Source organism: Williamsia sp. Y712 (assembly GCF_059445525.1).
Genome location: NZ_JCAIUN010000001.1, coordinates 1,928,046 through 2,043,388, shown reverse-complemented (window position 1 = coordinate 2,043,388; position 115,343 = coordinate 1,928,046). Strand labels below are relative to the sequence as shown.

The window sequence follows — 115,343 nt, the reverse complement described above, 5'->3', positions numbered from 1 at the left end:
CTCGCTGCCCGCGGTTCTGGCGGTGTAGGCGACCATGATGTCGCGCGCCAACGGGGCAACCGAGGAGCCGTCGCCGCTGATGTGATGGATCACCATCACCAATACGTGTTCGTTCGCCTCGCGCCGCAACAGCGCGATCCGCACCGGGATCGACTCGGTCACATCGAATCCGACGCCGATCAGCGAACGCAGCCGAGCGTGCAGGTCGTTGTCGTCGGCGACCTCGTGGATGTCGAGGGTCGAGGCCGAATCGGGCAGGTCGCTGCCGTCGACGATCAGCTGCCGTGGCCCGTGGCCGTCGTCCGGGTACCGGGTTCGCAGGATCTCGTGGCGATGCACCACATCGGCCACCGCGGCGCGCAATGCTTCGGTGTCGAGTTCGCCCGACATCGAGATGGCGGCCGGGATGTTGTACGCCGGCGACGCCGTGTCGAACTGGTTGATGAACCACATCCGGCTCTGTGCCGGAGACAGCGGTATCCGGTCCGGACGCGGTCCGGCGATCAGCGGTGGACGATCGCGGCCACCGTCGGCCCGCTCGGCCAACTGCGCGAGGCCGGCGACCGTCGGTTCGACGAACAGATCACGGACAGCAAGATCTGATCCCACCGCCGCGTTGATCTGGGCCACGACCCGTGTTGCGGTCAGGGAGTTCCCGCCGAGCACGAAGAAGCTGTCGTGGACACCCACGAGATCGACACCGACGAGATCGGCGAAAATGCCTGCCACGATCTCCTCGACCGGTGTCCGCGGCGGCTGATATCCCTCGGTGCTGGCGAATACCGGCTCGGGCAACGCCTTTCGATCGAGTTTGCCGTTGATGCTCAGCGGTAGCTCATCGAGCGGCACGACCACTGCAGGAACCATGTACGCGGGCAATTCCTCGGCGGCGGCCGCCAACACGGCGTGGGTGTCCGGCGCCGCGGCGCCCTCGGTCACCACGTAGGCCACCAGCTGTTCGCCCACGTGCGGGTCGCTGTGGACGGTCACGACTGCGGCCCGCACCTGCGGCGACTGCAGCAGGACACGCTCGATCTCGCCGAGTTCGATGCGGAATCCACGCACCTTCACCTGGAAGTCGCTGCGCCCGACGTATTCGAGCGTGGGCGATTCACCCGCGACCGCAACCCAGCGGGCCAGGTCGCCGGAGCGATACATCCGGGTCCCGTTGCCGCCGAACGGATTGGCGACAAACCGTTCGGAGGACAGATCACTGCGACCCTGGTACCCGCGGGCGAGTTGGGCACCGGCGAGGTACAACTCACCGGTCACCCCGTCCGGCACCGGCTGCAACCGGGTGTCGAGGACGTAGATCTGCGTGTTCCACTCGGGGCGACCGATCGGAACCACCGAGCCGATCGTCGCGGGCACCGGTTGGTGCGTGACACTGACCGCGGCCTCCGTCGGCCCGTACAGGTTGTGCAACTGCGGAACGGGGCCGGTGCCTGCGGTCAGCTGCCGGAACCGGTGCACCACATCAGGAGTCAGCGCCTCACCGATGCAGAGCACGTGGCTCAGCGACGTCAGTTGCTCGGGCCGGGCATCGGACAGGAAGGCTCCGAGCAGTGAGGGCACAAAGGTCACGGTGGTCACGCCGGTGCGTTCGATGAGTCCGGCTAGGTAGACCGGATCCCGATGCCCCTGCGCGTCGGCAACCACCAGACGGGCACCCGCGGTCACGGCCCACCAGAACTCCCAGACCGAGAGGTCGAAGGTGGCCTGGGTGCGCAGCAGCAGTGCGTCGTCATTGCCGAGCCGGAACTCGGAGGTGATCCAGTTGAGCTGGTTGACGATTGCCGCATGCGACACCGCCACACCCTTGGGCCTGCCGGTGGAACCGGAGGTGTAGATGACATAGGCGGTGTTCTCCGGGCGCAACGGCGCCAACCGGTCATTGTCATCGATCTCGTCCACCGACACCGACGAGGTGTCGAGTTCGGTCAGATCCACCACCTCGACGGCGTCGGGCAGGCCGGACGGCCGCTCCCCCGCCACCAGCACCATCACCGGCTGCGCGCTGTCGATGATGAAGGAAATGCGATCGAGGGGATGATCGGGATCGATGGGCAGGTATGCGCCACCTGCCACCGAGACCGCGTACATCGCAACGACAAGATCGAGTGAACGTGGCATGGCCAGTCCGACAACGGTTTCCGGACCGACACCGCGATCGATCAGAACCCGGGCAACGGCGTTGACCCGCGAACGGAGTTCAGCGTAGGTCACCGCCTGCTCGTTGTCGCACTCGATGGCGACGAGATCCGAGTTGTCGTTCCACGATTGCTGCAGCGCGGCGGCCAGTGTTCCTGCAGACAACACCACCGAGGTGTTGTTGCGACCCCGCAGCACCTCCCGACGCCCTCGCTCCGTCAGCATCGGCAGATCACCGACGGCGGTGTACGGCTCGGCGACGATCTCACCGACAAGGGTGACAAAGCGGCCTGCGAAGGTGTCGACCGTCTGCGCGTCGAAAAGGTCGTCGGCATAGGTAAACACCGCGTCGAGGCCTGCGGGCCTGCCTGCGTCGTCATAGTTGTCGGACAAGATCAGCTGCAGGTCGAATTGGGCGACACCGTCCGGCAATTCGACCGGTTCGATGCTCAGACCGGGCAGTTCCAGACTGGACCGCTCCATGTTCTGGAACGACAGACCGACCTGGAAGATCGGGTGATGCGCGGTGGACCGGACCGGGTTGAGGACCTCCACCAGACGCTCGAAAGGCACGTCGGCGTGGGAGAACGCCTCAGCGTCCCGGTCGCGAACGGCATCGAGAAGTGTGTTGAAGCTGCGGCCGAGATCGATGTCGGTCCGCAACGCCAGCGTGTTGACGAACATGCCGATGACACCCTCGACCTCACTCTCACCGCGACCACCGATCGGTGTGCCGACAGTGATGTCGGTATTGCCGCTCAGGCGGGCCAGAAGCAGGGCGTAGGCGGCGTGGAAGGCCATGAAGGTACTCGCGCCCCTCGTGCGCGCCAGGTCCGCCATGCCGCGGTGCAGATCCGCCGAGATGCTGAACGCATGCTGCCTGCCGCGCAGCGACTGCACGGGTGGACGCGGACGATCGGCGGGCAGTTCCAGCTGATCGGGTACACCGTCGAGATTGCGTTTCCAGAAGTCGATCTGCGTCGACAGCAGGCTGTTCGGGTCCTTCTCGTCGCCGAGGAGTTCGCGCTGCCAGATCGAGTAGTCGGCGTACTGCACCGCCAACGGTGTCCAGCTCGGGCTCTCGCCCTGCGACCGCGCCGCGTAGGCCATCGCGAGGTCACCGACAAACGGTGCCACCGATTGACCGTCGGCCGCCACGTGATGGATGACCATGGCCAGCACGTGCCGGGTCGGGTTGACCTGCAACAGGCCGATCCGCACCGGCACCGCGGTGGTCACGTCGAATCCCCGCGAGACGAATTCACGCATCGTGTCGGCGACCGTCTCTTCGGTCGTCTCCAGGAGCTCGATCTCGGGAGTCGCCTGGGCCGGCGTCAGGATCACCTGATGCGGTCCGGCCGGTGAATCCGGGTAGACGGTCCGCAACGACTCGTGTCGGGCCGCCACATCGGCGATCGCCCGCCGCAGTGCAGGCAGGTCGAGATCGCCGACCAGGGTGACCGCCGCCGGGATGTTGTATGCGACCGAATCGGGATCGAACCGGTTGAGGAACCACATCCGGGTCTGAGCCAGCGACAACGGGATCCGGACCGGCCGGGGGCGTGCCACCAGTGGCTGCCTCTGCGTGCGCACACCGGTCTCCGACGAGAGCCGCTGCGCGAGTTCGGCAACGGTGGGAGCTGCGAACAACTCCCGCACACCGATCTTTCCGCCGAGGGCGGCACTGGCGCGCCCGACCACCTTGGTGGCACTGAGTGAGTTGCCGCCGAGGTCGAAGAAGCTCTCGTCGATGCTGACCTCGGATACGCCGAGTACCTCGGCGTAGACCTCGGCCAACGTGGCCTCGATCTGGTTGCGCGGTGCGATGTATGTCCGCTCGCCCACGGTGAACACCGGCGCCGGTAGCGCCCGCCGATCCAGCTTGCCGATCGGGGTGAGCGGAATCGAGTCCAACAACATGACAACCGTCGGCACCATGTGCTGCGGCAGATGCTCGCCCACAGCGCGTTTGAGCGACTCCACATCGATCTCGCGATCGCGCTTGGCCAGGACGTAGGAGACCAGGACGTGATCGCCCTGCGGACCCGGGGTGCCGAGTGTGATCGCGAAGTCGACGTCGGGATGCGCGTCCAGCACCCGGTCGATCTCCCCCAGCTCCACGCGGAAACCACGAATCTTGACCTGGAAGTCGCTGCGGCCCACATACTCCAGCGAGTTGGGGTGCACATCCGCGTCCATGCTGTACCGCACGAGGTCGCCGGTGCGATACAGACGCGCCCCGGGTTCGCCGTAGGGATCAGGCACAAACCGTTCGGCGGTGATCTGCGGACGATTGAGGTAACCCCGCGCCACCCCGGGCCCGGCCAGGTAGAGCTCACCGACAACACCGCGCGGAACCACGCGCATCCTCGAGTCCAGGACGCGGGTGGTGACTCCTCGCAACGCAGAACCGATGGTCACCCGGTCGCCGGCATCGAGGGCGGGAGTGATGGTCACGATGACCGTGGCCTCGGTGGGGCCGTACGCATTTCGCAACGCGCCCGGCCAGCGGTCGGTCAGTTCCGGAGGACAGACGTCGCCACCGACGACAACCGAGCGCACCGAGTCGAGCCCGGCGGGGTCGACCGTCATCAACGCGGTCGGCGTCATGACCACATTGGTGACTTGTTCGGCGGCGATCAGCTCGGCCAGTTCGGAGCCACCGAAGACGTCCTGGGGTGAGACGACAACGGTTGCACCGGCGGTGAACGCGGCCAGCAGTTCGCCGACCGACGTGTCGAAACTCGGTGAGGCGACATGCAGGAACCGGGAGTCCGGGCCTACGTCGTAGTGCTCGCGCACGTCCTGAGCGAGGTTTGCCAGACCGCGGTGCGTGACCACCACCGCTTTCGGCCTGCCGGTCGAGCCGGAGGTGTAGATCAGGTAGGCGACCTGGTCGAGCCGCATGGGGCTGATCCGATCGGCATCGGTGACGGCAGCACCGGATTCGTCACCGGTGGCCAGCTCGTCGATGTCGTGCCAATCGACCACAGCGGGCAGATCGCCGGCGTCCGCGGCGACGGTGATCCCGAAAAGCGCCCCCGAGTCGTTGAGCATCTCCACGATGCGTTCGCGCGGGTAATCGAGGTTGATCGGGAGGTAGGCGGCACCCGTTTTCGCGATGGACCAGGTTCCGACAACAGAGGCCAGCGAGCGGTGGGTTCCCAGGGCGACAACGGTTTCCGGTCCGGCGCCCGCCGAGATGAGGCGACGAGCGATGGTGTTGGTCAGGCGATCGAGCTGGGTGTAGGTCAGCTCGCGACCCTGGTAGGAGACGGCGACGCCGGACGGGTTGATCCCGACCCCGCGGCCGAGTAGTTCTGGCAGCGTCTGTGGCGCGGTGCCCTCAGGCCCGGACACCGACACCAGATCGGCGAACTCCTCGTCACCGAGCACGTAGATGTCGCTGACGACCATGTCGGGGTCAACGGCCACCGCAGCCAGGATGCGATTGAACCGTTCGGCGAAATTGCGGATCGATGACGGGTCGAACAGATCGCTCGCATAGGTGAACAGGCCGCGCATCGCCGCGCCCGGTTCGTCGTTGTCGCCGATCGACAACTGCAGATCGAACTTGGCGACGTCGAAGTCGGCGCGTACCGGTGACACCCGCAATCCGGGGAGCGTCAGTTCGGGAACCTCGTTGTTGTCGAACGACAACGCCACCTGGAACAGCGGATGGTGCGCGGTCGAGCGGGGCACGTCGAGCACTTCGACCAGGCGCTCAAAAGGTATGTCGCCGTGCGCCATCGCATCGATGTCTGCCGCACGCACGGTGGCGAGAAGGTCGGCAAACGTCTCTTTGGGATCGACCTCGGTGCGCAGTACGACGGTGTTGACGAACATGCCGACGAGCGGATCGAGCGCCTGTTCACCGCGACCGGCGATCGGGGTACCGACAGCGATGTCGGTGACTCCGCTCATCCGTTCCATGAACACGGCCAGTGCCGCATGGATCAGCATGAACATGCTGACGTCGTGCGTACGGGCGATGTGCTGCAGCGCTTCACGGACCTGCGCCGGAACCTCGAACTGGTGGCCGCCACCGCGCAGCGACTGTGTCGCAGGCCGCTGATGATCCGTCGGCAGGTTCACCGATTCCGGTAGCCCTGCCAAGGTCTTGCGCCAGAATGTGACCTGCTGCGCGGCAAGCGAATCGGCGTCTTTCTCGTCGCCGAGAACCTCCCGCTGCCACAGGGTGAAGTCGGCATACTGCACGGCCAGCGGTTCGAAATCGGGGGCCACTCCGGACCGCCGTGCCTCATATGCCCGCAACAGGTCCGCGAACAGGGGCGCCATGGAGGCGCCGTCGGCGGCGATGTGGTGAACCACCATCATCAGCAGGTGCTCGGTCTCGGACACACGCATCAGCACTATGCGGATCGGCAGTTCGGAGCTCACATCGAAGCCGGCCACCGCATGCCTGCGGAGTTCCGCCTCGATCGCCGCCTGATCGGCGCGCACCTCGATCTCGCGGTAGATGTCGGTCACCGCGGCGTCCGCTCCGTGGATCACCTGATGTGGTCCGTCCGATGAATCCGGGAACGTGGTGCGCAACGACTCGTGACGCTGCGCCACATCGGCGATGGCCGCGCGGAGGGCCGAGACGTCGAGTTCACCGGACAGCCGCAACGGCAGCGGCAGGTTGTATGCCGGTGAGCTGGTGTCGAACTGGTTGATGAACCACATCCGGGACTGGGCCAGCGACAGCGGGATCCGTTCGGGACGCTCGCGCGGGAGCAGTGGTGGACGGGTGGAGACCGCGCCCGTACGCCCGGCTGCCAGCTCCGCCAGTTCCGCAACGGTCGGATGGTCGAAGATGTCGCGGACGCTGATCTCGATACCGAGTGCTGCTGCCACCCGCGCTGCCACCCGGGTGGCCCCGAGTGAGGTGCCGCCGATGTCGAAGAACGAGTCCGTGGCGCCCACCTGCGCAGCCTTGGCGACGTCGGCGAAGACCGCGGCAACTGCACGTTCGCCGGCTGTCCGTGGTTCGACGTGCTGCGAGTCGTCGCCGCCCGATTCCGGTCGGGGCAGCGCGGCGCGGTCGAGTTTGCCGTTGACCGTGAGCGGGAGCTCATCGAGGATCATGACCACATCCGGGACCATGTAGCTGGTCAGGAAATCTGCCACCGCAGCCCGAACTCCGGTGGTACCCAACGCGGCACCGAACTCGGGAACGACGTATGCGATCAGACGTTCACCGGTGGACAGGCCCTGCCCGTTCGCACCTTCGACGATCGCGACAGCCGAAGCCACGCCGTCGGTCCGCAACAGCGCTGCCTCCACCTCACCGAGCTCCACCCGGTAGCCGCGTAGCTGAACCTGGGAGTCGCTGCGCCCCAGGTATTCCAGTTGATCGTGGGTATTCCAGCGCGCGATATCGCCGGACCGGTAGAGCCGCTCGCCAGGAGCCCCGAACGGGTTGGCGACAAAGCGTTGGGCGGTCAGATCTTGCCGATCCAGATACCCCCGGCCGAGCTGGACGCCCGAGACGTACAGATCACCGGCAACACCCGTGGTCACCGGGTGCAGGCGGCCGTCGAGGATGTGGACCCGCAAACCACTGATGGGCTCACCGACCACCGACGACGTTGCCTGCGCGGCGAACTCGCGATCGAGGCGCATCTTCGTGACGTGCACGGTCGTCTCGGTGATCCCGTACATGTTCACCAGCACCGGAGCGGTGTCGGCGTGGCGGGAGTACCACCGGTCCAGCTGTCCGAGATCGAGCGCTTCGCCACCGAAGATCACGTACCGCAACGCCAGATCGCCCGATTCGGCCACCCGATCGGCCTCGGCGAATTGATAGAACGCCGACGGTGTCTGGTTGAGGACCGTGACCTGTTCCCGGACGAGGAGCTCACGGAACTCGTGCGGCGAACGCGACGTCGCGAAGTCGACCATGACAAGCGCGCCGCCGTACAGCAGCGGGCCCCATAGTTCCCAGACCGAGAAATCGAAGGCGTACGAGTGGAACATCGTCCACACGTCATTTTCGTCGAAACCGAAGTCACGCTGTGTGTTCCGGAACAGGGCCACCACTGTTTCGTGGGTGATCACAACGCCCTTGGGACGTCCGGTCGAACCCGACGTGTAGATCACGTACGCGGTGTTCGCGGGTACGAGCGGCCCGGCGAGCTCGGTCTGCGCCACCGCTGATCCGTCGAGGGTCGCGAGTTCGTCGGCGACCGAGGGCGCGTCGAGCACCACTGTGGTCGGCAACTCCGACGGCAACGCCGGCCGGTGGTTCTCGGTCATCAGCACCAAGACGGGCGCCGCATCATCGAAGACGAACTGCAGACGCTCTGCCGGGTGGCTGACGTCGATGGGCAGATAACCACCACCGGCCTTCAACACCGCCAGCAACGCCACCACCAGATCCGCGGTCCGCTCGAGTGCGATCGCCACCAGCTTCTCGGGTCCGACACCGCGGGCGATCAGCAGGCGGGCGAGTTTGTTGGCGCGTGCATCGAGCTCGGCGTAGGTGAGGACCTGGTCCCCGTCGATGAGAGCCCGGTTGTCGGGAGTGCGCACAACCTGTTCGTCGAACAACCGCACCAGGGTGGCATCCCGTGCCGATCCCTCCCCCGATTCCATGATGACAGAGGCGAGCATGCCCGTGAACTGTTCGGCGAAGCCGACGGCGGAGTCGCCTTCGAGAAGTCCGGGAAGCAACGTCGACAGCGCGACCGTGATGGCGGCCTCGGCACCGACACCGACCGCCGCCAGTGTCACCACGAGTTCGGTCGACTTGGCGTGCAGGGCGCCATAGGTCACATCGGTACCGTTGTGCGAGAGCGCGATTCCGTCGGGATTGATCCGCGCTGCGGTCTCCAGCAGTTCCGAGAGCGACTTGCCCTTGAGCTCGGCAAGTGCCGATCCGAAGCCCTCTGCCTCTGCACCATCGATCGATCGATCGTGCGAGCGGCGTTCGGCCGCGGTCAGGATGTCGATGTCCCCGACGATGACGTCCGGATCGGCAGCGATCGCGGTCAACACCGAGAGGAATCGCTGCGACATCGCCTCGACGGTCGACTCGTCGAAGATGTCCACCGCGTAGTCGAGTACCGCGTCGATACCCCGGCCCCGGCCGTCGGTTCCGAAGGATTCCGAAACACTGAGCCCCAGATCGGATTTCACATAGCGCAGCGGCGACTCGAGTCCGCTGACCTGCAGACCCGGCAACGTGACGGTGGGGATGTCGATGTTCTGCATCGTGAGCATGGCCTGCACCAGCGGCGCGTACTTGCGCGAGCGCACCGGTGCGAGTGCTTCGACAACCTGCTCGAAGGGCAGGTCGGCGTTGTTGAACGCGGCCAGGTCCGACGCCTTCGTCTCGGCGAGCAGCGAGGTGAAGGACGCCGAGAAATCCACCCGGCTACGCATCACCAGGGTATTGACGAACATGCCGACCAGTCCTTCGACGGCCGAGGCATTGCGTCCGGCGGTCGGGGTGCCGACGGCAACATCGACCGAACCGCTCAACCGCGACAACAAGATCGCGTACGCGGCGTGGACCACCATGAACAGCGTGCTCTCGTTGTCCTTGGCGATGGCGTGCAACTGCTGCTGCAGCTGCGCTCCGATCGTGAACCGAACCTCACCGCCTGCCACCGACCGCTTGTCGGTGCGCGGCCGATCGGTGGGGATGTCCAGCAGCTCGGGGAGCCCGGCAAGGTGTTGCCGCCAGAAGGAGATCTGCTGCGAGGCAACCGAATCCGCATCCTCTTCGGACCCCATCACAGAGCGCTGCCAGATCGCGTAATCGGCGTACTGCACCGACAGTGGCCGGAAGACCGGCGAGCTGCCTGCGGCGCGCGCCGTATAGGCGGACATCAGATCGGTGGCCAGCGGCACCAGCGACGAACCATCCGCCGCGATGTGGTGGATCACCAGGAGCACCACGTGATCGTCAGGTCCGACCTCGATCAACAACGCGCGCAACGGAGGCGCCGCGGTGACGTCGAATCCCTCGGTGGCCGTCTCGAGGCAGAGCGCGAGGAGTTCGTCCTCGGAGCCCACGGTCCCCGAGATCAGCGTCGGCGCAGCCTCATCGACGGTCAAGACCTTCTGGTAGGGCCCCTGGACCGAATCCGGATAGACGGTACGCAGGATCTCCTGCCGCTCCACGACATCGGTCAGGGCAGCGGTCAAGGCGGCCTCGTCGAGCCGTCCCCGCAGTCGCAGACCGAGGGGGATGTTGTAGTCCGCGGCATCGGGATTGAGCCGGTTCACGAACCACATCCGCTGCTGCGCGAGCGACAGTGGGATCCGGTCGGGGCGCGGCTGCGGCGTCAACGGCCGAATGGGCATGCCGTCGAGATCCGGGGAGGCGCTGATCGCCTCGGCGAGATCTGCCACCACCGGTGCCTCGAACAGTATCCGAACACCAAGTCGCACACCGAGAACCTCGTTGATCCTCGCGATGGCGCGCGTGGCGGCAAGCGAGTTGCCACCGAGATCGAAGAACGAGTCGTCGGCGCCCACTGCCTCGACCCCCAGGACCTCGGCATAGGCCGCGGCGATCGCATGTTCCATCGGTGTTGACGGTTCCCGGTGTTCGGTCGCCGTCGACGCGAACTCGGGCGCGGGCAGTGCCCTCTTGTCGAGCTTCCCGATCGGGGTCAGCGGCACCTCGTCGAGGAACACCATCGAGCTCGGAACCATGAACTTGGGCAGGAACCCACCGGCATAGTCAGCGAGGTCGCGCGAGTCGATGGTGGCACCGGGCTTCAGTTTCAGATAGGCGGCGAGCGCGGTGTCACCGGTGGGGCCGTCGACACCGATGGTCACGGCGAAGTCCACCGCGGGATGACCGGCGAGCACCGCGTCGATCTCACCGAGTTCGATGCGGAACCCGCGCACCTTGACCTGTTGGTCGGATCGGCCCATGTAGCCGACCTCGTAGCCGACGTGTCCGTCGGGACCGGTGACCGCAACCCACCGGACGACGTCACCGGTGCGATACATCCGCTCGCCTTGGGCGCCATACGGATTGGCGACGAATCGGGTCGAGGTCAGATCCGGCCGGTCGCGGTAGGCGCGGGAGACACCGGGTCCGCTGATGTACAGCTCGCCCGGGACACCGACGGGTACCGGATGCAATCGGCTGTCGAGTACCAGCGCACTCACACCGGCGATCGGAGCACCGATGGTGATCGGTTCACCGGCTGTCATCGGATCACTGATGTTGGTCATGATCGTGGTCTCGGTGGGGCCGTAACCGTTGTACAGGCGACGGCCGGGAGCCCAGCGCTGCACCAGATCTGACGGCACTGCCTCGCCACCGGCCACCACATCGGAGAAGTGCGGAAGACCCTGCGGGTCGATCGACGCCAGGGCGGCAGGCGTGATGAACGCATGCGTGACCTGATGCTCGGCCAGCAGTGCGTGGAGCTCGCCGCCGCCGTACACCCCTGGCGGCACGATGACCATGGTGGCGCCTGCACCCACGGCCAGCAGCAGTTCGAGGATCGACGCGTCAAAGCTCGGTGACGCAAAGTGCAGTGTGCGCGAGGACGTCCCGGTCCGGTAGCGGCGCCGCTGCTCGTCGCTGAAGGCTGCCAGTCCGCGGTGGGTGACCTCCACGCCCTTCGGCTTCCCGGTGGTGCCCGAGGTGTAGATGATGTACGCGCAGTTCGATACCCGCACGCTGCCGCGCCGTTCGGCGGCGGTGATCAGATCACCTGCGTGACGGTGCAACGCCGGATCGTCGATGTCGAGCCAGTCGATTGTCTTCGGCAGCCGCATGGCGTCGACGCGACGCGTCATACCGATCCGCGCCCCGGAATCGGCGAGCATGTGCGCCACCCGATCGGCCGGATAGTTCGGATCGACAGGCACGAACGCCGCACCACTTCGAGCAACCGCCCACACCGCCAGCACCGATTCGATACTGCGGGTGATGCCCAGTGCCACCACGTCTTCGGGTCCCAGACCGCGTGAGATCAATTCTCTGGCAAGGCGGTTCGATCGGTTGTCGAGCTCGCGGTAGGTCATGGCCTGCTCGCCGCAGATCAGCGCGACACCATCGGGGTCAACGGCCGCTGCGTGGTCGAGCAGATCGATCAGGGTTGCCGGTTCCGGCGCGGGTACACCGCGCACGGGAACCAGGTCGGTGCGTGCCTGCTCGTCGAGCAGGTCGATCTCACCGATGAGTACGTCGTCGTCTGCGACCATGCCTTGCAGGATCCGCAGGAGCCGATCTGCCAAGGCCTGCGCGGTCGACGGATCGAAGATGTCGGTGGCGTAACCGAGGAAGCCGGCCAGGCCGGCGGCCGCTCCGCTCTCGCCCCACTGTTCGGTGAGTTCGAACGACAGGTCGAACTTGCTGAATGCGGTGTCCACCGCACCTGGGGTCACCTCGAGTCCTTCGAGTTCGAACGTGGGCCGGGCGTTGTTGTTCAACCCGAACACGACCTGGATCAGCGGCGTATGTGCCGTTGATCGACTCACCGTCAGGGCATCGACGATCTGCTCGAACGGAACGTCACTGTGGTCGAACGCGTCCAGGTCGCGGGCCCGGACGTCGGACAGGAAGTCGCCGACCGACCGGTCCAGGGGGACATCGGTTCGCAGGACCAGGGTGTTGACGAACATCCCGACCACCGGATCGAGTTCTACGGCGCCGCGTCCACCGACGGGGGTTCCGAGGGCGACATCCTGGTCAGCTCCGCTGCGGGCCAGCAGAATTGCCACGGCGGCATGCAGGACCATGAAGCTCGACAGTCCGCGGGCCCCGGCCAGAGCCACCACCTGCTGATGCAGGTCGGCGGGCACGTAGAACAGGTGGCTGCCGCCCACATCACTGCGCACATTCGACCTCGGACGGTCGGTGGGCAGACCGATCACCTCGGGCATACCGGCCAATTGTGTTCGCCAGTAGTCCAGTTGAGCGGCTGCCGCACCACCGGGGTCATCGGTGGCGCCGAAGTTCTCCTGCTGCCAGATCGCGAAGTCGGTGTACTGCACCGCAAGTGGTGCCCACCCGGGCGCCCGGCCCTGGCTGCGGGCCTCGTAAGCGGTCAGCAGGTCCGACGCCATCGGACGCATCGACAATCCGTCCGAGGCGATGTGATGGACAACGATCACGAGCAGGTGCTGTTCGCGGGTGTCGCCACCGGTGTTGTCGGTGTCGGCAGCGTTGTCGGCGTTGTTCCCGGCTTCCGGTTCGATGCGCCACAGGGCCGAACGGAACGGCACCGTTGTCGTGACATCGAAACCAATGCGGGCGAATGTCTGGAGGCGTTCCCACACCTGGTCCCGTGCGATCACATCGAGGCGGAAAGGCGGTAGGGCATCCATCACCGGAACCACGACCTGCTCGGGTCCGTTCGGTCCCTGCGGGTAGACAGTCCTCATCACGTGCTGACGATCGACCAGATCGACCAACGCCTCACTCAGCGCCTCGACGTCGAGTTCCCCGGTGAGCAGGAGCGTCATCGGGATGTTGTAGGCACCGGACTCCGGATCATACCGATTGATGAACCAAAGCCGCTGCTGTGCGAGTGAGAGCGGTATCCGCTCCGGTGCAGGGCCTTCGGGCTTGGAGAAGCGGGTGACCGCATGCCCGGGCCTGCCGGTCCCATCGGTACGGCGCAGCTCCACGAGCGCGGCGAGTTCGGCCGGGGTCACCGCATCGAAGACATCGCGCAGTCCGATGGCGGTTCCGAGGGCATCGGTGAGCCGGTTCGCCAGTCGGGCGGCGCTCAGGGAGTTGCCGCCCTGTTCGAAGAACGATGCGGTGGCACTGACCCGATCGACGCCGACGGTATCGGCGAAGACCCCCGCGATGATCTCTTCGAGCGGTGTCCGGGGAGCCACGAAGGATTCGCCGGTGTCCTGCCCGAATTCGGGGGCGGGCAACGCCTTTCGGTCGACCTTCCCGTTCGGGTTGAGCGGCAGCGAATCCATGACCACGAGAGCTTCGGGAACCATGTAGTCCGGAAGCACCTTGGCCAGTTCGGCGCGGACCGATGCGACGTCGAGTCCCGGATCAGCGGCCAGGTGGGCCGCGAGTCGACGGTCCGAGGACTCGCCGTGTGCCGACACCACGGCCTGGCGGATACCCGCCAGGGCCGTCAGCGCGGATTCGATCTCACCGAGTTCGATCCGCAGACCGCGGACCTTGACCTGGAAGTCGCTACGTCCGATGAACATCGCGTCGCCGCCGGGCAGGCGTCGCACCAGGTCTCCGGTGCGGTACATCCGGGCGCCGGGCGCGCCTGCGGGATCGGCCACGAATCGGGCAGCGGTGATACCGGGCATCCGGCCGTAACCGCGGGCAAGCGCGACACCTCCGATGTAGAGCTCCCCCACCACACCGATGGGTACCGGACGCAGGCGTTGATCCAGGATCTTGTGGGTCACGTTGGGGATGGTGTGCCCCAGCGTGATCGGGCCGATGTCACGGGTCTCGCCCTCGGCGTTGACCGCGTGATCGGACAGTGGCACCCACCGCGCCGCCGTGGTTGCCGCGGCCTCGGTGGGCCCGTACATGGAGAGCATCGCGGTGTCGGTCCCGAGCAGGGTGCGATAGGCGCGCGGCATCAGGGCCTCGCCGCCGGTCGCGACCGTGTCGAGCGTGGTCAGTACATTCCCCGCGTCGAGCTCGGTGAGCAGCTCCAGCGCGCTCGGCGCGACGTTGAGCAGGGAGATGTCCTCGGATCCGATGATGCCGAGAATCTCTTCGGGGTCAAAGCCTTCGGTGACCAGTCGGATCACGCCGCCGACGCGCAACGCGGTCCAGATGTTCTTCTGGGTCAGGTCGAAACGCGGTGACGACGCGATGATGACGGTGTCGCCGTCGGAGAACCGGAGCTGATCGCGATACCAGCCCCACATGTTCAGCAGCCCGCCTGCCGGCACCAGGGTCGGCTTCGGACGTCCGGTCGACCCGGACGTGGTGATCACGTAGGCCAGCCGCAGGTCAGCGCCGGGTTCGGCCCAGCGGTCGGCATGGCCGGCGGCGTCGAGCCTGCCGAGTGCGGCATCGGTGTCGGTGTCGCCCAGTTCGATCAGGTGCGCCCCGGCAGCGACGATCCCGGCACGGAGTTCGGCGGTGAGGACATCGTGGCTCGCGACAACCACGCGCGTACCGGCATCGGCGACGATCGACGACGCCCGCTCCGCCGGTCCAGCCGGATCCAGCGGAAGATACGCCGCACCCGCCTTCCATGCGGCGAGCATCCCGATCACCCAGTGCGCCGACCGTGCGGTGAGCAATCCGACCACGTCGTCGGGTCCGATACCCCGCGAGATCAGTTCGGTGGCAAGTTGATTGGCCGACCGGTCGAGCTGGCGGCGAGTCAGCGACGTCTCCGGGCTCCGGACCGCCGGGGCGTCCGGGTTCTCCCGCACGCGCGCATCCCAGTCGGTGAGCGGGGTTGCGGTTGCTGCCACGGCAGCGGTGGTCGCCGGCGATGACGCAGGGGTACTGCGGTAGCCGGAGAGGTCACGGTCACCGAGCAGACGGGCGGCGTCGGCGATGACGTTGTCGAGGGCGACAGCGAAGCCGTCCGGGATCGCCACCATGGTGGGAACCAGGCTGGTGAGCACCACCGACGCGATCGCATCGGCATCCATGCCGCGCTCGCCGAGCGGACCCGACAGCGCGCCGAAGCGGTCACTGAAGTCGCGGTAGGTGATCTGGATGCCGTCGGCGTCGAGCGCCACCGCATCGGGATCGATGTCGACCGCGGCGGCGAGGAGCGCGGCGAGGTCCGCGGCGCTGTATGCCGGGGTCGCCGCGACCGCGGGTTCGGAGTCCTGCGCCACGAGCTCGTCCTCGAGATGTTCGGCTGCGGTGAGGATGTCGATGTCCCCGACCACAGCGGTCGGGTCCGCGGCGACCGCACGCGCCAGGATCTCGAAGCGTTCGGCGATGGCCGCCACGGTCTCGCGCTCGAAAATATCTGTGGCGTATGTGATCCGGCCACGCAGATCATGACGACCGTCGACGTCGGTCGTGTCGTCGATGGTGAACGTGAGGTCGAACTTGGCGCCCTGGATCATCCCGTCGACAACGGCCACGCGCAGTCCGGGCAGGTCGATCGAGGCGCTCTCATTGTTCTCGAACGAGAGCAACACCTGGAACAGCGGAGAATGGGACTGCTGCCTGCGCGGCACGAGCGCCCCGACGACGCTCTCGAACGGGATGTCGTCGTTGGCGAAGGCGTCGAGATCGGCCACTCGCACCCGGGTGAGCACATCGTCGAAACGATCGGCGGGATCGATTGCGGAACGCAGCACCACGGTGTTGACGAACATGCCGACCAGATCGTCGAGAGCGACGTGGTCGCGTCCACCGACCGGCGTGCCGACGGTGATGTCCGATGAACCCGACAGCCGCGCAAGCAGAGTCGCGACGATCGCGTGAACCACCATGAACACCGAGGCCTGCCGGCGCTGCGCGTAGGCGTCCAGTGCGGCCACCACATCGCCGGAGATCACCAACGGCACCGATGCACCCTGCATCGTCCGCCGGGCCGGGCGCGGCCGGTCCAGTGGCAGGTCGACGACCTCGGGCACACCCGACAGTGCGGCGCGCCAGAAGTCGAGCTGGCGGGCGGCGAGGGATGCCGGATCGTCCGGTGAGCCGAGCACCTGCCGCTGCCAGTGCGCGTAATCGGTGTACTGCACCGGAAGCGGTGCCCAGGTGAGTTGCGGATCGCTGCCGGTGGTCCGGGCTGCGTAGGCGGTCACCAGATCACGGGCCAGCGGGGCCATCGAGGCGCCGTCGGCCACGATGTGGTGGACGACCACGATCAGCAGGTGTTCACCGCCGGCGCGCAGCAACCGGGCCCGAACCGGCGCCGCTTCGGTGACATCGAAACCTGAGGCGGCGAAATCTGCTGCAGCGGAGAGCATCTGGCCCTCGTCGGCGACGTCCACCGGGTCGAGATCGACCTGGACATCGTCCGCGGACAACACCCGCTGGTACGGGCCGTGGGCGGTGTCCGGGAACACCGAGCGCAGCGTGTGCTGGCGTTCGAGAACGTCTGCGATCGCGGCCGCCAAGGCCTCGACATCAAGGGCGCCGGACAGTCGTAGAGGCAGCACGATGTTGTATGCCGGGGACTGCGGATCAAGACGATTGAGCAACCACATGGCCTGCTGGGCAAGCGACAGCGGTGGCCGCTCCCCCGCCTCGCCTGCCACGAGTTCGGGCAGGTCGGTTTCGCTCGGCGTGGTGTCGAGGCATCTGGCCAGCGTTTCGACGGTCGGGTTCTCGAAGATCTCGCGCACCGCCACGCGGCGACCGACGAGCGCGCTGATGCGGGCCGCCGCCTTGGTGGCCACCAGCGAGTTGCCGCCGAGATCGAAGAACGAGTCACTCACGCCGATCGACGACAGTCCGAGGACCTCCGCCAACACGGCGGCCAGCATCCGCTCGGTCTCCGTCGACGGCGCCGCACCGGCCGAGGCCAGCGCCGCCAGGTCCGGTTCGGGCAGCGCGGATCGGTCGAGTTTGCCCGCCCGGGTCAGCGGGATCTCGGCCAGGAAGACGATGGCGGCGGGCACCATGTGCGAGGGCAGTCGCTCTCCGACAAAGTCTCGAACAGCCTTGGTGTCCAACGGCTTCGACGCCAGCACATGCGCCACCAAAGTGGTGACACCCGAGGGCATCCGGGCGCCGGAGGTGACCGCGAAGTCGATGTCGGGGTGCGCGGCCAATGCGGCGTCGACCTCCCCGAGTTCGATGCGGAAGCCGCGGACTTTGACCTGGAAGTCGCTGCGTCCGACGTACTTCACCTCGAGGTCACCGGATTCGTTGCGGACCCACCGCACCACGTCACCGGTGCGGTACATGCGGGCACCGGGTGCGCCATGCGGATCGGCGATGAAGCGTTCGGCGGTCAGCGCGGCGCGCTTGTGATAGCCGCGGGCCACTGCAGGCCCGCTCAGGAACAACTCACCGTCGACGCCCACCGGGACCGGCTGCAGACGGCGGTCGAGGATCAGCGACGTGAGCCCACGCACCGGTGAGCCGATCGTGATCTCACCGGCAGGGTCCATCGGTCCGGCGATGCTCGCGACAATCGTTGTCTCGGTGGGTCCGTAGGCGTTGAACAGGCGTCGACCCGGGGCCCAGCGCGCGACCAGCTCGGGTGGGCAGGCCTCACCGCCGACGACAACGGATTCGAGGCGCTCCAGCCCCGCGGGGTCGACCGAGGCCAGCGCGGCCGGAGTGATGAAGGCGTGGGTGACGCCGTATTCGACGAGGAAGTCGTGTAGTTCGTCGCCGCCGTAGATCTCTGTCGGCGCGATCACCATCACCGACCCGTGGGCCAGCGCCAGCAACAACTCCAGCACGGAGGCATCGAAGCTCGGTGAGGCGAAGTGCAGCGTGCGTGAATTCTCGGTCAGCACAAAGCGATCCGACTGTTCACCCATGATGCTCGCCAAGCCGCCGTGGGTGACGATCACGCCCTTGGGGACCCCGGTGGTGCCGGAGGTGTAGATCATGTAGGCCGGGTTGGTGATCCGGATCGGGGCTGTGCGGTCGGCGTCGGTGACCGGTGCGGCCGATTCCCGCGAGATCGCGGTCGCGGTCTCTTCGGTATCGAGTTCGAGCCAGTCGATCGTCTCCGGTCGCGCCGATCGCCACCTCGACGTCGAAAGTCCGTAGGCCGCACCCGAATCGGCGAGCATGTGTTCGATGCGCTCGGCCGGGTACTGCATGTCGACGGGCAGATAGCCGGCGCCGGTCTTCGCCACCGCCCACAGCCCCACCAGGAAGTCGATCGAGCGGCCCATCCCGAGCGCCACGATCTGATCGGGTCCGATGCCACGGGAGATCATGATCCGCGCCAGCGCATTCGACCGTGCGTCGAGTTCGCGGTAGGTGATCGAGCCGGTCGTCGACACGGCGGCGTCGCGATCGCCGCCCGCGGCGGCCGCGGCGGCGAGCAGTTCGGGGAGCGTGTCGAAGGCGGTCTCGCCGGACCCGTTCCGGCCGAGCAGTTCGGTCCGCTCCGGCGCGGACAGGACCTCGACCTGACCCACCCGAACCGAGGGATCCGCGACGATCTCACCCAGCACCCGCAGGAACATCTGCAGGATCTGCTCGGCCTGATCCCGATCGACGGTCGCCGGCAGGTATTTCGCCGAGAGTCGCAGTCCCGGTTCGGTTGTCGCGATCAGCGTCAAGGGGTAGTGGGTGGCGTCGAGGATGTCGGCGTCGGCGACAGCCATCCCGTCGATCGCGGCGGCGGCGGCGAGCGCGCTGCGATCGAAGGGGTATGACTCGTACACCATCATCGTGTCGAACAGCGCGTCGGCATCGGTGGTCGCGGTGATCTCCGCGAGGCCGATGGTGTGGTGGTCGAGCAGTTCGGTCTGCTCGTGGGCGACCCGGGTGATCAGCCCGTCGAGATCTGCGTTGTTGTCCAGGCGCACCCGCACCGGCAGCGTGTTGATGAACAGCCCGAGCATCGACTCGATGCCGGCAACCTGCGGCGGCCGGCCCGACACCGTGGTCCCGAAGATGACGTCGTCGCGACCGGTCAACCGTGCCAACACGATTCCCCAGGCCGTTTGCAGAACGGTGTTGAGGGTGGTGCCGGCGGCCCGGACGTACTCGGTCAACCCGCGCGAGACGTCGTCGGCGACATCGACGTCGACCACATGCGGCACCTGACCGGCACTGTGGGCGGTGGCCGCCGGAAAGAGCGTGGTCGGTTCGGTCACGCCGGCCAGCGCGGCGGTCCATGCGGACAAAGCCGAGTCGGACGACTGCGACCGCAACCAGGTCAGATAGTTCCGGTAGGGAGCGGCCGGGCGCAGGGCATTCGCATTGCCGCCGGCACGGTAGATCTCGAGTAGGTCGCCCATGAAGATCGGCATGGACCAGCCGTCGAGCAGGATGTGGTGATTGGTCACCACGAAGCGGTACGACGTGGCGCCGCGCCTGATCATCGTGAACCGGATCAGCGGCGCAGCGTCCATCTCGAACGGGGCGATCCGTTCCTGATGGGTCAGCTCCGCGACACGTGTCTCGCGATCGCTCACGTCGACCTCGGACAGGTCGTGCTCGCTCCAGGGTGCGTCCACGTGTGAGGCGACCACAGCCAGGGCCGTGCCCTCGCTGTCGGTGACAAATGCGCTGCGCAGGTTGGGATGTCGGTCGATCAGGGCCTGGGCGCTGCGCCTCATCCGGTCGGGATCGACACCGGTCAGATCGAGCACCATCTGCGCGGCGTAGACATCCATCCCGCCTGCGGCGAGCTCGGCATGGAACAGCAGCCCCTCCTGCAGGGGTGTCAGCGGCCACACGTCGACGATGTCGTCGAACCGTTGCTCGAGCTCGTCGACCTGCGGCTGCTGCAGGTCCACCAAAGCCAGATCCGATGGGGTCAGCCCACCGGCCCCGGGCGACGACGCGTGCAGCGCAATCGATTCCAGCGCCCGGGTCCACAGTTCTGCGAAGCGGTCCACCGAGGCGTCGTCGAGCAGCGCGGCGGGATATTCGATCGTGGCCGAGAACTGCGGGCCGGCCTCCGATTCGGTGACCATCGCGTTGATGTCCAGCGCGGTCCGAACCGGCACCGCGGTGCCCCGGGTCCCCCGCAGGGCACTCTCGCCGTCCGGGATCCAGGGACCCGACATCCCGGTACCCGACAGCCGGCCCAGGTAGTTGAAACCGATCGCGGGTTCGGCGAACTGCGACAGTTCGGCAGCGCCTGCCTCGTTCAGATACCGCAGCAGGCCATAACCGACACCGCGCCGGGGCACCGCGGCGAGCTGTTCCTTGATCGACTTGACCAGATCACCCGCGGCGACGCCACCGGCCATCGCATCCTCGACATCGATGCCGGTGGTGCGCAGGAGTACCGGATAGGCGGTCGTGAACCAGCCGGCGGTCCGGGAGAGGTCGGATCCGGCGAGCAGTTCTTCCTCACGGCCATGCGCTTCGAGTGCCACGACGATCGACTGTCCGAGCGGTCCGGTGCCGTTGGGCTCCATCTGGGCTTCTCCGCGTTCACCCAGCCAGATGCTCGCGGCCAGCGACAGCGCCGCGAGGAGCCCGTCGTTCACACCACCATGGAAGGCCTGCGGAACCCGCGTCAGCAGGGCGTCGGTGAGCGCGGGCGAGATCGTGAACTCCCGGCGCCGCAGGGTCCCAACCAGATCGCGGGCGGGATCGACCCGCAACGTCTGATTGTCGATCGCAGAGAGCACCGAACGCCAGTGGCCGAGTTCGCCGGTGAGCTCGGGCTGCGCGGCCAGTTCGGTCAGGTTGTGAGCCCAGCGGCGCATCGAGGTGCCGGTCGGTGCGAGCACCACCTCATCGCCTGCGGCGGCCGCCGACCAGGCGATGGCCAGGTCCGGCAACAGGATTCGCCAGGTGACACCGTCGACCGCGAGATGATGGAGCACGATCAGCAGACGCCGACCGAGCTCGGGAGCCCAGTCGCCGGTCACCACCGTCACCGACATGATCGACCCCGTGGCCGGATCGAGCGCCTCGGTGGCATCCAGCGCAGCGGCAGCAACGGCCTCGTCGAACTCCGCCGTCCCGGGCGCCGGGTTCACCGTGATCTCCGATACCGCAACAGCTTTGGCGTCGGAGGTGGGATCGATGACGTGGTGCAGGCGTCCCGAATCGTCACTGAACAGGCGCGATCGCAAGATGTCGTGGTGGGCCACCACGGCGGCAAGCGTGCGGTTCAGGGTGTCGACAGAGAAGGGCTCGGGGGCCGGGACCACCACCGACTGGGAGAACGCTCGCGCGTTCTCGGGCTCGGCGGCCATCCACCGCATGATCGGCGTCAGCGCCACCTCGCCCACTGCCCCACCGGGCAGTTCGTGGACAACGGCTGCCGAACCCTCGTCCCTGGCGACCATTGCCAGCGCGCCGATGGTGTTGTGCTCGAACACCTCTCGCGACGAGAAGTGCAGACCGATCGTCCGGGCGCGGGAGACGAGCTGAATGGACATGATGCTGTCGCCACCGAGACCGAAGAACGAGTCGTCGAGTCCGACCTCCGGATGTCCGAGCAGGTCGCCGACGAGTCCGGCGATGGCCTTTTCGGCGTCCGTTGCCGGAGCCCGGAATGCGGTGGTGCGCACCGTGAAGTCGGGTGCAGGCAACGCCTTGCGATCGATCTTGCCGCTGGGCCCCAGTGGCATCTGCGGGAGTTCGACGAACGCGTCGGGCAGCATGTAGTCGGGAACCATCGCCGCGACGGTGTTGGTCAAGGCGGCGGTGTCGATCGACGATTGCCCGGCGGCACCGACCACGTAGACCACCAGGCGCTGACCGTGTTCGCTCTCGTGGACGGTCACCACTGCCTCGCGGACCGTCGCGTCGGACAGCACCGCGGATTCGATCTCCCCGAGTTCGATGCGAAGCCCGCGGACCTTGACCTGGAAATCGCTGCGTCCCTGGTACTCCAGCGCCCCGTCGGCCGACCAGCGAACCAGATCACCGGTGCGGTACATCCGGGTTCCGGCAGATCCGAAGACGGCAGGCACATATCGTTCCGCGGTCAGATCGGCGCGGCCGAGGTAGCCGCGGGTGAGCTGCTCACCCGAGAGATAGAGCTCGCCGACAGCGCCCACGACACACGGCCGCAGTTGCCGGTCGAGGACCCAGACCTGGCAGTTCCACACCGGACGTCCGATCGGGACACCGCGATCGACATCCGGGCCGACCGGCGCGGATGTGGCGTGAACGGTGAATTCGGTCGGGCCATAGAGGTTTTCGATCTGGACGCCGGGTAGCTCGCGACTCGCCCGGCGGGCCAGCCGCTCGCCGAAGGCCTCACCGGCCACCAGCAGCAGACGCAGGGCGGCAGGGTCGATGGGCCCGTTCTCGCCAAGGAAGAGCTGCAGCATCGAGGGTACAAATGAGGTCGCGGTGACGTGCTCCGACGTGATCACGTCGAGCAGGTACTGCGGATCCAGGTGTCCGTCGGGCCGGGCGATGACCACCCGGGCGCCCACGGTGGGTGCGAACAGCTCCCACACCGAGACGTCGAACGTCGTCGGTGTCTTCTGCAGGACAACGTCGTCGGGTCCGATCCCGTAGTGCCCGGCCAGCCATGCCATCTGGTTGACCACGGCGCGATGCGGAACCGCAACGCCCTTGGGTTTGCCCGTCGAGCCGGAGGTGAACAGCACGTAGGCCAGAGAGTCCGGACGCAACCGGCGCTCTCCGTCTGTCAGCGGCGCATCCGGGTAGCCGGCGAGATCGATCTGTTCGAGTTCGACGGGCTCGACACCGGTGTCCGCGACCACGGCGCGATCGGCGCCGGCGACCACAACACACATCGGCCCAGCGGTCTGCAGGACGTCGGTCGTCCGGCTCCGCGGATGGTCCGGATCGATGGGTACGTAGGCACCACCGGCCTTGAGGACCGCGTACACGGTCGCCACGAGCTCGAGGCCGCGGCGCAGGGCCACCCCGACGCGGACGTCGGGTCCCACTCCGGCGGCGATGAAATGTCGTGCGAGCTGGTTTGTCCAGGCGTCGAACTCGGCGAAGGTCATCCGGCGGGACCCGTCGACGAAGGCCGTCGCATCCGGGGTCCGCTCGACCTGGCGGCGCCACATCGCGATCAGGTCGGTCGCATCGACCGCGTTCTCGGTGTCATTCGGAGCCACCGTCGTTGCCGCGATCTCGGCCGATGAGCCCAGGGTGAGCGATCCGACCGGCGTTCCAGGGGCGGCCTGCAGCAGTCGGCCGAGGAAGTCGGTGAAGCGCTCATGGTGCCGGATGAGGTCGGCGTCGGAGTAGGACTGCGGGTTCGCCTCGAAGTCCACTCGCAGGTTCGAACCCGACACACCCGGATAGAGGTTCATCGAGAGGTCCTCGACGGGACCGGTGGTGAGTACGTGCAGATGTCCGACGACATCGCCGAGTTCCAGGATCGGATGGAACATCATCAGGTTGATGGACGGGCCGAACAGGCCACGCCTGCCGGTGCCCTGCCCGATGTCGCGGCGGATGTCCTCGTGCCGGTAGAGCTGCCGCCGCAGTGCGCCGGTCAGCTCGGTCTGCACGTCCGCGACGAGCTCTTCGATTGTCGTGGCGGGTGCCACCGTCAGGCGCAGCGGGACGATGTTGGAGACCATTCCGCCCGCACGGCGGAGTTTGGCGGTGTTGCGGCCCGAGACGGGCAGGCTCAGGACGACGTCTTCACTGTCGGTCATCCGGGCCAGGTAGGCGGCAAAGGCGGCGATCACCGTCGGTGCGGTGCTGCCTCCGGACTGCGCGGCCGCCTCGTCGAGCTTTGTGGCGATGTCGTCGGGAAGGGTGGCCGAGGCCAGTTGCGAATAGGCGCCGGGGGCAGCGCGGTGCGCGGACAGGGACAGCGGGCCGGGCAGGTCGGCCGTGCGCTCTGACCAATAGTCGCGATCCTTGACGAAGCGATCCGAGTCCCGGTACTTGCGTTCGTCCGCGACGATGTCGGGCAGTGCGGCGCCCTTGGACGGCGCCGGCTCGCGTCCGGCCACCAGTGCCGAGTAGACCTCGGCGATCCGGGTGACCGTGGCCATCGCACCGAATCCGTCGAGGGCGATGTGGTGGGTACGGACGTACCAGAAGTGGTGGTCGTCGCCGAGCCGCAGCAGGGCACTGACCGTGAGTCGATCGGCCAGCACGTCGACGGGTCGGCGGTATTCCTCACGCATCCATCGTTGTGCGGTGGCGTGCGGATCCGGTTCCCCGGACAGGTCGACGAACTCGATGCTGTCGTCGATCGACTCATCGACGAACTGGAGCGGTAGCGCGTCGGTCTCGACCAGGCTCAGATAGGCCGAGCCCATCTCGCGCCCGGCCACCTGCGAGGCCCTGGTCAGCAGGTCCGCATCGATGCGCCCGACCAATTCGACATACTGGGCAATATTGATCGGAATCGTACCCAGGGATTGCTGAGCGAAATAGATTCCGCGTTGCGCGGCCGAAAGCTCGAATGTTGCGTCACCGGACATATTTACTTGTTCTTCGGAGCGGCCAGCACTCAAAAGCTCTCGCTCCAATCTCGAACGAAATGCTCGCCTCGGGACACAAAGAACTCAGCTTACATGCATCTGCCGACGGCAAACTCCACGCCTCTGCCTATCCCGCATTTCGCCTGATCAGAGGTTGTTTACCACTCTAATTAAATTTCACGAATGGGTAGTTAGACAGGGAAATCTGTCAGGTGCGGTTCCATGCCGGGGACCGGACGCAGCGCAGGACAGCACAGCGCGGCCCTCCAGACGAACAAATCCGTCAACGAGAGCCCCACGGGTGTGCGGCAGGACTGCGCACGGGAAGATCCGCCGGAGTACTCACGGCGGACTGGGGAGTCGGTCAGGCGCCGGACAACCGGCTGGCGATGACGCGGAGGTCGATCTCATTCGTGCCGGCATGCATCGGCGCAACGGGCGCAATGGTGTTGTGCAGGTCGACCACGTCGGTGGATATGACGCTGACGGCTCCGTCGACGACAGATGCCACCACAGTGGGATCGGGCTCGCCGCCAAGAGCGGGCAGGCCTGCGAAGATCGCAGCCACCACCGCGGACCGATCGTCCATCCGTTGACCACGGATCACCGGCATCATCAGCCTGATCGCAGAATCGAGTTCGTGGTAGGTCAGCGCACGCTCGCGGTAACGGACCACCACGCGTTCAGGTGTCGCGGCGGCGATCCGGGCGACAGCATCGGGCAGTTCGATAGGTCCAGAAGTCTTGTCCGCGACCTGGTGGTGGGACCGAACAGTTGAGGTAGCCATTTGCACTCCAAACCTGGGCCCTCCAGCGACTTGAGAGGGCCTTGCACAGCCCATGGTCACAGGACACGCACCATAAGGAAAGGTTTAGAGCAAACCCGTTACATCACCGAAATGTGAAATCCGTCACATTTGACCGTCAAGATCAGGGCGTCTGGACGTATAGAGGACGAGACCCGACGTCGGACGGAACCGGAGTCAAGGGATTCGGTGCCACGGAACAGCAGTTTGCCCAACGCCACAGCATTTCTCCCACCCTCGGGCCGCATGTCGATGCAGGGTGCGGCGAACCGCCCGCGGCTCAGGCCTCCGCGAGGACGATCAGGGCCCGGAGCCGGATCGCGCCCAACGTCTCCTCGAGGGCACGGGGGCCGGACACAGCGAGCCCCGGAACGGTTGTCATCAGCGCGACCGTCAGCGCGGAGTCGTCGATGCGTGGGGAACCGGTCATGGCGGTGGCGGCGCCCTGTGCGCGTGCCCGCAGGTCCGCGAACGTCACCGTGAAGTCACTTCCGCTCACTGCGGGCCGGTCGGGCGCGGCGTCGGCCGCGACGGCCAGCAGTTCGGTAAGGGCTCGGGGGTCCCGCCGACCTCGGAGGGTCTGCACCCCGACTATGGGATACATCTCTTTGTCATCACCTCGGACCTGTGTTACCACAACGCCCACCCCTTTCGCGACCTGCTAATCAAACTGCACCTATCACACGACATTCCGCCTGCGCGCCCCTGGGATATTCCCCCATAACGACGCCGCTAAACTATGCATTTGTAGGCTATTACCAAGCAAAACGGAATTTTTCCTTTTCTGGGGAGGGTTATCGCCGGATGGCCACTTGGTGTTACTGCTGGATTCTGCGATACGTTCGATAACGTCAGGTAAAGGGCGATCGCGTCGCCGCGTGACCAAGATGACGACGGGATCGAAATGCAAGCTAAGCACAGTGGTGGTGCCCGAACGAGCCGGTCAGGTGAGTTCGAGGTGTCGGTCGCTGCGCATACGCACGGCGTGGTTGCCGACGGACTGGTGAAGCGTTTCGGCGACTTCACGGCCGTCGACGGAGTCAGCTTCGAGGTGCCCACCGGCACCGTGCTCGGCCTACTGGGTCCCAACGGTGCCGGGAAAACGACGACGGTCAACATGCTTGCCACCTTGCTCACACCGGACGAGGGCACTGCGCGCATCGCCGGCTACGACGTCGTCCGGGACCGGGCCGCCGTTCGCGCCTCGATCATGCTCACGGGCCAGTTCGCGGCTTTGGACGAGTCCTTGACCGGCCGCGAGAACCTGGTGCTGTTCGGCAAGTTGATGGGGCTGAGCAAAACCGAGGCGGCGCAGCGCGCTGCCGAGCTCCTCGATGCCTTTGATCTCGTCGACGCCGCGTCGCGACGGGTCGGCAAATTCTCCGGTGGCATGCGCCGCAGAATCGACATCGCGTGCGGTTTGGTGGTGCGGCCCGAGGTCGTCTTCCTCGACGAGCCCACGACCGGACTCGATCCGCGCAGCCGTCAGGATGTCTGGAACATCGTGACCTCGCTGCGAGACCTGGGGATCACCACTTTGCTGACGACTCAGTACCTGGAGGAGGCAGATCTCCTCAGCGACCGGATCGTCGTGATCGACAAGGGCCGCGTCATCGCAGAGGGCACCGCGGCAGAACTCAAGGAACAGGTCAGTGGGACGTTCTGTGAAGTTGTCACGAGCAACCCGGACGACCTCGCTCGCATCAAGGCGTTGCTGACCCAACTCGTGCCTGCCGACGAGATACGGATCGATCTGAACCGCAACTCGCTGACCATGCCTGCGGTGCGTTCGACGCAGACGCTGGTCGATGTCGTACGTCTCACCGATTCCGCCGGGATAGAACTCACCGATGTGGGCTTGCGGCGACCGTCACTGGACGACGTGTTCCTCAAGCTGACGGAAGGTCCGGCCGACGGCGCGGAGCACGCATGACAGTGACCAACGCCGCACGGGTGGCCATCTCCGCAGGCGGTCGCCGCCCCTCGGTCAGACCCGGCCGACAATGGCGGGCCCTGACCCAACGTTCCATCATCGGTATGAAGCGACAGGGCGAGTTCTACCTGTCCATCACCGCCCCCGTACTGCTGACGCTCTGCTTCTACATTCCGCTGCGAACCATCATGGATGGTTATCCCGGAATGGACTACGCGCAGTTCCTCATGCCCGTCATCTGCCTGCAGTCGGTGGGCTTCGTCGCGACGTCGGCCGCGATGCGTGCGGCGAACGACGGCAGTACGGGACTGACCAACCGGTTACGCAGTATGCCGGTGAACACCTTTGTCCCCCCGTTGGCCCGATTGGCCTCGAACGTAGTGCTGTTGGTCATCTCACTGGTGTGGGCGATCATCTCGGGTCTGGTGATCGGCTGGAGGCCCACCGCCGGGCTCGTCGATTTCATCGGGTTCATCGGGGTCGCGATGGTCGTCGGCGTGATTCTCGCCTTCGGCGCCGATACGATCGGCGCCGTCTCGAAGAACCCAGCGGCCACCAGTCAGGCCCTTGCCCTCCCCCAGTTGATCCTCGGAATGCTCTCGACCGGGTTCGTGCCCGAAGAACGCTTTCCCGAGTGGATCCAGCCGTTTGCGCGCAATCAGCCGATCTCACAGTTCACCGAACTGATGCGTGGATTCGACGCGGGCGACGTGTCCTGGGAACTGGCGCTGCCGTCCATCTGCTGGGCGGCAGGCATCACCGTGGCGGGTCTGGCCGCCGGTGCCCTCGTGACGATCCGGAGCAGCCGACGATGAGCAGGCACAGAGGAGACGACGGCGCCCCCCAACAGCACTGGTGGCGCAGCGATACCGCCGGATCGAGTCCTTCGCCGCGTCGCATCCGAACCGGCGATCAGCCCACAACAGGCATTCCCCAGCAGGAACGAGACCGGGCCGATCCCGGCCCCCATCAGACCCTCGTCGGTCCGTGGACCCTGCTTTCCCCCGGGGCGGCGGCGGCCGACTGGACCTCCGAACATTCCGCCGCGAGATACCCGCAGGCACCCGAACAGACCGGGCGCCCACTGACCCGGATCACCGACCGGAACTCCCTCGACCCGGCGGAACTGACCCCGGCGATGCAGCAGGCTCCCACGGTCCGGCTGGACCTCGGTCAGATCGCGGCGGCACAGACCGCAGCGGCGGCGGCGGAACAAGCCACAACGGAACAACCGGCCGCGCCCAGCGGAAGGTCGACGACGGCCGCGACACGATTCCCGGCCGCCAGGGCCACCGACGAGCGGGGTTTTCGCGCCTATCTCACGCATTCGAAGATTCTCACCGGACGACAGCTCCGAGTTGTCACCCGGGACCGGCTGACCCTGATTCAGAGTCTGCTGTTCCCGTTGCTGAGCATGGTCATGTTCAAGGTGGTGCTCGGTGACGCGGTCGGCGGTGCGACCGGGCAGAACAGTGCATACGGCACTGTTCCACTGGTGGTGCTCGTCGGGGCGATGTTCGGTTCGCTGGCAGTCGGGACCCGCCTGATCAGTGAACGTCGAACCGGCTTGCTGACGCGCCTGTACGTCATGCCGGTCCACCGCGGGGCCGACCTGACGTCGCGGATCACCGTGGAAATGCTGCGGATCCTCGTCGGAACGCTCGTGATCACGACGGCCGGAATGCTCATCGGCTGGCGTTTCAACGAAGGGCTGGCTGCGGCCGTCGGGATCTTCGCAGTGGCACTTCTCTACGGTGCGGCGTACTCGACCATCGTTCTCACAGTGGCGATGTCGGCGTCAAACGCTCCCCTGGTGCCCATCATGTCGCTGTGCACCAGTTTGCTGATGTTCTTCAATTCGGGGTTCTCGCCGGTCGAGGCCTACCCGGAAGTGCTGCAGCCTTTGGTCCAGAACCAACCGATGACATGCGCGATCGAAACGATGCGGGCGTTGGCCATCGGCGGACCGGTGGCCGAAAATCTCATCAAGACCCTCATCTGGGCCGTCGGCGTCCTGGTGGTCTTCGCCTATCCGGCACTTCTGTCCTACCGCCGGGCGGCCGCGGCGCGGGGTTGAGTTCACGAGGCGGTTCGATCTGGTCCGCCTACTCGCCCGGAAGACAACGACGAGGGGGACCGTCCGTCGGACGGTCCCCCTCGTGCGCGTTGTCAGTCTTTGTTCGTCTGGTCCGCGTTCATCGCGTCGATCAGGCTCTTCGGCCGCAGATCGGTCCAGTTCTGCTCGACGTATTCGAGGCAGGCAGCCCGTGAATCCTCGCCGAAAACCTTGTTCCAGCCCGCCGGGATCTCGGCGAAGGTCGGCCACAGCGAGTGCTGGTTCTCATCATTGACGAGCACGAAGAAACGGCCGTCCTCGTCGTCGAATGGGTTGGTCATGTTGATACTCCCTTCCACTCCGGATGCACCGAGAGTGATGTCGCCTGTTTGTCGTTCTGTCGGACCTTGTTGTTAGCCGGATCTGGTGCAGAAGACCCCGCTCTGACTTGCTCCGTCACCCAGGCCCATCGGATCGACCATCACCGGTCAACACTACTCGACCTGTTGGTGAGGAACTCTGCCAACATCGGGCCCGCCTCTGCGAGCGCATCCGCGCCCATCATCGCCCAGTGCGTGGCCTCGACGCTGTGGTGAACCACCTCTCCCGACACGGCGCCTTGCCATGCGCGCGGTGCGATGGTGTCGTCGTCGCGCCCCGAGCCCGCCGTGAACAGCAGGAGATCGCCGTCGACGGTCCGCGGTTCATAGCGGCGCATCAACGTCATGGATTGGGTGGCCGTCGCGATCATCGTCTCGAGCCACTCCGCGGTGACATCTGCAAATGCCGGACCGCCGACTTCCCGAAGTTTCCCGGCGACGATCTCGGGAGAATCCAGAACCGGATCGACCCCCATCTCGGCGGGCAGTCCCAGGCCGGCGATGATCTCACTGGGTGCGACACCCTCCTCGCCGAGGACTTTGGCCGACTCCCCCGGGAAGCTGTCGAACATCACGAGCATCTCGACCTGCTGCCCCTCGTCCTGCAATCGTGCCGCGACCGCGTGAGCGATCACGCCACCGAGCGACCAACCCAGCAACCGATAGGGACCATCGGGCCGGATCGCGCGGATCTCATCGGCATATCTGGCCGCTATCTCCTCGACCGATTCCGGATTCCACTGACCGGTCGCCGCCGGTGACTGGACACCATAGATCGGGATCGCAGGATCCACTGCGTCGATCAGCCCCCGATACGCCCAGGCCAGCCCGAGCACCGGGTGGATGCAGAACAGCGGAGACTGGTCGCCGCGTTCGCGTATCGGCAGGACGACATCGAATACACCCGCCTGCGAACCACTTCCGGATTCGGCACTCGCCGCGATCCCGGCCACGGTCGGATCCATGAAGATCGCGCGCAACGACATCGGTGTTCCAAGATCATCGGTCAGCCGTGAGACCAGGCGGGTGGCCGACAGTGAGTTACCGCCGAGATCGAAGAACGACGCGTCCGCCGACACCCTTTCGAGCCCCAGAACCTCGGCCAGTACGTCCGCGACGATGCGTTCGGTCTCGGTGGCCGGCGCCACGTACTCTCCGGTCCGATGGAACTCGGGTAGCGGCAACTGTTTCCGGTCCAGCTTGCCACTCGGGTTCAGCGGGAACTCGTCGAGCACGACAACCGCGTCGGGCACCATGTACTTCGGCAGCGAACGACCCACAACGGCTCGCAACTGTTCAGTATCGAGGTCGGCGCCCCGGTGCGCGATCACGTAGGCGATCAGGTGGTCCCCGGTCCGCGGATCCTTGTGTACCAGCACCGCGCTCTGGCGAATCGGGGTATAGGCCAGCACCGCCGATTCGATCTCTTCGAGTTCGATACGCTGGCCGCGCAGTTTGACCTGGAAGTCGGTGCGTCCGATGTATTCCAGAGCCCCGTCGGCACGGCGGCGCACCAGGTCGCCGGTCCGGTACATCCGCTCCCCCGGCTGCCCGAACGGATCGGCGACAAACCGGTCGCACGTGATCCCCGGCCGTTGCAGATAGCCACGTGCCAGCTGCGTACCACCGAGATACAGCTCACCGGCCACACCGGCCGGGGTCGGTCGCAGACCGGAGTCGAGCACGTGGGCGGTGACGTTCCACTGTGGGACACCGATGGGAACCGTCTGGGTATCTGCCGGTCCGACTTGCCAATTCGTCACGCTGACTGCCGCTTCGGTCGGACCGTACATGTTGTTCAGGCTCGCCGAACACAGTTCACGGAAGCGCTCCGCGGTCTCCGGCGGCAGCGCCTCTCCGATCACGAACGCGTGGCGCAGGGTGCGCAGCGTGGACGGCTCCGCCTCGGCCACGAACACTCCCAACGGCGACGGGACGAAAGTTGCTGTCGTGATCCCGTACTGCTCGATGAGCGCAGCCAGATAGCGCATGTCCTTGTGTCCGTCGGGTTTGGCGATCACCAGGGTGGCGCCATTCTGCAGTCCCCAGAAGAACTCCCAGACCGACACGTCGAACGTCATCGCTATCTGCTGCAACACCACATCGTCGGTCCCGAGCCGGTACTCGGATTGCTTCCACAGCAACTGGTTGACGATCGCGCGATGGGTGATGACGACACCCTTCGGCTTTCCGGTGGAACCCGAGGTGAACATGACGTATGCGGTGTTGCCGGGCCGCAGTGACGCGATGCGGTCGACGTCGGTGACCGGGCCGGCCGGCAGATCGGAGAGATCAAGGGTGTCGATCTCGACGACCGCGAAATCCGCCGAGATGTCGATTCCGTCACCGACGGTGGTCAGCACACACACCGGATCCGCGATCTGCAGAACGTAGGTGGTCCGCTCCGCCGGGTGGTCGGGGTCGATCGGGACGTATGCCGCCCCGGCTTTGATGATCCCGTACATCCCCACCAGCAGGTCCAGTGACCGCCGCATTGCGATGGCGACCTTCGATTCGGGCCCGACACCCATCCCGATGAGATGGCGCGCGAGACGGTTTGCGCGGGAATCGAATTCGGCGTAACTCAACACCTCGCCTTCGAAGACGAGGGCGTCGGCGTCCGGGGTGCGGAGCACCTGTGCATCGAACAGATCGACCAGAGTGCGGTCCGGAACATCGACCTCGGTTGCGTTGAACTCCGCGAGTTGCTCGCACTCGGCCGGGACCAGCACGTCGACCCGGCCGACCAGGACATCGGGCTGAGCGGCGATCTGGGCGAGCATGTGATCAACCCGCGCCAGGATGACATCGACTTCGTCGTGGGTGAACACATCGGCGAGGAACTTCGCCTGCAGGCGCACTCGGTCGCCAGCAGTGATGAACAGCGACAGGGGGAAGTTGTTCGCGTCCACACCGGAGACATCGAGCACCCGCAAACCGTCGATGTCGGTGACCGAGCCTGATGCCACGGCATCGACCGGGTAGGACTCGAAGACCGTCAGCGTGTCGAAACCGGCTCCGGGCCCGACGCGTCCGGCGATCACCGGCAACCCCACGTAGTGGTGTTCGACCAGTTCGGACTGCTCGACCTGCAACCGCACCAGGAAGTCGGCGAGGGTCTCGGACCTGTTGATCCGGGCCCGGACGGGCAGTGTGTTGATGAACAGGCCGATCATCGACTCCACACCCTCGAGGTGCCCTGGCCGACCCGAAACGGTGGCGCCGAACACCACGTCGTCCCGGCCGGTCAGTCGCGACAGCACCAGACCCCAGGCCGCCTGGACGACCGTGTTCATCGTCACCCCAAGGCGTTTGGCGACCGCGTCGAGCTCCGTCGTCCGCTCCGGACTGATCTCGAGGAGCATCTCACCGGGCATGCTCTGCTGCTCGCGGGCTCGATTTGCCGGCGCCAGCAATGTGGGTTCGGTGACCTCGGACAACGCCGCGGCCCAATGTTCCACCGATGCCGCCAGATCCCGGCCGGCAAGCCACTGCAGGAACCCCCGGTAAGAACGAGGCGCCGGCAGCACCGTGGCATCGCCGCTGGTGGCGTACAGCGTGAACAGCTCACGCAGTATCAGCGGCATGGACCAGCCGTCGAGGAGGATGTGGTGGCTCGTCATCACGAAGTCGACCCGATCGGCACCGAGCCGAACCGCCGTGAACCGCATCAGCGGTGGCGCGTGCATCTCGAATCGGCGATTCCTGTCTTCGTCGAGGATCGCAGCACGGACGTCCTCGGCATCGGGATCGGCACGCAGATCATGCTCTGCGAACGGAGCCACGGCGGATTCGACGATGACCGCGACGGCCTCGTCGGAGAGATCATCGCGGAACGCGGCACGCAGATTCGGATGGCGATCGAGCAGCGCCGCAGCTGCCGCGCGCAACCGACCGATGTCAACGGTGCCCCCCAATCGAAGGATCACCTGCGAGGTGTACACGTCGAGCGAACCCTCGGCGAGCCTGGCGTGGAACAACATCCCACGTTGCAACGGCGACAGCGACCACACGTCGGTCATCGACGGATAGTCGACCGCAAGCATGTCGACGGCGCGCTGATCGAGATTCACCAGCGGCAGATCCGACGGTGTGAACACCCGGCCGGACGCACTCGACGACCACTCGGCAACGGCTTTCGCGGCCCGCGTCCACAAATCGGTGAGCGATCGCACCTCGGACTCGCGCAGCAGTGTGTTCGGGAAGGCGAACGTCGCCTCGAGCCGATCGCCGGTCACCGCGGCGTTGATGTCGATGGCGGCGGCCACCGGCATGTCCGGATCCGGGCCGACCGACGCGGTGAGTTCACCGCTCGGCGCCGGCAACCATCCGACGACACCCGGCGCGCTCTCGGTGCCGATCCGGCCGAGATAGTTGAACCCGATAGCGGGTTGCGGATAGGCCCACAGCTGTTGCGCGGTATCTGGATTCAGGTATCGCAGCATCCCGTAACCGATGCCCTTGTCGGGTACCGCCACGAGTTGTTCCTTGATCGATTTCACGGCATCGGCAACCGCGGGCCCACCTGCCAGCGCGTCATCGATGTCGACGCCGGTCAGATCCAGCCCCAGCGGGAACATGGTGGTGAACCATCCCACCGTCCGCGACAGGTCGGCTCCGGCGACGACCTCTTCCTCGCGGCCATGACCCTCGAGTTTGATCGTGGTCGCGTCGGTCTGGACCCCGCGGTCGCGTAGCCAGGCAATCGATGCGATCGCGAGGACGGCCAGCAGACCGTCGTTGACCCCACCACCGAAAACCCTTGGGACCGTGGTGAGAAGCGCGTCGGTCACATGCTCGGGCAGTTGTAGCTTCACCGATTCCACGGTGCCGAACACGTCCAGCGCCGGATCGAGCGGACGCCCGCCGATATCGACGCTGCCCTGTTCCAGCAGGTTCGTCCAGAAGCCGAGTTCGGCGACCCGGTCCGGATCGGCGGATTGTTCCGACAGTGCGTGCGCCCAGCGACGCATGGAGGTACCGACCGGTTTCAGCTGCGGCGGCTGGTCCTGCGAAACCGCCTGCCATGCCGTCACCAGATCTTCGACCAGAACCCGCCAGGACACACCGTCGACGACCAGGTGATGGGCGACGATCAACAACCGGCCACCACCGGACACATCGGGTCCGGGTTGCAGCCATACCAGCCGCAACACCTGCCCCCGGGCCACATCCAGTTGGGCAGCCGCACGATCGAAGGCAGGTTCGACCAATTCGGCGAACGCAGGCGTCCCGGGAGCTGCCGAAGCGCCGAACTCGACGCGTTCGATCATGCCTGCGATATCGAGCACCTGACGATCCCGGACAGTGATCGTGTTGTCCTCGTATGAGAGCGAGGCCCTGAGCATGTCGTGGTGATCGACGACCGCGGCGAGCGTGTCCACGAGTTGTGCGTGGTCGATGGAGTCGGGCAGCGCCACATACAGCGGCATGATCAGGCGGTTGTGCCCGCCACCTCGCTCGATCATCCATCGGACGATCGGAGTTGCGGGCATCTCACCGATGCCACCGCCCGGCAGCTCTTCGAGAACCGTGACCGCCGCGTCGGTGCTCATGGTCGCCACCCGGGCAATATCGGCGACGGTCTTGTGCTCGAATATGTTGCGCGCCGAGATCAGGACACCGGCCGCCTTGGCGCGGGATACCAGTTGGATCGAGATGATGCTGTCGCCACCGAGGGAGAAGAAGGAGTCGGTGACACCGACCCGTTCGACACCAAGGACATCGGCGAACACGGCGGCCAGGATCTCCTCGGTTGGCGTACTCGGTGCGACATACTCCTGGGCCGACTCCTCGAAGGCCGGTTGCGGCAATGCCTTTCGGTCGACCTTTCCATTGACGGTCAGCGGCATCTCGTCGAGCACCATCACCACCGCAGGCACCATGTGCGCGGGCAGCGATCGGCCTGCGAACGTGATCAGCGCCGACGAACCCACCGTGGCGCCCGCGGAGGCCACCACGTACGAGACCAACATCGTTGCCCCCGACGGACCTTGAACGCCCTGGGTCGTGACGAACTCGACCGAATCGTGCTCGGCGAGGACCGCGTCGATTTCCCCCAGTTCGATGCGGAAACCGCGCACCTTGACCTGGAAGTCGCTGCGGCCGATGTATTCGACCTCGAGCGCGCCGGATGGTGTTGGTACCCAACGGACCACGTCTCCGGTTCGATACATCCGCCGACCGGGATCAGTGGGGTCGGCGACGAAACGCTCTGCGCTCAACCCGCTCCTGGCGTGATAGCCACGTGCCAGTTGTATCCCGGAGATGTACAACTCACCGGGCGCACCGACCGGCACCGGGCGCAGGAACCCATCCCGTATCGAAGCCGACACACCGCGGATCGGGCCACCGATCGTGGGTCGGTCACCGGGGAGTATCCGATCGCTGATCGTCACCATGATCTGGGTCTCGGTCGGGCCGTAGCCGATGTAGAACTGCCGATCCGGTCCCCAGATCTCGACCAACCGGTTCGGCACGGCCTCACCGCCGACCACCAGGTGTTGCAGACTGTCCAGCCCCGCGGGATCGAGCGTCGCCAGGGCGGCCGGTGTGATGAACGCGTGCGTGACCCGGTGCTCTGCGATGATCGTCGCGAGTTCGTCGCCACCATAGACACCCGGAGGCACGATCACCAGCACCGCACCCACCGGGACCACAAGTAACAACTCCAGCATCGACGCGTCGAAGCTGGGTGACGAAAAATGTAGCGCCCGTGACTGTTTGGTCAACGCGTACCGTTCGGCTTGCTCGGCGGCGAAGTTCGCCAGACCCGCGTGCGACATCACCACGCCCTTGGGCAGGCCGGTCGATCCGGACGTGTAGATCATGTAGGCGGCGTTGTCGATCTGCAGCGCCCGCGGACGTTCTTCCGGCAGGAGGGGCTCGTCGGGTCGCGTCGAGCACTGCATCTCGAACTGCTGATCGTCGAGAACGAACCACTCGGTGGCGGCAGGCAGGTCGGTGCGGTGAGCCTCGATCGTCAAACCGATCCGGGCACCCGAATCACGGACCATGTGCTCGATGCGGTCGGCCGGGTAGGCCGGATCCATCGGGACCAGGACACCGCCGGCCTTCGCGACCGCCCACAGCGCCAGGTTCGAGTACACCGAACGCGGCAGCGCCGAGGCAACTGTGACCTCGGGGCCGACTCCGAGCGCGATGAGCTCCCGCGCAAGGCGATTCGACCAGCGATCGAGCTCTCCGTAGGTGACTCGTCTGTCACCGAGGACCAGGGCGATGGACTCTGTTCCGGCAGCCTGAACCGCTGCGGCGAGCATCTGGGGCAGAACCACAGCGGGTTCGGCGGGTGCGCCACTGACCTGCTGCAATTGCGCGCGTTCGTCACCGGAGAGCAGATCTATCGCTCCGACCGCAACGTCGGGCGCGGTGATCAGGGCCGTCAGTGCGGCGAGGAGCCGCGCGCAGATGCGCCCCATGGTGGGCTCGTCGACCAATTCGGGCGAATAGCTGAACTTGAACTTCAGGGCTCCGCGCATGCTGGCGGTCAAGGTGACCGGATAATGGGCGGCGTCCTGTCCGCTGAACCCGGTCACCCGCATTCCGGCGATGTCGGTCTCGGCTGTGGCACCGGCCATGTCGACGGGGAATGACTCGAAGACGGCCAACGTGTCGAACTGCGCGGCCTCGCCCACCGCCCGTTGGATGTCGGCCAACCCCATGTGCTGATGATCGAGCAATGTCGACTGCTCGACCTGCACCCTGGCGAGCAGTTGATCGACCGTCTCCGAGGCCTTGACCCGCACCCGAACCGGAATCGTGTTGATGAACAACCCGATCATGGACTCGACGCCCGCCACATCGGCGGGTCGCCCTGAAACCGTCGCTCCGAAAACGCAATCGGATCGTCCGGTCAACGCGTTCAGCACGATCGCCCAGGCGGTCTGCACAAACGTGTTCGGCGTGACACCGAGCGCCCTTGACCGCGCTTGCAGCATCGTCGTGGTTTCCTCGGTGATGCTCGCATGGAGTTCTGCGACACCTTCGTGTTGCCTGCGACCGCGATCACCGGAGATCAGCAGCGTCGGCCCTTCGACACCGCCAAGGGCATCGACCCAGGCCTGCCGCGATTCCTCCGGCTTCCGTCCCGCCAGCCACGACAGGAAGTCACGGTACGAGCGTGGCGCAGGCAGGACCGAGGCGTCGCCTCCGGTCGCATACAGGACGAGCAGTTCCTTGATGACCAGTGGTGTCGACCACCCGTCGATCACGATGTGGTGATTGGTGACCAACAGTTCGTACCGATCGGCGGCGGTTCGGAGCAGCGTGAACCGCATCAACGGCGGCTTCTCCATGTCGAAGGGCGCCCGTAGATCAGCGGCCGCCAGCTCGTCCCGGGTCCGCTCGACCCCGGCACCCAGAGGATCCGTGCAATCCACTGTGCGCCAAGGGATGTCAACGTCATCGAGGACGACCTGCACGGTCTGTCCGGTCTCGTCGGTGACAAAGGCGGTACGGAAGGCCTGATGACGTGCGATCAATGCCCGTGCACTGCGGCGCAGTCGCTCTGGGTCGACGGTTCCGGCCAGGTGGAGCGACATCTGCGCCGAGTACACGTCCACCGCCCCCTCGGCGAGGGAGGCGTGAAAGTGCATGCCCCGCTGCAGTGGTGAGAGCGGCCAGATGTCTTCGAGATCCGGGAACGCTCGTTCCAGCGACTCGATCCCACCTTGCGTCAGCGTGACCAGACCGAAGTCGGACGGCGTCCGGCCACCTGCCCCTGGTGCGGACGCGTACCGGGCGACCTGCTCGAGTGCCGCCGACCACCCCGCAGCCAACTCCCCGACCTCGGTCCGGGTGAACAAACCCACGGGGAAGTCGATGGCTGCCGACAGTCGTTCCGCGCCTTCGCGCTCGGACACGACAGCGTTGATCTCCAGAGCGGGGACCGGCATGTCCGGGTCGAGCGACGATCCCAGTTCACCGCCGTCGCGGGCCGGAACCCAGCCGATCTCCCGCATCTCGTCGGTGAACTCGATCGCAGATGTGCGGCCGAGGTAGTTGAAGCTGATCTGTGGCTCCGGTCCGGTCAGCTCTGCGGCCGTCTGGTCGTTGAGATACCTCAGCAGACCCCAGCCGATGCCGTTGTCGGGTGTGGATCGGAGATTTTCCTTGGTTGCCTTGATCATTCGGCCGAGATCGTCACCGCCGGCCAGCGCGCCGTCGACATCGAGTCCGGCCAGATCGAGTCGGAGTGGATATGCCGTCGTGAACCAGCCGACCGTGCGGCCGATCTCGGCCCCCGGCAATGCCCGCTCCTCACGACCGTGGCCCTCCAGTTGCAGGTAGACGTGGTCGGCCGACCGGCCCCACCTCGACCTCCACTTCGCCAGAGCCAACGCGAATCCCGCCAGCAGTCCGTCGTTGACGCTGCCACCGAAGGCCTCTGGGACCGCGGTGATCAACGCTCGCGTCGCTTGCTCCGAGAGCTCGAACCGCACGCGCTCGGTCGTTCCGACCGTGTCGGATGCGGGGTCGGGGGCCCGCTGCCCCAGCAGCGGGTCGTCCACGTCGATCACGGTGCGCCAGAAGCCCAATTCGGCCACCCGGTCAGGATTGTTCGCCATCTCGGCCAGCCCGTGCGCCCATCTGCGCAGCGACGTACCCACCGGCTGCAGCCTGGGCCCGTCACCTGCCAGGATGCCTCCCCAGGCCGCAGCCAGATCAGGTAACAGGACGCGCCAGGACACACCGTCGACCGCCAGATGGTGGATCACGATCAACAGGCGGCCATTGGTGCGCAATTCGGCGGCCGGATCGAACCAAACGAACTGAGCGACGATTCCTGCCTCAGGATCCAATCGGTCGGCGGCCGAGCTGAACTCGTCCTGCACCAGGGCCTCGAAATCGTCTGTACCGGGCAGACTTTCGAACCGGACCCGATGCAGGATCGACCGACCCTGTTCGGGTTGCGGTTCCTCGACACGCAGATGCCCCACTGTGCCGTCGTCACCGCGCACCCACCGCAGCCGCAGTGCATCGTGATGCGATACCACCGCATCGACCACCGATTCGATGGTCGTCTGATCGATGCCGTGCGGCAGGGTGACGAAATTCGACTGCGAGAAACGCTTGTGCCCGCCGGGTGCGGATCCGAACGCGGCCATGATCGGTGTCAGGGGCAGCTCCCCCACACCGCCACCGGGAAGTTCGGCGATCGTGTCCCGCTGATCGTCTGCGAGATCCGTCGCCACCGTCGCCAGCGCGGCAACGGTCTTGTGTTCGAACACATCTCGTGCAGTCAGACCGATACCGAGCGCCTTCGCGCGGGATACCAGCTGGATCGACATGATGCTGTCGCCGCCGAGGGCAAAGAATGACTCCACGGCACTTACCCGGTCCCGGCCGAGCACTTCGGAGAACACCGCAGCGATCTTGACTTCGGCGTCCGAGGCGGGTGCCACAAAGGCAGCGCTCTCCACGTTGAAAACAGGCTCGGGCAACGCCTTGCGATCGAACTTTCCGTTGGCCGAGATCGGCATGCTGTCGAGCACCGTGAACGAATCGGGGACCATGTAGTCCGGCAACGCTGCGGCGATCGCAGTGCGCAGGGTGGCCACGTCGATCCCGGCGCCGCCGGCGGGCGTCACATAGGCGCAGAGCCTGCGTCCGTGCTCACTCTGGACAGCCAGGACCGCAGCCTGCCCGATCGAGTCGTGCCGAGCGAGCACCGCCTCGATCTCACCGAGCTCGATCCGCAGACCCCGGATCTTGATCTGGTGGTCGGTTCGTCCCAGGTATTCGAGCCTGCCGAGCCGATCGATCCGCGCCAGGTCGCCGGTGCGGTACATGACCGCGCCCGGATCACCGAGCGGATCGGCCACAAACCGATCTGCAGTGAGGTCTGACCGCCCCAGATAGCCGCGGGCCAACTGGATTCCGGCAAGATACAGCTCACCTCCGGTTCCCGGCACCACCGGCCGCAGGCGGGCATCGAGTACGTAGGCCCGGGTGTTCCATACCGGGGTCCCGATCGGCATCGCGCCCGATTCCGTGCCGTCGACCCGATGCTGCGTCGCGGTGATCGTGGCCTCGGTGGGTCCGTATTGATTGTCCAGGTACGCCGTATTGTGTCCGAGGAATCGCCGTGCCAGCGACTCCGGCAGGGCTTCGCCGCCGACCGCGAGACCGCGCACCGATTCGGGCAGTGCCGGCTGCTTCTCGCTCAGCATGACGGCGAGCATCGAAGGAACGAAATCGAGTAGGGCCACATTCCACCGGCGGACGGTCTCGATCAGGTACTCCGGATCCCGGTGACCGTCGGGTCTGGCGATGACCAGATGTCCGCCACATGCGAACGGCACGAACAACTCCCAGATCGACGCGTCGAACACCAGCGGGGTCTTCTGGAGGAAGGTGTCGTCGGCGGAGCACTCCAACGTGGCCGCCATCCATCGGATCTGATTCGCCGCGGCCGCATGGCTCACCACCACACCCTTGGGTTTGCCGGTCGAACCCGAGGTGAAGATCACGTATGCAGAGTTCAGCGGGCGTAGCGGAGCACGTAGTTCGGATTCGACCAACGGCTCGCCGCCGAAACCCGACAGGTCCACCCGATCGATCTCGATGAGCGGGTGGTCGGCAACCGGTTCCATCAGGTCCTGCGCGTTGGTCACCACGCAGCCCGGTGCGGCCTGTTCGACGATCTCGGCGATCCGCACCCGCGGCTGATCCGGGTCAACGGGCACGTACACGCCGCCTGCCACCATCACAGCGTGGATCGCGACCATCATCTCGATCGACCGGCGCACCGCGACGACCACGGTCACCTCTGGTCCGACGCCCTGTGAGATCAGCAGTCGGGCCAGTGCGTTGACCCGGGCGGTGAACGACGCATAGTCGAGGGTCACGTCCTCGAACGTGACGGCCGGAGCCTGCGGTGCCACATCGACTGCGGCAGCGAGGAAGTCGGTCAGTACGCGTTCTTGCACCGGTGTGGCGGTGTCGTTGAGTTCGTGGAGGACCAGCGCCCGCTCGCGATCGTCGAAGAGATCGATGTCGCCGACCCTCAGGTCTGGTTGGGCAACGGCGGTTGCCAGTAGCCGAAGGAACCGTTCGCTCAACGCGGCAATGGTCGACCGGTCGAACAGGGCTGTGGAATAAGCGAATACACCTGAATATCCCGACTGCGCGCCATCGATGTCGACCTTGGGCGACAGCGAGAGTTCCAGGTCGTACTTCACCTCGAACAATTCGACCGGGAGCGGGGTGATACTCAGATCCGGCAGTTCGAGTGCAGGACGGTCGACGTTCTCGAAACCGAACGACACCTGCGCCAACGGCGCATACGCCGTGGACCGCTGCGGATTGAGGACCTCGACCACCCGCTCGAACGGCACGTCGGCGTGGGAGAAAGCGCCGAGATCCGCGTCGCGTACCGCAGCGAGCGTCTGTGCGAACGTGGCATCGCCTTCCACGGTTGTCCGCAGCACCAGCGTGTTGACGAACATCCCCACCAATCGGTCGAGCGCCTGCTCACCCCGCCCGGCGATCGCGGTACCCATGGCGATGTCGCCGGACCCGGAGATCCGGGCGAGCAACACCGCAAATGCCGTCTGCAGCACCATGAACGTGGTGGTACCGGTGTTCCGGGCGATGCCTTCGACCGCCTTCGCGAGCTCCGCCGGAACCGAGAACGGCAACCGCTGCCCGGTGGTGGATTGCACCGGCGGCCGAGGTCGATCCGTCGGCAGTTCGAGCACATCTGGAAGATCGGCCAAAGCCTCACGCCAGTAGGCTATTTGCCGGGAGATCACCGATTCGGTGTCGGTTTCGGAGCCGAGCACCTCTTGTTGCCACAGACTGAAGTCCGCGTACTGCACGGGCATCGGCTGCCAATCGGGATCGCTTCCCTGTTGCGCACGTGACAGATATGCCAACATCACGTCCTGGGCGAGCGGTGCCATCGATGCGCCGTCGGCACTGATGTGGTGCACCACCACGACGAGTACATTGTCGTCGGGATCGATGGAGAACAGTGCGGCACGCAACGGCACCGACTCGGTGACGTCGAATCCCTGTCGACCGAACGCAATCGCCGCTGCGATCACCTCGTCTTCGGAAACCTCCACGGTTGTCAGCGACACCCCGGCATCGACCACGGACAACACCCGCTGTTCGGGACCCTCGGGACCGGAGGGAAACACCGTTCGCAGCGATTCGTGTCGGGCCAGAACGTCATCCATCGCAACACGCAGCGCGTCGAGGTCGAGCGCTCCGGTCAACCTGACCGCCATCGGGATGTTGTAGGCCGCCGACGTGGTGTCGAACTGGTTGAGGAACCACATCCGTTGCTGCGCCATCGACAACGGGATCCGGGCCGGCCGAGTCCGTCGCGTGAGCGGTGGATGGCCGGACTCACGCTTGGTCGCAACCGATGCGGCGGCGGCGATTCCGGACACTGTCGGAGCGTCGAAGATCGTCCGTACCCCGAGTTCGACGTCGAGGGCCTGGTTGACCCGGGCGACGACGCGGGTCGCCGACAGTGAGTTCCCGCCCAGCTCGAAGAAGTCCGCATCGCTGGAGACCCGTTCGACACCGAGGACGTCGGCAATGACTCCGGCGACTATCTCCTCGACCGGTGTCCGCGGAATCTGGAATTCCCCGTCGGTCTCCCATACCGGCGCCGGAAGCGCCCGGCGATCGGTTTTACCGTTGGTGGTCAGTGGCATCGAGTCGAGCTCGACGAACGCGGCGGGCACCATGTGCGAAGGCAACTCTCGCCGCGCGTGCGACCGCAATTCCTGCGGATCAATGGCCACACCGGTGGTGCTCGTGACATAGGCGACCAACGCCACCGATCCGCTGGGAGTCCGCACATCCACGGTTGTCGACACCCCGACATCCGGATGACGCGTCAGCACGGAGTCGATTTCAGTCAACTCGATCCGGAATCCGCGAATTTTGAGTTGGAAATCCACCCGGCCGATGTAGTCGATCACGTACTCGTCGTCGTTGATCACCCAGCGGACAACATCGCCCGTCCGATACATCCGGCTGCCCTCAGGGCCAAAGGGATTCGCGACAAAGGTTCCTGCGCTCAAGCCGGCGCGGTTCTGGTATCCCCTGGCCAGTCCGCCGCCGATCATGTAGAGCTCACCATTGACACCGACAGGCACCGGGCGCAGCCGGGAGTCCAGCACAACGGCCTGCATACCCCGGAACGGCGCTCCGATGTCGACCGGGCGATCGCGGCGCAACGGAACGCTGACCGTGCAGATAATGGTTGTCTCGGTCGGGCCGTACATGTTGAGTACATCCCGGCCTTCGGCCCATGCCTCGATCAGCTCCGGCGGTGTTGTCTCACCGCCGAGGACCACGGTTCGGTAGGTGTCCAGACCAGTCGGATCAACCGTGGCCAACGCGGCAGGCGGAATGAACGCCATCTCAACGGCCCTGTCCTGCAGCAGGCCTGCCAATTCTCGGCCGCCGTAGACCCCCGGCGGGACGACAACCATCGTGTTGCCGCCACTCGCGCCGAGCAGCAGGTCGAAGATCGCGCCGTCGAATCCCGGCGAGGAGAACAGGGCGGTACGGACCGCCGTGTCCCCTCGGGTGACCCGCTTCTTTATGGCTTCGAAAACACCGGACAGGCCGCGGTGCGTGGCGACCACGCCCTTTGGTTTCCCGGTCGAACCCGAGGTGTAGATGGTGTACGCCACATTGTCGACCGACGCCGCAGTGCGGTCGGCATCGGCCAGTGGCGCGCTCGACAGGTGCTCGAGTTCCTGCAGCGTCGAGGGATCATCGAGAACCAGCCACTCGATGTCGTCCGGCAACGAGTCCCGGAACTGTGCGGTCGTGATACCGAACCGTGCCCCGGCATCGGCGACGATGAACTGCATCCTCGACATCGGGTACGACGAGTCGAGTGGGACGAAAGCCGCACCCGCCTTTCCGATCGCCCACACCGTGGTGACCCACTCGATGGACCGCGGAAGCGCGACCGCAAGGAACTCCTCGCGCCCGGCACCGCGGTCGATGAGCATGCGGGCAAGACGATTCGACTCGGTATCGAGTTCCCGATAGGTGACCGACCGATCGTTCTCGAGCACGGCGGGCATATCCGGGTACAAGTCGGCGCCCCGCGAGATGAGGGCGTCAAGCGTCATCGGCTCCGGATCCGGACCCGCGCAATAGGGCACCACTTCTCTGCGTTCGGCCCCGTCGAGAAGTTCGAGGGCTCCGACGGTCACCGTGATGTCATCGGCCACGGCGCGACACACTCGCACGAAGTAGTCGGTGAAACGTTTCGCGGCCGCCGGATCGAACAGGTCGGCCGCATAGGTGAGCGTCGCGTCCAGCGCGGGACCGTCCTCGGTGTCACGCTCGATCATCATCAGCTGGAGGTCGAATTTCGCTGTCTCCAAGCCGGATTCGACCGGCTTGATGACCAGATCGGGGAGGTTCAGCTCAGCCCGTTCGACGTTCTGGAACGCCAGCGCCACCTGGGCCAACGGTGAGTGCGACCGGGAACGTTCCGGGTTCAGGGCCTCGACCAGCTGTTCAAACGGCAACTCGGAATGACTGAATGCAGCCAGGTCGGACTCGCGCACCTGTTGCAGCAGATCGATGAAGCGCAGATCGGGATCGGTGCGGGTTCGCAACACCAGGGTGTTCACGAACATCCCGATCAGGTCGTCGAGTTCACGTTCGCCACGCCCGGCGACCGGGGTCGCCACCGCGATGTCGTCACCACCGCTGAGCCGAGACAACAGCACCACCAGGCAGGCATGAACGGTCATGAAAAGTGTTGCACCACTGTCGGTGCCGATTTTGCTGAGGCCGTCCCTGGTCGCCGCGTCAACCGTGAAGTCGACGGTGCCCGCCCGGAACGACTGCACCGGTGGACGTGGGTACGTGGTGGGCAGTTCGAGCACCGTCGGCAGGTCGGCGAGCTCGGTCCGCCAGAAATCCAGTTGCTCGGTCGCAGCCGATGCCGGGTCGTCGATGGAACCGAGCCAGTTCCGTTGCCAGACGCTGAAGTCGGCGTACTGCACCGCCAGAGGCACCCATGCAGGCGCCCCGCCCTGCATACGCGCGACGTAGGCGGTGACCAGGTCCCTGGCCAGCGGAGCGCGAGATGCTCCGTCGGAGGCGATGTGATGGATCGACATCAACAGCACGTGCTCATCGAGACCGAACTCGATCAGCGCAACCCGCAACGGAATACGTTTCGCGACATCGAACCCCTGCGAGAAGAACTCGATCATCCGGATCGGGAGGTCGTCTTCACCGCAATTGATCCGGGCGACATCGATGTCTGCATCGACCACATCGAGAATGTGCTGGTGTGGTCCGGATTCGGAATCGGGGAATACCGTACGCAGCGATTCGTGTCGATCGAGCACATCGAGCAACGCCGCCGTGAGGACATCGATGTCGAGGCTTCCGGTGAGCCTGATCGCGACCGGGATGTTGTAGACCGGTGAGGCGGTGTCGAACTGATTCAGGAACCACATCCGCTGCTGTGCGAGTGAGAGCGGGATCGCGGCCGGTCGCACGGTGGCGATCAGCGGTGTCCGCGATCGCCCTTCTCCCGCGCTGCGGCCGAGTCGGGAGGCCAGTCCGGCGACCGACGAATCCTCGAACAGATCGCGCAGCCCCAGTCGCGCATCGCCGGCGGCGTTGAGGCGGGCGATGACCCGGGTCGCGATCAACGAGTCACCGCCGATGTCGAAGAACCGGTCGTCGACGGACACCCGTTCGAGGCCCAACACCTCACCGAAGACCGCAGCCACCATCTCTTCGTGCACGGTGACCGGCGCCCGATATTCGGTTGCCGTACTGCCGAACTGCGGATCGGGAAGGGCGCGCCGGTCGAGTTTGCCGTTGACGGTGAGCGGCAGTTCGGTCAGGACGACAACCGCCGATGGGACCAAGGCCGCAGGCAACACCGCTCGTGCACGTTCGAGCAGATCCTCCGGTTCACTCCCCGTTGTCTCCGGGACCACGTAGGCGACGAGCCGATCAACACCCTGCGGACTTGTCTTGAGCGCCACGGCGCAATGCCGAATCCGGTCGTCGGAGGCGAGTACACCCTCGATCTCGCCGAGTTCGATTCGGATGCCGCGAAGCTTGACCTGCAGATCGGCCCGGCCGAGGTAGTCGAGGGTTCCATCTGATCGACGCATCACCAGATCGCCTGTGCGATAGAGCCTCGCACCGGGCTCTCCCTGCGGATCGGCAACAAAACGCTCCGCGGTCAGCACCGGCTTCGAGGCATACCCGCGCGAAAGCTGAACACCGCCGAGATAGAGCTCTCCCACCGCACCCGGCGGAGCTTCGCGCAGCGCCTGATCGAGCACGCGCGCGACCACATTCGCCACCGGGAACCCGATTCCCACCGATCCGTGCAAGACGTCGTCGGCGGTGGTCTGCAATCGGGTGGAGGTCACCGTCGACTCGGTCGGCCCGTACTCATTGTGTAGCGACGCGTTCGACATCGACCGGAAACGGTTCAGGGACGTCACCGACAGTGCTTCACCGCCGCAGAAGACCATTCGTAACGCCGAGATCTCGTCTGGTTCGACGGCCGAGAGAAAGACGTCGAGCATCGAGGGGACAAAGTGCATTGCGGTGATCCGATGGCGCGATACCGCCTCGGCGAGGTAGCGCGGATCGCGATGGCCATCCGGGGTCGCGATCACCAGCGCCGCGCCGTGCGTCAGGGGCCACCACAGCTCGCGCACCGACGCGTCAAAGGTGAACGGCGTCTTCTGGAGAAGCCGATCATCGGCCCCGAGCCGATAGACCGATTGCCGCCACTGCACCATGTTCACCACGGAGCCGTGGGTGACCTCGACCCCCTTGGGCAGGCCGGTTGACCCGGACGTGAACACCACGTAGGCCAGATGTTCGGAGCGCAGCGGCGAGTGCCGTTCGAGAGCATCGATCGGCACATCGGCGTGGCGCGCGAGTTCATCTGCCAGCGAATCGATCTCAAGGACCGGACTGTCGCCGGGGACGTCCAGTGGTCGCTTCGAGGTGGTGAGGGTCAACATCGTTGCCGCCGCGCGCATCATGTGTTCGATGCGCTCCGGCGGGGCGTCGACGTCGACCGGGACGTACGCGGCACCTGCCTTCGCGACGGCATAGATCGCGATCATCAATTCCGTCGACCGCTCGATGACAAGCGCGACCCGCTTCTCGGGGCCGACTCCGTGGCCGATCAGCAATCTGGCGAGCCGATTGACGCGAGCGTCGAACTCGGCGTAGGTCAGGACCTCGTCCTCGCCGATGAGTGCGGTGGCGTGGGGTGTTCGGGCAACCTGGTCCTCGAAGAGGTCGACCAGCGTCCGGTCCCCGATCGGTTCCGGTGACGGGTTCCACCGGAGCACCGCGGTTCGTTCCTCTGGCGAGGCGGGATCGAGCGCGGCCAGTCTCGCTGCCGGATCAGCGATGAACGACCTGAGCACCCGCAGCAGTCGATCGAGGTGCGAGTCGGCGACGGCCTCGGTGAAACTCTCGCGCGCGAACTTCGCGGCGAAGTGCAGGCGATCGGTGTTCGCCGCCACGATCGACAACGGAAAGTGGCTGGCAGCAGCGGATTCCACATCACGCAGCCGGACACCGGCGATGTCCACACCGCCGCCGACCCCGGCACTGTCCACGGGATAGGACTCGTAGAGGACCGCGGTGTCGAAGACCGCCCCGGTGCCACCGTGGCGATGGATGTCCGCCAGCCCCAGGTACTGATGGTCGAGCATGTCCGACGAAGCGCTCTGCAACCGCTGCAGGAACTCGGCCACGTCGAGGGCGTTGTCGACGCGGACCGCCACCGGCACAGTGTTGATGAACAGACCGATCATCGACTCCACGCCGGTGATCGACGGAGGTCGGCCGGAGACGGTTGATCCGAAGACCACGTCGGTACGGTTCGTCATGGCGCTCAGCACGATTGCCCAGGCACCCTGCACAAGGGTGTTCATCGTGACGCCCAGTCGGCCGGCGAGTGCCGCGGCCTGCTGCGTCTCGTGGGCGGTGAGTTCACGTCTGACCATGCCCGGCACCGTGGCATGGTCGCGGCCTCGTGACTGTGGTGACAGCAACGTCGGTCCGTCGACGTCGGACAGTGCCCGCTGCCAGGCCGCCGTCGAGGCGGCGCGGTCCTGCTGCTGCAACCAATGCAGGTAGAGGCTGTACGGGCGGGTGGCAGGCATCGACGATTGGTCGGCATCGGTGGCATAGAGCACCATCAACTCGCGGAGCACGAGTGGCGTCGACCAACCATCAAGAATCGCATGATGATTGGTGATGACCACATCCCAGCGATCTGAGGCCAAGCGCAGTGCGGCGAGTCTGATCAGTGGGCCCGCCGACATGTCGAAACCGGTCGCCCGGTCGGCAGACAAGATCCGGTCGCGCTCGGCAACCCTTTCGGTGTCGTCGATCATCGTCAGATCATGAACCTCGACAACAACGTTCAAATCGGTGCGAACCAGCGCGACCGCGCCCAGGTCTTCGTCGATGACGAAGGTGGACCGCATACTCTGATGCCGCTCCAGCAGCGCATTGCAGGCCCGGCCGAGCCGTTCGACATCGAGCAGCCCGTCGAGACCGAGTACGAACTGCGCGACATACACATCGACCACCGACGTCGATTCGCGAGCCATCAACGCATGGAACAGCATTCCGTGCTGCAACGGCGAAAGCGGCCACACGTCAGCGATGCCGGGGTGGCCCTTCTCCAGTGAATCCAGTTGCGCCTGGGTCGCAGTCAGCAGGGTCAGGTCGGAGGGAGTCAATCCGCCCGCGTCGGGTTGTGTGGCGTGGCGGGCAATGGCCGAGACCGCGGTGGTCCAGTGCTCGGCCAGAGCAACGATCTCGTGTTCGGTGAACAGATTCGCGGCGTAGGTGAATGTTGTGGACAGTGTTCCACCACCGAGCACCGACACGTTGACGTCGATCGCGGCGCCGAGCGCCATGTCGGGATCGGTCGCACCACCGAGGTTCTGGCCCTCGACCACCGGAACCCAACCGTGCCCGATCATCTCGTCGGTGATCTCTTGACCACCGAACCGCCCCAGATAGTTGAAACTGACCTGCGGGTCGGACGCTGCCGCGAGAACCGGCCCGGTCTCGGCGTTCAGGTAGCGCAGAAGGCCGTAGCCGATCCCGTTGTCGGGGACCGATCTCAGGGTCTCCTTGACCACCTTGATCACCCCGCCTGCCGCGGTGCCACCTGCCAACGCCTCGTCGATGTCCACACCACCGATGTCCAGGCGGATCGGATACACCGTGGTGAACCAGCCGACGGTCTTCGACAGGTCCGCGCCCGGGGCCACACTCTCTTCGCGGCCGTGGCCCTCGAGAGTGATCCCGAACGGGGCCCGCTCCTCGGCGACGCCGCGGTCACGGCGCCAGGCGGCAATCGCCAGCGCGAGCGCGGCCAGCAGACCATCTTGGACGCCTGCTCTGTATGCGCGCGGAACCGCGGTGGTCAACGCCTCGGTCAGTTCCTCGGGCAGGGTGACCGAATGCTTCTGTGCGGTCCGCATGGTGTCGGTCGCCGGGTCGAGAACACGTGCACCGATGGCTGATTCGACGGGATCGGACATCGACTGCCAGTAGGGCAGTTCCCCGATGCGCCCCGGGTCGGTCGCCTGCGCGGTCAACGCATGGGACCACCGCCGCATCGATGTCACCTCTGCGCCGAGGTCGAGGGTCACATCAGCCGTCAGTTCGGCCCAGGCACCGGCCAACGCGGGAACCAGTACCCGCCAGGAGATCCCATCGACCGCGAGGTGATGCAGCACCAGCAGCAGGCGTCCGTTTCCGTCGACACCCGCGGCCGGTTCGAACCATACGAACCGGGCCAAGGCGCCTCCGGCAGGATCGAGCCGGTCCGCGGCCTCATCGAGAGCCGTGCGTGCGAGTGCGGCGAAGCCCTCGGATGACGGCCTCGCGTCGGCGTCGAACTCCACCCTTGTGATTGCCGGTTCCACCTCGATTCCACCGACCTCGGCGACCACCAGCTTCGGAGCCGCCGCCTCCGCGGCAACAAGATGGGCGCGAAGCATGTCATGGCTGTCGACAACCCGCTGGAGTGTCGCAACGAGCGTGGAGTGATCAATTCCCACCGGCAATGTGAGCATCACCGCCTGCGAGAAGCGATCACCCATTCCACGCTCGAGAGCCCAATGCATGACCGGGGTCAGCGGCATCTCGCCGACCCCACCTCCGTCGAGCTCCTCGAGCACCGGTGTCATGTCCGCAGACTGTAGAACGGCCACTTCGGCCAATCCGGCAACTGTCTTGCGCTCGAACACATCTCGCGCGGTGATCTGGACACCCGCGGCCTTGACCCGCGAAACGAGCTGGATGGACACGATGCTGTCGCCGCCGAGCGCGAAGAAGGAGTCGGTCACGCCGACCCTCGGCACCCCCAGCACCTCCGCGAACACACCGGCCAGGATCTCTTCGAGCACCGAGGACGGCGCGACATACGATTTGGTCGCGATGGCCGCGAAGTCGGGTTCCGGCAGGGCTGCCCGGTCGAGCTTGCCGTTCACCGTCATCGGTACCGAATCGAGCACCATGACAACGGATGGGACCATGTACTCGGGAAGGGACTCGGCGGCATGACGCAGCAGCTCGTCGGTGTCGACGGTAAAGCCTTTGACCGGAACGACCGTCGACACCAGGACCGTCGTGCCCGTCGGCCCGGTGCGCCCCTGGGTCACCACGAAATCGATGGTCTTGTGGCTCTGCAGAACTGCGTCGATCTCACCGAGTTCGATCCGGAACCCGCGCACCTTCACCTGGAAGTCACTGCGGCCCAGATACTCCAGGTTCGCTTCCCCTGCGGGATCGCTCATCCACCGCACGACGTCACCGGTTCGGTACATCCGGGTCCCGCCATCGCCGAACGGGTTCGCCACGAACCGATCACTGGTCAACCCCGCCCGGCAGTGGTATCCACGGGCCATCTGCAGTCCGCTGATGTACAGCTCACCGCTGACCCCGACCGGTACCGGACGTAGGCTCCGGTCGAGAACCATCGCCTCGACACCGCGGATCGGGCCGCCGATGGTCATGGCGTCATCGGGCTGCAACCGCCGCGACATGGTCACCATGATGATGGTCTCGGTCGGGCCGTAGCCGTTGTAGAAGTGCCGGCCCGGCGCCCAATCCCTCATCAGACCCTCGGGCACGGCCTCGCCGCCGACCACCAACTCCCGAAGCGAATCGGCTTCGCCGGCGTTGACGGTGGCCAAAGCAGCCGGCGTGATGATCGCGTGAGTCACCGAGGCCTCGGTGATCACCCGGGACAACTCGTCGCCGCCGTAAACCCCGGGCGGCACGATCACCAGGGCGGCCCCGGCCGACGCCGCGAACAGCAATTCGAGCATCGCCGCGTCGAAGCTCGGCGACGAGAGATGCAGGACCCGGGCCTGCGAGGTCACCGAGTATCGCTCTCGCAGTTCGGCGGCGAAGTTCGCCATGGCCCGGTGCGTGACCACCACGCCCTTGGGCACTCCGGTCGAGCCCGAGGTGTAGATCATGTACGCCGCATTGTCGATGCGCTGCGGTGACAAGCGAGTCGGGATGCCACCGTCTGTTGCCACCGCTTCGTCAAGCACCTGCCGGGTCTCCGGGTCGTCCAGGACCACCCATCGCACCGAATCGGGCAGCTGCGAGCGATGTTCTGCGAGGGTGACGCCGATTGCCGCTCCGGAGTCGGCGATCATGTGCTCGATGCGCTCCCGCGGGTAGGCCGGGTCCACAGGAACAAACGCGGCGCCAGATTTGACCACCGCCCACAGTCCGACCTGTTCGTCGAATGAACGCGGAAGTGCCAGTGGGACGAACTGATCGGCGCGAGCTCCTTCGGAGATCAAGATCTGCGCCAGCGCGCTCGACCGTCGGTCGAGTTCACGGTAGCTGTGGACCTCGTCGTCACAGATCACCGCAGCCGCATTCTCATCGACGCTCGCTGCGGAATGAAGAAGTTCGCCGAGCGTGACCGGAGTCTCACCCGCCCGGCCCACAACCGGACACAATTCCGCGATCTCGGAATCAGAAAGTACGCCGATCCGTCCGACGATGACGTCGGGCTGCGCGACAACCTGATTCAGGATCCGAACGAAGCGCTCGGCGAGTTTCTGGATCGATGCCTGGTCGAAGAGGTCCGTTGCGTAGACAAACAACCCCGCCAGGCCGCCCGCATTCGTCGGGTTCAGCGCCAGCTGCAGATCGAACTTGGCAAACGTGACACCGCTGTCATACTCGGCGATCGACAGATCCGGCGCATCCAGGACCGGGGGTTCGTTGTTCTGCAGGGCCAGCGTGACCTGGAAGATCGGGGTGTATGCGGTGGTGCGCTCTGGCGCAAGCACTTCCACCAACCGCTCGAACGGAACATCAGCATGGGCCAGGGCGCCGAGGTCGGAGTCGGCGGTGGACCGCAACAATTCTGCGAACGTGGCCCCTGGTGTGATCCTGGTGCGCAGCGCGAGGGTGTTGACGAACATGCCGACGAGCCCGTCCAGTTCGCGTTCTCCGCGGCCTTCGATCGGTGTCCCGATGACGATGTCGTCCATCCCGGACAGCACCGAGAGCGTCAGCGCGAACGCCGTGTGGAGCACACTGAACTCCGTGGTGCCGCGCTCCCGCGCCACCGCGGCGATCTGCTGGTGCAGGGCACCGTCGATGGTGAACTCCGTACGACCGCCGAGCATCGAGGGGCGGCCGGGCCGCGGCCGATCGGCCGGAAGCTCGAGTACCGCAGGTATGTCCGCCAGGGCATCGGTCCAATAGGAGATCTGCCGCGAGACCAGCGAGTCCGGATCAGACTCCGACCCGAGCAGTTCATGTTGCCAGAGAGCATAATCGGCGTACTGCACGGGAAGCGGCTCCCACTGCGGGCCGTCATCGTCCGAACACCCCAGGTATGCGGTGACCAGATCCCGCGCCAGCGGCGACATGGACGCACCGTCGGCCGCGATGTGATGCAACACCAGGACCAGCACGTGCGAGGTCGGTCCGAGCCGGAAGATGGCCGGTCGAACCGGAACCTGAGCGGTCACGTCGAAACCCTGTGATGCCAACGCTGCCAACCGGCTCCGCAGTTCTTCCTCGTCGGCGACGTCGATCGGGTCGAGGGCGAGATCGACCTGGGTCGGGTGGAGAACCTGCTGCCACGGTCCGTCTTCACCCGACGGAAAAACAGTGCGCAATGACTCATGGCGCTCGATGACACCCCGGACCGCATTCGCGATGAGGTCGAGATCGACCGTGCCGGTCAACCGCACCGCCAACGGCAGATTGTATGCGGGCGAGGAGGTGTCGAATTGATTGATGAACCACATTCGGGACTGGGCCAGCGACAGCGGCGGATGATCAGGGCGCGCTCGGGGTTCCAGGCGTGGGCGATCGACCGTGCCCGCCGCCGATTCGCCCACGACGGCGAAGCCGGTCACGGTCGGGTTCTTGAACAGTTCGGCCAGGCCGATATCCGAGTTGAGCATGGAATTGACCCGGGCCACGACCCGCGTGGCAGACAACGAGTTTCCACCGACGTCGAAGAACGAGTCGTCCGCACCCACCCGTTCCACACCGAGGACTTCCGAGAAGACGGCGGCGACCGCGATCTCGGTCGATGTGCTCGGCTCCCGGTACGGGGTGGTCGATCTGGCGGCGTGCGGTTGCGGCAGTGCTTTGCGGTCGAGCTTCCCGTGTGCGGTCAACGGCAGCTCGTCGAGCGCGATGATCGTGGCCGGAATCATGTAGTCCGGCAGGAACTCTGCCAGGTGTCTCCGCACCGCTCCGATGTCTTCGACATCCGAGGTCGGACGGACGACATAGCCGATCAGTCGTTCGAAACCCGAGTCGTCCGTATTGACCACGACCACGGTTCGGACCGCCCCGGTCACCCGGGCGAGTACCGTCTCGACCTCACCCAGTTCGATCCGGAACCCACGCAACTTCACCTGGAAGTCCGTGCGTCCCAAGTACTCCAGATCACCGTTGGGTCGTCGCCGGGCCTCGTCACCGGTCCGGTACATCACCTCGCCCGCCGAACCCGCGGGATCGGCCACGTAACGTGCGGCGGTCAGGTCCGGACGGCCCACGTACCCCCTCGTGATCTGCGGACCCGCGAGATAGATCTCACCCGGAATGCCCGGTGGGACCTCCCGGAGTCGGCGGTCGAGCAGGTGAGCGCGCAGACCCGGGTACGGGGTGCCGATGGCAACCACCGGTCGCGACAGATCGTCGTCGGCGCTCGCATACCGGGTGCCCGACACCGTGAACTCGGTGGGGCCATACTCATTGCTCACCGAGGCATCCAGTTTGGCGCGGATCTGACCGAGGAGATGCGACGTCAATTGCTCTCCGCCGCTGAGGATCTCACGGAGGGATTGCCCCTCTCCCGGTTGCAGCGCGTCGACGAACACCGCCAGCATCGACGGCACGAAATGCATCACCGTCACGCCGTGACGATCGACTGCGGCGGCGAGGTATCGCGGGTCCCGCTGCCCGTCGGCGGTGGCGATCGCCAGGCGCGCTCCGCTGACCAATGGCCACCACAGTTCACGCACCGCGGCGTCGAACGTCACCGGGGTCTTCTGCAACATGCAATCGGACGGTCCGACCCCGTAGACCTGCTGCCGCCGAGACAGGAACTCCCCGACCGAGCGGTGCGACACCACAACGCCTTTGGGACGTCCGGTCGACCCGGAGGTGAAGATCACGTACGCCGGGTTGTCCGCCCGCAGCGGCGTCCGGCGCTCCGAGTCGGCGATCGGGCCGTCGTCGTGAACCGACAGATCCAGCAGATCCGGATCGACCACACGCACTCCGGCCGGAACCGTCAGACCGTCAACATCCCGGGCGACGACACAGAGCGGGGCGACCGAAGAGATGACCTCCGCTACACGCGCCGCGGGATGATCCGGATCGACCGGCACGTAGGCGCCGCCGGCCTTCACGATCGCGTAGATCGCCACCATCATGTCCGGTGAGCGTCGAACACCCATCACCACCGGGATTTCCGGCCCGACACCGATTCCGATGAGATGGCGGGCCAGCCGGTTCACCCGCCGATCGAACTCGGCATAGGTCCACGTTGTCTCATCGCAGATGAGCGCCACCGCATCAGGGGTGGCCGCCACCTGAGCTTCGAACAGATCCGGCAGGGTCGCGGTCGCGGTCACCGCGGACTCCGCCTCTGCCACCGCCACCACCTCCCCGACGGCCCTCGCCAGTGCACCGTCCGCCGCGGCAATCGTCGGAGACAAGCCGGAGATGGCAACCGACAACACCTCGGTCGGGCCCAATCCCCGATCCGCCAACGGTGCGGCCAGCAAACCCAGGCGCGTGTCGAGGTCTACCCAGGTGACCCCGACCCCTTCGTGTTCGTATGCAACGGCACCGGGATCACGCGTTGTGAGTCGACTGATCGCATCGAGCAACTGCGCGAACGACAATTTGTCCTCCTGGTGGAACTGGATGATTGTGGTCTCGGATGCGCATTGCCCTGTTGTGCACTGTTCGATCAGGCGATTCGGACGGGGTTCGACGACATCCTTGCCACCATCTGCGCTGCTGACGCGACGTCGGCGACGAGGTTGTCGACGATCTCCTCGAGATCGGGTCCGGTGCCGGGCAGGAGCAGATCCGGTGCCAGTCCGGACAACGCCGTCATCACCACTGCGTCGATGCCGATTCCGCTCGGGGCCAGCGATTCCTGCAGGATCGACAGCCGGTCGTGCAGATCCCTGAACGTCACCTCGGTCGACCCGGATCGCAGGGCAGGCCGGTCGGGATCCTCGCCGGCGACCAGCGCCACCATCCCCGGCAGGTCGGCGACCGTCGTCGGCTCCACCAGCGAATCACGCAGACTCTCGGGTTGCGCTGCGGCAGACCAGATGTCGATGTCTCCCACCACGGCACGCGGATCGGTGGCGACCGCTTCGAGGATCCGGATCAATTGGTCCGCGAATCGCACGATCGTGCTCCGGTCGAACAGGTCGGTCGCGTACACGAACGACGCGTTCAGCGGACCGACAACACTGCCGTCCTCGCGGTTGTCCGCGAAAGTCAACTTCAGATCCATTTTCGCCGGCACGACTCCCCAGTCGTACTCACCGACGGTCAGGCCGGGCAGCAACAGCCCGGACACGGCTGGATTCTCCATCGCGAGCATCACCTGCGCAAGCGGTGAAAAAGCCTCACTGCGAACCGGTTTGAGCTGGTCGACCACCGAGTCGAACGGCACGTCGGCATGGGCGTACGCCTCGAGGTCGGTCTTCTGGGCAGCATGCAGCAGATCGATGAACTCCGCGCCGGGATCGGCGTCGACCCGCAGGACCACGGTGTTGACGAACATCCCGATGAGGTCGTCGAGCGCCTCTTCACCACGCCCGGCGACTGGGGTTGCGATGGCGATGTCATCGCGTCCGCTCAATCGCGACAACAGGGCGGAGAACGCGGCGTGCATGACCATGAACAGGGTGGCTCCATGACCGGCCGCGATGTGATTGAGCCTGGAGACCAACTGTTCGTCGATCTCGAAGTCCACCCGGGCGCCGCGCATCGACTGTTGCGGCGGACGCGGGCGATCGGCAGGTAGTTCGAGGAGTTCGGGCATGCCGTGCAACGCGCGCTCCCAGTACGACAGCTCGCGTCCGGCCACCGTGGCCGGATTGTCGGCGTCACCGAGCAGATCCCGCTTCCACAGCGTGTAATCGGCGTACTGCACCGCGAGTGGCTGCCAGGCCGGCGCCGCTCCGTGCGAGCGAGCGACATACGCGACCATCAGGTCACGTGCGAGTGGACCCATCGACTCACCGTCGGCACTGATGTGATGGGCCACAACCGCCAGCACGTGATGATCATCGGACACCCGGAGGAGTCGCATCCGCAGTGGGGGTGCGACCGTCACATCGAATCCCTGTGCTGCAAAGGCGATGAGCTCGGCATCGAGTTGTTCGACGTCGACCGGGATCGGATCGAGGGAGACGTCGAACTCCGACGGTGCCAGGACAACCTGCCCCGGTACGCCATCACGCTCCGGGTAGTGGGTACGCAACGATTCGTGACGGCCGATCACATCGCGGGCCGCGTGTTCCAGTGCTTCGACATCCAGTTGCCCCTGCAACCTCAGCGCACCTGCGATGTTGTATGCGGGAGAGCTCTTGTCGAGGCGGTTGATGAGCCAGATACGTTGTTGGGCAAGTGACAACGGCAAGAACTCAGGACGCGGCATCGCCGTCAGCTCCGGACGGGAACCAGCATCCGGCGCCGCTGCGAGACGGGCGGCGAGCGCTGCGGGTGACGGCGCCTCGAAGAGGTCGCGTACCCCGAGCTGACGTCCGGTGGCCGCGGTGACACGGGCGACCGCGCGCGTCGCCGACAAGGAATCACCGCCGAGACGGAAGAACGACTCGACTGCGGACACCCGCTCGATCGAGAGGACGTCGGCGAACACCTGGGCGATCGCAATCTCCTCCGGTGTGGACGGGGCGACGTATATCGCCTCCGCGGAATCGCCGAAGTCGGGTTCGGGCAATGCCGCGCGATCCACCTTGCCGTTGACGGTCAGCGGAACCGTATCAAGCAGCATGATGCTCGACGGAACCATGTGAGCCGGAAGTGTTTGTGCGACAAATGTTGTCAGTTCGCCGGTGGTCACAGAGGCCCCCGGAACGAGAACGATGTATGAGACCAGGGCCGTGGGTCCCGAAGGCCCCTCACGTCCGACCGTGGTCACGAACTCGACTGATTCGTGGGCTGCCAGAGCCACGTCGATCTCGCCGAGCTCGATGCGGAATCCACGCACCTTGACCTGGAAATCGCTGCGTCCGACGTATTCGATCTGCAGGCGCGGAACCTCTCCGGCGCCGGCGCGATCAACCCACCGCACCACATCACCGGTGCGGTACATCCGGCCACCCGGGTTGTTCGGATCGGCGACGAACCGTCCCGCGGTCAGCCCGGGTTTACCGTGGTAACCACGCGCCAAACCTGCACCGGCTACGTACAATTCACCTTCAGCGCCCACCGGCACCGGCCGCAGCCAGTTGTCGAGCACCACTTCGGTGACACCCCCGATCGGGCCGCCGACGGTAACCGGCGAATCGTCCACCGTCAGCTGCTCGCTGACATTGGTGGCCACCGTTGCCTCGGTGGGTCCGTAGGCGTTGAACATCGCCCGTCCCACGCCCCACCGGGCCACCAGATCGGCGCCGCACGCGTCGCCGCCGACGATCACCGTGCGCAGCTGTGGCAAACCTTCGGGATCAACCGTGGCCAGGGCGGCAGGCGTGACAAAGGCGTGCGTGATCTCCTCACCGGCCAGGAGGTGGTGCAGTTCTTCACCGCCGTAGACGGTTTGGTCGGCGATCACCATCGTCGACGACGCCGCGGTCGCGAGGAACAATTCCAGAATCGAGGCGTCGAAACTCGGAGACGAGAAGTGCAGGGTGCGTGACGACGCGGTCAGCCCGTAACGCACGCGTTGGTCATTGACGAAGTTCGTCAGACCGGCATGCGTCACCACCACACCCTTGGGCACGCCGGTCGAACCCGAGGTATAGATCATGTAGGCCGCCTGATGCGGCAGAACCGGTCGACGGGTGATCGGCCCGATCTGGGACGTGCGGGGCATCGCACACCGCTCGCGGAGTGCGGGGCGATCGAGTTCCAGCCACGTCACATTCTCCGGCAGCGCTGCGACATGAGCGGATGTCGTCAGCCCGATCGTCGCACCGGAGTCGCTGATCATGTGCGCAACGCGATCGGCCGGGTAGCCCGGATCGACCGGTACGAAGGCCGCGCCCGCCTTGGCAACCGCCCACTGGGCGACCTGCGATTCGACCGATCGGCCGACGGCGATTGCGACGAAGTTGTCGGGGCCGACTCCTTCGCTGAGCAGCACCCGCGCCAGCGAACTGGACAGCTGATCGAGCTCTCGGTAGCTGACGATCCGGTCGGCAGCCACAAGGGCAGTGGCATCCGGGGCGTTCCGGGCCGCGGTCCGGAGTAGGTCCGGCAAGGTCGTGACCGGTTCGGCAGCACTTCCGCGCACCGGCATCAGCAGCCGCTGCTCCGCTTCGCCGATCACCGGGAGCTGCGCGATCCGACGCTCGTGGTCCGCGGTGAACCCCTTGATCACCGACAGCATCCGGTCGGCGAGGTCCGCAACGACCGCCGCATCGAGCCCGGACGACAGGTACTTGAACTTGAGCTCGAGCCGCTCGCCCGGTATGCCCACCACGGAGAGCGGGTAGTGCGAACCGTCCCGCACGCCCACGCCCCGCAGCTGCATGCCCGCGATGTCGGTGTCCTCGGACAGCCCCTGCTTGTCGATCGGGTACGACTCGAGCACCAGCAGTGAATCGAACAGGTTTCCGCCGCCAGCGGTGGCCATCACCTCGTTGAGAGCCAGGTGCTGATGGTCCAGCATTGTGCTCTGCTCGCGCTGCAGCCTGGTCAGGAGGTCGGCAACGGACTCGTCGGGTTCCAGTCGGACCCTGACCGGCAAGGTGTTGATGAACAGGCCGACCATCGTGTCGACCCCACTGAGTTCTGCGGGCCTGCCGGACACGGTCGACCCGAACACCACATCCTGCCGACCGGTTTTGGACGCCAGCACCATTGCCCAGGCCGCCTGCAGAACCGTGTTGACGGTGATGTCCAGCGCCCGCGTCATCGACCGAAGGGCCCCGTCCAATTCGGGGTTCAGCGTTCGGGTCATGTCGATCGGCACGTCGGAGCCGTCCGGTTCGAAGCGCTCGACGAGCATCGTCGGTTCCGATCCCTGGAGCGCTTCCGCCCACCGGCGCGTGGCCTCTTCCTTGTCACGCGTCTGCAACCAGCCGAGGAAATCACCGTAGGAGCGGACCCGTGGCAGCGCATCGGCCGAACCGATCGCGTACATCGTGAGCAGATCGCGGATCAGCAGTGGTGTCGACCATCCGTCAGCGATGACGTGATGGTTGGTGATCGCCAGGACCCAATGGCCCTCGTCTTGCCGGATCAGATGCATCCGAGACAGCGGAGCGGACGCGAGATCGAACCTCTCAGCGCGTTCGGCGTCGAGCAGCCCCTCGCGTGCCCCGGCCCGATCCGTAGGCGCGAGGGTGCTCAGATCAGTGAAACGCCAGGGCAATTCGACCTCGCGGCGCACCAACTGGATGACCTCTCCGGTGCCGGCGTCCTGGGTGATCGCCGTGCGCAACACGTCATGTCGCGCCAGCAGCCCCTCACCGGCGGCCCGCATCCGATCCGGGTCGACGATGCCCTCGAGTTCGAGCACGATCTGTGCCGTGTACATATCGCCGCCGTCAGCCAACAGGGAGTGAAAGTACATCCCCTGTTGCAACGGCGACAGCGGCCAGACATCGGTCAGTCCCGGGTAGTTGTCCTCCAGGGCGCCGATCTGGCGTTGGTCCAACTCGACCAGTGGCAGGTCGGACGGCGTGAGTCCACCACTTCCGGTGTCGCCTGCGTGGTGCGAAAGCGCTGTCATCGCCTCGACCCACAGCGCGCCGATCTCCAGTGCATCTGATTCCGACAGGACTCCGGTGGCATAGGAGAGCGAAGCCACCAGTCGTGCGGCGGCTCCATCACCCTCCACACCGGCGTTGATCTCCAGCGGAGCCGTCAACGGCGCGTCCGGATCCACGGTCGCCATGAACCCGCAGGTCCCCACGCTTTCCTCCGGCATCCAGGCCACCGCACCGGAGTCCGTTCCGGTACCGCCGACCGCTCGGCGACCGAGGTAGTTGAAGATCAGGTGTGGTTCGGTGCCACCCGACAACTGTTGGCGCCCATCGGCATCGAGATAGCGCAGGATGCCGTAACCGACACCGCCGTCCGGGATCTCGAGTAGTTGTTCTTTAACCGCCTTGATCGCTCGGGCGGCATCGGGGCCGCCGCGCAGCGCGTCGTCGAGGTCCGTGGCCAAGGGCAAGGTCAGTTGGACCGGGAACAAGCTGGTGAACCAGCCGACCGTGCGCGAGAGGTCGGCGCCGGCGACTATGTCGTCGTCGCGACCGTGACCCTCGAGAGCGACCAGGACCGAGTCCGAATCGTCGCCGCGCAACTGCCGCCAGCGGCTGACCGCGAGCAGCAACGCCGTCAGCAATCCGTCGTTGACACCACCGCGGAATGCAGCGGGGAGGCGGGTGAGCATCGCGCCGGTGACATCTGCGGGAACCGTCACCTGAACTGTCGCCGCTGTCGCCGCCTTGTCGACGTCCGAGTTCAGCGGCCGCGATCCCAAAGGCTCCTGCGGCGAGTGGACTGTTCGAAGCCACAGCGGCATTTCGTCGCGGCGGCCACCGGCTGCCGCGATCTCTGTGGTCGCGTGCGACCATCTGCGCAGCGACGTCCCCACCGGTTCGAGCGAAACCGGAAGCCCGGCAGCACTTTGCGACCAGGCGATCGCCAGATCTGGCAGCAGTACCCGCCACGAAACTCCGTCCACCACAAGGTGGTGTGCAACGAGGAGCAGTAGACCGCCGGTACCACTCGAGCCCGGCAGATGTACTGCCTGGAACATCACTCCCCGACCCGGATCCAGCCGCTTTGCGGCCAGTTCGAGCTCGGCGGCGATGAGAACGCCGGAGGTGGTGTGGTCATCGACGACGACGCTCAGTACATCGCGCGCATCGACGGCGCCGCGCTCGCGGCCGTGCATCCGCCATTGACCATCGACCTCGATCAGGCGGGAACGAAGTGCATCATGATGATCGATGATCGCCTGCAAGGCCGGTTCCAGGCTTTCGGTGCGCAGGTCTTCGGGCAATCTGATCGCCGTCGCCTGTGAGCGCCGCGTCCAGTGTTGCTGCTCGATCATCCAGTGTCCGATGGGTAGCAGCGGCAGATCGCCGACGCCGCCGCCGGGTAGTTCTTCGAGCACCTCCACCACATAATCCGTTGCTGCTCGCTGGGCGATCAGATCAGCCAGTCCGGCAACAGTTTTGCAGTCGAAAACATCACGGGTGGTCAGGGCGACACCGGCCTCCCGCGCTTGGGAGACCAACTGGATCGACATGATGCTGTCGCCACCCAGGACAAAGAAGCTGTCGGCGGTACTGACTCGCGCCAACCCGAGTACGTCACCGAAAACGCCTGCGATGGTCTCTTCGAGTTGCGTGGACGGGGCAACGAAGGTGGTCGAGCGCACACCGAAGTCGGGCTCCGGCAACGCCTTTCGATCGACTTTCCCGTTGCCACTGAGCGGCATCGCATCGAGCACCACCACCGCCGCCGGAACCATGTAGCCGGGCAGGGTCTCGGCCAGGTATTCGATCACCGCCCATCGATCGGGGTCGGTGCCCTCGGTGGCCACCACATAGCCGATCAATCGGGTGCTCGGGCCACTCGTGTCGATGGTCACCACCGCTTGAGCCACATCGTGGTGCGACAGCAATGCGGACTCGATGTCGCCCAGCTCGATCCGCAAACCGCGAATCTTGACCTGGTGATCGGCACGACCGAGATAGCGCAGCTCGCCCTGCCGATCCCAGCTGACGACATCGCCGGTTCGATACATGCGCTCGCCGGATCCGTAGGGGTTGGCGACGAAGCTCGCAGCCGTCGCCCCGAATCGATTCGCGTATCCCCGTCCCACGCCGACGCCGGCGAGGTAGAGCTCACCGGGCACCCCTTGCGGTACCGGGCGCAAGCGCGAATCCAGCACATAGAGCGAGATGTTGTCGACAGGACCACCGATCGGTACCGCTCTGGCGGCATAGGCGTCAGGTGCGGAGTCCATCTGGTGGAACGAGACCACATCCGAGAATTCCGTCGGCCCGTAGCTGTTGTAGATCGCCGTGCCTGCTGCCAGATGCTCACGCACCTGATCCGGCCGCACCGGCTCGCCACCGAGTACCAGAGATTTCACCGACGTGGTCACCTTCGTCGGATCATGTTCGGAGAGAACGGCAAACGCGCTCGGCGCCATGTTCAGCACGTCGTCGGCACCACCACTGATGCGGGCCAGGATGTCTTCCGGATCGAATCCGTCATTCGCCAGACTGATCGTCGCACCGTCCGCCAGCGCGGCCCAGATGTTCTTCTGGGTGAGGTCGAAGCTCTGCGACGAGGCAACCAGCACGCCGTCTCCGTCACCGAGTGACATCGTTCGCCGGTACCAGCCGAGCGTGTTGGCAACCCCGACCATCGGCACCAGCACCGGCTTGGGACGCCCGGTGGAACCCGACGTCGAGATGACGTACGCCAGACGCGCGCCGGCACCGGGCTCCGTCCACCGATCCGATGGCGTCGCGGAGTCGCGCCGGGCGATGCTGGCAGCACACTGCGGGTCGTCGAGCACGATGATGTGGCTGTTCGCGGCGGCAGGTGCTGCCGCGTCCATCCACGATGCGGTGGTGACCACAACCCTGCTGTGGCAATCGTCGAGAATCGCCGATACCCGGTTGCGCGGGGCATCGGGGTCGATGGGTGCGTAGGCGGCGCCGGCTTTCCACGCGGCCAACATCGACACGACCCAGTCCGAACCACGCGGCAAGATCAGGCCGACGACATCGTCGGGCCCGATTCCACGCGAGATCAATTCTTTGGCGAGTTTGTTCGCACGCTCATCGAGCTCGGCGCGCGACAGGCCGGCTCCGGCACCGACCACTGCGACGCGGTCGGGTCCGGCGCAGACCTGCTGATTCCACGGTCTGAGCGGACTCGGATCGACCACGACGGCCGAGCCCGTGCCGGACTCCAGGATCCGCCCGGTCTCGGCCTCGTCGAGCAGCTCGAGATCGCTGACCGCCGCATCGTCCCCCGCTTCGAGGTACCGGTGCAGAAAGGCCAGGAAACGCCTGTGGTGATCGGCCAGTTCGTCAGCGTCGTAGAGATTCGGGTTCGCCTCGAAATCGATTCGCAGATTGTCCGATTCGCCCGTATAGATGTTCAGCGACAGATCCAGAACCGGGCCGGTACTGAGTACCTGAGTGGTACCGGTTGCCGTTCCCAGCTCCACCGTCGGCGAGAACATCATGATGTTGACCGCCGGACCGAAACGTCCGTGTTCACCGGCGATACCGATGTCCCGGCGCATGTCCTCGTGCCGATACAGCTGGTGGCGCAGAGCGCCGGTCAACTCGGTCTGTGCCGCCTTTCGCAGCTGGCCGACCGAACGGTCGAGCGCCACCCCGAGGCGGAGCGGAACGATGTTGGAAACCATACCGCCGCAACGCCGTAGCGCGGCGGTGTGGCGGGCCGAGACAGGGAGACTGAGGACGACGTCGTCTGCTTCGCACATCCGGGACAGGTACCCGGCGAACGCTGCGACGACCACCGGCGCCGCACCGCCGACCGACTCGGCCGAGCGCGAGAGCAGCTGCGCGGTCTCGGTGTCCAATTCGGTGGACGCCACGAGCGAATAGGGGCCGGGGGCGGCGACCTTCGGACTGAGCGACAGCGCGGCCGGGAGCCCGGCCGTGCGCTCAGACCAGTACTCACGATCCATTGCGAACCGCGTCGATTCCCGATATTTCTGCTCATTGGCAACGATCTGCGGAAGATCGGGCGCCTTACCCGGTGACGGGCTCTGCCCCTCCGCCATTGCGCTGTAGACGTCGGCGACCTGACGCAAACCGGTCATCGCGGAGAATCCATCCGCGGCGATGTGGTGACTGCGCATGTACCAGAAGAACCTGTCGGTGCCGACCTTCAAGAGTGCGGAGACGGCGAGGCGGTCGGTGAACAGGGCGACCGGACGACCGTAGTCAGCACGCATCCAGGCCATGGCCGCCGCGCGGGGATCGGACTCTCCGACGAAGTCCACGAATTCGATCGTGTCATCGAAGCGGCGGTCCACCACCTGCATCGGAAGGCCATCGGTTTCGATGAGTTTGAGATACCCCGAGGCTGTCTCGTGAGCAACGGCCCGGGTTGCCTCGGTCAGCAGTCCCAGATCGACCGGACCTGACAGATCCACAAAAAGCGCAATGTTGATCGGGGTGTCCCCCAGAGCGTGCTGGGCGAACCATATTCCGCGTTGCGCAGCAGAAATTGGAAACGCACTGTCGCGAAGATCGCGCTGTGAACCTGTAACTGCACCAGTCACACCCACCGCTGCTCCGATCCCGGTCCAGATGTCCATGACGTCATCGCAGAACACTCCCCCGATCTTTTCCGACAAAACTCACGAGAATGAAATGGTATCCAAACCCACTGGCCCATCCGGCCGGTTGCAGGCGGGTTAGGTTGAAGGGACGACAATTCATTCTCCGGATCACCAAAGAATGCCTCTTGCAATATCTCCCCTGCTCCCCCAGGCGTTACACACCTATTCGGCAACATGGCCGAACAGCTTCATAATGCCCTTATCGAACCGAGACCCGAAATGGTTACGACACTCGCGCGGTCTCATCGCCCAACCTCCGTCCTCTGCGGGCAATGGTCAGTCAATCGACTGATTTGCCATCGTTCCGGTGGATATCAGGACCGATCACGATCTCGCCGAATCGGCCGTGCCAGACGTTCGCAGCCGCGCCCGGTTTCCGATTGGTACTCGTATCCCTGCGCAGTCGGCGGCGAATGCAGTAACCGTATCGCCGCAGGTCGCCGGGAACACGAGTAGGCGGGTACCCGAAAGTCCCAGTCCCTGAACACCGCGATGCGAGTAGGACTTTCACGCGATGAGTACGTCGCGGACCCCACGCGTCGACCGCCCCGACCCGACTCCTGACAGTGCGGCTGAAACGGACATTTCGCACGAATCGTCCGAATCCGACACATCACCCGAAGTCCTGCACTAACCTTGATGACCGTATGCGGACGTGGAAATACGTCACCACGCCTGCGTATTTCTTTGCTTCTTTCCGCTACGATCAAGTCCCGTCCGGCGCATCCCCGCGTTGGCGAAAATCTGGATCATCGGATGCGCACCGATTCGGTGGCGGTCGTGAGTGAATTCGCTTTTGTCGTCACCCTGGGCCCGCTATTTTTTGCATGAAACACGCTGCAGACGCAAGATAAAACTTACCTAAAGCAATTAAAAGCTCTGCTAAACATTAGTTGTAACAACGACACCTCCGGCACGATGAATAGGACAGCCGACCGGCATGGTAATTGTGGAATCGAAAGAGGGCGGGCAGCAGAGCATGGCAGAACCGACCTGGCGATGACCGTCGGCGACGAAGAAGCCCCGACAGCTCGCGCGACGCAAACTAGAACGGACTGGACAATGCAGGTGCAGGCGCAACCTGATACGGCTGACTCGGACGTCGACCCACAGGCCCACGTGACCGGCGCGCGCCACCGGGCGCCCGAATCGCTTCCGGGTGCACCGGCCCCGGCCGAGGGCGCACAGGCCGGTGAAACACAGACCAGTGACACACCGGCCCCTCACCCACAGGACGGCGGAACCGGGCACCCTGCCGATCACACCGATACGGACAGCGCATCTGGTGACCGGCCAGAAGCATCAACACCTGCACCAGCACCAACATCGGTGCCGGCACCAAACCTTGCCGGCGACGATGCGGTCGTGGTCGAAGGATTGGTCAAACGGTTCGGCGACTTCACGGCTGTCGACGGCATCAGTTTTCGGGTCGCGCGCGGTCAGGTCCTCGGGCTCCTCGGCCCGAACGGCGCGGGCAAGACCACCATGGTCAACATGTTGTGCACACTCCTGCGTCCCGACGGCGGTCAAGCGTTCGTCGCCGGCCATGACATCGCCAAAGACCGTGCAGCCGTTCGCAAATCGATCATGCTGACCGGCCAGTTCGCCGCCTTGGACGAATCCTTGTCCGGCCGTGAGAATCTCGTCCTGTTCGGCAGGCTGATGGGCCTGACCAAAAAGGCGGCGACCCAGCGTGCCGACGAACTGCTGGTCGCATTCGACCTGGAGGTCGCAGGCTCCCGGCGCGTCGGTAAGTTCTCCGGCGGAATGCGCCGCCGAATCGACATCGCCTGCGGCCTGGTGGTTCGACCGGAGGTGGTCTTCCTCGATGAGCCGACCACCGGGCTCGACCCCCGGAGCCGACAGGAGGTCTGGAAGATCGTCAGTGCCCTGCGCGAACAAGGCATCACCACCGTTCTGACCACCCAGTATCTCGAGGAAGCAGATCTGCTGAGCGACAACATCATTGTCATCGACAAAGGCAAGGTGATCGCCGAGGGTACCGCCGCCGAACTGAAGGAACAGGTCGCCGGAACATTCTGCGAGATCCTCCCCGAACTGCCCGCCGATCTACCGCGCATCCGCGAGTTGCTCACCGGCCTCGTGGCAGATGATGCGATCCGGGCCGACGCGGCCGGGAGCTCGCTCATCGTTCCGGCGCCCCAGGGGGCAGCAACGCTCGTCGAGATCGTCCGCCGCACCGACGAAGCCAACATCACGCTGACCGACATCGGTCTACGCAGGCCCTCTCTCGACGACGTGTTCCTGACACTGACCGAACACTCGCACGTTCAGCAGGATGACAAACCGTGAGTACCGTCATCAATCCCGGCACCCTCGATTCGGCGCGCCCACCGATATACCCGATCCGCCAGTGGCTCGCACTGAATCGGAGGTTCCTGACCACGATGTGGCGCCACGGCGAGTTCGCGCTGTGCGTCCTGGCGCCGGTACTCCTGACACTCTGCTTTTTTGTGCCCCTGAACAAGGTCATGGGCCTGTACGCGGGCATCGACTACGCCCAGTTCCTCATGCCCATCATCTGTCTGCAGTCGACGAGCTTCGTGGCAACCTCAGCGGCAATGCGTTCGGCCAACGACCTCACGATCGGTGTGACCACCCGCCTGCGAACGGTGCCCATCAGCCCGATGGTCTCGCCACTCTCACGACTCGGCGCGAACACTGTTCTGCTCGTCGTCTCCCTGACGTCGGCGATGATCTCGGGACTGGTCATCGGATGGCGGGCACACCACGGACCGTGGTATCTGCTCGGATTCCTGGCGGTCGCTTTTGTGGTCGGTGTGGTCTTCGCCTTCGGGGCCGACGTGATCGGAACGCTGGCTGGCAACCCGGAATCAACGAGCCAAGCGATGACACTGCCCACGCTCATCCTCGGCATGTTGTCGACCGGATTCGTTCCCGAGTCCCAGTTCCCGGAGTGGATACAACCGTTCGCCCGCAATCAGCCTGTCTCTCAATTCGCCGCTCTGATGCGACAATTCGACGAGGGTGCGGTGACAATCGGACAGGTGATCCCAGCGGTGTGCTGGGCTGCCGGGCTGGTCGCACTCGCAGTCTCCGGGATCGTGCTCGCGGCCTTCCGGACCTCACGCGCATGACAACAACCGAGAACACGACGTCGGAGTCGACAACCCCACGGCATCGGGCCGCGAGTGCAGATCAGCAGAATCATTGGTGGCGGGCCCATCTGGACCCGGAGCGCGCGCGAACAAGGCGGGCGGTCGACAGGGAGGAAGACGAGACGATCAACTTTCCGGGGACCGGGTCGCTGCGCAATGCGGTGGGGCCCTGGGTGAGCGCACGACCGGACCATGCCGACGAGACCGGTGTCGTGGCATCGGAATCCCTCGAGGGTGCCGACCGGCCGCAGTATGCACCGACCGGAGATCGGACCGACGAGCGGTTGGTGGCACTGGCAACCGCATTCCCCGCCGACACCCACGCGCAAGAGACCGGTCTTCGCGCCTACCTGCTGCACACCGCGATCCTCTCGTCCCGGCAGCTCACGGTGTGGACCCGCGACAAGAAGGTCCTCATCCAGAGCATTGTCTTCCCCGCACTGAGCATGATCATGTTCAAAGTGGTACTCGGCGACGCGATCACCGCTGCCACAGGTATCAACAGCGCCTACGGCACCGTCCCTCTCGTGGTCCTTGTCGGTGCGATGTTCGGGTCCCTCATCGCCGGCATCAGACTTCGACGTGAGCAACGTACCGGACTGTTGACCCGCCTCTACGTCCTGCCGGTTCACAAGGCAGCCGACCTGAGCGCGCGTCTCATCTCAGAACTGTCCCGGATCCTCATCGCCACAATCGCTCTGACCACGTTCGGCATGCTGATCGGGTGGCGTTTCGACCAGGGACTGCTGCCCGCGTTGGGGATCTTTCTCGTGCCCCTGCTCTTCGGTGCCGCATTTTCGACAGTCATGCTGACGGTCGCGATGTCGTCGACCAACCTGCCACTGGTACAACTCATGTCACTGTTCTCGAGCCTGCTGATGTTCTTCAATTCCGGTTTCGCGCCGGTGTACGCCTACCCCGCGTGGATACAACCGATCGTGCGCGAGCAACCGATGACGTGTGCGATCGACAGTATGCGCGCACTCGCACTCGGTGGTCCGGTGGCCGAGAGTCTGACCAAGACCATCCTGTGGGCAGTTCTCGTCATTGCGATCTTCTTCTATCCGGCTGTCCGTGGATTCCGCAGGGCTGCAGCCACCCGCACCTGACGGCTAGGCCGTCATATCGAGCGCTGCAATGACTTTCGTCGGCTCGATCCAGATCACCAGTTCGCCGGGCACACCGTTGCGGTCGCCGAACTCTTTCCCGCGATCGGCACCCATGTAGCGCGACCCGCACGCTGTTGCGATTCGATGCACCTCGCCCAGGTCGTCACTGACATGCGCGATGCCCTGAACCTGGACAAAGGCATAGGGCGGTTCTTGTAGGTCGACACACATCACAACCCGATCGTCGCGGGCAAGCGCCTTGCCCTTTGCCGTATCCACTCCGGTGTTGAATGCCAACCGGTCACCGTCGACCACGAACCAGACCGGGGCCACGAGCGGTCTGCCATCCGAGGCGGTGAAACCGAGGTGACCGGTCTTCGTTCCATCTTCGAGGAACGCCCGGACCGCAGGATCAGAAAGTGAGGTCATCACTTCACGATACCGACGATTGCCCTTCTGATCTCAAATATTCTGTGTACTCACGCAATCTGGTCTGCGATCTGCGCGGCCACCATCATCACCGTTGCATGCGGACCACTCGACCCCGCAGTCGGCAGAATCGACGCATCGAGAACGCGCAACCCGGGGACCGCGCTCACCGCGCCGAGCCAATCGGTGTCGTCACCCATCGGAAGTGTCCCCCACGCATGTTGGGACGTGCGGATCACCGGGTCGGCCACGGCTCCACCCCGGCTTCGATCGGCCAGGCCTGCGAAGCGCGGGCCGTCGAGCATCAGGCGGACGCGCTCGGCCCATGCCGCGAGTTTCTCGGTGTCGGATCGGCTCACCTCACCGAGATCGACAACCAGACCACTCACCAGATCCCACGCGATCGACCCGGGGTTCTCGGGGTGCATCAGGGCAACCCCCATCGCCGGCCCAGTGGCCGGGACCCCGGAGATGAAGTCCGCGAAATCTCCGTTATAGCAGCGCACTTCGATTCCGTCGTCGGTATGCAACACCGATTGCAACAATGCCCGCGCCACCGGCACCGCAGGATCGGCCGCTGTGAACCGGACAAGCATCTCGCGATGCTCCCAGACGCGAACGCGTTGCGTGCCGGAGATGCCGGACCGGGCCAGGAGCGCAGCGGTACCCAATGTTCCTGCGCACAGGATCACCTCGTCGGCGGCGATGACCTGCTCCCCGACCACGACCGCGGTGACGCGATCACCACGGCGCCGCAATCCGATCACCTCGGCGTCGGTGACCAACTGCAGATTGGACCGGCCCTCGATACGCTGCGCGATCGATTCCGCCGCGGTCCATCGCAGATCGCCATCGCGATTGGATCGCACCCGGACCACACCCATATCGGGCCACGGCGCCACAACGTCACCGAAACCCTGGTCATGCCAATGACTCTCAAACGCTCGCGCGTAGTCATGCAACTCGTCGTCACCGAAGGCCGACACATGCATGCTGCCGCCACCGGGACGGCCCCCGTCGAGCCTGTCGTAGGCCGCGGAGATCTCGGATCGCTCCCACGGCCAGCCGGCGAAATCGGATTCGTGCCAGCGCATGAAGTAACCACCGTTGACCGCCGACGAACCACCGAAACCCCGTCCACGTGGCAGATCGAAACCCTGGCGGCTCGGAAAGTGGACCGCACGCCCGGAACCGGCCTCCACCGGCAGTCGATCCAGCCTCAACGAGGCCGCCTCCGGCATGCCGGCACCGGCCTCCAGCCACAGCACCGTGCGTTCGGGATCGCGCGAAAGTCGTTCGGCCACCACACATCCGCTGCTACCGGCACCGACAACGATCACATCCGCGCCACTCGAGGGCAACCGGGATCGCCCCGGCGCAACCACACTCACCCGGCGGCAGCGGGCGCGCCCGGTGAACGCGGCCGGGTGTTGACCGAATCACCGATCTGCGGGTAGAGCGCTTCCATACTGCGCCCGGTCAACGCACCCTGCCAGAGCCCGGTCCCGTAAGCGAGGTCATCGAGACGTTTGAGGACCATGAACCGCCACCAGCCGACCCTGGCGCCAGGGGTGGGGTTGACCAGTTCGAGCCGCACCCACTCGTATGCGGCCTCACCCACCGCAACGGCGAGGAGCAGTGTCCGGAATCGCTTGGACACCAGTGCAAGCAGGAATGACAGCGGCCAGTAGTGCCTGCACATCGCCGACGCCGACTGCAACAATCCGAATCCCACCGATTGGGCGGTCAACTTGGCCGCCATCCGGGCCGCATCCGGCATCGACGACACCCTGCGATGCAGACGTCCGCCCAGCACACCGAACACGACCAATGCCACCAGGACACCCCAGCCGGTACCGGTCACCAGTGCGGCCATTGCCGCGGCCATCGGGACGGTCAAGGCCAGCGGTGCAGCCATGCCGGGGTGACGGCCGGACAGCAATGCTGCGCCGGTCCCGTAGTACCGTTTGCGATCCAGACTCTTCGACAGTCGCTGCCGATGATCGTGAGCCACCGTGGCCACCGGGTCGTACCGCAGCGACCAGCCGCGCTGATGTAGCCGCCAGCACAGATCGACGTCCTCGGCCACTTCCATCGACTCGTCGAAGGCGTCAAAACAGCTGCGCCGCACGACCATCGCGGCGCTCGGAACATAGGGGATCCGCGACCGGGGCGCGATCTGCCCCTCTCGCCAACCCATGTCGAGTGACGAGCACAGCGCCTCGTAGCGCGACATCGCGCCGCCACCCGGGTCGAGCGCGACGATCCGCGGCGCCACCAGCGCCACCTTCGGATCGGAGAAATGGCCGAGCAGCTTGGTCAGCCAGTCGTGTTCGGGAACGACATCCGAGTCGAGGAACGCGACCAGTTCGGTATCGGCCTGCGCAGCACCACGATTGCGGGCCGCGGCGGGCCCCAGACTCTTCTCGTTGCGCAACACCGTCGCGCCGGACGCCGTGATCGGAACTACCGAACCGTCATCCACCACGACGACCCTGTGGCCGTCGAGCACAGTCAACAGCCGATCGATACCGGATTGGTTGTCGCGAACCGGGATCACCACGGTGACAGCGGAATCCGTGGGTCCGAACATCGGCCGGGGATGCCCTACCCCGGCATCGAGGAGTTTACGGGCCAGACTGGAGGTCAGCTGATCGCGCACGGTCAGCCTGCCGTCGGCATCGAGTAGGCCTCCGGCGACCTCGGACAGGTTCAGCAGTCGCACCGGAGAGCCGCCGACGATATGGCGGCGATCGGACGTCACCGTGCAATGGGAGTCGATCTGTACCTGGAAACCGATCGGCGGAAACTGTGCCGCCGGATCCACCGCTGCCGGGACCACATACTCATCGGGGCGGTTGTCTTGCTCCGAGATCACTGCAGCATTCCATTCGCATCGACCTGCCACCGCTCGAGCCCGTCCGAGAGTTTCGCGGCCATCTCGTTCAACATTCGCCTTCCATCGGCCGCAGAGGCGGCCAGGGGGTCTCCGAGTACTCCGTTGTCACTCACCGCCGCGACACCCCCGGTACGCATCGACGCCATGAGCTCCGAGACCGGGGCCACGTTGCCGCGGACCATCTCGCCGGACCGCACGACCAACGGTGAAATATGAAGCAGTAGCGATGTTTCGGTGTGGCCTGCGTGCGCATCGCCGCCGGCCGTGGCGCAGGGAAACCAAGCGACGTCACGTCCTTCCGAACGTAGCTGCGTGACCGCGGAAACCAGGGTCCGACCATTACCACCATGCCCGTTGACGAACAGTAACCGCGGAGACCAACGGCAGGCACTTCGACCGTACTCGACCAGCACCGAATGCAGAACCTCCTGACCGATCGAAATCGTGCCAGGAAAGCCTTCGTGCTCACCGGCGGCGCCATAACTCAGTGGCGGGGCGAGCAAGAGGTCGCGGGCGACGCTCGCCGGGCCATCGACGCTGCCGGGTCGAACTGCCTCCTCCGCCACCGCCACCGCGATCCGGACGTCGGTGTCGAGGGGCAGGTGTGGTCCATGTTGTTCGATGGATCCCAAAGGGACGACAAGAGTTGTTGATCGCTCGTTCAGCTCGGTCCAGCTCTGAAGTCCGAGCTCGCCCGCCGGTGTCATTCCGACCATGTTAGACCGTATCGGGCAACGCCTGAAGGGTTTACCGCCCGAGCAATCGCTCGGTACCTGGTTTACTGGGAAACCGACCGTATCTGGTTGCGAAAGATCGCGCCCGCGAGACGCGGTGCACGACCATTCAACGATGAGGGGCAGTGAATGACGAAAAACGGGCCGTTGAGCGGGACACGGGTGATCGAGTTCGCGGGGATCGGGCCGGGCCCGCATGCCGCGATGATGCTCGGAGACCTCGGCGCCGATGTCGTGCGTATCGAGCGGGCGGGCAAGTTGCCCGCTTCCGGCGATGTTGCCGACCAATTGCTACGCAACCGGACCGTCGTCGAAGCGAACCTCAAAGACCCGGTCGACAAAGAGGCGATCATGAACCTCATCGCGAAGGCGGATGTGGTGATCGAGGGTTTCCGCCCCGGCGTGACCGAGCGGCTGGGCTTCGGACCCGAGGACGTCGCGAAGGTCAACCCACGCATCGTCTACGGCCGCATGACCGGATGGGGTCAGGACGGTCCGCTGGCGAATGTGGCGGGCCACGACATCAACTACATCTCCCTGACCGGGATGCTGCACGCGGTCGGCCGCGCGAACGAGGTGCCCACTCCCCCGCTGAACCTCTTCGGCGACTTCGGCGGTGGGTCGATGTTCCTGGTGCAGGGCATCCTGGCCGCTCTGCTCGAACGCGAGAAGTCCGGAAAGGGCCAGACCATCGACGCCGCAATGGTCGACGGAGTGTCCGTGCTCGGCCAAATGATGTGGGCCTGGCGCGGTACCGGCTTCTGGGGAGACCAGCGGGGCTCCAATCTTCTCGACACCGGCGCACCGTTCTATGAGGTCTACGAGACCGCGGACGGCAAGTACTTCGCCGTCGGGGCCATCGAGCCGCAGTTCTATGCCCTGCTCCTCGAAGGCATGGGCCTGACGGACGACACCACACTGCCGCACCAACTCGACATGCCGCAGTGGCCCGCGATGAAGATCCGTTTCGCCGAAATATTCAAATCCAAGACCCGCGACGAGTGGACCGCGATCTTCGATGGCACGGATGCCTGCGCGTCGCCGGTTCTCGATTTCGAGGAGGCCACCGAGAACAAGCACCTGGTGGCCCGCCGGACCCTGATCGAACTCGACGGTGTCACGCAACCTGCTGTGGCCCCGCGCTTTTCGCGGTCGGTCCCCGATGCCCCGGCCGCACCGGCCCGCACCGCGACCGACCCGGCCACCCTCTGGCTCGACTGACACCGGCCAGACGCTCCACATATACGAGGACGCTCCACATATTTGTGGAGCGTCCTCGTATTTCCGGAGCGTTTGCGGGTGGTCAGACCTTGGTGGCACCCATGTCGACCTCGATCGAGGACGCGGTGATGAACTTCGCCTTCTTCGAGCACAGGAACATCACCGAATCGGTGATGTCGACGGACTTGGCCATCCCGGTCAGAATCGGCTCGAAATGCGCCTTGTACTGCGGCATCTCGAAGATGGCAAGCGCGTCGGTGTCCTCGAGACACATCGGGGTGTCCACGCCGTACGGGTGGACGGTGTTGACGCGAATCCGGTGCTGTCCCAGCTCTTTTGCGGTGGTGTGCGCCAAACCCACCAGCGCGTGCTTGGACGCCGAGTACGACGCCTGCATCGGCATCGACTTGATGCCCGCGACCGAGGAGATGATCACGATCGAACCGCCGTTGCCGGCCTCGATCATCGCCGGGATGGTCGCCTTGAGTGTCTTCCAGGTGCCGTTGACGTTGATGTCGATGACGTCGGTGAACTGACTCTCACGCAGCTCTGTGACACCACCCCAGGTCAGGACGCCGGCATTGGCGATCACGTAGTCGAGACGACCGAACTGCGCCACTCCGTCGGCCACGAGCTGTTGCTGGGCAACAAGATCGCGCGTATCGGCCTGCCGGGCCAGGATGCTGCCTCCGGCCGCCTTCACCAAGCGGATCGTCTCCTCCAGATCCTCCGCGGTGGCAGGCGGATATCCGGTGGCGGTGACCGCCTGGCAGACATCGAGCCCGATGACCGCGGCACCCTCCTCCGCGAACCGAATCGCGTGACTACGACCCTGCCCACGGGCGATGCCCGTGATGTAGACGACCTTGCCGTCGAAATCTCCCATAGACGGACTGTAACGTGTTCTAGTCTCGTTGCCCAGTAGTCCCCGGACAGACAAAACCACCCGTTGCAGTCATACCCAGGTGTTGTAACTGCTGGATGTGACCGCAACGGGTGGCTCTGTTCGGGATCCCTACGCGGTGGTCTCGCCGAACCGCTTCTCGAAGCCTTCCGGGATGATGATGTCGTCGCGGGTGAGGTCGTGGATGCTCTTGCGTCCCAGCCCCATCAGCGCCGAGTCGATACCGCCGCGCAGGATGTCGAGGACGTTCTCGACACCGGTCTGGCCGTTCGCCGCCAGGCCCCACAGGTATGCGCGACCGATCATGACCGCGTCGGCACCGAGTGCCAGCGCCTTGACCACGTCGCTGCCGCGCCGGATGCCGCCGTCGAGGAGCACCTGGATGTCGCCACCGACCGCGTCGGCGATCGGCCCGAGCATCCGGATGGTGGCCGGGGTGCCGTCGAGGTTGTTGCCGCCGTGATTCGAGACCGAGATCGCGGTGGCGCCGATGTCCACGGCACGCTTTGCGTCATCGAGGCGGGTGATGCCCTTGACCATGAACGGGCCATCCCACTCCTTGCGGAGCCATTCCAGATCCTCCCAGGACGGGGGTGCGGTCTGCATCCACTGTCCGTACGCACCGAAGAACGTCGGACCCTGCTCACCCTTGTCAACCACGTTGGGAGCGGTCAGGTCCGGGATGTTGATCTTGCCCCTGTTGAACCAGTCCAGCGCGTAGCGCGGGCGCATCGCGATCTCCGGCGCGAGTTTGAGCAGCGCCTTGAAGTCGACCTTCTCGGGGATCTCCGGGCTGCCCCAGTCGCGACCCATCGAGAACGACCAGTCGGTGGTGACGATCAGGCCCTTGGCTCCGGCCTCGCGAGCCCGCTCGGCGCGCTTGAGGATGTCCTCGCGGGAGTTGAGCCAGTACGCCTGGAAGAAGATCTTGTCATTGACCGCGGTGACCTCTTCGATGGGCTTGCTGGCAAAACTCGACAGTCCCATCGCGGTGCCCCGTGCCGCCGCTGCCCGCGCGACGGCGACCTCGCCCTCCGGGTCAACCGCCTGTACACCGGTCGGCGAAATGATGACGGGCAACGAAATGTCTTGCCCCATGATCGATGTCGACAACTCGCGCTGCGCCTGCGCGCCGACGACGTGCGGAGCGAATCCCAGTTCGGAGAACGCATCGACATTGTCGGCGAGCGTGATGCCCTTTTCACTGCCCGCGATCAGCGAGGAGTAGACCGATTTGGGGAGCCGCTTCTTCGCCCGACGCTGGGCTTCGAGCACCGTCTCGAACCAGGGGTTCGCCATTACTTCATCCTTTGCTCACCCGGCAACGCTGCCGGGGGTTCTTCGTTACTTGGCGGGGGTCAGACCGGCCGGCTCGAGGCCGGCACCGTCTTTGAGATCGCCGGGCAGGAACCCGGCGAGTGGGTTTTCGTCGCAGTCGCGCGAAGGCGGCCTGGTCATCAGGGTCAGCGGCACGCCGCGTGAGTGGTCCTTGTTGGCCGAGGGCACCTTGCGATCTTCGGCGAGCAGGGATTCACCGAAGCCCTGTACACATTCGGGGTCGGGGCCGGCCAGCGGGAGTCCGGTGAAGAACTTTGCTGCCATGCAGCCACCACGGCAGGCGTCGAAGTGCTGGCACTTGGTGCAGGCGCCGGCGTTCTGCGGCTCGCGCAACTCGAGGAACAGATCCGACTCTTGCCAGATCGTCTTGAATCCACCGTCCGACAAGATGTTTCCGGCGAGGAAGTTCTCGTGGATGGCGAACGGGCAGGCGTACACGTCGCCGATCGGATCGATCAGGCAGACAACACGTCCGGCGCCGCAGAGGTTGAGCCCCGGCAGGGCACCCTGTCCGGGTTCGGCGAAGGCCGACAGGTGGAAGAACGAATCCCCGGTCAGAACCCGATCACCGTGTTCGACCAGCCAGTTGTAGAGGTCGCGCTGCTGCTCCGGCAACGGGTGCAGGTCGTCCCACACGTCGGCGCCGCGGCCCGACGGACGAAGGCGGGTGATGCGCAACGTGGCACCGTACTTGTCGGCGAGCGCTTTGAACTCGTCGAGCTGGGTCGCATTCTGGCGGGTGACGACCACACTGATCTTGGCATCGGCGAATCCGGCCTCGTGAAGGTTCTCTAGCGCCTTGATCGCCATGGCATAGGAACCGGGTCCACGCACAGCGTCGTTGACCTCGGCGGTCGCACCGTCGAGCGAGATCTGCACGTCGACGTAGTCGCTGGCGGCGAGCCGCTGTGCGACCGCCTTGTCGATCCGCAGTCCGTTGGTCGAGAACTTCACGCCCACTTGGTGATCGGTGGCGTAGTCGACCAGTTCCCAGAAGTCCGGGCGGACCGTCGGCTCACCACCACCGATGTTCACGTAGAAGACCTGCATCCGCTGCAGTTCGTCGATGATCGCCTTGCACTGCTCGGTGTCGAGCTCACGTGGATCACGCTTGCCCGACGAGGACAGGCAGTGCACACACGACAGGTTGCAGGCGTAGGTCAGCTCCCACGTCAGGCAGATCGGTGCGTCGAGGCCTTTCTCGAACTGATCAACCAGACGGCCGACCGGCTGACGAGGCGCCGCGGGGCGCTCCAAAATGGAAGTCATAGGGGTTCCTCACAGGTGAACATGGGGCGTGGGCGCACGCCTGGCGTGATGCTCGGGGCCGAGGGCTGCGGCACCGAGCATCACGGGACAACTCAGGATTTGGGGACGATCATTCCCGAAGTCGCCAGCGCGGCAAGCGCATTGACATACAGCGAGCGGTCGCTGTCGGCGATTCCGGCAGCGGCGATCGCATCAGCGGCGTTGTCGTGGTCACCGAGCGACTGCACCACTTCGACCACTGTCAGATTCTTCAGAAACGACAGCTTACGTGTGCCGAAGTGGTACAGCAGCGCGCCGAACGGTTCGGGTCGCAGGGCGACCGAAGAGTTCAGGACCCACGCCCGGTCGACATCGAAAACAGTCACCGTCGGCGTGGGTGCAGACGAAGGCGAAGCCGGAGCTCGACTCGTCGAAACCGACATGTCAGTAGACGCCGCACATGCCGTCGATGGACACCTCTTCGACCAGCGACTCGGTGACGAGATCGTTCTCGGTGCCGGCTGCGTCGGCTGACACGGAAGGATTCTGGGCTGCCATCTGGGTTACCTCCTGGTTGTTGATGTGAGCTCCACCATAATGGCACCGAGTGCATAAACGCCAGGGTTTCTGGCCAATCCTTCTGTTAAATCTTTGAAAAACGACCATAAGCACAGGTCCGGGACTCGCACCTAGACTCCGAGATCCCGCCCGATGAGATCCTTCATGATCTCGGTGGTGCCACCGAATATCGTCTGGATCCGGGCATCGACGTACGCCTTGGCAACCGGATACTCGTTCATGTATCCGTACCCACCGTGCAACTGCACGCAGTTGTCGACCACGCGCTTGGCGAGCTCGGTCGCCCACCACTTCGCCTTGGCCGCATCCACGGCCGTCAGTTCACCGTCGACCACCGCCTGCAGACAGCGATCGACATACTGCTCGGCGATGTCGAGTTCGGTGGCCATCTCCGCGAGCTGGAACCGATTGTGCTGAAAAGACCCGATGGATTGACCGAAGGCCTTGCGGTCCTTGGCATACTGCAGGGTCTGCGCAAAGGTCTTTCGCGCACCAGCGACCGCCGCGATCGCAATGGACAACCGCTCAGATGGAAGGTTGTGCATGAGGTGGTAGAAGCCCTTGCCGACCTCCCCCAACACGTTCGTCACCGGCACCGCCACGTCGATGAAGTTCAACTCGGCCGTGTCCTGGGCGTGCTGACCCATCTTGTCGAGCTTGCGGCCACGCTCGAATCCGGGCATGCCGCGCTCGACAACCAGCAACGTGAATCCCTTGTGCCCGGCGTTGGGATCGGTGCGTGCCACCACGATCACCAGGTCCGAGTTGATACCTGCGGAGATGAATGTCTTGGCACCGTTGAGAATCCAGTGGTCGCCATCGAGAACCGCGGAGGTCTTGATACCCGCCAGATCACTGCCCGCGCCCGGTTCACTCATGGCGATGGCGCCGATCAGTTCACCCGAGGCGAATCCCGGTACCCAGCGTTCTTTCTGCTCGGTGGTGGTCAGGTTCGCCATATACGGGCCGACGATGTCGTTCTGCAGGCTCAGCGCCGGACATGTGGACCCGAATTTCGCGAGTTCTTCGACGATCACGGCGTTGAACCGGAAGTCGTCGATCCCGCCACCGCCGTACTCCTGCGGGAGATTGAATCCGATGAGCCCGTATTTGCCCGCGGCCACGTACACGGATCGGTCGACCAGGCGGTCGGATTCCCATTGCGCCGCATGGGGTGCGATCTCACGCTCGATGAATTGCCTTGCGGTATCCCGTAATTGTTCATGTTCGGTCTCGAAGACGAGCCTGCGCATTGACTTCCACCCCTCACCCGGTGCCGATGTCTTCGGTTGTGCGACCTCGGCATCGGCTGCCATGGTAGACGCTGAAGATGCTGGTCACGGGCGATTCGGCGAGAATTGGATCGCCCCCGGTCGGGCGTCCGCCCGAGCGCGAACCCGGGCCACCCACCCTGCCGACCACGCGGCGAGCCGAGGTGGCACAGTCGAGGCGATCCCCCGAGAGGAGTTGCATCCGTGCCGACAACAACACCACCGCAGCCCAGGCAAGTCGAGTTCACCGGGTCCGGCGGTCTCCGACTCGTGGCCGACCACTGGTCCCCCACATCGCCGGACCGGGCGGCCGACGGTGCGATCGGCACGTCGTCACCACGGATCGTCCTGCTCATGCACGGTGGTGGCCAGACGCGGTTCTCCTGGAAGAACACCGGAGCATTGCTGGCGGCCCACGGCCATGAGGTGATCTCCCTCGATGCCCGCGGGCACGGCGAAAGTGATTGGGCCCCCGACGGCGATTACAGCCCGGCTGTCCTGCAGGCCGACGGACTCGGGGTGCTCGAACAGCTCCCCGCCGTGACGGGCCGAACACTTCCGGTCACGATCGTCGGCGCCAGCCTCGGCGGGCTGACCGGCATCGGGATGGCTGCGATGGCACCACCGAACACGGTCGACCGTCTCATCCTCGTCGATGTGGTGCCCCGGCCGGAAGAGCGTGGCACCACGCGGATCCGGGATTTCATGGCATCCGGCGGTGACGGATTCGCCGATCTCGAACAGGCCGCGGCAGCCATCTCCGAATACCTGCCGCACCGACCGTCCACCGGAACAATCGAGGGCCTCAAGCGAAACCTGCGTCGCCGCGAGGACGGTCGGTGGTACTGGCACTGGGATCCGGCGTTCCTGAGCGTCACCGGCGGTCCGGCCGTGCTGCCCAGCGACATGTTCGAAGAACAGGCGCTGGGGCTCACGATCCCGATCCAGTTGATCCGCGGCCGGCTCTCTGACGTCGTGAGCCAGGAGTCGGTGGACGCGTTCCGCGAACTCATCCCGAACCTCGAGGTGACCGAACTGCTCAGCGCCGGGCATACCGCGGCCGGTGACAGCAACGACGCCTTCACCTCGGCGGTGATCGACTTCATCGACCGATGACGATCTACCATGGATCTTCCACACAATTTGCAGGTCAGGCGAACGGAGATGATGAGTTGATCAACGCATCACGGCTGCCATGACCACCCCGATCGGCCGCAGGCCCACCACCACCAAGTCGAAGATCACCGACGCGGCCATCGAGCTATTCACCGAGGCCGGATTCGACGAGACCAGCGTCGACGACGTTGCCGCGGCAGCCGGCATCGCCCGTCGCACGCTGTTCCGCTACTACCCGTCGAAGAATGCGATCGCGTGGGGTGATTTCGACGAGCATCTCCACGACATGCGCCGCCTGCTGGCCGACGTACCGGCCGACATGCCCGTCTCCGAAGCACTGCGCAGCGCCCTGCTGGCCTTCAACCAGGTTCCGCCGGACTACCGCGATCACCATCGCAAACGGATGCGCCTGCTGCTGGGTGTGCCTGCACTACAAGCACATTCGATGCTGATGTACACCGGCTGGCGCGAGGTGGTCGCGGAGTTCGTGGCCGCCCGCACCGGTGCCGAGCCGGGCGACCATCTACCGCAGACCGTCGCGTGGACGTTGCTGGCGACCGCCCTGGCCGCATATCAGCAGTGGCTCGACGACCCGGATTCCGACCTCGACGAACTGCTCACCCGAGGCACCCGCGTGTTGAGTAACGGCCTCAACAGCGAGTTGGGGTCGACCACAGCTGCTGGTAATCTAAACTAGAACGTGTTCTCGTTTTGTGGGCATCTGAGTATTCATGGCATTGAGCTGAGTATTCATGGCATTGAGGAGGTACGCCGGTGACCGTCACCCCACACAGCACGCGCAGTGTTGTGCTGACCGTGGCCGAGGTGATCGACGAGACGAGCGACGCGAAGTCGCTGGTCTTCGACGTCCCGGACGACGCCGCAGGCCGGTTCGATTACAAACCCGGCCAATTCCTGACGCTCCGGATCCCCAGCGATCAAACCGGTTCGGTGGCCCGCTGCTATTCCCTGGCCTCGTCCCCGTGGGGTGACGAGAAGCCCAAGGTCACCGTCAAGCGCACCGTCGACGGCTATGGATCGAATTGGATCTGCGAGCACGTCAGCGCCGGTGACCAGATCGAGGTTCTCCCGCCCTCAGGGGTTTTCACACCAGCCGATCTCGACGCGCCGATCCTGCTGCTCGGCGCAGGCAGCGGCATCACCCCGGTGATGTCGATCCTCAAATCCGCACTGCTCAAGGGCAGTGGCCGTCTGGTCCTCGTCTACGCGAATCGCAGCGAGACCGACGTCATCTTCGGCGACGAGCTGAAGGATCTGCAGAACCGATACCCGCAGCGTCTCACCGTCGTCCACTGGCTCGAATCGGTCCAGGGTCTCCCGTCGGCCGACAAGCTCGCCACACTGCTCCGTCCGTTCAAGGCGTATCACGCCTACATGTGTGGCCCCGGGCCGTTCATGGACGCCGTACACAAAGCCCTCGCCGAGGTGGAGATGTCGCACCATCAGGTGCACGCCGAGGTGTTCACATCGCTGTCGGGCGACCCGTTCGAAGACACCGAACCTGCCGAACTCACCGAGGAGCAGCTCGCCGACGCCGCGTCGGTCGAGGTCGAGCTCGACGGTGAAGTCCACCAGTTGTCGTGGCCCAAGAGCCGAACCCTGGTCGACATCATGCTCGGTGCCGGTCTCGACGTGCCCTACTCCTGCCGCGAGGGCGAATGCGGTTCGTGTGCCTGCACACTCACCGAGGGAACCGTCGAGATGGAACACATCGGCGCGCTCGACGAGGAGGACGTCGCCGACGGCTACATCCTCGGATGTCAGGCACGACCGACGTCGCCGGTCCTCAAGGTCGAGTTCTGAGCGCGGGTCTCACCTGAGCGCACGATAGTGGGCGCGCTGATCGGGGTCGAGGTGCTCGGTCGCGTAACTCAGTGCGGTACGGCCCATCTCGGCCGCATGGGCTTCGAGGAAGGCGAGCAGCAACGCCCGGTCGATGCGCTTGCCCATATCCCGGAGCATCCAGCCGACCGCCTTCTGGATGAGGTCGCGACGGTCGGCCAGAACCCGCGGCGCCACATCCAGGATCGGCACCGGGTCTCCGCTCTTGATGAAGGCGGCGGTCGCGATGATCGCCACCCGGCGCACCCAGAGATCCTCGTGGTCGGCGAGTTCGAGCAGTAGCCCGTGGTCCCCATCCAGCATCCAGGCCCCCAGGATGTATTCGGCGGAACTGTCCACCAGATCCCAGTTGTTGACGCAGCCGTCGAACACCGCCTGCAGGTAGAGGTCGACCCAGGCCTGACGGTCCGCTGCGGTCGTGGCGCTCTCGAATCCGCTGCGCAACAAGAACAATCCGGTCAGCCGATGCTCATGGACATCGCTGTCGAGCATCGCCGCGACCCCCACCCGGTCGAGGCCACGGAAGTCCTTCGCGACCCGGCGCTGCTGCGGAACCGTCACCCCGATGAAGTGATCACCCTCGCCGTACTCCCCGGGTCCGGTCTTGAAGAACGACGCCGAACTCAGGGCTCGATCGGGGTCACCGAGCGCGTCGAGTGCTGCCATCACCGCCGCCGCGGTGGGCCGCGGGCCCGGCGCGGCGGCCCGCGACATCAGCCCAACAGGTCCGAAATCGGGGTTGGGGCAAGAAGTTTGGCACGCATCTTCATCACCGCAGCCGGCTTGCCGGCACCGACCACCGCCGTGAAGATGCCACTGCGGCTGTAATAGACCACGAACTTGCCGTCCTCTTCGAGGACCACATGTACGTCGTCCAGTCCAGACGGATGCCCGAGCGCCTGGATCTTCACCTCGAACTGATCGCTCCAGAAGTACGCAACAGCGGGGCGCGGGTTCTCCACCACGACACCGAGAATCGCATTGGCGACCTTGCTGGCCTGCTCGACCACGTTGTTCCAGTGCTCGACTCGCGACGGCACTCCGGCCGCGTCCTTCCAGTTCGCGACGTCGCCCAGTGCATAGACATCTGCTGCGCTGGTCCGGCCTTCGGAGTCACAGGCGATACCGCCGCCGACGGTGCGGTCGGCGAGTTCGATACCGGAACCGTCGAGGAAGTCGACAACCGGTGTCGACCCGATGCCGACGACAACGATGTCGGCGGGCAGTACAGTCCCGTCCGTCAGTACGACACCGGTCACCTTGCCGTCGCCGACGATATCGGCGACGCCGACGCCGGTGCGGACCTCGACCCCACGATCGGTGAGGATGCGGCCGACCATGTTGCCGACCTTCTCGCCGAGCGCCACGGCCATCGGCGCGGGTGCCGGTTCGACCACGGTGACGTCGAGACCGCGGGTCTTCAGGCTCGCGGCGACCTCACAGCCGATGAATCCGGCCCCGACGACCACCGCACGGGTGGCACCGTCGATCTCCGAGCGCAACGTGTGAGCATCGTCGACGGTGCGCAGCACGTGGACGCCGGACAGTCCGTCGGCGAACGGCAGGGTGCGGGGATCCAGACCGGTCGACAGGATCAATGAGCTGTAGGCGATCGTCTCGGATTCGCCGCCCCTGGTGGGCCGCACCGTGATCGTGTGCGCAGCCGGATCGATTGCGGTGACCTGGGTTCCGGTCCGCAGATCGATCTTGTTCTCGACGTAGAAGTCGTCGGGCTTGAGGTCGACCCGGTCCTGCTCCCCGACCAGCACGGCCTTGGACAGCGGCGGCCGGTCGTACGGTGCGTAGTCCTCTTTGCCGATGAGGATGAGGTCGCCCTCGTAACCTTCGCTGCGGAGGTCGTCGACCACCCGCGCGCCACCGAGCCCGGCTCCGACAATCACAATTGCGGCGCTCATCGCCACACCTCGCATCCCTACTTGGAGTTGATCGCCCGCGCTAGCCCGGCCCAACAGGTTGCAACCCGGCAAGGCGCCAATTGCCGTTGACCTTACGCATGTCCGCCCACCTTGTGACAGCCACCACCTGTTGTTGCGGTTGTGCCGTGGGTAACGAGATGTCCTGATTCACGAACACCAGCACCCGAGCGCTGTCGTCGTCGATGTCCTCGACTCCCGTCGCCAGAACCTGCGCAGTCATCTGTGCCCCGGACTCGACCGCGGTTGGCAGGACCACCCCGGGGCCCTGGCTCCGGAACTGCAGCAGCAGCCGTCCGGTGAGACGGGCGCCGACGGTCTCCTGTGCCGCGGTCAAGGTGTCGGGCCGAAAGGTCATCAGTGCGGTGACCGCGTCGGCGGTGGCCAACTGCACCGCTCGGCGCTCACCCTCGTCACCACGCCCCGACTCGGGCGGTCCGATGAACCCGACGATCGCGATCGCCGACAGCACCACCAACGAGGCGGCCAGGAGTCCACCGACAATCCGTCGTCGCACCGACATCGCGCGCAAGAACCGATTCATTGGGGCTCTGTTCGATCGATGGTCCAGTGGTCACCGGAATCCTTCATCGTCACCAGCAATGCCACCCGACTCTGGGAAGGGTCCGCTCCCAGCACCGCCGGGTTGGTACCCTCCGCGACCACCAGCACCTGAGCGTCACCACCGGCGACCTCGCCGACGATCCCGGCGGAGAGCACCTGTCCGGTGCTGGGCACCCGTAGCCCGCCGATCACCTCGACCAGCTGTTCACGCGACTCCTCCAACCGGTTGCGCTGCTCGCCCGACGTCACCGCGATCGCCTGATCGACGAACTCCTCGGGCCGGGCCGGGTCGATGGTGAGCATCGTCTCCACCGCCGCGCGGGTGTCGTCGAGGACGGTCGCGTCACGTTCGCGATCTGCCTCGGCGCCACGGTCTGCGATGACGAGAACAATCGTGACTGACAGCAGGACCACGGCCACGACGGCGCAGCAGACGGTGACCAGCATCAGACGTCCACGCCGGCGTTCCGCGCGCGCCTGCAATGCCGGCGCCGCCGCGGCCCGGGCCTGCTTTGCCGCAGCGCCCGCCGCGGCCACGCGCTCGCGCGCCTTGTCGACCCGATGTGAGGCAGCGGTGGTGGGTTGGTCGCTCATAACACCTCGTCCGCTCGGGCGATCTTCCACTGATCGCCGGTTCGTTCGAGTTCTACCTCGACGACTTTAGTGACCTCGGTGGCCTCGCTGCCGGGCACGGTCTCGGTGACGCGCGCAGACACCACCACGTCGGCGTGGTTCTCCGAGACGTCGGCAATACCGGTGTGCATCGGTTTCCACACGATCCTCACGCCGGCGGGGGGTTCGACGTCCAGGACGCCGGCATACTGCTGGGCGAACTCGGCGGTCACCGCAGCCCGGGCCTGCTCACGACCCGCCGGATTCGCCTCGTCGGCGGAAAAGAGCTGGGCCACCAATGGACCCGCCGCTCGAGCGACCTCGGCGCGATTCTTGTCGAGGCGCTGATCGTCGGCATGCGCCTGCCACGCGACACCGAGTCCCACCGCACAAACGACGACCACCAGCACTGCGATGACGGCAGTGGTGATCGGTCCACGAAGGCTCATCCGAAGAACTCCAGCGCCGAGATCTTCAGGGATCCGCCGTCCGGCACCATCTCCACCTGCACCCGGAATCGGCGCGGCGCCGGGTCTGTCGACGCGGCGTCGGTCAGATCACTACTCACCGTGATCGCAGCCGTCACGATCAAGCTCGCCCGGTCCCCCGACCTCGTCGACATCCCTACGCCATCGACGGTGCCGGTCGCCACCGCACCGATCTGCGTGACGAATTGCGTATAGGCGTCGACCGATTGCGCGAACTCGTCTTCGAACTCACCAGTCGCCCCGGCCAGGATCTGTGCCGATCGACGTCCCTCGTCACCGCCGTCGGGTGTGAGCAGCACCTGAACCCGAGCCGCCGCCGCACGCATGTAGTCATCGTCGCTGTAGCCGCGGTCGGACTGTGCGTAGCGAACTCCACCCACCACCGCTGCCACCGCCGCGACCACCACCAACGCCGCCAGAACCAACAGCCACTTCGGGCGTGTCTCACGCCGACGTTCGCCGAGGTCGGTTTCCAGCTCCGCCAACGCGGCGTCGGCAGCGCGCAACTCTGCCTGTGCCGCTGCATCGGCCTTGATCAGCGCGCGTTCCGATGCAGGAGCAGGCGTCAGCAACGCGCGAACATTGGGCATCGGTTCATCGTAGTGTCGCAGCGCACGTCCGCAGGCAATCCGCGTGCTCAGACTGCCGAACCGCACCGGCGAGGGATAGATTGCCTTGCATGAGCATCGTTGTCGGGTATCAACCAGGACGCGGCGGCGATGAGGCAATCGAACTCGGCGCCGGTCTTGCCGATGCCCTGGCAACCAACGTGGTCCTGGTGACCGCCACGCCCAAACCCTGGGCCATGCCGTCGATGGCCCGGGTCGACGCCGAGTTCAGGGCCTATGCCCGACGCTACGGCGACGACGCAGAATCCGCCGCCCGCGCACACCTCGAGCAGCGCTTCCCGCAGACTCCGGCGACGTTCCTTCGGGTCAGTGAGCGGTCCGTCTCCACGTCGTTGCAGAAGGTTCTGGCCGAACACGACGCAGACATTCTCGTACTGGGTACCAGTCATAGCTCGCAGAGCGGCCGGATGTCCTTGGGCGCGACCACAAGCCGCCTCATGCACTCGAGTTCGATCCCGTTGGCCCTGGCCCCCAAGGGGTACACCTGCTCGCAGATCACCGGCATCACCTGCGCCTATTCGGGTGACGATCGCGGCACCGACGTGGTGGTGGCGGCCCGCGATCTGGCCCAGCAGATGGCGGTCCCGTTGCGGGTGGCCACCTTTGGGGTGCGGCCCGCCGACATGTTTCCGCCGGAGATCGGATTGGAGATCGAACGCAGCGTGATGGACGCCTGGCGAGAACAGATTGCCGACGCCATGAACACGTTGGTGACCGACAACATCATCGACCCGACAACAACTACCACGATCAGTACCGGCAGTGACTGGGACGCGGCATTCGACGCAATCGAGTGGCGAAGCGGTGAGCTGCTGGCCATCGGCACCACGCCCCGCGATTCGATCAAGCGAGTGTTCCTGGGCTCGCGGGCCGCGAAAATCATTGCCTCGGCTACTGTTCCGACGATCATTTTCCCAGGCTGAGGGCGCACATATGGACATGAACAAGAAGCAGGCGCAACCACCCGGTTCACTGACCGCGGCAACGCTGTTGCGCCGTAAGCCCATTCCGAAGGGCGACGAGGCAGAGGCCGACACCGGTCTCGAACGCACCATCAGCACCACGCAACTGGCCTGCTTCGGTATCGGTGCGACCATCGGCACCGGCATCTTCTTCGTGATGAGCGAAGCCGTACCCAAAGCCGGGCCGTCGGTGGTGGTCGCGTTCATCGTCGCAGGCATCGCCGCCGGTCTGGCCGCGATCTGCTACGCCGAGATGGCGTCGTCGGTACCGGTCTCCGGATCCACGTATTCGTACGCCTACGCCACACTCGGTGAACTCGTCGCCATGGCGGTGGCAGGGTGTCTGCTCCTGGAGTACGGGGTATCGACGGCAGCGGTTGCGGTGGGCTGGAGTCAATACCTCAACGAGTTACTCGACCATCTACACATCCCGGCCATACCGCAGGCGCTGTCGGCCGCGCCATGGGATGACAAGGCGGGCTGGGTCAACCTGCCTGCCGTCGTCCTCGTCGGCCTCTGCGCACTGCTGCTCATCCGCGGTGCGAGTGAGTCCGCGAAGGCAAACGCCGTGATGGTTGGCATCAAACTCGCTGTGCTGGCAATGTTTTGCGCGATCGCCTTCAGCGCGTTCAGCAGCGACAACCTGACCCCGTTCTTCGCCGATGGCGCCAACGGCGTCACCGCCGCGGCCGGCGTCATCTTCTTCTCCTTCATCGGCCTGGACGCGGTTTCCACAGCCGGTGAAGAGGTCAAAGATCCACAACGCACGATGCCGCGGGCGTTGATGGCCGCACTGGTCACCGTTGTCCTGGTCTACGTACTGGTGGCGCTGGCGGCGGTCGGCGCTCAGCAGGCGTCGAAGTTCGAGGGTCAGGAAGCGGGTCTTGCCGTCATCCTCCAGGACGTCACCGGGCAGGCGTGGCCGGCGACGGTGCTCTCACTCGGCGCGGTGATCTCGATCTTCTCGGTCACACTGGTGACCCTCTACGGACAGACCCGAATCCTGTTCGCCATGGGTCGGGACGGCATGCTCCCCAAGTTCTTCACCAGGATCGACCCTCGCACGATGACGCCGATCAACAACACCGTCGTTGTGGCGATCATCGTTGCGTTACTTGCCGGGTTCGTCCCGCTCCACTACCTGGTCGACATGGTCTCGATCGGCACCCTGACCGCCTTCACCGTGGTGAGCGTCGGTGTGATCATCCTCCGCCGACGCGAACCAGATCTCTATCGGCCGTTCAAGGTGCCGCTCTATCCGGTCACACCCATCCTGGCGATCGCCGCATGTATCTACATCCTCTACGGATTGCACTGGTACACATACGTGTTCTTCTTGCTATGGGTTGCGGTGGTGCTGACCTACTACCTCATCTACGGCCGCAAGCACTCACTGCTCAACTTCGTCGGCGACACGGCCGGGGACATCGGTGGCGCTTCGGGCGGCAACAAGAGCATCTAGCGTCAGCTTGGTGACCTTGCCCTGGGCGCCACGGGGCAACTCGGGCACCACGAACACGTCCCGCGGTACGCGTGAGCGCGAGAGCTCGGTGCCGACATACGTTTTCACATCGGCCTCATCGATCGTCACCCCGTCACGAGGGACGACAAAAGCACGCAGGCGCTGACCGAAGTCGGCGTCGGCGACCGCCACCACCGCGGCGTCGACGATGTCCCGATGACGGCCGAGAGCGAGTTCGACCTCTTCGGGAAAGACGTTCTCACCGCCGGAGATGATCATCCCGTCGCTGCGTCCCTCGACGAACAGTCGACCGGCGGCATCGATTCGTCCGGTGTCGCCGGTGTTGAGCATCCCGTTGAGCGTTTCCTTCGACGTGCCGTTGGTGTACTTGCTGATCTGGCTGCCCGACCGGACATAGATCTGGCCCGATTGTCCCTCGGGCACCCGGACCCCACCGGAGATGATGGCGACCTCGACGCCGAGCGGCGGGCGCCCGGCGGTCGTCGGGGCGACCGCAAGATCTTCCGGAGTCGCGATCGTGATGTACGAGGCCTCGGTGGCGCCGTAAAGGTTGTGCAGCACATGCCCGAACTGCTTCTGTACCGAAAGCACCAGGGATTCATCGAGTTTGGCTCCGCCCGACGCGATCATCCGCAGCGTGGAGCTATCGACCCTGGACAGCTCGTCGGCGTCCTGATCCATCAACCGCCGCAACATGGTCGGCACCATCATCGCCGCGGTACAACGATGCTCGATCAACAGCTCCAGAGAGTTCGGAGCCTTGAAACGCCGGTCCATGACCACGGTCGCACCGGTGAGCAGGCAGACCATCGTCGCCAGTAGGCCCCATCCGTGGAAGGCCGGAGCCGACATCAGCACGCGATCAGTGCCCCGGACCGCGATCTTCGAAACAAATCCCGCGGGTAGCGACATCGCCAGAGCGCCGTCGCGCGGCGCACCTTTCGGCGCGCCGGTGCTGCCACTGGTCAAGATGACCAACGAGGACGAATACGCCGGCGCCGGGGGTAACTCGGTGGACGAACGCGCCACCAGCGCGTCGATTGTCTGCGCACCGATTGCGCTGGTATCACCGAGTTCATCGGACCACGCGAGGTAGCGACGCACAGTCGGATCGATCAATGCCAAGACCGGCGTGAACTCGGCGTCGTGCAAGATCACGTCCACCCGTTCACGTTCGACGACCTCGGCCATCTGCTTGGCGCCGAGGTCGGTGTTCAGCAGTACGACCCGGGCGCCGAGTCCGGTGGCGCAGAGCAGTCCGATGACCGCAAACCGGCTGTTACGACACATCACACCCACGGTCGGCTGTTTGCCGGTCGGCAACACCATCCGCAGGCCGTTGATCAACCCGTTGCAGGTACGCGCGAGTTCGGCGTAGGTCAACGGTCCGCGGGGATCGATGATCGCCACCCGATCGCCGTACATCAACCCATAGATCGACGGGCTCGCGGCCTCACCGCCCGCACGACGCAGTTTGCCGATCTGCGGCAACAACTTCGGACTCGGCAATGCGCCGGCGCGCCACAATTCCCGGACAGCGAGCAACTCGGTCCGGATCTTCTGCAATTTTGGCATCGAGCGGTTCACCTGACCATGGGTGCGAGGTAGCGGCGCGCGAACTCGCGCACCGACTCCGGGGACTGCCGACCTTCATCGAGCGGCGGTGTATCGAGGAATGAGATGACCAGACGCACAAGGATTTCGGTCACCGCATGCAGATCATCGTCCGGCATCTGCGCTCCGGCGCCACGCAACGTCTGCATGATGCGGCCGGTGACGATCTCGATGAACAGACCGGTCACCGACTTGGTGATCCCCTGGAGCGCATCACGTTCGTCGAGCATCATCCGTCGGATCAGCGGATCGTCGTTGACCATTTGCGCCCCGGCAACAAAGGCTTCGACCACCGCGTCCTGGGCGCCGTGGCCAACGGTCGCGGCTTCGAGCATGCGCATACCGTCGAGGTAGACGTACTCGGCCACACCCAACAGGAGTGCCTCCTTGTTGGGGAAACGCCGATACAGGGTGCTACGACTCACGCTGGCCCGCTTCGCAACATCGTCGACGCCGGTCTTTCGGATCCCGTTCTCTTCGAACTCTTTTCGGGCCGCCGTCAGGATCGCATCCTCCTGCTCCTTGGGCGACTCGGTATTTCGTACCTTCCGGCCACCGGCCACACGGTCCGCCGTGCCCGAAGAGCGCTGCGCCATCACACCCGCCGCATCGTGACGGGGAACTTGTCTTTCGGGACAGGTAGCGCACTGTAATCCATCGGCATCGTGTAATCATCCGGGACGGACCATTCGAAGCCGCGCAGCAGGTGGTGCATGATCGTCTTGATCTCCAACTGACCGAAGTACAGCCCGATGCACTTGTGCACTCCGCCACCAAATGGATGCCAGGCCATCCGATGCGACTTGTCCTCTGCCCGTTCCGAAGTGAACCGCTCGGGGTCGAAGGTGTACGGATCCTTCCAGTATTCGGGGTCGTAGTGGTTGGTCAATCCGGGGATCGAGACCATTGCACCCTTGGGGATGAAGTGCCCCAACACCTCGGTGTCCTTCACCGCGATCCGCGGCTGACCCGGTACCGGGGCGCACATCCGCAGCGACTCTTTCATGATCAAGTCGATGTCGGTCAGCTTGCCGAGGTCGTCATAGGCCAGGTCCGGTCCGAGTTCGAGCGACTGCGCCCGGGCCCGTTCCTGCCACTGCGGCGACTTCGCCATGTGATAGGCCATCTGGGTCATGGTCATGGTGGAGGTGTCGTGCGCGGCCATCAGCACGAAGATCATGTGGTTGACGACGTCCTCGTCGGTGAACCGGTGTCCCTCTTCGCTTTCCGCATGGCACAGCACCGAGAACAGGTCAGGGGTCTCGGTCGCACGTTTGGCTGCGATATGACTCATGAAGAACTCTTCGAGGACCTTGCGTGAGCGCAGACCCTTCCACCAGCGACCGCCCGGAACCGGACGGCGAACAATCGCCACACCGGCGCGCACCGTCTCGATGAACGCCTTGTTGATCCGGTCGGCTTCGTCCTGCGGAAGTTCGAGCCCCATGAACACCTCGAGGGCAACGTCGAGCGTCAGCGCCTTGAACTCACTGAACAGCTTCACCTGACCGACGGGGAACTGTTTGATGCGCTCGGCGATCATCGGCTGCATGGCCTGCATGTAGCCCTTGAGTACCGGCGGGGTGAAAGCCTGCTGCAAGATCAGCCGGTGGTGCCGGTGCTCTTCGAAATCGAGCAGCATCACACCGCGGTTGAAGAAGGGGCCGATGAAGAAGCTCCACGCGGGTCCGTTGGCGAACGCCTTCTGTTTGTTCATCAGGATCTGGTCGGCCGCCACCGGACCGCGGCAGGTGACCATCTGCTGCCCGAACGCGTTGATGAAGGAGATGTTGCCGAACTCGGCCTGCTGCGCCCGCGCAAAGGCAAACGGATCGCGACGCATCCGGAGAATCTGGATCACGCCGTTGGTGGTCGACCCATGGACGGGTTTGAGATCGCTGTCGGGTGGCACCGGTGCCAGGATGACCGTCATGGGTTGCAACCTCCGCTAATGGAACGTTTTGAAGAAATTGTATCTTCAAAGTCCGCGGCGATCCAGACCCAGGTTGCGTTCAGCTCGCCGCCAGCACCGCATGACACCGGCGCAATCTGTCCAGCCACCAGCGACGACGCTCCTCGGAGGCCCGTGGGACGGACGCCGTATCGAGCTCAACCCGCCGGGGTGCCACCATCCCGCCGTCGGGCACAAATGGCTCGGCCACATCGGTGACGAACAGCCCTCCGGTTCCCAGGCCGCAGGCCGGGGGTGCCTTCGGCAGCGCCGCTGCGGCGGCAACACCGGCGGACATGCCCACCGCCGAATCGAGCGCGCTGGAGATCACCACCGGGATCGGGATCTGAGCAGCCAGATCCAGGACCCGGCGCATCCCGCCCAGGGGTGCGACCTTCAGGATCGCCACGTCCGCGGCCTTCGCCTCGATCACCCGCAACGGATCCTCGGCGCGACGGATGCTCTCATCGGCGGCGATCGGAGTGCTCACCGCCGCCCGCACCGCGGCCAGTTCTTCCAGGGTGGCGCAGGGTTGCTCGGCATACTCGAGTTCACCCAGCGCGCGCAACGCGGTGATCGCTTGCGGGACAGTCCATTTCCCGTTTGCATCCACCCTTACCGAGGCGATGTGTTCGCGCACCGCAGCCACCCGCGCGACGTCGTCGTCGAGGGTTTGCCCTTCCTGCGCGACCTTGACCTTTGCGGTGGTCGCCCCGGGGAACCGCGCGAGCAGTGCCGCCACCTCGTGCGCGGGGATGGCAGGGACGGTGGCGTTGACCGGGACAAGGTCCCGGATCAGCTCCGGCGGCCCCAGGTATGCGGCTTCGATACCGGCCGCCAGCCACGATGACGACTCGACATCGTCGTATTCCGGGAAGGCACCGAACTCACCCCACCCCGCCGGACCCCGGAACAGCAACACTTCTCGGGTGGTGATGCCCCGGAACCGTACGTTCATCGGCAGCGAGACAACAATGGCCTCCTCGGCCAATTCCGCGTAGGACGGAAGAGCCGTCATCCGGCCGTCATTCCGGAGACCCTGACAACCATCGGAGTACCAGTTCGAGCCGTGCCTCATCGCGCGCGGGCTGCGGATTGACCGCGGCCGTGACAGATTCACCGTCGAACAGATGCACCACCGTCAGTGCGATGAGTTCGATCTGCCCCTCAGGAAGGTACTGGACCGCAGGTAACGTACGCGCAAAGGCGGCAATCTGGTCGTGATACTCAGATGTCAAGGGCGCCAGGCGTTCTCGCAAAGCGGCATCGGTGCGGGCGGCAACGAGCAGTTCGTACCAGGCGCCGTTGATCGGGGCCCGGCAGGCCGCACGCAGCAGCCGTAGACAGTCCGACAGCGTCCCCGCCCCCAGTAACGCCAATGATTGCGAGAATGCCTCGAACTGCTTCTGCCGCACGTCGTCCGCGGCCGCGATCACCAGATCCAGCCGGGTCGGGAAATGCCGGAACAGACCACCCTGTGACACTCCGCTGCGGGCACAGATCTCACTGATCGTGCTGCGCTGATATCCGAGTTCGCACAACGAATCCACGCAGGCTTGCACCAGCCGGGCTTTCGTGGCGTTTCGTCGTTGCTCTTGGGTACGCCGTGGCGGCGGGACGATCTCGTTCTCAGCGCCGGGGGCAGAACTCACGAAGCGACCTCGACCACGGTCGGCTTCTTGTCGCCGGTGGCCCCGGCCCGCAAAAACTGTCCACTACGCATACCGGTACCGAATCCTGGCGCGAATTGACCACGGCCATACAGGTATTCACCGGATACCACCACCGCGCTCACCGCGTCGTCATTTCTGTTGACCATCCGCTTGATTCCCCCGAACTCAGCCATCGGTGCCTCCGCATACTCTTTGCTCTCATCATTCAACCCGTGCGGGTTGACGACCACAAGATCGGCACGGTCGCCCACACGCAGGAAGCCGGCATCGAGGTTGTAGAACTCACCGAGTTCACCGGTGAGTTTGTGGACTGCGGCCTCAACGGTGAGGAACGGGGTCCGCCCGCCGCCCTGGGCTTCTTTCACCCTTTGCAGCAACCTGATCCCGTAGTTGTAGAACGCCATATTGCGCAGGTGCGCGCCGGCATCGGAGAAGCCGACGGTCACGCCGTTCTGGTTGATCAGCCAGTCGGCGATGTCCGGGCGGTCGTTGGTGATCACGGTGCGCCACCGGAACGCCGTGCCGTGTTCGACGACCAGGTCGAGGAACAGATCCGTGCTGTGGACGCCCCGCTCGCGCGCCACCTGCTCCACGGTTTTGCCGACCACCGAGTCGTCGGGGCAGTCGGTGATCTCCGCGTCGTCGAAGTCGCGGTGCCAGATCCGAGAGCTGAACTTCTTCTCGAAATCCTCACGGAACCAACGTCGGTATTCGGGGTCTTTCAGGAGATCGTTGCGCCCCATCTCTTCTCGCAGGTGCAGGGCCGCCCGGCCCGACGCGAACTCCTCGAACACCACCAGGTCGATGCCGTCGCTGTACACCTGGAACGGAACCGGTAGATGCTGCCACCGCAACGCCCCTCGGCCCCAGGAGTTGGCAACAGTGGCGATCGGACCGAAGATCCGGCGCACCCACCGATCGGACTTCGCATCAGCGGCGGCCAGGACCGAGGTCTTGAGTGGTTTGCGGCCCAGTCCGGTGCTCGAAGCAAGGAAGAAGAGGATGTCGTACTTGGTGTTGAGATTCGGAATGGTCTGCAGCACGCGATCGCGCCGCCGCAGCACCTTGTTGATCTTGCGGCGCTCGCTCCAGCGCGCGTAGACCGATGGCAACGACCGCGACCGGTAGCGGTCTCCGTCGAGCTTGTCCCAGGGGTTGGTCATCGCGGACACCCCGAGAAAGCCCGCGTCCAGGGCATCTTCGACAGCATCGAGCATCTTTGCCATCTCACCCCTGCTCGGCCGGTGGGCGCGGTCCGTGGACCGGCCCAACCCCATGACGTCGGCGCGGATGTCGGAGTGACCCAAGAAGGCCGCGATGTTGGGGCCGAGCGGCAACCGTTCGATCGCCTCGATATACGACGCCGGATCGGTCCAGGTCTTACCGCCTTCGAGCGCAGCGATGACCTGATCCCGCGGGAGGGCTTCGACCCGGCTGAACAGGTCCGCCGAGTCGATCGGGCTGGAATAGACCGTGGACAGCGAACAGTTGCCGATGAACGCCGTGGTGACCCCGTGGCGCACCGACTCCCCCAGCCCCGGGGCGACCAGCACCTCGGCGTCGTAATGGGTGTGGACGTCGATGAACCCCGGCATCACCCACTGGCCACCCGCCTCGATCACGCGTGTGTGTGATCCGACCGGAAGTGGCCGGGCCGATACCTCGACGACACGACCGTCGCGGATCCCGAGATCGCGAGCCAGGCCCGGCGCCCCCGTTCCGTCGAACCAGGTCCCCCCACGAACCACCAAGTCAAAGGACCGCCCGCCGGTGTTCTCGGCGCCGCGGGTGTCGTCCACTTGCACACTCATCTGTGACCTCCATCACGAACAATGCGGCCAATCTAACATCGCGAGCAATCACTCGCTATATATTTCCCAATTCTGCCCACAGCAGATCTCGCCACCGCGGAGCGAGCGTGCCAACTATCGTCGAATCCATGGGCCCATATCTCACCCGCGTTGCCGACCCCGACCCCGTGGCGATCGAGTTGCTCTGGCGTGAAGCACTCGGGACGGTCCTCCGGCGGGTACGCACCGAACAACAACGCATCCTCACCGACATCGCCGCCGAGGCCGGGGTCTCACCGCAATATCTGTCCGAGATCGAGCGGGGCCGCAAGGAGGCATCGTCCGAGATCCTGGCCGCCGTCAGCGGCGCCCTCGGGCTTTCACTCCTGCAGGTCACCCGCGGGGTCGCCGAAGTTCTCGAAGTCCTCGCCCGACCTCGGCCTGCCGTGACCCCGGTCGGTGGAGTCCAACGCACGACGGCAACGATGCGCCGCACCGGCGGTCACGTGAGCCTTCGAATGGTGTCCTGACCACCATCGAGAATCGCCCACGCGACTGCGGCGTTCACACTATGAAGTTCTCAAAGAGCTTGCAGTGCAGAGTTATCTACGCTGCCTCGTGGTTCCGGGCTCGCTCGCCTACGCAGCGGCGAGTTCGGAGGTCAGGGTACGGCGGGCGTTTGATCTGATCGCAGTCCTCGTTGCGTCGTCCGGTGCGATGAACCAGGGATGACCGTCGCGGTTTATGAACACTTCCCACCCACGGTGGTGGATGTACCGGTGGTGTCGTCGGCAGAGATTGTTGTCGAGCAGGATCTTCGTTATGACCGAATCACACGCCACCATCTGCGCGGTGGACGCTGACGCCGGTCCGGTCCACTCGAATGACGCCGGCCGTGCCGGTGCTTTCGAGCTGACACCCCTCAGTTGTATCACCTGCAGATACTCCGGTGACACCGTCACCACCACATGAGGTTTCGCGCCACCACGCGTCGGCCGATCTTCCTGATCGACATACGAATCCAGCAGTCGCTCGAGAGCATCCGCGCGAATCTGCGCATTCGACCGGCGATCGGGTGATCGGTCAGGTTCGGGTACCGGCCTCGACAGCACGATCGCCTTCTGCCGTGCCCGCTCCGACACCGCAGCCGGACTCGCCATCAACGCTTCGGTCAGCAAGCCGCGTACACAATCGTCTCGGTCAGTATCGGGCAAGTCCGGGTTTCGTCGTTCAATATGGTTGAGGCCCTTGACTATCGAGTTCACATTCTCACCCGACCGCGCCCCGTCCACGCCATAGGCCGCCACCGACGGAATGTCGCCGAGCGCCTTACCGACCCGCACATATCGATGAGCCGCGACCGGCGCCGCCCCCTCCTGTTGGTGCAGTCGCGCAGTGGATCGCTCACCCGACTTCTGCGCCAACCCACGTTTGTCGACTTCACCGACAAGCCGAAAAAGTATCTGCTCCACAACATGATTGAGTCGGATAACCGCCACCGTGCGTGATGAAATCTCAGCATCATCACCGGCGACCACAGCCGCATCCCCTGCCAGATCTGACAACCTGGCGAACATTCCCCCGAAGTCCATGATCTGAGCCTACGCCCAGAAACCCATTCGTACAAGTGTTCTATTGGGCTTCTTCTGTTGTGCCTCAACATCTTTCATGAGACTTACAAACCAATCGCCCATCCTACAGCGGCTGTACGACAATGCCCCGACCACGCATCGGACGCGGCAAGTGGATCAAAGGATCTCGTCGGCCAGACCGTATGCAACTGCTTGGTCGGCGCGCAGGATGAGGTCGCGGTCGGTGTCACGCCGCAAGGTCTCGAGGTCTTTACCGGTATGCCGGGACAACAACTCCTCCAGTTCACCTCGTACGCGAAGTACCTCATCGGCGTGGATGATCAGGTCCGGGATCGACCCCTTCCCCTCAATGGCCGGCTGATGCAACACCACTCGTCCGTGGCGGAGAATCCCCCGCTGGCCGGCAGTGCCTCCGGCCAGCAGAACGGCCGCGGCACCGATGGCCTGACCCACACAGGTGGTCGCGACGTCGCAGCTGATGAAGCGCATGGTGTCGTAGACGGCGAGCATCGCCGACGGGGAGCCACCCGGCGAGTTGATGTAGAGGTTGATGGGCTGCCCGGCACTGTCAGATGCGAGATGCAGCATCTGCGCGATCAGGACGTTGGCAACACCGTCATCGATTTCGGTTCCGAGATAAACAATCCGTTCCGAGAGCAACCGGCTGTACACGTCCAGTGAGCGCTCGCCGCCCGCGGTCTTCTCGATCACATAAGGGACGGTGTAGCTGCTCATCGCTTGCCGCCCAATGCAACCGGACGCGCAAACGCCGGGTAGATGTCTTCAACGCCGTCGACAACCCGATCGACGAACCCATAGTCCACGGCCTGCGCGGCGGTGTACCACCTGTCGCGCAGGGAGTCACTGACGATCCGTTCGAGCGGCATTCCGGTATTGCCCGCGATCAGCGAGAGCACCGTGTCGCGCGTATGCCGCAGATCGTCGGCCTGCAATTCCACATCAACGGCTGTACCGCCGATACCGGATGATCCCTGGTGCATCAGGATCCGCGAGTGTGTGAGCGCATATCGTTTGCCGGGAGCGCCTGCCGACAACAGGAACTGGCCCGCACTGGCGGCAATCCCGATCGCCAAGGTGCTCACGTCATTCGGGATCGCCCGCATGACGTCCATGATCGCGAGCATCGCAGGCACCGAACCGCCCGGCGAATTGATCCAGAAACTGATGTCCTTGTGCGAGTCCTCGGCAGACAGGAGGAGCAACTGGCTGCAGAGCCGGTTGCCCAACGTCTGGTCGAGCTGGTCACCGAGCATGACAACGCGTTGGTGAAACAGCCTGCTCACCAACTCGTCGTCGATCGTGCTGTTGCCGTTCTGAATGTTGTTCATGTCGACCAGCGTGCCGAATCGCGCGGATCCGCGAAAGAGGTTGCTGCCCAGAGCAGTTCTGCCGACGGCAGCTCCGATGGATCGGCGAACTCGGCGACCGGTTCGACGGTTACCTGCGCCGCAGGGTCACCGGCAGTCCGTCTTTCGGGATCGGCAGAGAGCTGTAGTCCATCGGGAGTTCGTAACCGGCGGGCACCGACCATTCGAAGTTGCGCAGGAGGTGATGCATGATCGTCTTGATCTCCATCTGACCGAAGTACAGGCCGATGCACTTGTGTACGCCACCGCCGAACGGACTCCACGCCATCCGGTGCACCTTGTCCTCGGCTCGCTCCTTGCTGAATCGTTCCGGGTCGAAGGTCCACGGATTCTTCCAATACTCCGCGTCCACGTGGTTCGCCTGGCTCGGCACCGCGACCATCGTGCCCTTCGGAACGAAGTAGCCCTGAATCTCGGTGTCTTGCACAGCGGTTCGAGGATGAGCAGGCACCGGCGGGCACAGACGCAGCGATTCCTTCATCACCAAGTCGAGGTCGGTCAGCGCCGCGAGATCGTCATACGACAACTCCGGCCCCAGTTCGAGCGACTGCGAACGGGCCCGCTCCTGCCACTGCGGAGCTTTCGCCATCTGGTAGCACATCTGCGTCATCGTGATGGTCGACGTGTCATGTGCGGCCATCAGCACAAAGATCATGTGGTTCACGACGTCCTCGTCGGTGAACCGATGCCCCTCTTCGCTTTCGGCAAAACACAGTTGAGAGAACAGATCTGGCGTCCGGGCGGCTCGTTTTGCGGCGATGTGCTTGTAGAAGAACTCCTCGAGGATCTTGCGAGACCGCACTCCGCGCCACCACCGGGTTCCGGGAACGGGCTTACGGATCACCGCGGTGCCGGCCTGCACCGTCTCCAGAAACGCCTTGTTGATCCGGTCGGCCTCGGCCTTCGACAGCTCCATGCCGAGGAACACCTCGAGGGCCACATCGAGGGTCAGCGCCTTGAACTCCTTGAACAGCAGCACATCTCCGGTCGGGAACTCTTCCATCCGCCGCCGGATCATCGGCTGCATGGCGTCCATGTAGCCCTTGAGTACCTTCGTGTTGAAGGCCTGCTGCAGGATCAGGCGGTGGTGACGGTGCTCGTCGAAGTCGAGCAGCATCACGCCCCGGTTGAAGAACGGGCCGATCAGATAGGACCACGCCGGACCGTTGGCGAAGGCCTTCTTCTTGTTCATCAGCAGTTCGTCGGCTGCCGCGGGCCCGGACGCGACGACGATCTTCTGGCCGAACGCATTGATCCCGGAGACCCTGCCGTATTTCGCATGTCGCTCGTCCGCATGCTTGAAGGGATCCCGCCGCATCGCAAGCACCTCGAGTGCCCCGTTGCGCGTCGAGAACGGGATCTCCTTGAGGCCGGAATCGACGGGTATCTCCGAGAACTTTGTGGACATGGGCCGAACCTCCATTGGAACGTATTTTCGCAATCGTATCTTTGGAGGCAGGTACTTGTAAACCGTGTCAACAGATAGTTGTCCGGCCCGGCACAGACAAAAGCGCCCGACCCCCAAGGGGATCGGGCGCTTTCGGTTTCTAGCTGGGTACTACTGCTTACTTGATGATCTTGGTGACGCGACCGGCACCAACGGTGCGGCCACCTTCACGGATCGCGTAACGCAGGCCCTCGTCCATGGCGACCGGCTGAATCAGCTTGACCGTCATCTCGGTGTTGTCACCGGGCATGACCATCTCGGTGCCCTCGGGCAGGGTCACAACGCCCGTCACGTCAGTTGTACGGAAGTAGAACTGGGGACGGTAGTTGTTGAAGAACGGGGTGTGCCGTCCACCCTCGTCCTTCGACAGGATGTAGGCCTGGCCCTCGAACTCGGTGTGCGGGGTGGTGGTACCCGGCTTGATGATGACCTGTCCACGCTCGACGTCCTCACGCTTGAGGCCACGCAGCAGCAGTCCGGCATTGTCGCCGGCCTGTGCCGAGTCGAGCAGCTTGTGGAACATCTCGATACCGGTGACGGTGGTCTTGGTGGTCTTCTCGCGGATGCCGACGATGTCGACTTCCTCGTTCACCTTGACCTCGCCACGCTCCACACGACCGGTGACAACGGTGCCACGACCGGTGATCGTGAACACGTCCTCCACAGGCATGAGGAACGGCTTCTCGGTTTCGCGAACCGGCTCCGGAACGCTCTCGTCGACAGCGTCCATGAGCTCTTCGACCGTCTTGACCCACTCGGGATCGCCTTCGAGCGCCTTGAGTGCCGAGACCTTGATGACAGGAGCATCTTCATCGAAGTCCTGTGCAGCGAGGAGCTCACGCACCTCCATCTCGACGAGCTCGATGATCTCGTCGTCATCAACCATGTCGGCCTTGTTCAGCGCGACGAGGATGTAAGGAACACCCACCTGACGGGCGAGCAGCACGTGCTCGCGAGTCTGCGGCATCGGGCCGTCAGTGGCGGCAACCACCAGGATTGCACCGTCCATCTGAGCAGCACCGGTGATCATGTTCTTGATGTAGTCAGCGTGACCAGGGGCATCAACGTGCGCGTAGTGGCGCTTCTCGGTCTGGTACTCCACATGCGAGATGTTGATCGTGATACCACGAGCCTTCTCTTCGGGAGCCTTGTCGATCTGATCGAACGCGAAGCTCTCGTTGAGGGTCGGGTACTTGTCGTGCAGCACCTTCGTGATGGCCGCCGTCAACGTGGTCTTACCGTGGTCGACGTGACCGATGGTGCCGATGTTCACGTGCGGCTTGGTCCGCTCGAACTTCGCCTTCGCCACTTGATTGTCCTCCTGGACTGTCGAGCGACCGGGGCAATCCCGGTCACTGTGTGTTTAGTTCTTGGTCGGGGAAGGGTTTTTCGAAACCCTTCCCCGCACAAGCGATCTCTTAATTGTTGTGCGCCGGTGGCGCTTATCGCCGAGGCGACGGGTGATTACTCGCCCGTTGCCTTGGCAATGATCTCCTTCGCCACGTTCGCCGGAACTTCGGCGTACGAGTCGAACACCATGGAGTAGTTTGCCCGGCCCTGGGTCCGCGACCGAAGGTCGCCGATGTAGCCGAACATCTCCGACAGCGGAACCAGTGCCTTCACGACACGGGCGCCACTGCGCTCTTCCATGGCCTGGATTTGACCACGGCGTGAGTTGAGGTCGCCGATCACGTCACCCATGTAATCCTCTGGCGTGGTGACCTCGACGGCCATCAACGGTTCCAGGATTACCGGGCCCGCCATCCGGGCTGCTTCTTTCATTGCAGCCGATCCGGCGATCTTGAACGCCATCTCCGACGAGTCGACGTCATGGTAGGCGCCGTCGAGCAGAGTGAACTTCAAGTTGACCAGCGGGTAGCCGGCGAGCACGCCGTACTGCATCGCGTCCTGCGCACCGGCATCCACGGATGGGATGTACTCGCGAGGAACGCGACCACCGGTCACCGCATTGACGAACTCGTAGGTGGCGCCGTCTTCGGCGTCGACCAACGGCTCGAGCTTGACGATGACCTTGGCGAACTGGCCGCTACCGCCTGTTTGCTTCTTGTGCACGTAGTCGTGCTTCTCGACCGTCTTGCGGATGGTCTCACGGTAGGCAACCTGAGGCTTGCCCACGTTGGCCTCGACCTTGAACTCACGCTTCATGCGATCGACAAGGATATCGAGGTGCAGCTCGCCCATACCGCCGATGACGGTCTGGCCGGTCTCTTCGTCCAGCTTGACCGAGAACGTCGGATCCTCTTCGGCCAGTTTCTGGATGGCGACACCCAGCTTTTCCTGGTCCGACTTGGTCTTCGGCTCGATCGAGACGTTGATGACCGGATCCGGGAAGCTCATCGATTCCAGGACGATCGGCGCGCTCGGGTCACACAGGGTGTCACCGGTGGTGGTGTCCTTGAGGCCGATCATCGCGTAGATGTGGCCCGCCGTGGCATCCTCAACCGGCATTTCCTTGTTGGCGTGCATCTGGAACAGCTTGCCGATGCGCTCTTTTTTGCCCTTGGTGGCATTGAGCACGCCGGTGCCGGCCGTGATGTGGCCCGAGTAGACCCGGACGAACGTCAGCTTGCCGAAGAACGGGTGCGAAGCGATCTTGAACGCCAGCGCCGCGAACGGCTCGTCGGCCGACGGCTTGCGCGACAGGATCTCTTCTTCGTTTCCGAGCGCGTGACCCTCGACAGAGGGAACGTCGAGCGGGTTCGGCAGGTAGTCGATGACCGCGTCGAGCATGGGCTGAACGCCCTTGTTCTTGAACGCAGAGCCACACAGCACCGGGTAGAGCACGCGGTTGACGGTCAGCTTGCGAATCGCAGCCTTGACCTCTGCGATGGTGACCTCTTCGCCGCCGAAGTACTTCTCGAGAAGCACCTCATCGGTCTCGACGATGGTCTCCATCAGCTTCTCGCGGTACTCTTTCGCCTTTTCGAGCAGATCCGCAGGGATCTCTTCGATGGTCGGCTCGGCACCGGTCGGGACAACGCCCCGCCACGTGATGGCCTTCATCTCGATCAGGTCGACAACGCCGTCGAAGTCATCTTCGGCACCGATGGGCAGCTGGAGAACCAGCGGCTTGGCACCGAGACGCTCTTCGATGGTGCGAACCGTGAAGTAGAAATCTGCGCCGAGCTTGTCCATCTTGTTGACAAAGCAGATACGCGGGACTTCGTACTTCTCGGCCTGCCGCCAGACCTGCTCGGACTGCGGCTCCACACCCTCTTTACCGTCGAAAACAGCAACCGCGCCATCGAGCACACGCAGGCTTCGCTCCACCTCGACGGTGAAGTCGACGTGCCCGGGGGTGTCGATGATGTTGATCTGGTTTTTGTTCCAGAAACAGGTCACCGCAGCGGAGGTGATGGTGATACCCCGCTCCTTCTCCTGCTCCATCCAGTCGGTCGTCGAGGCGCCGTCGTGGGTCTCGCCGATCTTGTAGTTGACGCCGGTGTAGAAGAGGATTCGCTCGGTGGTTGTGGTCTTGCCGGCATCGATGTGAGCCATGATGCCGATATTGCGAACCTTGGAGAGGTCGCTGAGCACTTCCTGTGCCACTTAATTCCTCACTCTGAATTGAAAGTTGTTGCAGCTGTTGCTGTGTGTCACCAGCGGTAGTGCGCGAACGCCCGGTTGGCCTCGGCCATCTTGTGGGTGTCCTCGCGACGCTTGACTGCAGCGCCCAGACCGTTGCTCGCGTCGAGCAGCTCGTTGGCGAGACGCTCGACCATGGTCTTCTCGCGACGCTGCCGGCTGAACGTGACCAGCCAACGCAGAGCGAGGGTGTTCGCACGACCGGGCTTGACCTCGATGGGCACCTGGTAGGTGGCGCCACCGACGCGACGGCTCTTGACCTCGAGTGCGGGGCGGACGTTGTCCAGCGCGCGCTTGAGGGTCACGACGGGATCGGTGCCGGTCTTCTCGCGAGCCTGCTCGAGAGCCTGGTACACGATGCGCTCGGCGGTCGACTTCTTGCCGTCCAGCAGGATCTTGTTGACCAGCTGGGTGACCAGCGGGCTGCCGTAGACGGGGTCATTGATGAGGGGGCGCTTCGGTGCGGGTCCTTTACGTGGCATCAGCCCTTCTCCTTCTTCGCGCCGTACTTGCTGCGGCCTTGCTTACGGGCCTTGACACCCTGGGTGTCGAGCGAGCCACGAATGACCTTGTAACGCACACCCGGGAGGTCCTTCACACGACCACCGCGAACGAGCACCATCGAGTGCTCCTGCAGGTTGTGACCTTCACCGGGGATGTATGCGGTCACCTCAACCGAACTGGTGAGGCGGACACGGGCGACCTTACGAAGCGCCGAGTTCGGCTTCTTCGGGGTCGTGGTGTAGACGCGAGTGCACACGCCGCGTCGCTGCGGGCTGCCCTTCAGCGCTGCCGTTTTCTGCTTGGCAGGCTTGTCGTGACGGCCCTTGCGGACCAGCTGGTTGATAGTTGGCACTGAGAGTTCTTCCTTTTGTTGGCGTTTTTCTTACTTCTGCTGCGGTTTCTGCTCCGGGCAAGCTTCCGATGAATCATCGGAACCTCCGCAGTACGCCCCACCAGGACCCAAAAGCCCTGGTCAGGTGAGCCCTCCCCTACCCCATAGTCGGGCGTGTCGAAATTGCCCGGCGTGATAGGTGAAGGCACGCAGATGAGACCCGGCCATTTGAATTAATGCGGAGGCCGAGCACCAGCGGTCAACTCTACCGACCTGGTGACCCCAGGTCAAAATCGTCCGGCACCTGTACCGACCAAAGCAATTCTGCAGGTCGCCATCGGTCTGCCGGCGACGCCGACAGGCCACAACACAGGGCGGGATCCAGCGTGGTCAACCACCCTTTATGGCGATCTATTCCGCGGGATCAGCGCGTACTCGACCGGCGAACATCCGAGCTGGGGGATTTGCCCGACCAAGCCTGGGCAAACGGTTTACGGTCGTCTTGGCAGGGCGACGCCGCCGGCCGAGAATTGAACAGCTGTCGGAACTCAGGTTGGGGATGCCGGATGACAGAAACACCGCGTTCCGGCACATCCGGCAATTCCGGCAGTTCCGGCCAGGCGACGGCGGGCGGCAAGCGCCTGCTACCTCTCCTGTTGTCCATGGCGATGTTCGTCCTGGTGGTCGACACCTCCTTGATGAACGTGTCGATCTCGTCGGTCGTCCGCGATCTCGACACCACCGTCAGCGGTGTCCAGTCGGCAATCGCCCTGGAGGCACTCGTCTCGGCTGCCTTCATCCTGATCGGCAGCAAGGTCGGAGACCTCATCGGGCGCAAACGGGCCTACGTGCTCGGCTTGCTCGGATACGCGGTGGGAGCCTCGGCGATGGCGGTGGCCCAGAACCTGATGACCATCGTGATCTTCTGGGCCATCCTCGGTGGCATCGGCGCATCGCTGCTCCTGCCCGCGATGCAGTCACTGATCCACGGCAACTTCGAAGGCGACGCACAGAAAAAGGTCTATGCCCTCGTCGGTGCGGCCGCTGCGATCGCCGCGGCGGTCGGCCCCCTCCTCGGTGGCTTCATCACGACATACCTGTCCTGGCGTCTGGCGTTTGTCCTCGAAGTCGTGATCATCGTCGTCGTCCTGTCGGGCATCAAGCTCGTCGAGGATGTGCCGTACACCGGGCCCCGGGGCGTCGACCTGGTCGGCGCTGCCCTCTCGGTTCTGGGCATGGGCGGCATCGTGTTGGGCATCCTCGTCTGGCAAGAAGGTGGCGAGGCCGTCGGTGCGCTCCTGGCGACCGGGGCGGTGGCCCTGGGCAGCCTGATGTACTGGCTCGTACGACGTAAGCGGCGCGGCGAACCGACATTGCTCGATCCGGAACTGTTCAAGTCCAAGCTCTTCCGGCTCGGCATCACCGGTCAGATGCTCCAGCAGATCGCGCTCGGCGGCACCATGATCGCGCTGCCGATCTACCTGCAGATGGTGCTCGAATACAACGCGATGCAGGCCGGCCTGTCGCTGGCACCTCTGTCGCTGAGCATGTTTGCGGTCGCACTGGTCGCAGGCCGGACCTTGACGCATCGGCGCCCGAGCATCATCGTCTGCTGGGGGTTCGGTCTGCTCACGGTGGGGATCGCGGTACTGGTCCCGATCGTGCCCCGCGCCGACTTCGGGTGGGCGTTGATCATTCCGCTCATCGTCGCCGGATCGGGTCTGGGGTTGCTCGTCTCGCAGCTCAACAACTACACACTCGGTCCCATCTCAGATGAACGGGTGAGCGAGGCCGCGGGCACCAACTCGGCCGCCGGATCCTTCGGTCTGTCGTTCGGACTCGCGTTCGCCGGCGCGATCATGTTGGCCGCGTTGTCCTTCACCCTCACCGCGATGTCGGAGTCGAGCTCGGTGCTCCCCGAGGCAGAGCAGGCCCAGGTGGCGCAGGTACTCGAAGACGACGCCGAGGTGATGAGCAACACCGCGCTCGACGAATTGCTCGTCGACTAGCCGCCGGCGATCAAGGACGAGATCATCCGCATCAACACCGACGCGCGACCCATCGCACTCCAGATAGCCCTGCTCATCCCGATCGTGGCCGGATTGCTCGGGCTCCTCAACGCATTGCGGATGATCCGGCTACCCGATCCCCCGCCAACGGCATCCGACGCCATTCTGGGCTGAGCGGTCAGGACTCCGTACCACTGAGGTGGTTGCCGCGATGGTGGAATGCGGCAACGGCGGCGTCGATGGTCGGATAGAAACGTTCGACGCCGAACCTGTCCCCCACCCCGAACCGGACGAGCCGGTCTTTGATCGGACCTTTCATCTCCGCGAAGATCAGTCGGACGCCTTTGCCTTCGAGATACGTATCGAGGTCGACGAGTTCGTCGACGGCGGTGGTGTCCAGACCGGTCAGCGCTTCGGCGGCGACGACGACCCACTCCACGGGGGTCTTCGACTCCGCCACCACCGACCGCACATAGTTGTCGAAGACGTCGCCGTTCGCGAAGAACAGCGGAGCGTCGAAGCGCACCAGCACCAGGCCGGGGATGCGGTGTCCTTCGGGATGACGTTCGACATCGTGGAAGCCGGATTCGCCCGGCGTCTGAACGAGTTCGGTGCGATAAGGCTGCCAGGACCGGGCCACCACAGCGACAAGAGACAGCCCGATTGCCACCAGCACGCCCTGCAGAACGCCGACCAGCGCGACGCCGAGGAACGCTGCCGCAGCAAGACCGAACTCGGTCCGGCTCATCCGCCACATCCGGACCATGCCGTTGACGTCCACCAACGCTGTGGCGGCCACGATCACCACCGCACCCAATGTTGCGTCGGGGAGGTAATCGGTGACACCGGGCGCGACGAGGATGAACACCAGGACCGCAAGCGCACCGACAACACCGGCCAGCTGTGTCTTGGCACCGCTCTGTTCGGCCACCGGGGTCCGGGATCCGCTCGCGGAAATGGGAAATCCGCTGAACATCCCGCCTGCGATGTTGGCGACACCGATCGCCTTCATCTCGGTGCTGCCGTTGACGTCTTCGCCGTGGCGGGCCGCGAAGGTGCGCGAGAGGACACCGGTGTCGGCGAACGCGATCAACGCGATGCCGGCGGCGGGTCCGATGAGTTCGGCCACGTCCCCCCAGTCGACGCCACCGAACGACGGCAGCGGCATCCCTTCCGGCAGTGCCCCGACCATCCCGATGTCGTCTGTCAGACCCAGTGCCGCCGAGACGACCATCGCAGCGATGACTGCGACGAGTACGCCGGGAACACGTGGGATCCAGATTCGGAAGCCGATGATGATGGCCAGCGACGCGAGACCGATTGCGGCGGCGAGGATATCGATGTCGCCGTTCGCGATGGCCTTGACGGTCTCCCGGACCTCACCGATCAAACTGTCTGCGTCGACGGAAAACCCGAGCAGCTTGGGCAGCTGGCCGACCACCACGATCAGGGCGATGGCATTGAGGTAACCGAGCCGGATGGGCTTGGAGAGGAGGTCGGTGACAAATCCGAGGCGCAGGAAGCCGGCGAGGAGGAGGATGAGTCCGACCAGCACCCCGAGAACGCCGGCCAACGCGAGCGCACTCTCGGGATCATCGGTCACCGCCAGCGGCACCACAGCCGCCGCGATCAGCGGTGCCAGCGACGAATCAGGGCCGAGAACAAGGATTTTCGACGGTCCCACCACCGCATATGCCAGTAGCGGGACGATGGTGGCGTACAGGCCAGCGTAGGCAGGCAACCCCGCCGCCTCGGCATATCCCATCCCCGCCGGGATGAGCAGTGCGGTCAGAACGAGCCCGGCGGTGATGTCCGGCCGTAACCATTCCCGGCGGTAGGACCGCGCAGTCGCGACTCCCGGCAACTTGGCAAGGCCATCCGTCACAACATTTCCCACCGTGTCTCCCCGAACGTCCGACTGCTTCAGACCCGACCCGGGTGGGTCGCGCGATCCATTGTCAGCCCAAAAGATCGCTTCCGGCGAACTATTTCGCAATTCAGATCCACAGCCGACTCAGGCCGTGTGGTCTTCCTCCCCGGAATGACGATGGTGTCCGATCGCCGCGACCACAAGTGTGATGACCGCAGATGCCAGCACCCCGGCGCTGACGTCGATGAACAGCAACGCCGCACCCACCAGTGCACCGACGCCGATTGCGAGAACGGCGAGCAGTCGTCGCACCCACAACTGTTCGCGCGCGGCACCGAACCGCGAATCGCAGGCCAGGCCCGTGATCGTCGAGGTGACCACCACGGTGGTCACGTCGGCAACCGCCACGTGCCGGGCCACGGCCGCCTGAAGCCCCATCGGGGTGGCGAGCAGGACCGTTGCCAACGGTTTGGTGAGCCCGTGGTCGATCGGCACGACCAGCAGCATGATGCCGGTGGCGCAGAGCACCGCGGCCACCGCGAACAATGCGCCGGTGACCCTCGGTGTCCACTTGGCCTTCTCGTGACGGACGAACCGCCCTCCCATTGCCGCACCCGCCATGAACCCGGCCAACGCGAGAATGGGTCCGAGCACCGGCAACCCGTCGGCCTGACCGATGCCCATACCCATGATCACGACGTTGCCGGTCATGTTCGCGGTGAACACCTTATCGAGCGCGAGGTAGCCGACAGCATCGGAGATGCCCGTAGAAAAGGTCAGGGCGAGCATGCAGAACGTCCGGATGTCCGCGGCGTCGATGCCCCGCAGACGCTCCGTCCCGAAACTCCCCGAATTCAGTGCCATGGTGCGAAATCCGCCTTTCTGATGCGACAGTGGACGCCCTTCACATCGGCGGATCCAAAAGAAACGTCAGGGAACGCTGACGAATGTCAGCTCTGAAAATTCAGGCCACTTGGTCTGACCAAGTAGACCGTAGAGCCGACGCGATTCCGGCGTCAATTGCAGACGATACTTGTTCACACCGATGAAACAGAGAATCCTGGCGAACACATCGAAGTCCCGCCGAATGAGACCAGGAGGACGCGAAAGATGCTTCTTACCAGAAGCATTCACGATGCTCTCCGGCTCTACGGTTTGGACATCACTTCAATTGTTAACAACCCGTTGCGTGTCGCCCTCACACCTGGCGGGCACTCATCACCCCGGCTAAGGTCAGACCAATTGAGCCGCATTGGTCTGGCCAATTCGACTGTTCCATCGATGAGGGAGGCACGATTTTGGCATCCGAGATCGGGCCTGGGAACTCGGGCGGACGGACGGTACCCGTCGAGGCACTGTCCATCGGCCACGGCATCCCCACCGGTCGCGACAGCGTCAGCGCCGAGATCGCGGCACATCTCGAAAAGCTCATTGCCATAGGCGAACTCGGCTCAGGCGACCGACTGCCATCCGAACGGGAGCTGGCAATTCACCTGGGTGTATCACGCGCATCCTTGCGTGAGGCGATGCATGAATTGCAGTCGAAGCACCTTGTGGAACGCCGGCCCGGACGGGGTACCACTGTGATGCCGATGCCGCAACGGATCCAAACCCTGTACACCGAGCTCTCCGATGCCGAGCATCAACTCCGTGATGTTTCGGAGCTGCGGGCAACCATCGAACCGAAGCTGGCCGAACTCGCCGCACTTCGCGCAACTCCAGCGAATCTCAGTGCACTGGAGGAGGTTCTGCGTCGATCGATCACCGACGCAACGCCAGACGAATCGCTGCGCTGCGACCTCGAGTTCCACATGCTGCTCGCGGCGGCGTCGCAGAATCCGCTGATGTCGGCCATCAACACCCTGGCCGGATCATGGACCTGCACCACTCGCGTTCTGTCACATTCCACCCGCTACGCACGGGAAGTCTCGTACCTCGGCCACAAGTCGATTCTGGCGGCCGTCTCCGCCGGAAGCGCAGACGGAGCGCGAGATGCGATGCGCAGGCACCTCGGCGAGGTGGCATCGATGACCCAGGAAACATTCGACGACATGACAGATGGCGTGAAGTGACTATTCAAGTGAACCGGGATCCGGTTCGACGCACTCGGCTCGAATGCGCCGTCGCGCCGTTTGCGGGTGCTTCCACATTTCTCCCCGAAGGATTGCTTGCGCGAGATATGTTGATTCGCAACGGCATCGGATCGAACCATCGCTAAATGGGCCGACGCATCACTTTGTTAGACAAAACACCGTTGACCCCTCATTTGGGGCCACGGTGACTTAGTGTTGTGACCATGTCAACTGAAAATCGGGCTCATCCGGCAAGGGGCACGTTTTGGCCTGCGGCCAAACGCCTCTCCGGAACAGCCCTCGTCGCCCTCACTGTCGGTGCCGCTCTCACTGTCGCACCAACCGGCCCGGCGACCGCGGCACCCGCGCCGATCAACTGTCCGGCACCCGGCCCCTGGGTCGGTGCATGGAGCGCGCCTGCCTCGGATGTAGCCCACGCCTCCAGCGAGGAGGCTCCCAGCTACGACGCCAGCGGGAATGAGGTGGTCGCCGTTGACAACTCAACCATCCGATCCATCATCACCCCCACTCGGGATGGGCAGGTCCTGCGCATCCGCCTGTCAAATCAGTTCGGGGCAACACCATTGACCTTTGGACGGGTGAGCGTGGCAAAACAAGCAGGAGGCGCGAAGGTCGCCAATCCCGTCCCGCTGCTCTTCAACGGCCAGACATCGGTGACGGTGCCGGCGGGAGCTGATGTTGTCAGCGACCCCACCGTCTCACCCTTTGCCGCAGGCGAATCCCTGGCGATCAGCACCTACCTGCCCCAGGCCGTCGGCGCGCCGACGCGTCACTTCACAGCCCGCCAGCATTCCTACCAAACCGACCCCAATGCCGGGGATGAAACTTTTGAAACGGGGGCAGCCCCGTTCGACAACTCCACCACCTCTCGGCTGTTCGTCACCGGGATGGACGTGCTCACGCCCGGGGTCGGAGCGGTTGTCGCACTCGGGGACTCACTCACCGACGGCTACCAGGCCATCACGGGACAGCGAACCGAATCGACAGCAGGTCTCGACGAACTCGTGCGGTGGCCGGACTTCCTCGCCGCCCGTATCAATGCCCAGGGACGCCCGCTGACCGTCGTCAACGCAGGCATCACCGGCAACCACGTCACCATGGATGGCGGTGCCAACCCCGCAGCCGGCCTCTCCGCGGTCAACCGACTCAACCGAGACGTGCTCTCGGTGCCGAACCTGAGCACTGTTGTGCTCTTCGAAGGCATCAACGACCTGGGGCAGGGCGCCACATTTGAAGCGCTCACCCAGGGTTACCAGACCATCATCGCCTCGCTGCACAAACGCGGTATTCGGGTCGTGCAGGGCACCGTCACACCATCGGGTGGCCACATCGGCCCCGGAATCTACAATGATCCCGCGACGAATCTTCTGCGCCTCAAGGTCAACGAGTGGATCCGCACCAACAGTCCGGCCGACAGCATCGTCGACTTCGACAAGGTCATCGCTGACCCTGCCGATCCGTCACGCATTCGACCTGACCTCGACGCCGGCGACCACTTGCACTTGAATGCCGGTGGATATCAAATCCTTGCCAACACGATCAGCCTCGAGCAGATCCAGAATCCGTGCTCGTTGCCGTCCGGGTCTTCTTCCTGGGGGTCGGCAGCGTAAACGCTGTTTCAACCAACAATCGCGATGAGTGAACTCTGTCCCGCCGACCGGCGGGGCAGAGTTCATTTTTTGTTGCGGGCCAGGCTCTCTCGGCGTTCGCGGACCACCGCGATCTGCTCCGGCGATCCGATCAGCTCCCGGATCGCAACCTGCTCGGCATCGAAACCCGCTGCCAGATCGGTACGGCCTGCCAGATCCAACAGCGCCTTGGCATGTACCAGGGCGTTGCGGGAGTTTCCGGCGATCTCGGTGGCCATCGCGGTCGCCGCAACCACCGGGTTCAGATTGATGCGCGTGGCCAGTCCCAGTGTCAGCGCCTCGGTTCCGGTGATCTGACGACCGGTGAAGACGAGCTCCTTGGCCACGTCCCGGCCCACGAGCTCCGGCAGAAGTTGGGTGCCGGTCATGTCCGGGATGAGACCCCAGACGATTTCCATCACCGACAGCTTGGCCTCCGGTCCGACGATCCGGATGTCGGCGCCGAGCGCCAACTGCAATCCCCCACCGAACGCCACCCCGTGCACAGCTGCGATCACCGGTACCGGCACCAACGACCAGACATGCACGGCCTGCTGGGCCAGTGCAGCCGCAGCACCCAGACGTGGGCGTTCGATCACCACCGCATCGGCTCCCGATGCCATTTTTTCGAACTCCGCCATGTCCAGACCCGCGCAGAACGCGCGACCCTCACCTGCCAGGACCACCGCCGAGATGTCGGTCCGCGTGATCAGGTCTTGGCCGACTGCCACCAGTTCTTCGAACATTGCACCGTTGAGCGCGTTCATTTTGTCGGGGCGATTGAGACGCACCTGCGCGATCCCATCGTTCACATCGCACGTCACCACAGCTTGCGTGTTCGGGGTTTGCGTCATGAACCGTTCCTACCAGACCGGCCCCGTTCCCCGACATGGCGGCGCCTGCCTCCACCGAGCGAGCCGACGGGTATCGACACGGTCAA

54 protein-coding genes and 2 pseudogenes (2 of these 56 cut by a window edge) are annotated in these 115,343 nt (G+C 64.9%); 16 read left to right on the top strand and 40 right to left on the bottom strand.

Annotated features, from left to right (window positions below; genetic code table 11):
• From AC1D75_RS09210 to AC1D75_RS09200, 3 genes and pseudogenes are all read right to left on the bottom strand, one after another.
• Window positions 1–25,143 (bottom strand): annotated as a pseudogene (locus AC1D75_RS09210) (non-ribosomal peptide synthase/polyketide synthase) (its annotated part extends 8,853 nt beyond the left edge of the window); the annotation flags it as partial.
• Between the two features lie 313 nt (window positions 25,144–25,456).
• Window positions 25,457–25,879, bottom strand: coding sequence for a hypothetical protein (locus tag AC1D75_RS09205; RefSeq protein ID WP_495514956.1), 423 nt, complete (start codon window positions 25,877–25,879; stop codon window positions 25,457–25,459).
• 298 nt (window positions 25,880–26,177) lie between these two features.
• Window positions 26,178–26,501: a hypothetical protein gene (locus AC1D75_RS09200; RefSeq protein ID WP_495514955.1), complete on the bottom strand. Its 324-nt coding sequence runs from the start codon at window positions 26,499–26,501 to the stop codon at window positions 26,178–26,180.
• A gap of 354 nt (window positions 26,502–26,855) precedes the next feature.
• On the opposite strand from AC1D75_RS09200, the gene AC1D75_RS09195 reads away from it, so the two are divergent.
• From AC1D75_RS09195 to AC1D75_RS09185, 3 genes are all read left to right on the top strand, one after another.
• On the top strand, window positions 26,856–27,830 hold the full coding sequence (locus AC1D75_RS09195; protein ID WP_495514954.1) for an ATP-binding cassette domain-containing protein: 975 nt from the start codon (window positions 26,856–26,858) through the stop codon (window positions 27,828–27,830).
• Complete coding sequence (locus tag AC1D75_RS09190) at window positions 27,827–28,645, top strand: ABC transporter permease (protein WP_495514953.1); 819 nt, start codon at window positions 27,827–27,829, stop codon at window positions 28,643–28,645. The genes AC1D75_RS09195 and AC1D75_RS09190 overlap by 4 nt, the downstream gene beginning before the upstream one ends.
• A gap of 323 nt (window positions 28,646–28,968) precedes the next feature.
• Window positions 28,969–29,907, top strand: a complete 939-nt coding sequence (locus tag AC1D75_RS09185) for an ABC transporter permease (RefSeq protein ID WP_495516024.1) — start codon at window positions 28,969–28,971, stop codon at window positions 29,905–29,907.
• A gap of 92 nt (window positions 29,908–29,999) precedes the next feature.
• Here AC1D75_RS09185 and AC1D75_RS09180 read toward each other — a convergent pair whose 3' ends face one another.
• The 3 genes from AC1D75_RS09180 to AC1D75_RS09170 all read right to left on the bottom strand — a co-directional run bounded on the left by AC1D75_RS09180 (window position 30,000) and on the right by AC1D75_RS09170 (window position 66,399).
• Complete coding sequence (locus AC1D75_RS09180) at window positions 30,000–30,227, bottom strand: MbtH family protein (RefSeq protein WP_495514952.1); 228 nt, start codon at window positions 30,225–30,227, stop codon at window positions 30,000–30,002.
• 140 nt (window positions 30,228–30,367) lie between these two features.
• The gene (locus AC1D75_RS09175; protein ID WP_495514951.1) at window positions 30,368–56,716 is read right to left on the bottom strand and encodes a non-ribosomal peptide synthase/polyketide synthase; all 26,349 of its coding nucleotides are present in this window, start codon (window positions 56,714–56,716) and stop codon (window positions 30,368–30,370) included.
• Between the two features lie 68 nt (window positions 56,717–56,784).
• Window positions 56,785–66,399, bottom strand: coding sequence for an amino acid adenylation domain-containing protein (locus AC1D75_RS09170; protein ID WP_495514950.1), 9,615 nt, complete (start codon window positions 66,397–66,399; stop codon window positions 56,785–56,787).
• Window positions 66,400–67,713: 1,314 nt separating this feature from the next.
• Between AC1D75_RS09170 and AC1D75_RS09165 the strand changes: the two genes are divergently transcribed.
• From AC1D75_RS09165 to AC1D75_RS09155, 3 genes are read left to right on the top strand one after another with little or no spacing between them, the layout of a single operon-like run.
• Window positions 67,714–68,697, top strand: coding sequence for an ATP-binding cassette domain-containing protein (locus tag AC1D75_RS09165; protein WP_495514949.1), 984 nt, complete (start codon window positions 67,714–67,716; stop codon window positions 68,695–68,697).
• Window positions 68,694–69,503 (top strand): ABC transporter permease, encoded by an 810-nt coding sequence (locus AC1D75_RS09160; protein ID WP_495514948.1) that lies wholly within the window; start codon window positions 68,694–68,696, stop codon window positions 69,501–69,503. The genes AC1D75_RS09165 and AC1D75_RS09160 overlap by 4 nt, the downstream gene beginning before the upstream one ends.
• The gene (locus AC1D75_RS09155) at window positions 69,500–70,633 is read left to right on the top strand and encodes an ABC transporter permease (protein WP_495514947.1); all 1,134 of its coding nucleotides are present in this window, start codon (window positions 69,500–69,502) and stop codon (window positions 70,631–70,633) included. The genes AC1D75_RS09160 and AC1D75_RS09155 overlap by 4 nt, the downstream gene beginning before the upstream one ends.
• Window positions 70,634–70,636: 3 nt before the next feature.
• On the opposite strand, the gene AC1D75_RS09150 is transcribed toward AC1D75_RS09155, so the two are convergent.
• The 4 genes from AC1D75_RS09150 to mftE are packed head-to-tail and all read right to left on the bottom strand — an operon-like array spanning window position 70,637 to window position 74,668.
• Window positions 70,637–71,062: a PPOX class F420-dependent oxidoreductase gene (locus AC1D75_RS09150; RefSeq protein ID WP_495514946.1), complete on the bottom strand. Its 426-nt coding sequence runs from the start codon at window positions 71,060–71,062 to the stop codon at window positions 70,637–70,639.
• 50 nt (window positions 71,063–71,112) lie between these two features.
• Complete coding sequence (mftG, locus tag AC1D75_RS09145; protein WP_495514945.1) at window positions 71,113–72,453, bottom strand: mycofactocin system GMC family oxidoreductase MftG; 1,341 nt, start codon at window positions 72,451–72,453, stop codon at window positions 71,113–71,115.
• Window positions 72,450–73,940 carry a mycofactocin biosynthesis glycosyltransferase MftF gene (mftF, locus tag AC1D75_RS09140; protein WP_495514944.1) on the bottom strand — a complete coding sequence of 497 codons (1,491 nt, stop codon included), beginning with the start codon at window positions 73,938–73,940 and terminating at the stop codon, window positions 72,450–72,452. The genes mftG and mftF overlap by 4 nt, the downstream gene beginning before the upstream one ends.
• Window positions 73,937–74,668, bottom strand: coding sequence for a mycofactocin biosynthesis peptidyl-dipeptidase MftE (gene mftE / locus AC1D75_RS09135; protein ID WP_495514943.1), 732 nt, complete (start codon window positions 74,666–74,668; stop codon window positions 73,937–73,939). Before mftE ends, mftF begins: the two co-directional genes overlap by 4 nt.
• A 156-nt stretch (window positions 74,669–74,824) precedes the next feature.
• On the opposite strand from mftE, the gene AC1D75_RS09130 reads away from it, so the two are divergent.
• Window positions 74,825–75,916 (top strand): CaiB/BaiF CoA transferase family protein, encoded by a 1,092-nt coding sequence (locus AC1D75_RS09130; protein WP_495514942.1) that lies wholly within the window; start codon window positions 74,825–74,827, stop codon window positions 75,914–75,916.
• Window positions 75,917–75,998: 82 nt separating this feature from the next.
• Here the strand turns inward: AC1D75_RS09130 and AC1D75_RS09125 are convergent, their stop codons facing one another.
• From AC1D75_RS09125 to AC1D75_RS09100, 6 genes are all read right to left on the bottom strand, one after another.
• A complete protein-coding gene (locus tag AC1D75_RS09125) occupies window positions 75,999–76,802 on the bottom strand; it encodes a mycofactocin-coupled SDR family oxidoreductase (protein WP_495514941.1) in 804 nt (267 codons plus the stop codon).
• Window positions 76,803–76,931: 129 nt separating this feature from the next.
• Window positions 76,932–78,119, bottom strand: coding sequence for a pre-mycofactocin synthase MftD (gene mftD, locus AC1D75_RS09120; RefSeq protein ID WP_495514940.1), 1,188 nt, complete (start codon window positions 78,117–78,119; stop codon window positions 76,932–76,934).
• Window positions 78,120–78,164: 45 nt separating this feature from the next.
• On the bottom strand, window positions 78,165–79,427 hold the full coding sequence (mftC, locus tag AC1D75_RS09115; RefSeq protein ID WP_495514939.1) for a mycofactocin radical SAM maturase: 1,263 nt from the start codon (window positions 79,425–79,427) through the stop codon (window positions 78,165–78,167).
• 92 nt (window positions 79,428–79,519) lie between these two features.
• A complete protein-coding gene (gene mftB, locus AC1D75_RS09110) occupies window positions 79,520–79,849 on the bottom strand; it encodes a mycofactocin biosynthesis chaperone MftB (protein ID WP_495514938.1) in 330 nt (109 codons plus the stop codon).
• A gap of 1 nt (window position 79,850) precedes the next feature.
• The gene (mftA, locus tag AC1D75_RS09105; protein WP_495514937.1) at window positions 79,851–79,964 is read right to left on the bottom strand and encodes a mycofactocin precursor MftA; all 114 of its coding nucleotides are present in this window, start codon (window positions 79,962–79,964) and stop codon (window positions 79,851–79,853) included.
• A gap of 131 nt (window positions 79,965–80,095) precedes the next feature.
• Entirely contained in the window at window positions 80,096–81,238 is a 1,143-nt protein-coding gene (locus AC1D75_RS09100; RefSeq protein ID WP_495516023.1) for an acyl-CoA dehydrogenase family protein, read from the bottom strand.
• Window positions 81,239–81,460: 222 nt separating this feature from the next.
• Between AC1D75_RS09100 and AC1D75_RS09095 the strand changes: the two genes are divergently transcribed.
• From AC1D75_RS09095 to AC1D75_RS09085, 3 genes are all read left to right on the top strand, one after another.
• Window positions 81,461–82,372, top strand: a complete 912-nt coding sequence (locus AC1D75_RS09095; RefSeq protein WP_495514936.1) for an alpha/beta fold hydrolase — start codon at window positions 81,461–81,463, stop codon at window positions 82,370–82,372.
• A gap of 79 nt (window positions 82,373–82,451) precedes the next feature.
• Window positions 82,452–83,069 (top strand): mycofactocin system transcriptional regulator MftR, encoded by a 618-nt coding sequence (gene mftR / locus AC1D75_RS09090; RefSeq protein ID WP_495514935.1) that lies wholly within the window; start codon window positions 82,452–82,454, stop codon window positions 83,067–83,069.
• Between the two features lie 77 nt (window positions 83,070–83,146).
• Window positions 83,147–84,196, top strand: a complete 1,050-nt coding sequence (locus tag AC1D75_RS09085) for a 2Fe-2S iron-sulfur cluster-binding protein (RefSeq protein WP_495514934.1) — start codon at window positions 83,147–83,149, stop codon at window positions 84,194–84,196.
• A gap of 9 nt (window positions 84,197–84,205) precedes the next feature.
• On the opposite strand, the gene AC1D75_RS09080 is transcribed toward AC1D75_RS09085, so the two are convergent.
• The 6 genes from AC1D75_RS09080 to AC1D75_RS09055 are packed head-to-tail and all read right to left on the bottom strand — an operon-like array spanning window position 84,206 to window position 88,423.
• A complete protein-coding gene (locus tag AC1D75_RS09080) occupies window positions 84,206–84,901 on the bottom strand; it encodes a DNA alkylation repair protein (RefSeq protein ID WP_495516022.1) in 696 nt (231 codons plus the stop codon).
• Window positions 84,902–84,948: 47 nt separating this feature from the next.
• Window positions 84,949–86,151, bottom strand: a complete 1,203-nt coding sequence (locus AC1D75_RS09075; protein ID WP_495514933.1) for an NAD(P)/FAD-dependent oxidoreductase — start codon at window positions 86,149–86,151, stop codon at window positions 84,949–84,951.
• Between the two features lie 40 nt (window positions 86,152–86,191).
• A complete protein-coding gene (locus tag AC1D75_RS09070; RefSeq protein ID WP_495514932.1) occupies window positions 86,192–86,713 on the bottom strand; it encodes a hypothetical protein in 522 nt (173 codons plus the stop codon).
• Window positions 86,710–87,327 (bottom strand): hypothetical protein, encoded by a 618-nt coding sequence (locus AC1D75_RS09065; protein ID WP_495514931.1) that lies wholly within the window; start codon window positions 87,325–87,327, stop codon window positions 86,710–86,712. Before AC1D75_RS09065 ends, AC1D75_RS09070 begins: the two co-directional genes overlap by 4 nt.
• Window positions 87,324–87,794: a hypothetical protein gene (locus AC1D75_RS09060; protein ID WP_495514930.1), complete on the bottom strand. Its 471-nt coding sequence runs from the start codon at window positions 87,792–87,794 to the stop codon at window positions 87,324–87,326. Before AC1D75_RS09060 ends, AC1D75_RS09065 begins: the two co-directional genes overlap by 4 nt.
• A complete protein-coding gene (locus tag AC1D75_RS09055; protein ID WP_495514929.1) occupies window positions 87,791–88,423 on the bottom strand; it encodes an Rv1363c family protein in 633 nt (210 codons plus the stop codon). The genes AC1D75_RS09060 and AC1D75_RS09055 overlap by 4 nt, the downstream gene beginning before the upstream one ends.
• Window positions 88,424–88,512: 89 nt before the next feature.
• On the opposite strand from AC1D75_RS09055, the gene AC1D75_RS09050 reads away from it, so the two are divergent.
• The gene (locus AC1D75_RS09050) at window positions 88,513–89,385 is read left to right on the top strand and encodes a universal stress protein (RefSeq protein ID WP_495514928.1); all 873 of its coding nucleotides are present in this window, start codon (window positions 88,513–88,515) and stop codon (window positions 89,383–89,385) included.
• A 16-nt stretch (window positions 89,386–89,401) separates the two neighbouring features.
• Complete coding sequence (locus AC1D75_RS09045; RefSeq protein WP_495516021.1) at window positions 89,402–90,886, top strand: amino acid permease; 1,485 nt, start codon at window positions 89,402–89,404, stop codon at window positions 90,884–90,886.
• Here the strand turns inward: AC1D75_RS09045 and AC1D75_RS09040 are convergent.
• The 6 genes from AC1D75_RS09040 to AC1D75_RS09015 form a co-directional block, all read right to left on the bottom strand.
• Window positions 90,815–92,482: an AMP-binding protein gene (locus AC1D75_RS09040; protein ID WP_495514927.1), complete on the bottom strand. Its 1,668-nt coding sequence runs from the start codon at window positions 92,480–92,482 to the stop codon at window positions 90,815–90,817. The two genes, AC1D75_RS09045 and AC1D75_RS09040, sit on opposite strands and share 72 nt — an antisense overlap.
• An 8-nt stretch (window positions 92,483–92,490) precedes the next feature.
• Window positions 92,491–93,117, bottom strand: a complete 627-nt coding sequence (locus AC1D75_RS09035) for a TetR/AcrR family transcriptional regulator (protein ID WP_495514926.1) — start codon at window positions 93,115–93,117, stop codon at window positions 92,491–92,493.
• Window positions 93,117–94,454 (bottom strand): cytochrome P450, encoded by a 1,338-nt coding sequence (locus AC1D75_RS09030; protein WP_495514925.1) that lies wholly within the window; start codon window positions 94,452–94,454, stop codon window positions 93,117–93,119. Before AC1D75_RS09030 ends, AC1D75_RS09035 begins: the two co-directional genes overlap by 1 nt.
• A 79-nt stretch (window positions 94,455–94,533) precedes the next feature.
• Window positions 94,534–95,490, bottom strand: coding sequence for an o-succinylbenzoate synthase (locus tag AC1D75_RS09025; protein WP_495514924.1), 957 nt, complete (start codon window positions 95,488–95,490; stop codon window positions 94,534–94,536).
• Between the two features lie 7 nt (window positions 95,491–95,497).
• A complete protein-coding gene (locus tag AC1D75_RS09020; RefSeq protein WP_495514923.1) occupies window positions 95,498–96,124 on the bottom strand; it encodes a TetR/AcrR family transcriptional regulator in 627 nt (208 codons plus the stop codon).
• The gene (locus AC1D75_RS09015; RefSeq protein WP_495514922.1) at window positions 96,121–97,956 is read right to left on the bottom strand and encodes an N-acyl-D-amino-acid deacylase family protein; all 1,836 of its coding nucleotides are present in this window, start codon (window positions 97,954–97,956) and stop codon (window positions 96,121–96,123) included. Before AC1D75_RS09015 ends, AC1D75_RS09020 begins: the two co-directional genes overlap by 4 nt.
• A 128-nt stretch (window positions 97,957–98,084) precedes the next feature.
• Between AC1D75_RS09015 and AC1D75_RS09010 the strand changes: the two genes are divergently transcribed.
• Complete coding sequence (locus AC1D75_RS09010; protein WP_495514921.1) at window positions 98,085–98,465, top strand: helix-turn-helix domain-containing protein; 381 nt, start codon at window positions 98,085–98,087, stop codon at window positions 98,463–98,465.
• 108 nt (window positions 98,466–98,573) lie between these two features.
• Here the strand turns inward: AC1D75_RS09010 and AC1D75_RS09005 are convergent, their stop codons facing one another.
• The 8 genes from AC1D75_RS09005 to rpsL form a co-directional block, all read right to left on the bottom strand.
• Window positions 98,574–99,527 carry a DUF222 domain-containing protein gene (locus tag AC1D75_RS09005; RefSeq protein WP_495514920.1) on the bottom strand — a complete coding sequence of 318 codons (954 nt, stop codon included), beginning with the start codon at window positions 99,525–99,527 and terminating at the stop codon, window positions 98,574–98,576.
• A 156-nt stretch (window positions 99,528–99,683) separates the two neighbouring features.
• Window positions 99,684–100,262, bottom strand: a complete 579-nt coding sequence (locus AC1D75_RS09000) for a ClpP family protease (protein ID WP_495514919.1) — start codon at window positions 100,260–100,262, stop codon at window positions 99,684–99,686.
• On the bottom strand, window positions 100,259–100,876 hold the full coding sequence (locus AC1D75_RS08995) for a ClpP family protease (protein WP_495514918.1): 618 nt from the start codon (window positions 100,874–100,876) through the stop codon (window positions 100,259–100,261). The genes AC1D75_RS09000 and AC1D75_RS08995 overlap by 4 nt, the downstream gene beginning before the upstream one ends.
• A gap of 109 nt (window positions 100,877–100,985) precedes the next feature.
• Window positions 100,986–102,323 (bottom strand): cytochrome P450, encoded by a 1,338-nt coding sequence (locus AC1D75_RS08990; RefSeq protein WP_495514917.1) that lies wholly within the window; start codon window positions 102,321–102,323, stop codon window positions 100,986–100,988.
• Between the two features lie 157 nt (window positions 102,324–102,480).
• Window positions 102,481–103,671 carry an elongation factor Tu gene (gene tuf / locus AC1D75_RS08985; RefSeq protein WP_495514916.1) on the bottom strand — a complete coding sequence of 397 codons (1,191 nt, stop codon included), beginning with the start codon at window positions 103,669–103,671 and terminating at the stop codon, window positions 102,481–102,483.
• Window positions 103,672–103,826: 155 nt separating this feature from the next.
• Window positions 103,827–105,932: an elongation factor G gene (gene fusA / locus AC1D75_RS08980; protein WP_495514915.1), complete on the bottom strand. Its 2,106-nt coding sequence runs from the start codon at window positions 105,930–105,932 to the stop codon at window positions 103,827–103,829.
• 47 nt (window positions 105,933–105,979) lie between these two features.
• Window positions 105,980–106,450: a 30S ribosomal protein S7 gene (rpsG, locus tag AC1D75_RS08975; protein ID WP_020109663.1), complete on the bottom strand. Its 471-nt coding sequence runs from the start codon at window positions 106,448–106,450 to the stop codon at window positions 105,980–105,982.
• Window positions 106,450–106,824, bottom strand: coding sequence for a 30S ribosomal protein S12 (rpsL, locus tag AC1D75_RS08970; RefSeq protein WP_023956148.1), 375 nt, complete (start codon window positions 106,822–106,824; stop codon window positions 106,450–106,452). Before rpsL ends, rpsG begins: the two co-directional genes overlap by 1 nt.
• A 545-nt stretch (window positions 106,825–107,369) precedes the next feature.
• Here rpsL and AC1D75_RS08965 point away from each other — a divergent pair.
• Window positions 107,370–108,986 (top strand): annotated as a pseudogene (locus AC1D75_RS08965) (MFS transporter).
• 4 nt (window positions 108,987–108,990) lie between these two features.
• Here the strand turns inward: AC1D75_RS08965 and AC1D75_RS08960 are convergent.
• Window positions 108,991–110,709, bottom strand: a complete 1,719-nt coding sequence (locus AC1D75_RS08960; RefSeq protein ID WP_495514914.1) for a SulP family inorganic anion transporter — start codon at window positions 110,707–110,709, stop codon at window positions 108,991–108,993.
• A gap of 117 nt (window positions 110,710–110,826) precedes the next feature.
• Window positions 110,827–111,546: a YoaK family protein gene (locus tag AC1D75_RS08955; RefSeq protein WP_495514913.1), complete on the bottom strand. Its 720-nt coding sequence runs from the start codon at window positions 111,544–111,546 to the stop codon at window positions 110,827–110,829.
• Window positions 111,547–111,980: 434 nt separating this feature from the next.
• Here AC1D75_RS08955 and AC1D75_RS08950 point away from each other — a divergent pair, with 434 nt between their 5' ends.
• Together AC1D75_RS08950 and AC1D75_RS08945 are read left to right on the top strand one after the other, a co-directional pair.
• Window positions 111,981–112,754 carry a FadR/GntR family transcriptional regulator gene (locus AC1D75_RS08950; protein WP_495514912.1) on the top strand — a complete coding sequence of 258 codons (774 nt, stop codon included), beginning with the start codon at window positions 111,981–111,983 and terminating at the stop codon, window positions 112,752–112,754.
• 224 nt (window positions 112,755–112,978) lie between these two features.
• Entirely contained in the window at window positions 112,979–114,385 is a 1,407-nt protein-coding gene (locus AC1D75_RS08945) for a GDSL-type esterase/lipase family protein (protein ID WP_495514911.1), read from the top strand.
• A gap of 62 nt (window positions 114,386–114,447) precedes the next feature.
• Here the strand turns inward: AC1D75_RS08945 and AC1D75_RS08940 are convergent, their stop codons facing one another.
• Entirely contained in the window at window positions 114,448–115,257 is an 810-nt protein-coding gene (locus tag AC1D75_RS08940; RefSeq protein WP_495514910.1) for a crotonase/enoyl-CoA hydratase family protein, read from the bottom strand.
• A gap of 82 nt (window positions 115,258–115,339) precedes the next feature.
• Window positions 115,340–115,343 carry the final stretch of an ArsR/SmtB family transcription factor gene (locus AC1D75_RS08935; RefSeq protein ID WP_495514909.1) on the bottom strand. The gene runs 320 nt beyond the window's last position, so 4 of the gene's 324 nt are visible here — the last part of the coding sequence; the start codon falls outside the window, past its right edge; the stop codon is at window positions 115,340–115,342.

Coding starts and splice junctions, on each gene's coding strand:
- AC1D75_RS09205 (WP_495514956.1), bottom strand. CDS start 25,879: ATGGCTACCTCAACTGTTCGGTCCCACCACCAGGTCGCGGACAAGACT.
- AC1D75_RS09200 (WP_495514955.1), bottom strand. CDS start 26,501: ATGTATCCCATAGTCGGGGTGCAGACCCTCCGAGGTCGGCGGGACCCC.
- AC1D75_RS09190 (WP_495514953.1), top strand. CDS start 27,827: ATGACAGTGACCAACGCCGCACGGGTGGCCATCTCCGCAGGCGGTCGC.
- AC1D75_RS09185 (WP_495516024.1), top strand. CDS start 28,969: ATGCAGCAGGCTCCCACGGTCCGGCTGGACCTCGGTCAGATCGCGGCG.
- AC1D75_RS09180 (WP_495514952.1), bottom strand. CDS start 30,227: ATGACCAACCCATTCGACGACGAGGACGGCCGTTTCTTCGTGCTCGTC.
- AC1D75_RS09155 (WP_495514947.1), top strand. CDS start 69,500: ATGACAACAACCGAGAACACGACGTCGGAGTCGACAACCCCACGGCAT.
- AC1D75_RS09150 (WP_495514946.1), bottom strand. CDS start 71,062: ATGACCTCACTTTCTGATCCTGCGGTCCGGGCGTTCCTCGAAGATGGA.
- mftE (WP_495514943.1), bottom strand. CDS start 74,668: ATGACACCGGCGGGCGAGCTCGGACTTCAGAGCTGGACCGAGCTGAAC.
- AC1D75_RS09130 (WP_495514942.1), top strand. CDS start 74,825: ATGACGAAAAACGGGCCGTTGAGCGGGACACGGGTGATCGAGTTCGCG.
- AC1D75_RS09125 (WP_495514941.1), bottom strand. CDS start 76,802: ATGGGAGATTTCGACGGCAAGGTCGTCTACATCACGGGCATCGCCCGT.
- mftD (WP_495514940.1), bottom strand. CDS start 78,119: ATGGCGAACCCCTGGTTCGAGACGGTGCTCGAAGCCCAGCGTCGGGCG.
- mftC (WP_495514939.1), bottom strand. CDS start 79,427: ATGACTTCCATTTTGGAGCGCCCCGCGGCGCCTCGTCAGCCGGTCGGC.
- mftB (WP_495514938.1), bottom strand. CDS start 79,849: ATGTCGGTTTCGACGAGTCGAGCTCCGGCTTCGCCTTCGTCTGCACCC.
- mftA (WP_495514937.1), bottom strand. CDS start 79,964: ATGGCAGCCCAGAATCCTTCCGTGTCAGCCGACGCAGCCGGCACCGAG.
- AC1D75_RS09100 (WP_495516023.1), bottom strand. CDS start 81,238: ATGCGCAGGCTCGTCTTCGAGACCGAACATGAACAATTACGGGATACC.
- mftR (WP_495514935.1), top strand. CDS start 82,452: ATGACCACCCCGATCGGCCGCAGGCCCACCACCACCAAGTCGAAGATC.
- AC1D75_RS09080 (WP_495516022.1), bottom strand. CDS start 84,901: ATGGCAGCACTCGACGCGCTCGGTGACCCCGATCGAGCCCTGAGTTCG.
- AC1D75_RS09075 (WP_495514933.1), bottom strand. CDS start 86,151: ATGAGCGCCGCAATTGTGATTGTCGGAGCCGGGCTCGGTGGCGCGCGG.
- AC1D75_RS09070 (WP_495514932.1), bottom strand. CDS start 86,713: ATGAATCGGTTCTTGCGCGCGATGTCGGTGCGACGACGGATTGTCGGT.
- AC1D75_RS09065 (WP_495514931.1), bottom strand. CDS start 87,327: ATGAGCGACCAACCCACCACCGCTGCCTCACATCGGGTCGACAAGGCG.
- AC1D75_RS09060 (WP_495514930.1), bottom strand. CDS start 87,794: ATGAGCCTTCGTGGACCGATCACCACTGCCGTCATCGCAGTGCTGGTG.
- AC1D75_RS09055 (WP_495514929.1), bottom strand. CDS start 88,423: ATGCCCAATGTTCGCGCGTTGCTGACGCCTGCTCCTGCATCGGAACGC.
- AC1D75_RS09050 (WP_495514928.1), top strand. CDS start 88,513: ATGAGCATCGTTGTCGGGTATCAACCAGGACGCGGCGGCGATGAGGCA.
- AC1D75_RS09045 (WP_495516021.1), top strand. CDS start 89,402: ATGAACAAGAAGCAGGCGCAACCACCCGGTTCACTGACCGCGGCAACG.
- AC1D75_RS09040 (WP_495514927.1), bottom strand. CDS start 92,482: ATGCCAAAATTGCAGAAGATCCGGACCGAGTTGCTCGCTGTCCGGGAA.
- AC1D75_RS09035 (WP_495514926.1), bottom strand. CDS start 93,117: ATGGCGCAGCGCTCTTCGGGCACGGCGGACCGTGTGGCCGGTGGCCGG.
- AC1D75_RS09030 (WP_495514925.1), bottom strand. CDS start 94,454: ATGACGGTCATCCTGGCACCGGTGCCACCCGACAGCGATCTCAAACCC.
- AC1D75_RS09025 (WP_495514924.1), bottom strand. CDS start 95,490: ATGACGGCTCTTCCGTCCTACGCGGAATTGGCCGAGGAGGCCATTGTT.
- AC1D75_RS09015 (WP_495514922.1), bottom strand. CDS start 97,956: ATGAGTGTGCAAGTGGACGACACCCGCGGCGCCGAGAACACCGGCGGG.
- AC1D75_RS09010 (WP_495514921.1), top strand. CDS start 98,085: ATGGGCCCATATCTCACCCGCGTTGCCGACCCCGACCCCGTGGCGATC.
- AC1D75_RS09005 (WP_495514920.1), bottom strand. CDS start 99,527: ATGGACTTCGGGGGAATGTTCGCCAGGTTGTCAGATCTGGCAGGGGAT.
- AC1D75_RS09000 (WP_495514919.1), bottom strand. CDS start 100,262: ATGAGCAGCTACACCGTCCCTTATGTGATCGAGAAGACCGCGGGCGGC.
- AC1D75_RS08995 (WP_495514918.1), bottom strand. CDS start 100,876: ATGAACAACATTCAGAACGGCAACAGCACGATCGACGACGAGTTGGTG.
- AC1D75_RS08990 (WP_495514917.1), bottom strand. CDS start 102,323: ATGTCCACAAAGTTCTCGGAGATACCCGTCGATTCCGGCCTCAAGGAG.
- rpsG (WP_020109663.1), bottom strand. CDS start 106,450: ATGCCACGTAAAGGACCCGCACCGAAGCGCCCCCTCATCAATGACCCC.
- AC1D75_RS08955 (WP_495514913.1), bottom strand. CDS start 111,546: ATGGCACTGAATTCGGGGAGTTTCGGGACGGAGCGTCTGCGGGGCATC.
- AC1D75_RS08945 (WP_495514911.1), top strand. CDS start 112,979: ATGTCAACTGAAAATCGGGCTCATCCGGCAAGGGGCACGTTTTGGCCT.
- AC1D75_RS08940 (WP_495514910.1), bottom strand. CDS start 115,257: ATGACGCAAACCCCGAACACGCAAGCTGTGGTGACGTGCGATGTGAAC.